This window comes from Kribbella lupini (genome assembly GCF_039529595.1).
Classification (GTDB): domain Bacteria; phylum Actinomycetota; class Actinomycetes; order Propionibacteriales; family Kribbellaceae; genus Kribbella; species Kribbella lupini.
Genome location: NZ_BAAANC010000001.1, coordinates 1,510,626 through 1,621,709 on the forward strand (window position 1 = coordinate 1,510,626; position 111,084 = coordinate 1,621,709).

112 protein-coding genes and 1 riboswitch (1 of these 113 cut by a window edge) are annotated in these 111,084 nt (G+C 70.2%); of the genes, 65 read left to right on the top strand and 47 right to left on the bottom strand.

The annotated features are described in order from the left end of the window. Positions 1 to 985 precede the first annotated feature (985 nt). The 3 genes from ABD235_RS06875 to ABD235_RS06885 form a co-directional block, all read right to left on the bottom strand. Positions 986 to 1,663 carry a TetR/AcrR family transcriptional regulator gene (locus ABD235_RS06875; protein ID WP_344171113.1) on the bottom strand — a complete coding sequence of 226 codons (678 nt, stop codon included), beginning with the start codon at positions 1,661 to 1,663 and terminating at the stop codon, positions 986 to 988. 99 nt (positions 1,664 to 1,762) lie between these two features. Then, positions 1,763 to 3,061 carry an FG-GAP-like repeat-containing protein gene (locus ABD235_RS06880; protein ID WP_344171115.1) on the bottom strand — a complete coding sequence of 433 codons (1,299 nt, stop codon included), beginning with the start codon at positions 3,059 to 3,061 and terminating at the stop codon, positions 1,763 to 1,765. Positions 3,062 to 3,072: 11 nt separating this feature from the next. Beyond that, on the bottom strand, positions 3,073 to 4,383 hold the full coding sequence (locus tag ABD235_RS06885) for an FG-GAP repeat domain-containing protein (protein WP_344171117.1): 1,311 nt from the start codon (positions 4,381 to 4,383) through the stop codon (positions 3,073 to 3,075). A gap of 150 nt (positions 4,384 to 4,533) precedes the next feature. Between ABD235_RS06885 and ABD235_RS06890 the strand changes: the two genes are divergently transcribed. Continuing rightward, positions 4,534 to 5,118, top strand: a complete 585-nt coding sequence (locus tag ABD235_RS06890) for a SecDF P1 head subdomain-containing protein (protein WP_344171119.1) — start codon at positions 4,534 to 4,536, stop codon at positions 5,116 to 5,118. A 17-nt stretch (positions 5,119 to 5,135) separates the two neighbouring features. Here the strand turns inward: ABD235_RS06890 and ABD235_RS06895 are convergent, their stop codons facing one another. After that, positions 5,136 to 5,873, bottom strand: a complete 738-nt coding sequence (locus ABD235_RS06895; RefSeq protein ID WP_344171121.1) for an ArsR/SmtB family transcription factor — start codon at positions 5,871 to 5,873, stop codon at positions 5,136 to 5,138. On the opposite strand from ABD235_RS06895, the gene ABD235_RS06900 reads away from it, so the two are divergent. Beyond that, positions 5,786 to 7,096 (top strand): MFS transporter, encoded by a 1,311-nt coding sequence (locus ABD235_RS06900; RefSeq protein ID WP_344171122.1) that lies wholly within the window; start codon positions 5,786 to 5,788, stop codon positions 7,094 to 7,096. The genes ABD235_RS06895 and ABD235_RS06900 overlap by 88 nt on opposite strands. Positions 7,097 to 7,114: 18 nt before the next feature. On the opposite strand, the gene ABD235_RS06905 is transcribed toward ABD235_RS06900, so the two are convergent. The 4 genes from ABD235_RS06905 to ABD235_RS06920 form a co-directional block, all read right to left on the bottom strand. Next, a complete protein-coding gene (locus ABD235_RS06905) occupies positions 7,115 to 7,837 on the bottom strand; it encodes a GAF and ANTAR domain-containing protein (RefSeq protein WP_344171124.1) in 723 nt (240 codons plus the stop codon). An 86-nt stretch (positions 7,838 to 7,923) separates the two neighbouring features. Further along, entirely contained in the window at positions 7,924 to 8,604 is a 681-nt protein-coding gene (locus ABD235_RS06910) for a haloacid dehalogenase type II (RefSeq protein ID WP_344171126.1), read from the bottom strand. Between the two features lie 83 nt (positions 8,605 to 8,687). Next, the gene (locus tag ABD235_RS06915; RefSeq protein WP_344171128.1) at positions 8,688 to 9,170 is read right to left on the bottom strand and encodes a hypothetical protein; all 483 of its coding nucleotides are present in this window, start codon (positions 9,168 to 9,170) and stop codon (positions 8,688 to 8,690) included. Next, a complete protein-coding gene (locus ABD235_RS06920) occupies positions 9,167 to 9,481 on the bottom strand; it encodes an STAS domain-containing protein (protein WP_344171130.1) in 315 nt (104 codons plus the stop codon). Before ABD235_RS06920 ends, ABD235_RS06915 begins: the two co-directional genes overlap by 4 nt. Positions 9,482 to 9,622: 141 nt before the next feature. Between ABD235_RS06920 and ABD235_RS06925 the strand changes: the two genes are divergently transcribed. From ABD235_RS06925 to ABD235_RS06935, 3 genes are read left to right on the top strand one after another with little or no spacing between them, the layout of a single operon-like run. Continuing rightward, entirely contained in the window at positions 9,623 to 10,324 is a 702-nt protein-coding gene (locus ABD235_RS06925; protein WP_344171132.1) for a response regulator, read from the top strand. Then, positions 10,321 to 11,685, top strand: a complete 1,365-nt coding sequence (locus ABD235_RS06930) for a sensor histidine kinase (RefSeq protein ID WP_344171134.1) — start codon at positions 10,321 to 10,323, stop codon at positions 11,683 to 11,685. The genes ABD235_RS06925 and ABD235_RS06930 overlap by 4 nt, the downstream gene beginning before the upstream one ends. After that, on the top strand, positions 11,682 to 12,263 hold the full coding sequence (locus ABD235_RS06935; protein ID WP_344171136.1) for a GerMN domain-containing protein: 582 nt from the start codon (positions 11,682 to 11,684) through the stop codon (positions 12,261 to 12,263). The genes ABD235_RS06930 and ABD235_RS06935 overlap by 4 nt, the downstream gene beginning before the upstream one ends. Here ABD235_RS06935 and ABD235_RS06940 read toward each other — a convergent pair. Together ABD235_RS06940 and ABD235_RS06945 are read right to left on the bottom strand one after the other, a co-directional pair. Next, on the bottom strand, positions 12,239 to 13,639 hold the full coding sequence (locus ABD235_RS06940) for an MFS transporter (RefSeq protein ID WP_344171138.1): 1,401 nt from the start codon (positions 13,637 to 13,639) through the stop codon (positions 12,239 to 12,241). The genes ABD235_RS06935 and ABD235_RS06940 overlap by 25 nt on opposite strands. A gap of 74 nt (positions 13,640 to 13,713) precedes the next feature. After that, positions 13,714 to 15,072: a 2-isopropylmalate synthase gene (locus ABD235_RS06945; RefSeq protein ID WP_344171140.1), complete on the bottom strand. Its 1,359-nt coding sequence runs from the start codon at positions 15,070 to 15,072 to the stop codon at positions 13,714 to 13,716. A gap of 177 nt (positions 15,073 to 15,249) precedes the next feature. On the opposite strand from ABD235_RS06945, the gene ABD235_RS06950 reads away from it, so the two are divergent. After that, positions 15,250 to 15,924, top strand: coding sequence for a FadR/GntR family transcriptional regulator (locus ABD235_RS06950; RefSeq protein ID WP_344171142.1), 675 nt, complete (start codon positions 15,250 to 15,252; stop codon positions 15,922 to 15,924). Here ABD235_RS06950 and ABD235_RS06955 read toward each other — a convergent pair. Genes ABD235_RS06955 through ABD235_RS06970 form a run of 4 tightly spaced genes read right to left on the bottom strand, consistent with a single transcriptional unit; the run spans position 15,913 to position 19,253 of the window. Then, positions 15,913 to 16,380: a nitroreductase family deazaflavin-dependent oxidoreductase gene (locus ABD235_RS06955; RefSeq protein ID WP_344171144.1), complete on the bottom strand. Its 468-nt coding sequence runs from the start codon at positions 16,378 to 16,380 to the stop codon at positions 15,913 to 15,915. The genes ABD235_RS06950 and ABD235_RS06955 overlap by 12 nt on opposite strands. A 49-nt stretch (positions 16,381 to 16,429) precedes the next feature. Further along, the gene (locus ABD235_RS06960; protein WP_344171146.1) at positions 16,430 to 17,116 is read right to left on the bottom strand and encodes an NADPH-dependent F420 reductase; all 687 of its coding nucleotides are present in this window, start codon (positions 17,114 to 17,116) and stop codon (positions 16,430 to 16,432) included. Then, entirely contained in the window at positions 17,113 to 18,180 is a 1,068-nt protein-coding gene (locus ABD235_RS06965) for an LLM class flavin-dependent oxidoreductase (protein ID WP_344171148.1), read from the bottom strand. Before ABD235_RS06965 ends, ABD235_RS06960 begins: the two co-directional genes overlap by 4 nt. Positions 18,181 to 18,209: 29 nt before the next feature. Next, on the bottom strand, positions 18,210 to 19,253 hold the full coding sequence (locus ABD235_RS06970; protein ID WP_344171150.1) for an LLM class flavin-dependent oxidoreductase: 1,044 nt from the start codon (positions 19,251 to 19,253) through the stop codon (positions 18,210 to 18,212). Between the two features lie 153 nt (positions 19,254 to 19,406). Between ABD235_RS06970 and ABD235_RS06975 the strand changes: the two genes are divergently transcribed. From ABD235_RS06975 to ABD235_RS06990, 4 genes are all read left to right on the top strand, one after another. Next, complete coding sequence (locus ABD235_RS06975; protein ID WP_344171152.1) at positions 19,407 to 20,687, top strand: winged helix-turn-helix domain-containing protein; 1,281 nt, start codon at positions 19,407 to 19,409, stop codon at positions 20,685 to 20,687. A 105-nt stretch (positions 20,688 to 20,792) separates the two neighbouring features. Then, positions 20,793 to 21,812: an aldo/keto reductase gene (locus ABD235_RS06980; RefSeq protein ID WP_344171154.1), complete on the top strand. Its 1,020-nt coding sequence runs from the start codon at positions 20,793 to 20,795 to the stop codon at positions 21,810 to 21,812. Positions 21,813 to 21,827: 15 nt separating this feature from the next. Beyond that, on the top strand, positions 21,828 to 22,646 hold the full coding sequence (locus ABD235_RS06985; RefSeq protein ID WP_344171156.1) for an NADPH-dependent oxidoreductase: 819 nt from the start codon (positions 21,828 to 21,830) through the stop codon (positions 22,644 to 22,646). 44 nt (positions 22,647 to 22,690) lie between these two features. Next, on the top strand, positions 22,691 to 23,017 hold the full coding sequence (locus tag ABD235_RS06990) for a hypothetical protein (protein WP_344171158.1): 327 nt from the start codon (positions 22,691 to 22,693) through the stop codon (positions 23,015 to 23,017). A 155-nt stretch (positions 23,018 to 23,172) separates the two neighbouring features. On the opposite strand, the gene ABD235_RS06995 is transcribed toward ABD235_RS06990, so the two are convergent. The 4 genes from ABD235_RS06995 to ABD235_RS07010 all read right to left on the bottom strand — a co-directional run bounded on the left by ABD235_RS06995 (position 23,173) and on the right by ABD235_RS07010 (position 26,376). Next, positions 23,173 to 24,363 (bottom strand): SpoIIE family protein phosphatase, encoded by a 1,191-nt coding sequence (locus ABD235_RS06995; RefSeq protein WP_344171160.1) that lies wholly within the window; start codon positions 24,361 to 24,363, stop codon positions 23,173 to 23,175. Continuing rightward, positions 24,360 to 25,163, bottom strand: a complete 804-nt coding sequence (locus ABD235_RS07000; RefSeq protein ID WP_344171162.1) for an alpha/beta fold hydrolase — start codon at positions 25,161 to 25,163, stop codon at positions 24,360 to 24,362. The genes ABD235_RS06995 and ABD235_RS07000 overlap by 4 nt, the downstream gene beginning before the upstream one ends. Before the next feature lie 42 nt (positions 25,164 to 25,205). Further along, positions 25,206 to 25,523: a hypothetical protein gene (locus tag ABD235_RS07005; protein WP_344171164.1), complete on the bottom strand. Its 318-nt coding sequence runs from the start codon at positions 25,521 to 25,523 to the stop codon at positions 25,206 to 25,208. Positions 25,524 to 25,632: 109 nt separating this feature from the next. Then, on the bottom strand, positions 25,633 to 26,376 hold the full coding sequence (locus ABD235_RS07010) for a GAF and ANTAR domain-containing protein (protein ID WP_425553091.1): 744 nt from the start codon (positions 26,374 to 26,376) through the stop codon (positions 25,633 to 25,635). A gap of 153 nt (positions 26,377 to 26,529) precedes the next feature. Between ABD235_RS07010 and ABD235_RS07015 the strand changes: the two genes are divergently transcribed. After that, positions 26,530 to 26,997 carry an SRPBCC family protein gene (locus ABD235_RS07015; RefSeq protein ID WP_344171166.1) on the top strand — a complete coding sequence of 156 codons (468 nt, stop codon included), beginning with the start codon at positions 26,530 to 26,532 and terminating at the stop codon, positions 26,995 to 26,997. Between the two features lie 61 nt (positions 26,998 to 27,058). Next, positions 27,059 to 28,039, top strand: a complete 981-nt coding sequence (locus ABD235_RS07020; RefSeq protein ID WP_344171168.1) for a serine hydrolase domain-containing protein — start codon at positions 27,059 to 27,061, stop codon at positions 28,037 to 28,039. 8 nt (positions 28,040 to 28,047) lie between these two features. Here ABD235_RS07020 and ABD235_RS07025 read toward each other — a convergent pair whose 3' ends face one another. Continuing rightward, complete coding sequence (locus ABD235_RS07025) at positions 28,048 to 29,736, bottom strand: glycoside hydrolase family 9 protein (RefSeq protein WP_344171170.1); 1,689 nt, start codon at positions 29,734 to 29,736, stop codon at positions 28,048 to 28,050. A gap of 75 nt (positions 29,737 to 29,811) precedes the next feature. Between ABD235_RS07025 and ABD235_RS07030 the strand changes: the two genes are divergently transcribed. Then, positions 29,812 to 30,324: a VOC family protein gene (locus ABD235_RS07030; RefSeq protein WP_344171172.1), complete on the top strand. Its 513-nt coding sequence runs from the start codon at positions 29,812 to 29,814 to the stop codon at positions 30,322 to 30,324. On the opposite strand, the gene ABD235_RS07035 is transcribed toward ABD235_RS07030, so the two are convergent. Beyond that, on the bottom strand, positions 30,321 to 31,031 hold the full coding sequence (locus ABD235_RS07035) for a DinB family protein (RefSeq protein ID WP_344171174.1): 711 nt from the start codon (positions 31,029 to 31,031) through the stop codon (positions 30,321 to 30,323). The genes ABD235_RS07030 and ABD235_RS07035 overlap by 4 nt on opposite strands. Before the next feature lie 63 nt (positions 31,032 to 31,094). Here ABD235_RS07035 and ABD235_RS07040 point away from each other — a divergent pair, with 63 nt between their 5' ends. Both ABD235_RS07040 and ABD235_RS07045 read left to right on the top strand, forming a co-directional pair. Further along, positions 31,095 to 31,889, top strand: a complete 795-nt coding sequence (locus ABD235_RS07040) for a class I SAM-dependent methyltransferase (RefSeq protein ID WP_344171176.1) — start codon at positions 31,095 to 31,097, stop codon at positions 31,887 to 31,889. 46 nt (positions 31,890 to 31,935) lie between these two features. Further along, positions 31,936 to 32,700: an SDR family NAD(P)-dependent oxidoreductase gene (locus tag ABD235_RS07045; protein ID WP_344171178.1), complete on the top strand. Its 765-nt coding sequence runs from the start codon at positions 31,936 to 31,938 to the stop codon at positions 32,698 to 32,700. On the opposite strand, the gene ABD235_RS07050 is transcribed toward ABD235_RS07045, so the two are convergent. Then, positions 32,697 to 33,692 carry a polysaccharide deacetylase family protein gene (locus ABD235_RS07050; RefSeq protein WP_344171180.1) on the bottom strand — a complete coding sequence of 332 codons (996 nt, stop codon included), beginning with the start codon at positions 33,690 to 33,692 and terminating at the stop codon, positions 32,697 to 32,699. The genes ABD235_RS07045 and ABD235_RS07050 overlap by 4 nt on opposite strands. Then, the gene (locus tag ABD235_RS07055; protein WP_344171182.1) at positions 33,689 to 34,639 is read right to left on the bottom strand and encodes a hypothetical protein; all 951 of its coding nucleotides are present in this window, start codon (positions 34,637 to 34,639) and stop codon (positions 33,689 to 33,691) included. Before ABD235_RS07055 ends, ABD235_RS07050 begins: the two co-directional genes overlap by 4 nt. Before the next feature lie 181 nt (positions 34,640 to 34,820). On the opposite strand from ABD235_RS07055, the gene ABD235_RS07060 reads away from it, so the two are divergent. From ABD235_RS07060 to ABD235_RS07075, 4 genes are all read left to right on the top strand, one after another. After that, positions 34,821 to 35,366, top strand: a complete 546-nt coding sequence (locus ABD235_RS07060; RefSeq protein WP_344171184.1) for a dihydrofolate reductase family protein — start codon at positions 34,821 to 34,823, stop codon at positions 35,364 to 35,366. Between the two features lie 51 nt (positions 35,367 to 35,417). Further along, a complete protein-coding gene (locus tag ABD235_RS07065) occupies positions 35,418 to 35,882 on the top strand; it encodes a DUF2975 domain-containing protein (protein WP_344173681.1) in 465 nt (154 codons plus the stop codon). Next, positions 35,882 to 36,088 (top strand): helix-turn-helix domain-containing protein, encoded by a 207-nt coding sequence (locus ABD235_RS07070; RefSeq protein ID WP_184794626.1) that lies wholly within the window; start codon positions 35,882 to 35,884, stop codon positions 36,086 to 36,088. The genes ABD235_RS07065 and ABD235_RS07070 overlap by 1 nt, the downstream gene beginning before the upstream one ends. Positions 36,089 to 36,153: 65 nt before the next feature. Then, complete coding sequence (locus ABD235_RS07075) at positions 36,154 to 36,447, top strand: DUF4287 domain-containing protein (protein WP_344171186.1); 294 nt, start codon at positions 36,154 to 36,156, stop codon at positions 36,445 to 36,447. A gap of 26 nt (positions 36,448 to 36,473) precedes the next feature. Here ABD235_RS07075 and ABD235_RS07080 read toward each other — a convergent pair whose 3' ends face one another. Continuing rightward, a complete protein-coding gene (locus tag ABD235_RS07080) occupies positions 36,474 to 37,196 on the bottom strand; it encodes a LysR family substrate-binding domain-containing protein (protein ID WP_344171188.1) in 723 nt (240 codons plus the stop codon). 58 nt (positions 37,197 to 37,254) lie between these two features. On the opposite strand from ABD235_RS07080, the gene ABD235_RS07085 reads away from it, so the two are divergent. Then, the gene (locus tag ABD235_RS07085; protein WP_344171190.1) at positions 37,255 to 37,650 is read left to right on the top strand and encodes a DUF5997 family protein; all 396 of its coding nucleotides are present in this window, start codon (positions 37,255 to 37,257) and stop codon (positions 37,648 to 37,650) included. Between the two features lie 59 nt (positions 37,651 to 37,709). Here the strand turns inward: ABD235_RS07085 and ABD235_RS07090 are convergent, their stop codons facing one another. Then, positions 37,710 to 38,471 carry a carbonic anhydrase family protein gene (locus ABD235_RS07090; RefSeq protein ID WP_344171192.1) on the bottom strand — a complete coding sequence of 254 codons (762 nt, stop codon included), beginning with the start codon at positions 38,469 to 38,471 and terminating at the stop codon, positions 37,710 to 37,712. A 201-nt stretch (positions 38,472 to 38,672) separates the two neighbouring features. On the opposite strand from ABD235_RS07090, the gene ABD235_RS07095 reads away from it, so the two are divergent. Next, a complete protein-coding gene (locus tag ABD235_RS07095; RefSeq protein WP_344171194.1) occupies positions 38,673 to 40,004 on the top strand; it encodes a M20/M25/M40 family metallo-hydrolase in 1,332 nt (443 codons plus the stop codon). A 123-nt stretch (positions 40,005 to 40,127) separates the two neighbouring features. Continuing rightward, positions 40,128 to 40,979, top strand: coding sequence for an SDR family NAD(P)-dependent oxidoreductase (locus tag ABD235_RS07100; protein ID WP_344171196.1), 852 nt, complete (start codon positions 40,128 to 40,130; stop codon positions 40,977 to 40,979). Positions 40,980 to 41,308: 329 nt separating this feature from the next. Here the strand turns inward: ABD235_RS07100 and ABD235_RS07105 are convergent, their stop codons facing one another. Next, entirely contained in the window at positions 41,309 to 42,178 is an 870-nt protein-coding gene (locus tag ABD235_RS07105) for a LysR family transcriptional regulator (RefSeq protein ID WP_344171198.1), read from the bottom strand. A 73-nt stretch (positions 42,179 to 42,251) separates the two neighbouring features. Between ABD235_RS07105 and ABD235_RS07110 the strand changes: the two genes are divergently transcribed. From ABD235_RS07110 to ABD235_RS07120, 3 genes are all read left to right on the top strand, one after another. Beyond that, entirely contained in the window at positions 42,252 to 43,754 is a 1,503-nt protein-coding gene (locus ABD235_RS07110) for an MFS transporter (RefSeq protein WP_344171200.1), read from the top strand. Continuing rightward, complete coding sequence (locus ABD235_RS07115) at positions 43,714 to 44,457, top strand: N-acetyltransferase (protein ID WP_344171202.1); 744 nt, start codon at positions 43,714 to 43,716, stop codon at positions 44,455 to 44,457. Before ABD235_RS07110 ends, ABD235_RS07115 begins: the two co-directional genes overlap by 41 nt. A gap of 142 nt (positions 44,458 to 44,599) precedes the next feature. After that, on the top strand, positions 44,600 to 45,229 hold the full coding sequence (locus ABD235_RS07120) for a glyoxalase superfamily protein (protein WP_344171204.1): 630 nt from the start codon (positions 44,600 to 44,602) through the stop codon (positions 45,227 to 45,229). A gap of 340 nt (positions 45,230 to 45,569) precedes the next feature. On the opposite strand, the gene ABD235_RS07125 is transcribed toward ABD235_RS07120, so the two are convergent. Beyond that, entirely contained in the window at positions 45,570 to 45,755 is a 186-nt protein-coding gene (locus ABD235_RS07125; RefSeq protein ID WP_344171206.1) for a DUF5703 family protein, read from the bottom strand. A gap of 28 nt (positions 45,756 to 45,783) precedes the next feature. Next, positions 45,784 to 46,725 carry an aldo/keto reductase gene (locus tag ABD235_RS07130; RefSeq protein ID WP_344171208.1) on the bottom strand — a complete coding sequence of 314 codons (942 nt, stop codon included), beginning with the start codon at positions 46,723 to 46,725 and terminating at the stop codon, positions 45,784 to 45,786. A gap of 51 nt (positions 46,726 to 46,776) precedes the next feature. Between ABD235_RS07130 and ABD235_RS07135 the strand changes: the two genes are divergently transcribed. Then, on the top strand, positions 46,777 to 47,835 hold the full coding sequence (locus tag ABD235_RS07135; RefSeq protein WP_344171210.1) for an LLM class F420-dependent oxidoreductase: 1,059 nt from the start codon (positions 46,777 to 46,779) through the stop codon (positions 47,833 to 47,835). 7 nt (positions 47,836 to 47,842) lie between these two features. Further along, on the top strand, positions 47,843 to 48,670 hold the full coding sequence (locus ABD235_RS07140; RefSeq protein WP_344171212.1) for an undecaprenyl-diphosphate phosphatase: 828 nt from the start codon (positions 47,843 to 47,845) through the stop codon (positions 48,668 to 48,670). 104 nt (positions 48,671 to 48,774) lie between these two features. On the opposite strand, the gene corA is transcribed toward ABD235_RS07140, so the two are convergent. After that, positions 48,775 to 49,758 carry a magnesium/cobalt transporter CorA gene (gene corA, locus ABD235_RS07145; protein WP_344171214.1) on the bottom strand — a complete coding sequence of 328 codons (984 nt, stop codon included), beginning with the start codon at positions 49,756 to 49,758 and terminating at the stop codon, positions 48,775 to 48,777. Between the two features lie 41 nt (positions 49,759 to 49,799). Here corA and ABD235_RS07150 point away from each other — a divergent pair, with 41 nt between their 5' ends. Genes ABD235_RS07150 through ABD235_RS07160 form a run of 3 tightly spaced genes read left to right on the top strand, consistent with a single transcriptional unit; the run spans position 49,800 to position 51,885 of the window. Continuing rightward, entirely contained in the window at positions 49,800 to 50,507 is a 708-nt protein-coding gene (locus ABD235_RS07150; protein WP_344171216.1) for a histidine phosphatase family protein, read from the top strand. A 14-nt stretch (positions 50,508 to 50,521) separates the two neighbouring features. Then, the gene (locus ABD235_RS07155; protein ID WP_344171218.1) at positions 50,522 to 51,097 is read left to right on the top strand and encodes a DUF3090 domain-containing protein; all 576 of its coding nucleotides are present in this window, start codon (positions 50,522 to 50,524) and stop codon (positions 51,095 to 51,097) included. Further along, positions 51,094 to 51,885 (top strand): SCO1664 family protein, encoded by a 792-nt coding sequence (locus ABD235_RS07160; RefSeq protein ID WP_344171220.1) that lies wholly within the window; start codon positions 51,094 to 51,096, stop codon positions 51,883 to 51,885. The genes ABD235_RS07155 and ABD235_RS07160 overlap by 4 nt, the downstream gene beginning before the upstream one ends. Here ABD235_RS07160 and ABD235_RS07165 read toward each other — a convergent pair. Beyond that, positions 51,794 to 52,747, bottom strand: a complete 954-nt coding sequence (locus tag ABD235_RS07165; protein WP_344171222.1) for an AraC family transcriptional regulator — start codon at positions 52,745 to 52,747, stop codon at positions 51,794 to 51,796. The two genes, ABD235_RS07160 and ABD235_RS07165, sit on opposite strands and share 92 nt — an antisense overlap. Before the next feature lie 89 nt (positions 52,748 to 52,836). Here ABD235_RS07165 and ABD235_RS07170 point away from each other — a divergent pair, with 89 nt between their 5' ends. After that, positions 52,837 to 53,676 (top strand): NmrA family NAD(P)-binding protein, encoded by an 840-nt coding sequence (locus tag ABD235_RS07170; protein WP_344171224.1) that lies wholly within the window; start codon positions 52,837 to 52,839, stop codon positions 53,674 to 53,676. A 73-nt stretch (positions 53,677 to 53,749) separates the two neighbouring features. Next, the gene (gene mshC / locus ABD235_RS07175) at positions 53,750 to 54,970 is read left to right on the top strand and encodes a cysteine--1-D-myo-inosityl 2-amino-2-deoxy-alpha-D-glucopyranoside ligase (protein ID WP_344171226.1); all 1,221 of its coding nucleotides are present in this window, start codon (positions 53,750 to 53,752) and stop codon (positions 54,968 to 54,970) included. Here the strand turns inward: mshC and ABD235_RS07180 are convergent. Beyond that, the gene (locus tag ABD235_RS07180; protein WP_344171228.1) at positions 54,960 to 55,919 is read right to left on the bottom strand and encodes an AraC family transcriptional regulator; all 960 of its coding nucleotides are present in this window, start codon (positions 55,917 to 55,919) and stop codon (positions 54,960 to 54,962) included. The genes mshC and ABD235_RS07180 overlap by 11 nt on opposite strands. A 113-nt stretch (positions 55,920 to 56,032) precedes the next feature. Between ABD235_RS07180 and ABD235_RS07185 the strand changes: the two genes are divergently transcribed. Next, positions 56,033 to 56,734: an SDR family oxidoreductase gene (locus tag ABD235_RS07185; protein ID WP_344171230.1), complete on the top strand. Its 702-nt coding sequence runs from the start codon at positions 56,033 to 56,035 to the stop codon at positions 56,732 to 56,734. Positions 56,735 to 56,737: 3 nt separating this feature from the next. On the opposite strand, the gene ABD235_RS07190 is transcribed toward ABD235_RS07185, so the two are convergent. From ABD235_RS07190 to ABD235_RS07200, 3 genes are read right to left on the bottom strand one after another with little or no spacing between them, the layout of a single operon-like run. After that, complete coding sequence (locus ABD235_RS07190) at positions 56,738 to 57,637, bottom strand: hypothetical protein (RefSeq protein ID WP_344171232.1); 900 nt, start codon at positions 57,635 to 57,637, stop codon at positions 56,738 to 56,740. An 11-nt stretch (positions 57,638 to 57,648) separates the two neighbouring features. Continuing rightward, positions 57,649 to 58,425 (bottom strand): L,D-transpeptidase, encoded by a 777-nt coding sequence (locus ABD235_RS07195; RefSeq protein WP_344171234.1) that lies wholly within the window; start codon positions 58,423 to 58,425, stop codon positions 57,649 to 57,651. 54 nt (positions 58,426 to 58,479) lie between these two features. Continuing rightward, complete coding sequence (locus ABD235_RS07200) at positions 58,480 to 59,343, bottom strand: polysaccharide deacetylase family protein (protein WP_344171236.1); 864 nt, start codon at positions 59,341 to 59,343, stop codon at positions 58,480 to 58,482. Positions 59,344 to 59,399: 56 nt separating this feature from the next. Here ABD235_RS07200 and ABD235_RS07205 point away from each other — a divergent pair, with 56 nt between their 5' ends. After that, positions 59,400 to 59,762, top strand: coding sequence for a MerR family transcriptional regulator (locus ABD235_RS07205; RefSeq protein WP_344171238.1), 363 nt, complete (start codon positions 59,400 to 59,402; stop codon positions 59,760 to 59,762). A 43-nt stretch (positions 59,763 to 59,805) separates the two neighbouring features. Here ABD235_RS07205 and ABD235_RS07210 read toward each other — a convergent pair whose 3' ends face one another. Beyond that, on the bottom strand, positions 59,806 to 60,651 hold the full coding sequence (locus ABD235_RS07210; RefSeq protein ID WP_344171240.1) for a PAC2 family protein: 846 nt from the start codon (positions 60,649 to 60,651) through the stop codon (positions 59,806 to 59,808). Positions 60,652 to 60,826: 175 nt separating this feature from the next. On the opposite strand from ABD235_RS07210, the gene ABD235_RS07215 reads away from it, so the two are divergent. From ABD235_RS07215 to ABD235_RS07245, 7 genes are all read left to right on the top strand, one after another. Beyond that, positions 60,827 to 61,477 (top strand): HAD family hydrolase, encoded by a 651-nt coding sequence (locus ABD235_RS07215; RefSeq protein WP_344171242.1) that lies wholly within the window; start codon positions 60,827 to 60,829, stop codon positions 61,475 to 61,477. 58 nt (positions 61,478 to 61,535) lie between these two features. Further along, positions 61,536 to 63,110: an ABC transporter substrate-binding protein gene (locus tag ABD235_RS07220; protein WP_344171244.1), complete on the top strand. Its 1,575-nt coding sequence runs from the start codon at positions 61,536 to 61,538 to the stop codon at positions 63,108 to 63,110. 180 nt (positions 63,111 to 63,290) lie between these two features. Beyond that, the gene (locus ABD235_RS07225; protein ID WP_344171247.1) at positions 63,291 to 64,283 is read left to right on the top strand and encodes an ABC transporter permease; all 993 of its coding nucleotides are present in this window, start codon (positions 63,291 to 63,293) and stop codon (positions 64,281 to 64,283) included. Positions 64,284 to 64,336: 53 nt separating this feature from the next. Then, the gene (locus ABD235_RS07230; protein WP_344171249.1) at positions 64,337 to 66,115 is read left to right on the top strand and encodes an ABC transporter substrate-binding protein; all 1,779 of its coding nucleotides are present in this window, start codon (positions 64,337 to 64,339) and stop codon (positions 66,113 to 66,115) included. A gap of 73 nt (positions 66,116 to 66,188) precedes the next feature. Continuing rightward, the gene (locus tag ABD235_RS07235; protein ID WP_344171251.1) at positions 66,189 to 67,229 is read left to right on the top strand and encodes an ABC transporter permease; all 1,041 of its coding nucleotides are present in this window, start codon (positions 66,189 to 66,191) and stop codon (positions 67,227 to 67,229) included. Next, complete coding sequence (locus ABD235_RS07240) at positions 67,226 to 68,284, top strand: ABC transporter ATP-binding protein (protein WP_344171253.1); 1,059 nt, start codon at positions 67,226 to 67,228, stop codon at positions 68,282 to 68,284. Before ABD235_RS07235 ends, ABD235_RS07240 begins: the two co-directional genes overlap by 4 nt. A gap of 26 nt (positions 68,285 to 68,310) precedes the next feature. Then, positions 68,311 to 69,420, top strand: a complete 1,110-nt coding sequence (locus ABD235_RS07245; protein WP_344171255.1) for an ABC transporter ATP-binding protein — start codon at positions 68,311 to 68,313, stop codon at positions 69,418 to 69,420. Between the two features lie 69 nt (positions 69,421 to 69,489). Here the strand turns inward: ABD235_RS07245 and ABD235_RS07250 are convergent, their stop codons facing one another. From ABD235_RS07250 to ABD235_RS07260, 3 genes are all read right to left on the bottom strand, one after another. Further along, positions 69,490 to 69,750 (bottom strand): RNA polymerase sigma factor, encoded by a 261-nt coding sequence (locus ABD235_RS07250; protein WP_344171257.1) that lies wholly within the window; start codon positions 69,748 to 69,750, stop codon positions 69,490 to 69,492. Positions 69,751 to 69,850: 100 nt separating this feature from the next. Then, positions 69,851 to 70,972 (bottom strand): hypothetical protein, encoded by a 1,122-nt coding sequence (locus ABD235_RS07255; RefSeq protein ID WP_344171259.1) that lies wholly within the window; start codon positions 70,970 to 70,972, stop codon positions 69,851 to 69,853. After that, on the bottom strand, positions 70,969 to 71,496 hold the full coding sequence (locus tag ABD235_RS07260) for a SigE family RNA polymerase sigma factor (protein WP_344171261.1): 528 nt from the start codon (positions 71,494 to 71,496) through the stop codon (positions 70,969 to 70,971). Before ABD235_RS07260 ends, ABD235_RS07255 begins: the two co-directional genes overlap by 4 nt. Before the next feature lie 208 nt (positions 71,497 to 71,704). Between ABD235_RS07260 and ABD235_RS07265 the strand changes: the two genes are divergently transcribed. The 5 genes from ABD235_RS07265 (at position 71,705) to ABD235_RS07285 (ending at position 77,682) form a co-directional block, all read left to right on the top strand. After that, the gene (locus ABD235_RS07265; RefSeq protein WP_344171263.1) at positions 71,705 to 72,541 is read left to right on the top strand and encodes an MIP/aquaporin family protein; all 837 of its coding nucleotides are present in this window, start codon (positions 71,705 to 71,707) and stop codon (positions 72,539 to 72,541) included. A gap of 33 nt (positions 72,542 to 72,574) precedes the next feature. Continuing rightward, entirely contained in the window at positions 72,575 to 74,092 is a 1,518-nt protein-coding gene (gene glpK / locus ABD235_RS07270; protein WP_344171265.1) for a glycerol kinase GlpK, read from the top strand. 52 nt (positions 74,093 to 74,144) lie between these two features. Further along, on the top strand, positions 74,145 to 75,857 hold the full coding sequence (locus ABD235_RS07275) for a glycerol-3-phosphate dehydrogenase/oxidase (protein ID WP_344171267.1): 1,713 nt from the start codon (positions 74,145 to 74,147) through the stop codon (positions 75,855 to 75,857). Positions 75,858 to 75,984: 127 nt separating this feature from the next. Then, complete coding sequence (locus ABD235_RS07280; protein WP_344171269.1) at positions 75,985 to 76,794, top strand: GNAT family N-acetyltransferase; 810 nt, start codon at positions 75,985 to 75,987, stop codon at positions 76,792 to 76,794. Positions 76,795 to 76,866: 72 nt separating this feature from the next. Continuing rightward, positions 76,867 to 77,682: a GNAT family N-acetyltransferase gene (locus tag ABD235_RS07285; RefSeq protein WP_344171271.1), complete on the top strand. Its 816-nt coding sequence runs from the start codon at positions 76,867 to 76,869 to the stop codon at positions 77,680 to 77,682. Here ABD235_RS07285 and glpK (ABD235_RS07290) read toward each other — a convergent pair. The 5 genes from glpK (ABD235_RS07290) to ABD235_RS07310 all read right to left on the bottom strand — a co-directional run bounded on the left by glpK (ABD235_RS07290) (position 77,679) and on the right by ABD235_RS07310 (position 85,192). Beyond that, positions 77,679 to 79,202 (bottom strand): glycerol kinase GlpK, encoded by a 1,524-nt coding sequence (gene glpK / locus ABD235_RS07290; RefSeq protein ID WP_344171273.1) that lies wholly within the window; start codon positions 79,200 to 79,202, stop codon positions 77,679 to 77,681. The genes ABD235_RS07285 and glpK (ABD235_RS07290) overlap by 4 nt on opposite strands. Continuing rightward, positions 79,202 to 79,960 carry an IclR family transcriptional regulator gene (locus tag ABD235_RS07295; RefSeq protein ID WP_344171275.1) on the bottom strand — a complete coding sequence of 253 codons (759 nt, stop codon included), beginning with the start codon at positions 79,958 to 79,960 and terminating at the stop codon, positions 79,202 to 79,204. The genes glpK (ABD235_RS07290) and ABD235_RS07295 overlap by 1 nt, the downstream gene beginning before the upstream one ends. Positions 79,961 to 80,006: 46 nt before the next feature. Beyond that, positions 80,007 to 82,511 carry an ABC transporter permease gene (locus tag ABD235_RS07300; RefSeq protein ID WP_344171277.1) on the bottom strand — a complete coding sequence of 835 codons (2,505 nt, stop codon included), beginning with the start codon at positions 82,509 to 82,511 and terminating at the stop codon, positions 80,007 to 80,009. After that, positions 82,511 to 83,305 carry an ABC transporter ATP-binding protein gene (locus ABD235_RS07305; RefSeq protein ID WP_344171279.1) on the bottom strand — a complete coding sequence of 265 codons (795 nt, stop codon included), beginning with the start codon at positions 83,303 to 83,305 and terminating at the stop codon, positions 82,511 to 82,513. The genes ABD235_RS07300 and ABD235_RS07305 overlap by 1 nt, the downstream gene beginning before the upstream one ends. Positions 83,306 to 83,506: 201 nt before the next feature. After that, positions 83,507 to 85,192: a ribonuclease J gene (locus ABD235_RS07310; RefSeq protein WP_344171281.1), complete on the bottom strand. Its 1,686-nt coding sequence runs from the start codon at positions 85,190 to 85,192 to the stop codon at positions 83,507 to 83,509. A 466-nt stretch (positions 85,193 to 85,658) separates the two neighbouring features. Here ABD235_RS07310 and ABD235_RS07315 point away from each other — a divergent pair, with 466 nt between their 5' ends. The 4 genes from ABD235_RS07315 (at position 85,659) to ABD235_RS07330 (ending at position 89,370) form a co-directional block, all read left to right on the top strand. Further along, positions 85,659 to 86,834, top strand: a complete 1,176-nt coding sequence (locus ABD235_RS07315; protein ID WP_344171283.1) for a VOC family protein — start codon at positions 85,659 to 85,661, stop codon at positions 86,832 to 86,834. 189 nt (positions 86,835 to 87,023) lie between these two features. Continuing rightward, on the top strand, positions 87,024 to 87,410 hold the full coding sequence (locus tag ABD235_RS07320) for an ArsR/SmtB family transcription factor (protein WP_344173683.1): 387 nt from the start codon (positions 87,024 to 87,026) through the stop codon (positions 87,408 to 87,410). Between the two features lie 62 nt (positions 87,411 to 87,472). Beyond that, on the top strand, positions 87,473 to 88,189 hold the full coding sequence (locus ABD235_RS07325) for a cation diffusion facilitator family transporter (protein WP_344171285.1): 717 nt from the start codon (positions 87,473 to 87,475) through the stop codon (positions 88,187 to 88,189). Between the two features lie 185 nt (positions 88,190 to 88,374). Then, a complete protein-coding gene (locus ABD235_RS07330) occupies positions 88,375 to 89,370 on the top strand; it encodes an ATP-dependent DNA ligase (RefSeq protein ID WP_344171287.1) in 996 nt (331 codons plus the stop codon). A 649-nt stretch (positions 89,371 to 90,019) separates the two neighbouring features. Here the strand turns inward: ABD235_RS07330 and ABD235_RS07335 are convergent. Then, positions 90,020 to 90,910, bottom strand: a complete 891-nt coding sequence (locus ABD235_RS07335) for a RecB family exonuclease (protein ID WP_344171289.1) — start codon at positions 90,908 to 90,910, stop codon at positions 90,020 to 90,022. Positions 90,911 to 91,060: 150 nt separating this feature from the next. On the opposite strand from ABD235_RS07335, the gene ABD235_RS07340 reads away from it, so the two are divergent. The 5 genes from ABD235_RS07340 (at position 91,061) to ABD235_RS07360 (ending at position 96,776) form a co-directional block, all read left to right on the top strand. Continuing rightward, on the top strand, positions 91,061 to 91,885 hold the full coding sequence (locus ABD235_RS07340; RefSeq protein ID WP_344171291.1) for an intradiol ring-cleavage dioxygenase: 825 nt from the start codon (positions 91,061 to 91,063) through the stop codon (positions 91,883 to 91,885). A gap of 35 nt (positions 91,886 to 91,920) precedes the next feature. Further along, positions 91,921 to 93,078, top strand: a complete 1,158-nt coding sequence (locus tag ABD235_RS07345) for a site-2 protease family protein (RefSeq protein WP_344171293.1) — start codon at positions 91,921 to 91,923, stop codon at positions 93,076 to 93,078. 251 nt (positions 93,079 to 93,329) lie between these two features. Beyond that, the gene (locus ABD235_RS07350) at positions 93,330 to 94,256 is read left to right on the top strand and encodes a tRNA (adenine-N1)-methyltransferase (RefSeq protein ID WP_344171295.1); all 927 of its coding nucleotides are present in this window, start codon (positions 93,330 to 93,332) and stop codon (positions 94,254 to 94,256) included. Between the two features lie 154 nt (positions 94,257 to 94,410). Next, positions 94,411 to 96,153: a proteasome ATPase gene (gene arc, locus ABD235_RS07355; protein ID WP_344171297.1), complete on the top strand. Its 1,743-nt coding sequence runs from the start codon at positions 94,411 to 94,413 to the stop codon at positions 96,151 to 96,153. 275 nt (positions 96,154 to 96,428) lie between these two features. Beyond that, positions 96,429 to 96,776 (top strand): hypothetical protein, encoded by a 348-nt coding sequence (locus ABD235_RS07360; RefSeq protein ID WP_344171299.1) that lies wholly within the window; start codon positions 96,429 to 96,431, stop codon positions 96,774 to 96,776. Positions 96,777 to 96,810: 34 nt separating this feature from the next. Here ABD235_RS07360 and ABD235_RS07365 read toward each other — a convergent pair whose 3' ends face one another. From ABD235_RS07365 to ABD235_RS07380, 4 genes are read right to left on the bottom strand one after another with little or no spacing between them, the layout of a single operon-like run. Beyond that, on the bottom strand, positions 96,811 to 97,680 hold the full coding sequence (locus tag ABD235_RS07365) for a hypothetical protein (protein WP_344171301.1): 870 nt from the start codon (positions 97,678 to 97,680) through the stop codon (positions 96,811 to 96,813). Next, complete coding sequence (locus ABD235_RS07370) at positions 97,677 to 98,300, bottom strand: RNA polymerase sigma factor (RefSeq protein ID WP_344171303.1); 624 nt, start codon at positions 98,298 to 98,300, stop codon at positions 97,677 to 97,679. Before ABD235_RS07370 ends, ABD235_RS07365 begins: the two co-directional genes overlap by 4 nt. A 35-nt stretch (positions 98,301 to 98,335) precedes the next feature. Next, complete coding sequence (locus tag ABD235_RS07375) at positions 98,336 to 98,833, bottom strand: NUDIX hydrolase (RefSeq protein ID WP_344171305.1); 498 nt, start codon at positions 98,831 to 98,833, stop codon at positions 98,336 to 98,338. Between the two features lie 10 nt (positions 98,834 to 98,843). Next, positions 98,844 to 99,470 (bottom strand): SDR family NAD(P)-dependent oxidoreductase, encoded by a 627-nt coding sequence (locus ABD235_RS07380; protein ID WP_344171307.1) that lies wholly within the window; start codon positions 99,468 to 99,470, stop codon positions 98,844 to 98,846. 148 nt (positions 99,471 to 99,618) lie between these two features. Between ABD235_RS07380 and dop the strand changes: the two genes are divergently transcribed. The 10 genes from dop to ABD235_RS07430 form a co-directional block, all read left to right on the top strand. Then, positions 99,619 to 101,139: a depupylase/deamidase Dop gene (gene dop, locus ABD235_RS07385; RefSeq protein ID WP_344171309.1), complete on the top strand. Its 1,521-nt coding sequence runs from the start codon at positions 99,619 to 99,621 to the stop codon at positions 101,137 to 101,139. A gap of 57 nt (positions 101,140 to 101,196) precedes the next feature. Beyond that, positions 101,197 to 101,409: a ubiquitin-like protein Pup gene (locus ABD235_RS07390; protein ID WP_184794695.1), complete on the top strand. Its 213-nt coding sequence runs from the start codon at positions 101,197 to 101,199 to the stop codon at positions 101,407 to 101,409. 8 nt (positions 101,410 to 101,417) lie between these two features. Further along, positions 101,418 to 102,257 carry a proteasome subunit beta gene (prcB, locus tag ABD235_RS07395; protein ID WP_344171312.1) on the top strand — a complete coding sequence of 280 codons (840 nt, stop codon included), beginning with the start codon at positions 101,418 to 101,420 and terminating at the stop codon, positions 102,255 to 102,257. Positions 102,258 to 102,283: 26 nt separating this feature from the next. Then, on the top strand, positions 102,284 to 103,120 hold the full coding sequence (prcA, locus tag ABD235_RS07400) for a proteasome subunit alpha (protein WP_344171314.1): 837 nt from the start codon (positions 102,284 to 102,286) through the stop codon (positions 103,118 to 103,120). Beyond that, a complete protein-coding gene (locus tag ABD235_RS07405) occupies positions 103,117 to 103,836 on the top strand; it encodes an NUDIX hydrolase (protein ID WP_344171316.1) in 720 nt (239 codons plus the stop codon). The genes prcA and ABD235_RS07405 overlap by 4 nt, the downstream gene beginning before the upstream one ends. A gap of 52 nt (positions 103,837 to 103,888) precedes the next feature. Then, positions 103,889 to 104,533, top strand: coding sequence for a GNAT family N-acetyltransferase (locus ABD235_RS07410; RefSeq protein WP_344171318.1), 645 nt, complete (start codon positions 103,889 to 103,891; stop codon positions 104,531 to 104,533). Between the two features lie 134 nt (positions 104,534 to 104,667). After that, on the top strand, positions 104,668 to 105,462 hold the full coding sequence (locus ABD235_RS07415) for an ABC transporter ATP-binding protein (protein WP_344171320.1): 795 nt from the start codon (positions 104,668 to 104,670) through the stop codon (positions 105,460 to 105,462). Continuing rightward, positions 105,459 to 108,035 (top strand): FtsX-like permease family protein, encoded by a 2,577-nt coding sequence (locus tag ABD235_RS07420; RefSeq protein ID WP_344171322.1) that lies wholly within the window; start codon positions 105,459 to 105,461, stop codon positions 108,033 to 108,035. The genes ABD235_RS07415 and ABD235_RS07420 overlap by 4 nt, the downstream gene beginning before the upstream one ends. A 98-nt stretch (positions 108,036 to 108,133) precedes the next feature. Further along, positions 108,134 to 110,872: a glycoside hydrolase family 84 protein gene (locus ABD235_RS07425; protein ID WP_344171324.1), complete on the top strand. Its 2,739-nt coding sequence runs from the start codon at positions 108,134 to 108,136 to the stop codon at positions 110,870 to 110,872. A gap of 5 nt (positions 110,873 to 110,877) precedes the next feature. Further along, positions 110,878 to 110,967: riboswitch (ZMP/ZTP riboswitch) on the top strand. 32 nt (positions 110,968 to 110,999) lie between these two features. Further along, positions 111,000 to 111,084 carry the beginning of a bifunctional 5,10-methylenetetrahydrofolate dehydrogenase/5,10-methenyltetrahydrofolate cyclohydrolase gene (locus ABD235_RS07430; protein ID WP_344171326.1) on the top strand. The gene runs 776 nt beyond the window's last position, so the window shows 85 of its 861 coding nt (coding positions 1-85); its start codon is at positions 111,000 to 111,002; the stop codon falls past the right edge of the window.

Consider the following 111,084-nt stretch of genomic DNA (forward strand, 5'->3'; position numbering starts at 1 on the left):
GCCCGTCCACCGCTGGAGCCCGCCTACCGCCGGAGCCCTCTCGCCGCCGGAGTCCGCTTACCGCTGGAGCCCGTCCACCGCTGGAGCCCGCCTACCGCCGGAGCCCTCTCGCCGCCGGAGTCCGCTTACCGCTGGAGCCCGTCCACCGCTGGAGCCCGCCTACCGCCGGGCCGCTCACCGCTGGAGCCCGTCCACCGCTGGAGCCCGCCTACCGCCGGGCCGCTCACCGCTGGAGCCCGCTCACCGCCGGGGCCCGTCCACCGCCCGAGCGCTCGTCGGCGATCTGTGCGGCGCTCTGCTCGCAGGTCGACCAGGTGCTGCGCCAACGCGACACCAGCGCCTGCCGACCGCTTGGGTGCTCGAGGGCGACCCACGCGCCGCTCTGCCGCCGCTCGACCAGGCGACCGCCGGAGCCCGTCCACCGCCGGGGCCCGCCCATCGCCGGGGGCCTGCCCATCGCCGGGGCCCGCCCACCGCCCGAGCCCTCGTCGGCGATCTGTGCGGCGCTCTGCTCTCTGCTCGACCAGGCGACTGCCGGAGCCCGTCCACCGCCGGAGCCCGTTCACCGCTGGAGCCCGTCCACCGCTGGAGGCCGCTCACCGCCGAACCCGCTCACCGCCGAACCCGCTCACCGTTGGAGCCCTCGTCGGCGATCTGTGCGGCGCTCTGCCCACTGGTCGACCAGGTGCTGCACCAACGGGACACCAGCGCCTGCCGACCGCTCGGATGCTCGAGGGCGACCTACGCGCCGCTCTGCCGCCGCTCGATCAGGCGACCGCCGGAGCCCGTCCACCGCCGGGGCCGCCCATCGCCAGAGCCCGTCCACCGCCCGAGCCCTCGTCGGCGATCTGTGCGGCGCTCTGCTCGCTGGTCGACCGGGTGCTGCACCAGCGCGCACCAGCGCCTGCCGACCGCTCGGATGCTCGAGGGCGACCTACGCGCCGCTCTGCCGCCGCTCGACCAGGCGCCGCGGACACGGCGCCCGTCAGGCGGTGGCTTGGGCTAGGAGGCCGTCGACGAGGGCGGTCAGGCCCTGGTGGAAGGTGTTTTCCTGGGCGATCTCGCCCCACTGATCTGCGATCGCGGTCAGGTGTGGGAGTTGCGAGTTCCCCGTGCCGCTGAACGGGCTGTTCTCGGCGGGCGGGAAGTCGCCGTCAGGGTGACGGCGGGCGGTGCGGGCTCGGACCAGGATCTCGCCGACGGTGTAGTACCAGATGTTGCGGAAGATCAGCACGCCCTGGGCCGGCGTGCAGCCGTGGTCGGCGGCGCCGGCCAGGATCGCCTCGACGATCCACAGTGCCGGGTCGCCGATCCGGGCGACGAAGCCGTCGGTGGCGAGGACCTCGGCGGCCCACGGCCAGGCGGCGAACGCGTCGTGGATCAGGACGCCGGCGGCGATGATCCGGTCGCGCGGCTCCCCAGACAGCTCCGGGCGTGGCAGTTGGGCGGCGTACTCGGTGAGCAGGAGGAGGAGCAGGTCTTCCTTGTCCCGGACGTGGTGGTAGAGCGTGGTCGCGCCGATCCCGAGCTCACCGGCCAGGCCTCGGATCGTCAGCTTCTCCCAGCCGTTGCGATCGATCAGCCGGCGAGCCGCCGCGAGGATCTCGGCGCGGCTGGTGACGGGCGGCCGGCCGGTCTGACCGCTGACGCTGGATCGGGGCACCTCTCCATCATGTCACCGGGCGCGGCGCGCGGGACGGAAGGCTGACGGCGCCGGGGGCGTGGCGCCGTCAGCCGTTCAGTGCGTCAGCCGTTCAGGGGATCAGTACGTCGCCGGTCGGTACCCGGTCCAGCCCTGCCCGATGTCCTGGCCGGTGTTGAACCCGCCGTCGCCCTTGCCGGTCCAGCGGAACAGGTGGCCGTCGATCTTGCGTACGGCGACCAGGTCGGCCTTGCCGTCCCCGTTCACGTCCATCGCGTTGAACGCGCCGAAGCCGTTCCAGCCGCCCCCGACGTCGACCTTCACCGCGAACGAGCCGGAGCCGCCGCCCCGCCAGAAGAACAGGTTGCCGTCGGCATCGGCACCCCACAGGTCGCCGTCCCCGTCGCCGTCGGCGTCCGCGCCGGCGATGGTGCCGAAGCCGGCCCAGCCCTCACCGATCCGGATCCGCTGGCCGAAGGCGCCGGGGCCGCTGCCCGGGTACCAGTAGAGGATGCCTCCGTCCCGCCCGACGATGTCGGCCTTGTTGTCCTCGTTGATGTCGACGACCGCGAGGCCCTCGAGCGAGTTCCAGCCGACGCCCTCGGCGGCGAGCTTGGAGAAGCCACCGTTGCCGTTGTTCAGCCAGTAGTTCAGCGAACCGTCGGTCGAGGTCGCGTAGATGTCGGCGTACCCGTCGGCGTTGCTGTCGCCGACACCGATCCGGTTGTACGACGCCGACCAGCCCGGGCCGATCTCGCTCGAGCCGCCGAACGTGCCGGTGGCGGTGCCCGGGTAGAGCTTCATCGTGTTGGTCGGGTCGACGGCCAGCAGGTCGTCGTACTTGTCGCCGTTGACGCTTTCGGCCGCGCGGACGGTCACACCGCAGTTGTAGCTGGTGTAGAGCGGGCCGTTGTAGTCGAAGCTGTACGTGACCAGCTCGCCGTGCAGCTCGATGTGCTGCTCGTTGCCGTTGTAGACCTGCGCGTAGTGCAGGTGCGGACCGCTGGCGTTGCCCACGGCACCGACCCGGCCGATGAACTGGCCCTGGGCGACCTGCGTGCCGCTGGCGACGTCGCGGGAGCTGAGATGCCGGTACTCCGACTTCCAGCCGCCGCCGTGGTCGATCGTGATCACGCCGGCCTCACCTTGGGTGGCGACACCGGCCGCGCTCGCGACGACCGGCTTGCCGAGGTCGTCGTCACCCACGCCCCAGTTGAAGTCCAGCGGGTAGTAGTTGTCGCCACCGTGCCCGGTGTAGGTCGCACCGTTCCACTTCTCGCCGCACGGGAACGGCAGCTCGAAGTTCGGCTTGGCGTCGACCTGCGCGGACGACGCCGGCGCCGTGACCGCCGTACCGGCGACCGTGAGCAGAGTGATGGCCAGACCGGCCAGGGATCTCTTGAGGAGTTGCTTGGTCATCAGGTCGCTCCTCAGTAGGTCGCGGGACGGTAGTTGGTCCAGCCCTGGCCGATGTCCTGGCCGGTGTTGAGCAGGCCGGTGCCCTTGCCGGTCCAGCGCAGCAGGTGCCCGTCGCTGGTCCGGACGGCGACCAGGTCAGCCTTGCCGTCGCCGTTGACGTCCATCGCGTTCATCGGGCCGAAGCCCGCCCAGCCGCCGCCGACGTCGACGCGGGTGGAGAAGGTGCCGTTGCCGGCGCCGCGGTAGTAGAAGAGGTTGCCGGAGGCATCGGTGGCCCAGAGGTCGCCGTCGCCGTCGCCATCGGCGTCACCGCCGGCGAACTCCATGTTCGCCCAGCCTTCGCCGATCTTGATCCGCTGGCTGAACGCACCGCTGCCCTTGCCCGGGTACCAGTACAGGATCCCGCCGTCACGAGCGACGATGTCGGCCTTGTTGTCCTTGTTGAGGTCGACGAACGTGAGCCACTCGATGGTGTCCCAGCCCGCGCCTTCGATGGCGAGCTTGGTGAAGGTGCTGTGACCGGAGTTGTGCCAGTAGTGCAGCTTGCCGTCGGTGGAGGTGGCGAAGATGTCGGCCGCGCCGTCGGCGTTGGAGTCGCTGACGCCGATCCGGTTGTAGTACGACGACCAACCCGGGCCGATGTCGGCCGAGCCGCCGAAGGTGCCGGTCGCGTTGCCCGGGTAGATCCGCAGCGTGTTGTCGGGGTCGACGGCCAGCAGGTCGTCGTACTTGTCGCCGTTGATGCTCTCGGCGGCCGTCGGCGCGGCGCCGCCGCTGGTCCACCAGGTCGTCTGCTTACGGGCGCCGGCCCAGCTGAAGCTGAAGTGGATGTGGTCGGTGTGCGGGTTCGGGCCGGTGTAGTTCTGCCAGCCGGAGTTGGGCTCGTAGGCCTTCCAGATCTTGTGGTTCCAGATCAGGTAGACGATGCCGAGCCGTCGGGCCAGCGCGTGCTTGTTGCCGTACTGGTCGGTGGCGAGCATCCAGTTCAGCAGCTCGTTGGCGTTGGCGAGCTGGGTCGAGTTGGAGGCGTTGAAGCCGAAGTCGAGCGCACGGCCGTCGTGGTGGTCGCTCGGTTCGCCGACGTTGCAGGGGCGGGTGATGCCCATGCTGTTCTGGCCGGGGTACTCGGCGTCGAGCATCGCCTGCAGGCTCAGCGGCCCGGCCTTCGCGGTCGGGTCGCATCCCGGTGTCACGTAGGAGGCGTAGCCGTCGATAGCGGCCGGGAACGTCGGCGTCGGTGGGACAGCGGCAGCGGTGGACGCGGTCGTGAGCGTCGCCACCAGCACGGCGGCACCGGCGAGGCCGGCAAGGAGTCTCTTCACGGTTCACTCATTTCTGGGCGGTGGAAGTGGTGAGACTGTGACGTGTCGGCACGACGTACGGGAAGCCCTTCTGCAGCAACGTGCAGACGGGAATCCATGCAGGACAAGGGTTTCGGCGCGTCGCGGTGCGAGCGCGGATAGGATCGGCTCATGACCCAGCAACCGCCGTACCAGCCACCGCAGTACGGCCCGCCGAAACGGAATCGCGGGCCGCTGGTCCTCGTGGGCGTGCTCGGTGTGGTGGTGCTGGTGCTGGTCGTGCTGACCGTCGTCGTGCTGCGTGGCAACGACGAGGACCCGGATTCGTCGCAGCCGCGGACACCGCGCGATCCGGCCGCGGTCGAGTTCCGGCGGGTGGTGACGGCGGACGCCGGCCTGTGTGCTTCGCCGCCGGCGACGCCCGGGGTCGTCTGCGGCGCGGACGGGACGGGTTACACGCTCGGCAAGGTGGAGCTCGACGGCCGGAACGTGTCGAAGGCCGAGGCGAAGCTGAGCAACACCAGTTGGGTGGTCTCGCTGCAGCTCGACGATCAAGGCAGCAAGGCGTTCGAGCAGCTCACCGCCGACGTGGCGAAGAAGTCGCCGCCGGCCAACCAGATCGCGATCGTGGTCGACGGCAAGGTGGTGAGCGCGCCGTCGGTGATGTCGGCGATCACCGGGGGTCAGCTCGAGATCAGCGCTGCCCAGTTCACCCAGGAGGAGGCGCAGAAGCTGGCGGACGCGATCGGTGGTTGATCAGGGGGTGAGCGCCGTCAGCGTTGGGTGCAGTTGGCGAGGCCGGCTTCGCCTTCGGGGGTGAGGTGGATGCTGCGCGGGACTCGGCCTCGGGTGATCCAACCGAGGTCGAAGAAGCGGGTGGTGATCGCCTTTCCGAGTGGGCCGGCGAGGTGGTGCGCTTGCTCTGTCCAGTCGACGCAGTACCGGAGTGGCGCGGCGGAGAGGGCGGATCGGGGGATACCCCAAGCGGCCAGGTGTTTCGTGCCGAGGTCGGTGAGGTGGTACTGCGTTCCCTGTCCGGGAGCGGAGAACCGGTCGACGGCGTCGTCGGGGTCGTGCAGGCCGTTGCCTCGGGCAACCCAATCGCGGACGATCAGCTGCTGAAGGAGGTCGACGCCGAGTCGGCCGGCGAGGTGCTGGTAGCAGGTGCGTGCCGTGCGGAGCGCTTGCGCCCGGGTGTGCTCGCGCAGCGAGCTGATCGGGGCCTGTGGCGCCAACCGGGCCAAGGCTTCGAGGACACCTTCCACGTCGTCGGAGGCCAGGCGGTAGTAGCGGTGACGCCCTTGACGCCGTACGACGACCAGTTGCTGGTCGAGCAGGATCGACAGGTGGTTGCTGACCGTCGAGGCGGCGACGCCGGCTTCTTCCGCGAGCCGGCCGGCGGGCAGCGAGCGACCGTCGGCGAGTGCCATCAGGACGCGGACGCGTTTCGGGTCGGCGAACGCGGCGGCGACGCGGGCGAGCTCGGGGTCTCCGGTGGCCGGGCTGGTCATCGTTCGAGCGTACGTCGCGGACGCTTCGACGGGCGCTGAAGTGTTCGCGACGGAGGATCGTCGGTATGTGGCCTCTGCGGATCGCCCTGTGTGGTGGGTACTTCCTCGTCCTGCTGGACGTGACCGTGGTGAACGTCGCGCTTCCGGAGCTCGGGGCCGGTCTGGGCACTTCGTCGTACGGGCTGGCCTGGGTGGTCGACGCGTACACGGCTCCGCTCGCGGTGCTGCTGCTGGTCGCTGGTGCGCTGGGGGACCGGTACGGTCACCGGCGGTTCGTGCTCTGGGGGTACGTCGGGTTCGGTGCGGCCTCGGTGGTGTGCGCGCTGGCTCAGGCGTTGCCGATGGTCATCGCGGGACGGGCGATCCAGGGGGTCTGCGCGGCGTTCATGCTGCCGGGCACTCTCGCGTTGCTGATCGCGGCGGCTCCGGACGAGCGGGGGAGAACCGTCGGACTCTGGGCTGCGGTAGGTGGGGCTGCGCTGCCGGCCGGGCCGTTGCTCGGGGGAGTACTGGTCGATCTCGCGGGGTGGCGGGCGGTGTTCTGGCTGAACGTGCCGTTCATCGCTGCTGCGCTGCTGCCGATCGTCAAGCTGCGTGAACGCCCGAAGAAGCCGGCCAACAGGCGGCTGCGGCCTGCGTTGTCGGTGCCGGTGCGTGCGCTGGTGCCGGCCTGCGCCGTCGCGGGGGTGATGAACTTCTGCGCGCTCGGCGCGCTCTTCGTGCTGACCCAGGTGTTCCAGACGGCTCATCACCTCCGCCCACTGGCCGCGGGACTCCTGCTCCTCCCGGCGATGCTGCCGCTGCCGGTACTGGGCGCGCCCGCGGGGCGGCTGACCGACCGGCTGGGACCGTGGCGTACCAGCGCTGCCGGGCTGACGATCGCGGCGACCGGGTTCGCCGGTCTCGCGGTGACCGTCGGATCGCCGCCGGGTCCGGCGTTGCTGGGTTCGCTCGCGGTCTGGGGTGTCGGCCTTGGTGTTCTCACACCGGCCATCGTTTCGGCGGCGCTTCAGGCCGCGCCCGTCGTACCCGGTACGGCGTCCGGCGCGAGCAACACCGCCCGGCAGGCGGGTGGGGCGCTCGGGGTGGCGACCTTCGGTGCGGTGGTGGGCGCAGACCTCACGCGGGCGCCCTGGGTGCTGGCTGGTGCGGCGCTCGCCTTCGCGCTGGCGGCGGCGTACTGCTGGAGGAGGAACCGCGACGCCTTGCCGGTCCGGCGGTAGAACGCCTCGCCGATGGTGTCAGTGCGGAAGCGTCCGGGTGTCGATGAGTTGCTGGGCGACGTCGCGAAGCTTGGTGTTGGTGTCCTGGGAGTAGCGCTTGAGGATGGCGAACGCCCGGTCGCTGTCGACGTCGAAGCGTTCCATCAGGATGCCCATGGCCATGCCGACGAGCTTGCGGGCGTCGACGGCCTGAGCCATCGTCTCCTCGTGCCGCGCGGTGGCGACCGCGACGGTCGCGTGCCGGGCGAGGATCTGGGCGATGGCCTCGTCGTCGGTGCCGAAGGCGTCGGGGTCGGGGCTGTAGAGGCCGAGGGCGCCGACGGTGCGGGAGTCCGTGCCGAGCATCAGCGGTACGTCGAGCACGCTGCGGACCCCGAGGCCGGAGACCTTGGCGGCCCACTCCGGCCAGCGGTCGTCGGTGAGGGTGTCGCGGATCAGGACCGTGGTCCGGTCCCGGAGCGAGGCGACCAGCGGGCCGTCCTCGGCGTCGATCTGCAGGGTGAAGACGTCAGCGACGACCGGGTCGGTGACCGCGGCGATCTCCGTGCGGTGCCCGCGGGTGGACAGCGCGATCCCGGCGTACGTGCAGTTGAGCGCCTGCAGCGCGAACTCGACGACGGCCTCCACCGTCTCCTCGACTCCGGAGGCGTCGTGCAGCTCGACGGCCAGTCGTGCGAACGCGTCGGCCGCCGCGCCGTCTACAGGGTCAAGCGTCGCCACATCGGTCTCCCAGGTCCGCACGACCGGCACCCCGCCGGCCGGGGCGCCCAGCTCACATCTTGCCTCACCAGTACCAGCCGGGCACGAACCGGCCCGGGCCGTCCAGGTCACCTACCGTTGGCGTCATGCTCCAGGATCAGCTCGGCGAGCGCGGTCAGGTCGTCGGCGACCAGGTCCGGCTGGGGGCCGTGCGGGCTTAGCACCATCCCCGGCCGGCTGATGAACGCCGCCTGACAGCCGGCCTCCAGCGCCCCGGTGATGTCCCAGTTGTGCGCCGCGATCAGCCGGACCTCACCGATCGGTACGCCGTACGCCGCCGCGACCGCCTGGTACGGCTCGGGTGACGGCTTGAGGTGCCGCACGCTGTCCGCCGAGACCACCTGGTCGAAGTACTGCCGGATCCCGGCGTTGGTCAACTGCTGCTCGGCGACGTCCTGCACCGAGTTGGTCAACGCGACCAGCCGCAGCGGCGACTCGGCCAGCCGCGCGAGAGCGTCGGGCACCTCCGGGTGCGGCGGCAGCGACGACATCAGGGCGACGGTCTCGTCCACCTCGGCGTCACCCAGTACGACGTCCTGCCGCGCCGCAAGCATCCGGAGCGCGGCTCGCTGCGCGGTGGTGAAGTCGACGTACGCGCCGGTCAGCCCGCCGACGAACGCGAGCTGCAGCATCTGCGCGAACCACAACGGCCGCAGCGCCGCCGTACCGAACAACTCCTCGAACCGCCCGTCGAGCGCCTTCAGATCCAGCAACGTCTCGTTGACGTCGAACGCGAGTACCTGCGCCATGCGAATCAGCTCCGTGCTTCTCGGAAGAGAGTGCTGGTACTTCAGTACCAGACGGAGCCGGTGCTGGACTCCAGAAGCCGGTTTCAGCCGCGCTTGATCCCGGCGGCGAAGTTCAGCGCGGTCAGGGTCTTCTGGAGCGTGTCCAGGTCGGGGGCGGGGGTGACCGCGAAGTCGCCGTACAGGCAGAACGCGAGGTTGCCGTCGGTCGTGCGGCCGGCGAGTTCGGGGCGGCCGTCCTCGTCGTGCAGGACGAGCCAGCCGAGGGTGTCCAGCTCGTCCAGGGCCATCGCGCTGGGGGTGTGGTCGCCGGATGGGAGGACCACGAGACCGGCGCCGGTGAGCTCGTCGAGGTAGGCGGTGTGGGCGTCCATGAGCTCGACGACCTCGAGATCGACGTAGTCGACGCCCCGGCGCGGTGAGTTCTCGGAGGCGCAGGCGATCGCGAGTCCGTGCGGCAGGCAGGTCGTCTGCGGCATCGGGCGTGAGTACGGCGTACCGGGGCGGCGCAGGCAGCGGCGGGTCGGCGAGATCGGCAGCGGGCGCCGGTTGGTGGAGCGGTTGTTCACGCGGCGGCCTCGACCTCGAAGACCCGGTCGAGGCCGGTCCGGCGCAGGGCGTCGGCGGCGCGCCGGTTCGCGTGCCGGATGACGACGCCGCCACCGCGCCGGCGGCAGATCCGGTGGGTGTCGAGCAGGGCCGCGAGCAGCGTGGACGACATCTGGTCCAGGTCGGACACGTCGATCACGACCAGGCAGGCGCCGTCCATCACCAGGTCGTTGAGCTGCCAGCGCAGCGCGGTCAGGCCGGCGGCGACCTCGGCCTCGCTGATCGTGACGATGGCCTTCCGGGGCGGTGGGGTGTGGACGGAACGGGTCATGGCGGGCCTCCCGGCGGCACTGACAGGATCTCTCCACTCTTCCCCGTGGACGTTGAGAAAGATCGAGCGCCTTCTTTACGATCCGATGACGAGAACCGCCCCGGCCGTCATCTGCCGCCGATCGGTTGCAAGGATGGTTCGATGGCGTTGCAGGTCCTGGTCGTCGAGGACGACGACCGCATCCGCACCGTCCTGCGGCTCGCGCTGGAGGACGAGGGGCATCAGGTCACCGAGGCCGCCGACACGCCCGCGGCCCTGGACCGGGTCCGGACCGTGATGCCCGACCTGGTGCTGGTCGACCTGATGCTCGGCGAGATCGACGGCTACACCTGCATCCGGGAGATCCGCCGGCTCAGCGACATCCCGATCGTGATCGTCAGCGCCCGTTCCGACACCCACGACATCGTCGCCGGGCTGGAAGCCGGCGCCGACGACTACGTGACCAAACCCTTCCAGGTCAAGGAGCTCACCGCCCGCCTGCGCGCGCTGCGCCGGCGGCTGCGAACCAGTACGGAAGCGACCGAGCCGGACGTCGTACTGGACTCCGACCCGGTACGGCGCCTGGTGCTGTCCCGGTCGCGCGGGTCGGTGCTGCTGCAGGGCGCGGACCTCAAGCTGACCGTCACCGAGTACCGGTTGCTCGCCGAGCTGGCCCGGCCGCCGGGCCGGGTGCTCAGTCGTCCGGCGCTGCTGTCGTCGGTCTGGGAGCACGGCTTCTACGGCGACGAACGGATCGTCGACGTCCACATCCGGCGGTTGCGAACCAAGATCGAGCGCGATCCGGGCCGCCCGCAGCTGGTGGTCACCGTGCGCGGGATGGGCTACCGGCTGGACCCGCGGTGAACCGCGCGCTCGCCGCGCTCGGCCTGCGGCACCGGATCGTGATCGCGTTCGCGCTGGTCGCGTTGCTGGTGTCGACCGTGTTCGCCGTGAGCACCTACGCGCTGGCGCGCGGGTACCTGCTGGGTCAGCGCGAGGACGTCGTCCAGCGGCAGGCACTCGCGGACGCCGGGTTCGTCCAGCGCCGGCTCGAGACCGCGGGGGCGGACGTGTCCGCCGTACTGACGGCGGCCGGTACGCCGGCCGGGTACGTCGTGGTGCTGAAGTGGCAGGACCAGTGGTACGGATCGGCGCTGGACCAGGGGCGGGAGGCGGTCCCGGTGGAGATGCGCGCCGAGGGCGCTGAGGGCCGGGCAGCGACGCAGCGGGTCGACAGCGCCGACGGGCCGGTGCTGGTGGTCGGCGTACCGCTGCCGGCCGTGGGCGGGGAGTTCTACGAGATCGCGCCGCTGAACGAGCTCGACGGGATCCTGCGGTTGCTGAGCCTGATCCTGATCGGGGGAGCCGTGCTGTCGGCCGGGGCCGGCGCGGCGCTCGGGGCGTGGGCGAGCCGGTCGGTGGTCACGCCGCTGAACCGTGTGGCGGTCGCGGCGGCGACGATCGCCGGTGGGGAGCTGGACACCCGGCTGCCGCCGACGGAGGATCCCGAGCTCGCGACGATTGTTGCCTCGTTCAACAGTATGGTCCAGACGCTGCAGCAGCGGATCGAGCGGGACGCCCGGCTGGCGGCGGACGTGAGTCACGAACTGCGCTCGCCGTTGACGACGCTGGTGGGAAGTGTGGACCTGCTCACCGCGCGGCGGGACGAGCTGCCGCCGCGGTCGCAGCAGTTGCTGGACCTGATCTCGGCGGACCTGGACCGCTTCCGGCGGTTGCTGGACGACCTGCTGGAACTGGCGCGCTCGGACGCGGGCCTGGACCTGGGATCGGAGGCCACGGTCCCGCTGGGAGAGCTGCTGCGGTACGTCGTGGGCGAGGTCGGTGCGGATCCGGCGCTGGTGAAAGGGGCCGAGGGCATCGAAGTACGGGGGGACAAGGCGCGGTTGGGACGGTTGTTCCGGAACCTGCTGGAGAACGCTTCGCGCCACGGAGGTGGGGCGACGGCCGTGCTGGTGAGCCGGTCCGGGGACGACGTGCTGGTCGAGGTGGACGACGCGGGCAGCGGGATTCCGCCGGAGGAGCGGGAGCGGGTGTTCGAGCGGTTCGCGACCGGGCCGAACCGGCGCGGTTCGTCGTCGGGGACCGGGCTCGGGTTGGCGCTGGTCGCGGAGACCGCGGCCGCGCACGGTGGGGCCGTGTGGTGCGAGGCTTCGCCGGCGGGCGGCGCGCGGTTCGTCGTACGGCTGCCGGAGGTGAAGCGGTGAGGCGCTGGGTGGTGGGGCTGGTCGTCGTACTGGTTGTTGGTGGGTGTGGGGTGCCGACGCAGGAGTCGCCGGTGGAGATCCGGCCGGAGGCACTGCCCTCGCGGTTGCGGGAGACCGCGCTGCCGCGCGAGGTCTCGCCGCAGACGCCTGGGCCGGGATTGGTGAGCGTGGTGGTGAACTTCGTCCGCAAGGACCGGTTGGTGCGCTCAGTGCGCGAGGTGCCGAACGGTCCGGCGGAGGACCGCCTGGCCGCGATCGTCGCCGCGCTGGTGGCCGGACCAACCGAGCGCGAGCGGGCCAGCGGGATCTCGTCGGCGCTCCCCGCAGGCCTGCAGCTGACGGTGACGACTTTGGACGGCAACCGCGCGGTGATCGGTCTCGTCGGCGAAACCGGCGGGTCGGCGGCCGAGAACGTGCTCGCCGTCGGCCAGATCGTCCTGTCGGCGACCGCGATCCCGACCGTCAAGGAGGTCACCTTCGAACGCGACGGGTTGCCTGTCGAAGCACTGCTGGCCGACGGCGCGCTGACCACCAACCCGCTGACGGCCGCCGACTACGCCGCGCTCCGCGCGGGCTGAGGGCTGTGTCGAGGCAAGGAGACGGCTGCTGTGAGGACGGCGACGATCAGGACGGCGGAGCACAGGGTCAGGCCTCGCGCGTAGCCGTCGTTGAGGGAGCTGGTCGTCTCGGTGTGGTGCTGGGCGGCGGTGCCCAGCGCGGCGAGGCCGAGTGAGGCGCCGAGCTGCCGGGAACTGTTGAGCAGGCCGGACGCCGTACCGGTTTCGTGAGGTGCGACGTCGGTCGTGGCGGTGGCGACGAGGGGGCCGAGGCAGAGGCCGAAGCCGATGCTCGCGACGATCGACGGGCCGAGGACGTCGATGAGGAAGCGGCCGTCGGCGCTGATCTGGCCGAACCACGCGAACCCGATCGCGGTCAGCAGCGCGCCGCCGATCAGCAGGCTCTTGGCCGGGACGCGGTAGCCGAGCTTGATCGCGAGCACCGACCCGACGACGACGCCGAGCGCGAACGGCAGGAACATCAGGCCGGTCAGCGCCGGGCCGACGTCGAGCACACGCTGCAGGTACAGCGACATGAAGTAGAACGACGACGCCATCGCCGCGCCGACGAGCAGGTTGAAGACGTTCGCGCCCGAGACCGAGCGGTTGGTGAACAGGCCGAGCCGGACCAGCGGCTCGCGGCGCGTGGTCCGCTCGACGAGGACGAAACCAGCCAGCAGCACGACGGCGATCGCGAGCGTGATCAGCGTGGTCGGCGATCCCCACGCGTGCCGGTCGGTCCGCACGACGCCGAAGACCAGAGTCGTCATCCCGGCGGTTGCGAGGACGGCGCCGAGCACGTCCGGGCGACCACGGCGTACGGCGGCCACTCCGGCGACCCCCGCCCAGGCGACGGCGAACGCGACCGCGGCCATCGGGACATTGACGAACATCACCCATCGCCAGCTCGCGTACTGGGTCAGCACGCCACCGATCAGAACGCCGAGCGCGCCGCCGGCCGCGTTCATCGCGCTCCACACGCCGAACGCGCGGACCCGAGCGCGACCGCTCGGGAACGTCGTGGCCAGCAACGCGAGCGCGGCCGGTGCGAGCATCGCGGCCCCGATCCCTTGAGCAGCGCGGGCTGCGACCAGGTGACCGGGTTCCTGCGCGAAGCCCCCAAGCAGGGAAGCGACGCCGAACAGGCCCAGTCCGGCGAGCAGCAACTGCTTGCGCCCGTACCGGTCGCTGGCCTTGCCGCCGAGCAGCAGCAGGCCCCCGAAAGTCAGCGCGTAGGCGTGGATCACCCACGTCACCCCGGTGGCGCTGAAGCCGAGGCCGTTGGCGATCTGGGGGAGTCCCACGTTCACGACCGAGAGGTCGAGGGACACCATGAACTGCACGACGGCGACCACGGCGAGGGTGGCGCCAGGCTTGTTCTGCAGGTTTCGGAACATGTTCCGAAAGTAGCACCGGGAGGGTGTGGGTGTCGAGCCCGGGCCGGTTCGAGGCCGGCCCGAGCTCGCGGTGGTCAGGAGGCGTAGACCTGCTGGTAGAGGGCGTGCAGTTCGGCGGCGGTGGTCTCGCGGCCGGTGCGGTCGGTGTGGCGCTGGACGTGCCGGGCGAAGTCGGCTTCCTCGTCCGGGGTCAGCTTCACGCCGTACTCGGCGTGCAGGAGATACCCGATGCCGCCCTTGCCGGACTGGCTGTTGACGCGGATCACCGCGTCGTACGTGCGGCCGAGGTCGGCAGGGTCGATCGGCAGGTACGGGACGTCCCACGGGTGGTCGCGTTCCGGTACGCCGGCTTCGGCCGCGCGGCGGGTGTGTTCGGCGAGGCCCTTGCGGATGGCGTCCTGGTGGGTGCCGGAGAACGCGGTGTGGACCAGGTCGCCGACGTACGGGTGCCTGGCCGGGACCGGGAGGCGGGTGCAGTACTCGACGGTGGCGCGGATGTGGTCGAGGTCGGAGAAGTCGATCATCGGGTCGACGCCTTGGGTGTAGAGGTTGAGTGCGAGTGTGGCCAGGTCGACGTTGCCGGTGCGCTCGCCGTTGCCGAACACGCAGCCCTCGACGCGTTGCGCGCCGGCCAGGACGGCGAGCTCGGCGCAGGCGATGCCGGTCCCGCGGTCGTTGTGCGGGTGGACGGACAGGATGACGCTCTCGCGGCGGTCGAGCGACTTGTGCATGTGCTCGATCTGGTCGGCGTAGACGTTCGGCGTCGCGACCTCGACGGTGGCCGGCAGGTTGAGCACGACCGGCCGGTCGGGCGTCGCGTCCCAGCGGGTCGTCAGGCGGTTGCACAGGTCGAGGACGAAGTCGGGCTCGGTCAGGTTGAAGACCTCGGGTGAGAACTGGAAGCGGACGTTGTCGCGGTCCTGGCTGAGTTCCAGGATGTCGTCGGCCGCTCGGAGGATGAGGTCGGTCAGTTCCTCGCGGGTCCGGCGCAGGACGATGTCGCGCCACAGTGGCGCGGTCGCGGCGTACAGGTGCACGACGACCGGCGTACGGATGTCGCGGACGGACTCGAGCGTGCGCTCGATCAGCGCGCGGCGGGCCGGGGTGAAGACCACGACGGTGACGTCGTCGGGTACGTCGGTGAGCCGGCGGACGAAGTCGAAGTCGGTCTGCGAGGCGGACGGGTAGCCGACCTCGACCTCTTTGTAGCCGATGGCAACGAGCAGGTCGAAGAAGCGGCGCTTGCGGGCCGGGTCCATCGGCTCGGCCAGCGCCTGGTTGCCGTCGCGCAGGTCGACGGGGACCCAGAGCGGAGCGGTGGTGGTGCGGCGGTTCGGCCAGTCGCGCTCGATCGGTACGACGGGCACGCGGTCGAAGACGGAGCGGTACCGGTGGTGCGGCATCGGCGACGGTTGCTGCCGGTTCCAGTTCATGCGGAGATGTCCTTGCGGTCACGAGCTCGGGGACCGGCGCGCACCAGCACTCCACGGAGGGGCGCCGGTCGATTCAGCTCCCGCCGTGGCAGCTGAGGAGGAGGCGGCTCGAGGACATGGGGTCGACCTTAGAGCAGGTCGTACTCCTCAGACAAGCTGAGGGGTTAGGCTGGGCCGATGATTCGCCGACAACCGCTGGCCGAGCAGGCCGTTGACGAGATCCTGCGGCGCGTGGGGGCCGGGGAGTGGCCGGTCGGGCACAAGCTCCCCGGCGAGACGACGTTGGCGGCGCAGTTGGGCGTTGGGCGGTCGACGGTGCGGGAGGCCGTCCGGGAGTTGGCCGGGCGGCGGGTGCTGGAGAGTCGGCAAGGAGCCGGGGTGTTCGTGGTGGGGACGCAGCCGGTGGAGGACTGGGACCAGGTGCTTCGGCGGGCTGCGATCTCCGACGTGCTGGAGGGACGGCTGGCGATCGAGACCGAGGCTGCGCGGCTGGCGGCTTCCCGGCGTACGGCGACCGACCTGCGGGCGCTGAAGCGGACGCTGGCGGAGCGCGCGCGGGCCGCTGCGGAATCCGGGGACGAGGAGTACATCGAGGCGGACCTTGCGTTCCACCGCGCGGTGGTGACCGCGGCGCACAACGCCGTACTGGGTGAGCTCTTCGACAGCTTCGTTCCGCGCGTACGCCGCGCGATGGCGGACATGCTGAAGCTGGACACGAAGGCGAAGCACCGCGGCGACCAGGCCGAGCACGCGGCGATCGTCGACGCCGTCCGCGCGAAGGACCCCGAGCTGGCCGCGGCCGTCAGCCGAGCCCACCTGGCCGACGTCCGCAGCGAGCTGCTACCCGGCTGACCGCGGGGTGAGGCGGATGACCGGGTACTCGCGGTCGGACTTCTCCTGGTACTTCGCGATGCGGGGCTGGGCCTTGGCGATCCGCTGCCAGGCGTCCGCGCGCTCGGTGGGGGTCAGGCGCTCGGCCTTCACCGGTACGGCGGGCTTGCCGGCGAACTCGACCGTCACTCGGTCCGGGTGGGCCGTCAGGTTCGCGTGCCAGTCGGGGTGCTGGCTGCCGCCGCCGGAGGCGACCACCAGCCACGAATCGCCGTCGGCGAACCAGGCCAGCGGGGTCGTCCGCGGCTCGCCGCTGCGGCGGCCGATGGTGTTGAGGACGAGCACGTCCATGCCCATCATCTGGCCCTTGCCGTCGCGGATCTTCCGGCTGGCCCGGGCGCCCATCTTCACCTGCATCCACCGCGAGAACCGTCCCGGCGTTCCCGGCTTGCGCTCGACCTGCTGTGTCTTCGTCATACCGAAGACGCTATTGGTCAGGCGGCCGGCGCCGCTTCTCGATTCCTGATCACTTGCGCGCGGCGGCGATCTCCCGGCCCAGCTCGCTGTCGGGGAAGCGGTCGAGCAGTGTGCGGAGCTCGTCGGCGGGCAGGTTCGCGCCGAAGGCCTCGGCGCGCGGCTGCAGCCGTACGCCGTCCGCCAGCCGGTCGAGCACGACCGGGTCGAAGCCGAGGTCGTCGACGAACTCGCTGACCACGGCGACGTCCGACGCGTTGTCACCGGCAACGGCGATCGCCTTGCGGCCCGGCGTACCGGCGGGCAGGGCGCCTTCGTCGAGGTCGTGGTACCCCATGTGGTTGAAGCCCTTGACCACCCGTGCTCCGTCGAGGAACGCGGCGACGAGCTCGCTGGACGACGTCCGCGGGTCGGTGAGGTCCTCGCGGTGGCCGTCGATCTCCCACCAGTAGTTCATCGCGTCGACGACGAGCTTGCCGCGCAGCTGGTCGACCGGGATCGCCTGGTACTTGCCGAGCGGCAGGGCCAGGACGACGAGGTCGGCGCCGGCCGCCGCCTCCACGCCGGTGGTGGCGACGGCGCCGGGAACCAGGATCTCGACGGTGAGCGCGATCTTGGCCGGATCGCCCGAGCCGGCGATCAGCACTTTGTAGCCCGCGGCAACGGCCAGCCGGCCGAGCACGGTCCCGACCTTGCCGGCGCCGAGGATCCCGACCGTGTGGATGCCGGTGGCACTCATGCCTGCTCCGCCGAGGACGCAGCCGCCGGGGTCAGTTCGGCCAGCCGTTCGCGGACCTGGGGGATCACCTTGCCGCCGAACAGCTCGACCGCGCGCATCCGCGCCCCGATCGGCTGGGTGCCGCTGGTGTAGATCAGGTCGAAGCGCCCGACGTCCACCGCGCTGACCGCGCGGGCGATCTTCGCGGCGACGGTGTCCGGCGACCCGATGTAGAGCGAGCCGTGCTCGATCTCGGCCAGGTACTCCTCGGGGCGGATCGGCGGCCAGCCGCGCTGCTGCCCGATCCGGTCGCGGATCACCTTGTAGTGCGGCCAGTAGATCTCGCGCGCCTCCTCGTCGGTGTCGGCGACGAAGCCCGGCGAGTGCATGCCGACCGGGTGCGCCGTCGTCCCGAACTGCTCGGCCGCACGGCGGTACAGATCGATGTACGGCGCGAAGCGCTCCGGCTGCCCGCCGATGATCGCGAGCATCAGCGGCAGGCCGTGGTGCGCGGTCCGGACCACCGACTGCGGCGAGCCGCCGACGCCGATCCAGGTCTTCAGCCGGCCGGACTCGGTCTTGGGGAAGACGTCGGCGTCGGTCAGCGGCGCCCGCGTCGTACCGGACCAGGTGACCGGCTTCTCGTCGAGCAGCTTGACGAACAGGTCCGCCTTCTCCTCGAACAGCACGTCGTAGTCGGCCAGGTCGTAGCCGAACAGCGGGAACGACTCGGTGAACGAGCCACGCCCGAGGATCACCTCGGCGCGGCCGTTGGACAGCGCGTCGACGGTCGCGAACCGCTGGAACACGCGAACCGGGTCGTCCGAGCTGAGCACGGTCACGCCGGAGGCCAGCCGGATCCGGTTGGTCCTGGTCGCGATGCCGGCCAGCACGGTCTCCGGGGAGGAGACCGAGTACTCCGGGCGGTGGTGCTCGCCGAGGGCGATCACGTCGACGCCGAGCTCGTCGGCGACGACGGCCTCCTCGACGACCTGGCGGATCGCCACGGCGTGCGAGACCAGCTGACCGTTGTCGTCCTGCGGGACGTCGCCGAAGGTGTCGAGTCCGAACTCGAGATCTGTCACGGGTACTGCGCTCCTTGGGAAGAAGGGATTCAGACGGCGGTGGGTTGGGCGGCGAGCAGCTCGCGGACGCGCGGTGCGACCTCGCGGCCGAGCAGCTCGATGGTGCGGGCCCGGGCGTCCCGGGGCAGGAACATCACGTCGTACTTGAGGTCGAAACGGCTCAGGTGCAGGTCGCGGGCCACGGTGGCGATCTTGCGTGCGACGGTCTCCGGCGAGCCGACGAACAGCGCGCCGGTGTCGACCTCGGCCAGGTAGCGGTCCTTGCTCGGCGCGTAGAAGCCGCGTTCGCGGGACAGGTTCTCGACCACCGGCTGCCAGTAGCGCCACCAGGTCTCGACGGCTTCCTCGTCGGTCTCGGCGACCAGGCCGAGCGAGTGCTGGCCGATCGGGAGCCGGGGCTTGCCGAGGTCGTCGAGCGCCCGTTCGTACAGGGCGACGTTGCCGGCGAAGCGCTGCGGGCGGCCGCCGATGATCGCCATCATCAGGGGCAGGCCGTACCGGGCGGCGCGCAGGACGGAGTTCGGCGTACCGCCGACGCCGATCCAGGTGGGGATGCCGCCGGGGCGCATCTGCGGGTGCAGTGTCTGGCCGGTCAGCGGAGCCCGGACGGTGCCGGACCAGGTGACCTCCTCCTCGCGCTGCAGGCGGACGAACAGCTCGAGCTTCTCCTCGAAGAGCCGTTCGTAGTCGGCCAGGTCGTACCCGAACAGCGGGAACGACTCGGTGGCCGAGGCCCGGCCGAGCACGATCTGGGCGCGGCCGTTCGAGACCGCGTCGAGGGTGGAGAACTCGTGGTAGAGCCGGACGGGGTCGTTGGTGCTGAGCACCGTGACCGACGTCCCGAGCGCGATCTTCTGGGTCGCGGACGCGACGGCGGCCAGCAGGACCGGGGTCGCGGAGTCGTTGTGGCCCTCGCGGTAGTGCTCGCCGAGGCTGAACGCGTCCAGGCCCACGGACTCGGCCAGCTGCGCCTCCTCGACCAGCAGTCGCACCGTCTCGGCGTCGGACATGATGCGTCCGCCGTCGGTGGCCACCTCGCCGAAGGAGTCGAGACCCAGCTCGAAACCAGTCACCACTGTCACCTCGTCCACGTCGGTCTTGGGTTGACGCGTCAAGCTTAACGTCGTGAGTTGACGCGTCAACCAGTAGGTTCGACGGGTGTAACGCGGGGCTCCGGCGAATTCTTCCCGGCCACGTCGGGGCGTCGTCCTGGGTAGATTCGGCCTATGGCGATCGGTCCGGCGGTGGGGCTCGAGGCGGCGCGGCGGATCGCATTGCGCGCCCAAGGGTTCGGGGAGGCCCGGCCGGGGCGGCCGGATGTGCGGCGGGTACGACGGGCGATCGATCGGGTCGGCGTACTGCAGGTGGATTCGGTGAACGTGCTCTGCCGGTCGCACTACCTGCCGGTGTTCTCGCGGGTGGGGGAGTACTCGCGGGAGCGGCTGGACCGGATGTGCTGGGGCGGCGGCGAGCTGTTCGAGTACTTCTGGGGGCACAAGGCGGCGCTGCTGCCGGTGTCGTCGTACCCGTTGGTGCGGTGGCGGATGCGGGTGGCCGAGCGGCAGGTGTGGGATGACCCGCTGGACCCGGAGTTGCAAGTGCCGTGGTCCGTAGTGGTCGGGATGCGGCGGTTGAGCGTGGAGCGGCCGGGGCTGGTCGACGACGTGCTGGCGATGGTGTCCGAGCAGGGACCGATCACGGCGGGCGAGGCCGACCGGGACGGCGTACGGCGGAAGCGGACCGACCCGGATCCGGATCCGACGACCGGGACGATGTGGAACTGGCAGGACGCGAAGATCGCGATCGAGTACCTGTTCGCGACCGGGCGGGTGGCCATCGCCGGGCGCCGGCACTTCGAGCGGCTGTACGACGTGACCGAGCGGGTACTGCCGGCCGAGGTGCTCGCCGCGCCGGAGGTGGACGACGACGAGGCGCGGCGGGAGTTCGTCCGCATCGCGGCGCGGTCGCTCGGGGTGGCGACGGCGGGGGAGCTGTGCGGGGCGACGCGCGGACACTATCCGTTGCCATCGGCATCCGGTCGCCGGGTGCTCGGCGAGCTGGTCGACGCCGGAGAGCTGGTGCCCGTGCAGGTCGAGGGCGTGAAGCAGCAGAGCTACCTGTGGGCGGAGGCCGAGGACGGCCCGGTCGACGCGCGGGCGCTGCTCTCGCCGTTCGACACCCTGATCTGGAACCGGGACCGCACCGAGCGGCTGTTCGGCTTCTTCTACCGGATCAGCATCTACACGCCCGAGGCCCAGCGCGTGCACGGCTACTACGTGCTGCCGTTCCTCCTCGGCGACCGGCTGGTCGCCCGGGTCGACCTCAAGGCGGACCGGCGGAACTCCGCGCTCGTCGTTCCCACCCTGACGTCCGAGCCGGGGGTGAAGGACGTCGTAGAGCCGTTGGCGGCCGAGCTGAAGCTGATGGCCCGTTGGCTGCACCTGGATCGGATCAACGTCACAGCCACTGGGTCGTTCGGGAGAGCACTGAAAGGCGCAGTGCGTTAGGCCGGCGAATCCCGGCCTGTGGACGCCGGACCGGGGCGTCGGAAAGCGTCCTTACGATGGCTACTGATCCAGTGGACATTCGACGTTCCGGTGAGGACCCCGCAGATGACGACCAGCTACCACGCCGCCGGCGACCGCTATGAGCGCCTGGAGTACCGGCGGGCCGGCCGGTCCGGGCTCGACCTGCCGGCGGTCTCGCTCGGGCTGTGGCAGAAGTTCGGCACCGACTACCCGTTCGCGACCCAGCGCGAGATCGTGCTGCACGCCTTCGACCTCGGCGTCACGCACCTCGACAACGCGAACCGCTACGGCCCGCCGTTCCGGGGCGCGGAGAAGTTCCTCGGGCAGCTGCTGCGCACCGACCTCGCGCCGTACCGCGACGAGCTGGTGATCACCACCAAGGCCGGCAACCCGATCGGCCCGAGTCCTTACTTCAAAGGCGGTTCGCGCAAGTCGCTGCTCAGCTCGCTGGACCACAGCCTGCGGGATCTCGGTACCGACTACGTCGACATCTTCTACCACCACCGGCCCGACGCGACGACCCCGCTCGAGGAGACCGTCGGCGCGCTGGTGAGTGCGGTCCAGCAGGGCAAGGCCCTGTACGTCGGGGTGTCGAACTACCCGACCGAGCAGGCGCACCAGGCGGCCGAGCTGCTGCGGCAGGCCGGCGTACCGCTGCTCGTGCACCAGCCGCGCTACTCGATCTTCGACCGTACGCCGGAACGCTCCGGCCTGCTCGACCAAGCGGCCGCGGACGGGTTCGGAGTGGTTGCCTACAGCCCCTTGGCGCAGGGTCTGCTGACCGACAAGTACCTCGACGGCACGATCCCGCCGGGCGCCCGGGCGGCCAACAGCACGTTCCTGTCGCCCGAGCAGATCGACCCGGTCTACCGGGAACGCGCGACCGCGCTGAGCAAGCTCGCGCACGAGCGCGGTCAGTCGCTCGCGCAGCTGGCGCTGCAGTGGGTGCTGCGGCGGCCCGAGGTGACGACCGCGCTGATCGGTGCCAGCTCGACCGATCAGCTCGACCACAACCTCGCCGCGCTCGACTTCCCGCCGCTGACCGAGGTGGAGCTGAAGCTGATCGACGAGCACGGAGTCCACGGCACGGGTCAACGTGCCTGATCTAGGGGAGTCGTTGTGACCGTTTCGCCTGAAGCCTCCTTCCGCCTGCGGTACGGGTCCGACGAAGTGCCTCCGGCCGCGTGGACCGAGGTGATCGCTCAGCAGCTGGCCCACCGGTCGGTGCGGAGCTACCGGCCCGATCCGGTCTCCGACGAGACGCTGACGGCGCTGATCGCGGCGGCGCAGTCGGCACCGACGTCGGGGAACCTCCAGCTGTGGAGCGTGGTCGCCGTACGGGACGAAGCACGCCGTACGCGGCTGGCCGAGCTGGCGGGGGAGCAGGACTTCATCACGCAGGCGCCGTTGCTGCTGGTCTGGCTCGCCGACCTCGCTCGCGCGCGGCACGTGACCGAGCAGATCGGGCAGGCGTCGTCGGAGGGCGCGGACTTCGTCGAGGCGGCGCTGCTCGGGTTCGTCGACGTCGCGCTCGCGGCGCAGAACGCGGCGCTGGCGGCCGAGTCGCTCGGGCTCGGCACGGTGTTCGTCGGGGCGATCCGGAACCGCCCGCTCGACGTCGCGGCCGAGCTGGAGCTGCCGGCGAACGTGTTCCCCGTCTTCGGCCTGACCGTCGGCCATCCCGACCGGTACGACGAGACGTCGGTGAAGCCGCGGCTGCCGCAGGAGGCGGTGCTGCACCACGAGCGGTACGCGCTGGAACCGCAGGCGGCGCATGTGGACGCCTACGAGGAGCTGCTCAACCGGTACTACGCGGCCGCGGGCATGCCTCAGGGGTGGGTACGCCGGGTGGCGTCCCGCTTCGGCAGTGTCGCCGGTCTGAAGGGGCGTGAGCACCTGCGCGAGGCGCTCCAGGTCAAGGGCTTCCCGCTCCGCTGAGAGCGCTCGCGTGACGGACTGGACCACTCAAGCGTTGTCAGGTCATGAAGACTCACGGGGACAGTGTTGAGGAGGTTCGGCCGGACACGGTCGATCCCGGGTTGGCGGCCGCGACGCTGAGCGTCTACGCGCACCGCCACGAGGTGGTCCATCTGTTGTACTCGGCAGCCGACGAGCCGGACGCGCTGCGCCGGGTGGCAGAGATCCTGCACCTGGAGGAGTCGACCGTCGCCCGGGTGCTCGACCAGCCGTTGCGCTGGATGGCGGCCCCGGCCCGGGAGGCCCTGGAGGCAGCCGCCGCCCGCGGGGTCTCGATGATCCCCGAGGCGGCGGAACTGGCAACCACCGCCGCCGGGCCTGATCAGCCCTAGCCCCGACCACAGCCACCGGGTCCCACCCCACCCCTCACGACCACTACTTTGAGCACCGTCCAGCCATCTTTCGGGCCTCCGGGCGGCTGGTCGGTGCTCAAAGTACGTCGGTCGGGGCGAAGTGCGGTGTGGCGCAGCGACGCGGGCTGGTGGAGCTAGCGGCGGGCGTGCAGGGCGAGCAGGGCGGTGTCGTCCGCGAGCGGTTCGCCGAAGCTGGTGAGGAGCTCGGACAGCGCGCCGACCAGCTCAGCGGCGGGCGCACCGGCGTACTGGAGGGCGAGCGTGCGCAGCGCGTGCTCCCCGTAGAAGTCGCCGTCGACGCGGGCCTCGGTCAGTCCGTCGGTGTAGAGCAGCAGCGTGTCGCCGGGCTGCAGGAGCAGGCGGGTCGGCGGGAACTCGCCGGTCGGCAGGATGCCGATCAGCGTGCCCTCCGTGCTCGGGAGGAAGCCGGCCGTGCCGTCCGCGCAGATCAGGAGCGGCGGCGGGTGGCCGCCGGAGGCGAACTCGACCTGCACCTGGCCGGTGACCGGATCCGGGATCAGCGTGCCGAAGATCGCCGTGCAGTAGCGGGGGTCGCCGGTCGCGTAGCGCTCGTTCAGGACGGTGTTGAGCGTGGCGAGGGCGGACCCGGGATCGTGCAGCGCGGCGGCGCGCAGGGTGTAGCGGGCGAGTGACGTCACGGCGGCGGCCGCCGGGCCCTTGCCGCAGACGTCGCCGAGGAAGAAGCCCCAGCGTTTCGGGTCGACGGCGAACAGGTCGTAGAAGTCGCCGCCGAGCTGGATGGCCGACGCGGTGTGGTAGTACGCCGCGGTCTCGATTCCCGGTACGTCGGGGAGCTGAGCGGGGAGCAGGGACTGCTGGAGTACGGCGAGCGCGTCCTCGAGCTGCGCGCGGTCGACCTCCGCCTGGCGCTGGGCGGCTTCGGCGTCGCGCCGCGCGGTCTCGGCGACCTGGCGGCCGCGCAGCAGTTCCTCCTCGTACGCGCGGCGGATCTGGGCGTCGAAGACCGTCGTACGGATCAGCACCGGCTCGCCGGCGTCGTACTTGACCACGGACGAGACCAGCACCGGCAACCGGCCGCCGCCGTGCCGCTTGAGCTCGAGCGCGACACCGCTGATCTGGCCCTGCATCCGCAGCGACGGTGCCAGGTGGGTCTCGTGGTAGACCTTGCCGCCGATGGTCAGCAGGTCGGCGAACCGCATCCGCCCGACCACGGCCTCGCGCTCGAGCCCGAGCCAGCCGAGCAGCGTCGCGTTGACCATGACGATCGTGCCGTCCATCGCCGTCGACAGCTGTCCGCTCGGCGCGGAGTCGTAGACCTCCTCGGCGCTGTCGCCGCGCGTCACCTCAGGCCCGCGAGGAAGGCGGTGATCGCCGCGTTGGTCGCCTCGGGCGCCGACAGGTGCGGGCAGTGGCCGGTCGCGTCGAGCGTGACCAGGGTCGACCCCTCGATCGCGGCGTGCGTGTACGCCCCGACCTCCCGGGGCGCGATCACGTCCTCGGTCGCCTCCAGGATCAGCGTCGGCACCTTCACCGACGCCAGATCGGCACGTGAGTCGGACAGGAACGTCGTCCGGGCGAAGACCCGGGCCATCGCGGGGTCGGTCGCGCAGAAGCTGGTGGTCAGCTCCTCGCCGAGCTCCGGCCGGTCGGCGTTGCCCATGATCACCGGCGCCATCGCCGACGACCAGCCGAGGTAGTTCTCCTCCAGCGAGGCCAGCAGCTCGTCGATGTCGTCGCGGGCGAAGCCGCCGCGGTAGTCGCCGTCGTTCAGGTAGTGCGGCGAGGGCGCGACCATCACCAGCGCGCCGATCCGGTCGGGCGCCTTGCGGGCGGCCAGAACGCCGATCATCGCGCTCACCGAGTGCCCGACGAACACCGCGTCGTGCAGGTCGAGCGCCGTACAGACCTCGACGACGTCGTCGGCGTACCCCTCCAGGCTGGAGTAGCGCTGCTCGTCGAAGGCGGTCAGGTCGGACCGGCCGGCGCCGACGTAGTCGAACAGAGCGATCCGGTAGTCGTCGGCCAGGGCAGGAACGGTCAGACGCCACATGTTCTGGTCGCAGCCGAAGCCGTGCGCGAGCAGGACCGTACGGCCGTCCGGGTTTCCGGTGGTGGTGACGTTGTTCCGGCGCAGGATGTCCACCCGGCCATCCTCGCAGCCCGGTCCCCGGCCCGCGGCGACGGCTTACCGGCGATCGGTACGCCGGGGCTGCTGCTCGTGCACCGGGCCCGGACAGGGCTCCTCGCCGGCGGCGTCGGCGAGGTCGTAGGCGACCAGGGGACACCGCGTGCAGTAGAGCAGCCCGTCGTCGGGGTCCACGAGCAGGTCGTGGTTGCCGGTCGAGAACGGCACCGGGCACGCCGTGTCCGCGATTTCGTCGCGGTCTGCGAAGTGGGCGTCGCAGCGGATGCAGACCGGTCCGGCCGAGAACCGGCCCTCCGAGGTGACCCGGTGCAGATCGATCACCTGGTGACCGTTGATCTCGGCGTACGGATCCGTCACGGGCGTCGTCCTCCAGGGCTGGTCCGGTCTCGCCCTCCTAGGTGCCCACAGCAAGGTTGTCCTACGCATGTGGTCTATGTCAGATCGGTGACGGGTGGGCCGGGCCTCGTCACTGGGGCAGTTTACGGGTGTCGATCAGGTGCTGGGCGACGTCGCGCAACTTGGTGTTGGTGTCCTGGGAGTACCGCTTGAGGATCTCGAACGCCCGCGACTCGTCCAGGTCGAAGCGCTCCATCAGGATCCCCATCGCCTGGCCGACCAGTTTGCGGGCGTCGACCGCGGCCGTCATCGTCTCGCCGTCGCGCGCGGAGGCGACCGCGACCGACGCGTGCCGGGCCAGGATGTACGCGATCGCCTCGTCGTCGGCGGTGAAGGCGTCGGCGTGCACGGTGTACAGACTCAGGACGCCGATCAACTGCTCGGCGGCGCGCATCGGGACGTGCAGGACCGAGCCCACGCCGTACGACGTGAGCCGGGTGCTCCAGGCCGGCCAGCGCGTCTCGGCCGCGACGTCAGCGACGTACACGGTGGTGTCGCCGGTCAGCGCGGCGATGAGCGGACCTTCGGCGGCGTCGATCTGCTCCTGGTAGATCTGCGCCACCAGCGGGTCGGTGACCGCGCCGATCTCCCAGCCGTGGGGGCTGGTGAGCATCACCCCGGCGTACGTACAGGCCTCCGCCTGCAGGGCGAACTGCACGACGGCGTCCACCGTCTCGTCCACGCCGTCCGCGTCGTGCAGCTCCACGGCCAGCTGCGCGAAGACCGTCGCCAGCATCGGCTCCCGACCGTCGTGGTCGAGAGCCGCCTGCAGGACCTGCTTGTCGACAGCCGGGGCCGAGGCGTGCTCAGTCATGCCCATATGATGCACGGCCCCCGCGCGCGGGGGGCCATAGCTCGCGGATGATGGTCCCGAGTCGTTATCCGTTCGGCCGGCTGCTGTTTGCGGCGGTACGCGGTGGGTCACCGGGCGTCGTAGGAGACCTTCCCGACGGAGAGGACCGGTTCGATGGGTGACTACGAGGCGACGACCGTGGTGGACGTCGCGCCGAACGTGCTGTTCGACTACCTGTCCGACGTCGAGCGGCTGCCGGAGTACCTGCCCCAGATGACCGAGGCGCACCGCCTCGACGATCCGTCCCCGCAGTCGCAGGGCGCCGAGGCACGGCAGCCCGGCGAGGCCGTCCACGAGCGGGTCGAGGTGGCCGCGGTGGTGGACGGCGACGAGCGGGAGGTCCGCAGCGAGGCCGCGATCGACATCGTCGAGGAGGGCCGGAAGATCCGGTGGTCGGCTCCCGGGCCGCACGACTACCACGGTGAGCTGGAGGTCGACTTCGTCGCCGACGGCACCGCTCAGCTGACCGTCCGCCTGCACACCGAGCACGCGGAGGGGCCGTCCATCGACGAGGCCTTGGAGCGGACGCTCTCGGGGATCAAGGCGACGGTCGAGCGGCCGGACAAGCAACCGCGCGAATAGCCGGGCGTCTCGCGCGCTGATCATGCCACCGGCGGCCGTCTTGCCCGGGTAGCCTCCGGGCGTGGAGAAGCTGCAGAAGGTGCTGGACTCGCTGGTCTCCGACGGTGCGACCGGGGTGCTGCTGGACTGGCGGTCGCCTGAGGGGCGCTGGACCGGGGTCAGTGGGGTGGCCGAGCGGGCGAGTGGGCAGCCGGTCGACCCGGCCGGCTGGTTCCGCGCGGGCAGCATCACCAAGACGTTCACGGCCGTGGTCGTGCTGCAGTTGGTGGCGGAGGGACAGCTGCGGCTGGACGAGCCGGTGACGCAGTGGCTGCCGGGAGTTCCGGAGGATGTGACGCTGCGGCAGCTGCTCAACCACACGAGTGGCTTGTACAACTACACCGACGATCTGCCGGACACGGCGAAGCTGTACCAGGACCGGTACGACCACTGGGATCCGGCGGAGACGCTGGCGGGGGCCGTGGCCAAGCCCCGGGGGTCGGGCGACTGGGCCTACTCGAACACGAACTACGTCGCGCTGGGGCTGTTGATCGAGGCGGTGACCGGGCGGTCGTACGAGGACGAGGTCCGGTCACGGGTCCTGGAGCCGGTCGGGCTGACGCGGACGCTGCTGCCGGGCGACGACGTGGACCTGCCGGATCCGCAGCTGCACGCGTACCTGGAGGTCGAGGGGGAGTTGGTCGACCTCGCGCAGGCGAACGTCTCGCAGGCCTGGGCGGCCGGGCAACTGGTGTCGACGGCGGCGGATCTCAATCGGTTCTACGCCGCTGTGCTGGGTGGAGAGTTGCTGGGCGCGGACGAGTTGGTGGCGATGCTGACCGGCGTACCGAATGGCGACGGTACGGCGTACGGGTTGGGGATCGCGCACGAGACGCTGCCGGACGGGCGGGTGCTGTGGGGGCACACGGGCGGGATCTTCGGCTACCGGACGGTGAGCTACCACTCGCTCGACCTGTCGCACCAGGTGACGCTGGCGGTGGGTGGGGGCGGCGGGGGCGAGCCGGAGACGGGCCCTGTGCTGGCGGACCTTTTCGAGGGTTAGGCGCCGAGTCAGCGGGCTGACGCGACCGCCAGCAGGAACCAGCCGGTGTGCGGGATCCACTGTTCCGCCCAGCGCCAGCTGTCACCTTCGGGCGCGTCGTCGGGGAGGAAGGCGATGTCGTTCTCGTCGGACCAGCCCGCGGTGATGCCGTTGAGGATGCCGCCGGGAAGGTTGGGGAAGTCCGACGAGTAGTCGGCGTTGTTGCGGCCGCGGCCGTGCAGCATCGAGGTGTCGAACGGGTTGCGACCGGTGATCCAGGCGAGCTGGTCGTCGGCGAAGGCTCTCAGCTCGGACGCGCCGGTCTCGGCGATCCGGGCGCAGGCGTTGGCCGCTGCCGCGAGGGACGCGATGGCGGCGTTCTCGCCCTGCCACCAGTAGCCGGTCTCGTTGGCGTGGGGGAAGAAGAACGACTCCCGTGGTTTGTCGTTGGTCGGCTGGACAAGTGTGCGGGGGTAGCCGAACGGGTTCTGGACCGACGCGGTCCTGGTGAGGATGTCGTGCATGGCCTGGAGGGCGGTACGGCGGGCAGGGTCGGCTTCGGGGGTGTCGGGGAGGACCTCGGCGAAGCGGAGGAGGGCGAGAATCGGGAGGCCCGGTTCTGCCGCGTGGAAGAACGGGCGGTTCTGCTCGTCGGCGCGGAACCATCCGGGTTCGTTCGTGGGGCGGACGTACCGGCTGGTGAGAGAGGCGGCGCGGGTGCGGGCTGCCGCTACGGGCTGCGAGGCCCCGTCTGCGGCTGCAAGCTCGGTGGCGGCGAGCAGCGCTGTGTAGTCGTCGATGATCGACTCGGTGTGGTCGAAGAGGTAGTCGAGGTTGTGCTTCTCGAGATGCGCGAAGGCCTCACGGGCGGCGGTCAGGTACTCGGCGCGGGCGAAGTCGCCGTCGTCGTCGACCGTCGAGGCACGAGCCAGTGCGGCGATGGCCAGCCCGCCGCCTTGCCGGTACGCCGCCTGGTAGCGGCTGGTGCGGACGCAGTCCTGCAGCGGCGCGGTGATCACGCGTTCGTCGAGCTGCTTGGTGAGGGCGTCGAAGATGCCGGTGTAGAAGTAGCCGTCGGGGGAGCGGAAGCGGACCAGGAAGTCGGCGCCCCAGAGTGCCTCGTCGCGGAGTCTCGCGCCGAGGACCTTGGTCAACGCCGGCCCGAGCTGGTCGCGGGCGGCGAGCATCGCCCACGCGCAGAGCGGGATCTGCTGCGGGCTCATCGTCGACGTGTAGGTGAGGTGCGAGAGGAACTTGCTGGTGTCCCCGCTCGCGTCCAGCCAGCCGCCGCGCGCGTCGACCGTCGTACCGGAGTCGTCTCCCCACCGGCGTGCGGCGCGGTCCTTGCGGTCGATCTCGCCGCTGGAGCGCATCGCCTTGAAGTAGGCCAGGACGTCCGACATGGTCTGGCGCTGGAGCCGCTCGGGGGCGATGACGAAGGGCTCGGAGGTCAGCTCGTGGCCCGCGGCGGAGACCCGGACGAAATAGGTGCCTGGGGCAAGGGTTTCGGGCAGCGGGATCCGGCTGTACGGCCCGCCGGTCCAGCCCGGTACGTGTTCGACCGGTCCAGGAGTCAGGACTGCCGGCTCGCCCGGCCCGACGAGCTCGGCGGTGAGTGGACCCTCGGGAACGACCGCGATCACCGCTTTCGCGGCGCCGGCGCCGTACCCGAGGTGCGGGACCAGGATTCCCGGGGTCGTCTCGTCCCGCGCACGCATCCAGTGGCTCCTCGGTGTGTCGACATTGAGTGTTCAACTACTCTGGAGGCACGTGGCGACCAGGGAGTTGAGGGCATGGCGATCTTCAGGCTGAATCATGCGGTGCTGTACGTCGGGGATCTGGCGGCGAGTGTCGCGTTCTACCGCGACGTGCTCGGGTTCGGGTTCACCGAGATCGGCGACAGCTTCAAGGGTGGGGCGTTCCTGCGGGCGCCGGGGTCGACGAACGACCACGACCTCGGGCTGTTCGAGGTCGGGGCGCAGGCTGGCCCGTCGCAGGCGGGGCGGTCGACGGTCGGGCTGTACCACCTGGCGTGGGAGGTGGACACGCTCGGCGACCTCGTCGATCTGGAGCAGGCGCTGACGGCGGCCGGTGCGCTGGTGGGCAAGTCGGACCACGGGACGACCAAGTCGCTGTACGGCAAGGACCCGAACGGGCTGGAGTTCGAGATCGTCTGGATCATCCCGGCCGAGCTGCTCACCGATGCCGACCGCAACAAGTCGGGCGTCGCGCCGCTCGACCTGGCCGCCGAGGTGGACAAGTACGGGCGCGAGGCGCTGAGCGGGACGGGGATCTCGCGACCCTAGCCCTCCAGCACCGTCAGGTCGCGTTCGGCGTACTGGCGGTGCTCCCACTCCTCGATGAGGAGGATCCCCAGGCACTCCTTCAGCGGGAAGTCCTCGATGACCGGCCAGCCGGGCGCGGTCTGAGTGACGGTCGACGCGAGCTGCTCGTCGGTGAGTGACGCGATCACCTCGCGGACCATCGCCTGCCGCTCGGCCCTGAGCGCGAGCACCTCGTCGAGTGGCGGCCGGGCCTCGCGGTCCCAGGGGATGCCCGGCCAGCCGGGCGCCTCGTCCCAGGGCAGGTCGAGCGGGTGCCACGGCGACGGATCGCCGAGGATCATCCGCCCGACCCAGGCGTCGCTCGCGAAGCACAGGTGCCGCAGCGTCTGGACGAACGACCACTCCTCGCCGACGTTGCGGTGCAGGTCGGCCTCGGGGAACGTCTTCGCCCGCGCGACCGTCCCCGCCCACAGCCGCTCGAGGATCGCCCACGCCTCCCGGAACCCGTCGGCGTCCTCCGGCCGCATCTTCGCGCGCTCCGGCGTCCGGCGGTTGAGCTCGGCGTCGATCAGCGGCGCGATGTCGACCCCGTTCACGACCACGTTCTGGATGTCGCCGTGGACCTCCACGTCGCGCAGCTCCACGCCGTACAACTTGGTCCTGGACAGGCTGCCGCCGCGAACCTGCAGGTCACTGAACGCCATTTCACGCAGCACGGTCTCGTTCATGGGCCCACCTTAGATTTCTTACCGGACATTCCCCTTCCGCGAATCAGACCAGATGATGAGCGGATGGACCAGTACGCGGTGAACAAGGCGATCTGGGGCGCCGGCACGTGGGATGCGATCGCCACCCTGATCGCCTCCGTGGGACCCAAGCTGCTCGACGAGGTTCTGGTCGGACCAGGCGTCGACGTGCTCGACGTCGCGACCGGGTCGGGCAGCTCGATCGCGATCCCGGCGGCACAGCGCGGCGCGACCGTGGTCGGGTGCGACCTGATCGCGGAGAACTTCGTCGCCGGCCGGCGCCGGGCGGCCGAGGCGGGGGTGGAGGTGGAGTGGGTCGAGGCCGACGTGGAGGACCTGCCGTTCGAGGACGGACGGTTCGACCGGGTCTTCTCGACGTTCGGGCACATGTTCGCGCCGGATCACGCGAAAGCCGGTGCGGAGCTCGTGCGGGTCTGCAAGCCCGGCGGCACTATCGCGCTGGCGACCTGGCTGCCGACCGGGTACGCCGGGCGCCTGTTCGAGGTGGTCGGCCGGCATCTCCCGTCCGCGCCGTCCGGCCCGATGCCGAGTGCCTGGGGTGAGCCCGACCATGTCCGCGCGATGATGCCCGCCGTCGACTTCGCGTTCCGTCCCGACGTGGTGGTCCTGGCCGCTCCGACGGTCGAGGAGTTCGCCGCGTTCTACGCCGAGAACTTCGGCCCGCTGGTCCTCGCCCGGCAGGCCCTCGGTCCCGGCTGGGCGGCCCTGCACGACGACCTCCTTGCCTACGACAACGAGTGGAACACCGCCACCGACGGCACCCTCCGGATCCCGGCCGACTACCTGGTGTCGATCGGTACGACGTCCGCCCGCGGGTGACCGCATACTGTGCACAAGGGCTCGACTCGGCGAAGGAGTGGTGGACGTGGATCTCCAGCTGGAGGGCCTGCGGGCCCTGGTGACCGGCGGGACGAAGGGCATTGGCCGGGCGGTCGTTGAGGGGCTGGTCGCCGAGGGAGCGTCGGTCGCGTTCTGCGCGCGGACCGAGAGCGACGTGACCGCTGCTGTCGAGGAGCTGCAGGACGGCGGGGCGACGGTCGTCGGTACGGCGCTGGACATCGGGGACGGGCCGGCTCTGATCCAGTGGGTCAACGACAGCGCCGCCGAGCTGGGTGGGATCGACATCGTGGTGGCCAACGTCAGCGCGCTCGCGATCGGCATCGAGGGCGAGGAGCCCTGGAAGCAGAGCTTCGAGGTCGACCTGATGGGCACGGTCCGGATGGTCGACGCGGCGATGCCGTTCCTCGGCCGGAGCCAGGCGCCGTCGATCGTCACCGTGTCGAGCGTGTCCGCCCGCGAGATCGACTTCGCGGCCGGCCCGTACGGGACCTTCAAGGCCGCGATCGTGCACTACACCCAGGGGCTGGCCTTCCAGCTGGCCGGGAAGGGGATCCGCGCGAACACCGTCTCGCCGGGCAACACGTACTTCCCGGGCGGCGTCTGGGAGTCGGTCGAGAGCGGCAACCCGCAGCTGTTCGCCGACTCGCTCGCCCTCAACCCGACCGGCCGGATGGCCCGCCCCGAGGAGATCGCCCGCGGTGTCGTGTTCCTGGCCAGCCCCGCCGCCAGCTTCGTCAGCGGTACGAACCTGGTGATCGACGGGGCCTTGACCCGCGGCGTGCAGTTCTAGGGGGCCACCACCGTGCTGTTGTTGCTCGCGGCCACGAACTTCTGGCGCGGGGCCCGGGCCAGCTTGTCGAGCCAGTAGTCCATCAGCAGCTCGCCCTGCCCACCTTGGTACGAGCTGCAGCGGATCCGCGGGATCGCCATCGGGTCGAAGGTCTTGCCGTACGGCGAAGGGCACGGCCCGGCGCCGACCAGCAGCACGCCCTCGTTCCGGTACGCCGTACTGCCGCGTCCTCCCGCGGCGAGGACACGGCGGTCGCGCGGGTGGACGCCGAGCGGCAGCGCGATCGTCCGTGGCGGTGCGGCCGGGACGGCGGTGGTGACCATCGCGGCCAGGCGGCCGATCTCGCTCTCCGCCTCGGCTGCGCTGAGGTGGCGGAGGTTGGGGTGGTCCCAGGTGTGGTTGCCGAGCTCGCAGCCGGCGTCGTACAGGTATCTGAGGGCGCGGGGGATGTCACTGCCCTGCAGGCCGAACGGCGACTTGTTGAGGTAGAAGGACCCGACGGCGGGGAAGTCGGGGTAACGCGCCTGAAAGGCGAGCATGATGCCGAGGGCGGTGTCGGGGATGACGCGGCCGGCCTTGTCGAGGGCGAACTGGCCGGGCGTGCTGTCGTCGAACGTGAGCACCACCGGCGTCTTGCCCTCCGGTACGGCGGACAGGTCGCGGCGGACCAGGTCGATGGTGCGGATCGGGTGGTAGCCCTCGCGGTACAGGCGTTCGAGCTCGGCGCGGAAGAAGGCCGGCGTCATGTCGTACTCGCCGCTGACGTTCGGGGTCAGCCGGTGGTGCATGAGGACCGGGATCACGCCGAGCTCGCCGGGCGCGGGTGCGCGGCGGGTGACCGGCTTGGGCGCCTTCGGCGCCGGGGGCGTTGTCGGAGGGAGATGGTCGGCGCCGACGACCGGCGCCGCGTCCGGGACACCCGTGTCGTTGCAGCCGGCAACGACTGTGGTGGCGGCCAGGCCGAGGAACGCGCGGCGGGAGAGGCGGCTCATTCGTAGATCACCAGCTCGGGCCGCGGCCGCAGGGCGAGGACCTGGGCGGGCGTCATCAGCGGGCCGTGCCGGGTGTCCTCGACGTAGAAGAGCTTGAACGCCGTGTGCACGCCCTTCGGCAGCTTGGTGATCAGTCCGCGGTACGTCGCTTCCTTCGCACCGCGGGTGCCGATGCCGTCGACCGACTTGATCAGCGCGACGCCGGGGTGCGGGCGCAGGGCGGCTTCGCCTGCGACGATCTTCGCGGTCAGCTGGTGGAAGACGAACACCTTCTCCGGCAGGCGGTACTTGGTGGTCAGCGCGGACAGGTAGGCGCCGATCTCGTTCAGCTCGGCTCCCGACGTACGGCCGAAGACGCGGCCCGGGACCTGGCCGGGGCCGACCTGCCACTCGGGGTCGACGGCGAGGCCGACGTCCGGCTGGCGCAGCCACGGTTCGAGGCGGCGTACCTCGTCCAGCGGTTTGGCCTGGCCGGGCTGGACGTCGAGCATCAGCAGCATCTTGTACTTGCGCGCGACGGCCAGGTAGCGGTCGATCTGCTCCGGGTCGATCCGGCTGCGGTACTTGCCGTCGCTGCCGGCGGCGCCTTGCGCGGTGACGACGATCAGCTCCATCACCGGGAGGATCGTGCGGCCACCCCGGTACGACGTCGCGAGCTTCTCCAGCCGGCGGGCGCGCTCGTCGAGGTTGCTGTCCAGCGGCCCGAGTGCCGGCGCGCCCGGGGCGCCGACGAAGGCGACGAGCTGGTGGGTCGGGAACAGCGTCCGCCCACCGCGCGGCAGCTGCGGCAACGGCTTGGGTTTCGGCTTCGGCGGTTGCGGGGGAGCGGCCGGGGCACTCGGCCCCGGCTTCTTCGCCGTGCCGTTGGCGATATCGGCCTCGACGTCGGAACACCCGACCGCGAGCGAGAACAGCAGGAGCAACACCAGCACACGTCGTACAGCCACCAGGACACCCGATTCCCCAGAATCCGACGGGCAACGTGGCTGTACCCGAAGTCCAAACTAAGTGTGATCACACCAACGCACAACGTGACCACGCCGAGGCGATCCCTTTTCGTGACCGGCTTCGACAGGAGTGTGCAAGGAAAGGTGGTTACGGTCGGGGGATCGCGAGGAGGAGCTGACGATGAGATCACTGATCGTGTTCTGTTCCGTCACCGTCGACGGGTTCATGGCCGGGCCGGACAACGACCTGCGGTTCATGGTGGACGACGAGGAGCTGGAGACCACGCTGAACGGGGAGCTGATGCAGGCCGCGGACGCGATCGTGGTCGGGCGGAAGTCGTTCCCGGAGATGTCGGAGTACTGGACGTCGGCCGAGGGGGAGCTGGCGGACTGGATGAACGGCACGCCGAAGTACGTGCTGACCAGCGACGACTCGTACGACGTGAGCGGGTGGGGCAGCGCGACGCCGGCGGCGGGCGACGGGGTCGAGCAGGTCCGGAAGCTGAAGGCGAAGAAGGGCAAGAGCGTCGTCGTCTTCGGCGGCGTGGAGACCGTGCGGGCGCTCGTGGTCGCGGGGCTGGTCGACGAGTACTGGTTCAAGGTGCACCCGATCGTGGTCGGGCGGGGCCGGTCGATGTTCTTCGACGTGACGGACCGGACCGAGCTGAAGCTGCGCAGCGTGCGGTCGTTCCCGAGCGGCAGTCTGGGCGTCGTCTACACAGCGTGACGCGCGTCGATTGACAGTCGATAGGAAGGCGGTGATAGTCGAGCCGTGCAGATGATGGATCGGGTCGTGGTGCCGCTCAGGGTGTTTCTCGTGCTGCTGTTCGCGGGGCTGGTGTTCGCGCAGGTGGTGAGCCTGCCGGGACAGTTCGGGCAGCTGAAGGGCGACGGCGCCGACCTGCGCTGGCCGCTGACCGTCTTCTCGATCGTGGAGGTGGTCTGCGTCCAGGTGGTGATCGTGTGCATCTGGCGGCTGCTGACGCTGGTCAAGGCAGACCGGATCTTCAGCGAGAAGGCGTTCGGCTGGGTGAACGTGATCCTGTCCGCGATGGCGGCCGGCTGGGTGCTGCTGCTCGGGATGACGATCTACCTGTCGCTGCGCGCCGACGACCCGGGCCTGCCGATCCTGCTGATCGGACTCGTGCTGGCCGGCGGTGTCGTGCTGCTGCTGATGGTCGTGATGCGCGCCCTGCTGCGCCAGGCCACCACCCTGCAGACCGACATGGAGGCGGTGATCTGATGCCGATCGTGGTCCGGATCGACGTCGAGCTCGCCAAACGCAAGATGGGCGTCGGCGAGTTCGCGGAGCTCGTCGGCCTGACCCCCGCCAACGTCGCCGTCCTCAAGAACGGCCGCGCCAAGGCCGTCCGCTTCAGCACCCTCGAAGCGATGTGCCGGGTCCTGGACTGCCAGCCCGGAGATCTTCTGGAGTGGGTCGAGGACTGATGTCGATCTCGCGTCGGCTGGTTCGACGCAGGGGTGAGCAACGACATCGACGAGAGGTGTGGACCATGTCTTTTCAGGCGTACCTGGACAAGATCGAGGAGAAGACCGCGATGACCCCGCGGGCGCTGCTGGAGGTCGCCCGGGCCAAGGGGTTCGAGGGGCCGGACACGAAGATCGGCCCGCTGGCGGAGTGGCTGAAGGACGAGTACGGCGTGGGCCGCGGGCACGCGATGGCGATCCTGCACGTGATCAAGAACGGTCCGACGATCAGCGACAAGCACGTCGGCACGACCGGGGCGCACCGGGACGCGAGCACCGAGCTCTGGCTGGACGGCAAGGCGACCAACCCGATCTCCTGAGTTGTCAGGCGTTCGGCCCGGGGTCCCTAGCGCCGCGGTTTGCCTCGGCGCTTCTGCGGGGTGGGCTTGTTCGCCGGGGCCGCTTTCCTGGCCAACTTGTCGGCGGTCTTCTGGGCGGCGGTCCGCTTCTCCGCGCGCTGCGGCGTCCGGGTGCTGTTGACCGTCCGCCCGCGGACGATGCCGATGAACTGCTCCATCAGTTCGCTCGGCTCGCCCTCGGGCCAGGTCAGGACGACGCTCGACTCGGGCGCGTCGACGTACGGCCGGTACGTGAGGTCCTTGCGGTGGTGCAGGCGCGCCAGCGACTGCGGTACGACGAGCAGACCGACGCCCGCGGCCACCAGTTCGATCGCCTCGGCGGTCGTCGCGGGCACGATCGTTGCCGCCTCACCCGGTCGCTCGGTCCAGCTGAGCGTGTCGTCCTGCGGGTACAGGATGAACTCGTCGGACAGGTCGGCGGCCGTGACCTCCTCGGCCGCGGTCACCAGGTGGTCCTTCGGTACGACGACGACCGTGGTCTCGGTGTAGAGCGGGATCGCGCTCAGCCCGGTCCGGTCGATCGGCAGGCGGACCAGCCCGGCGTCCGCGCCACCCGCCCGGACGACGTCCGCGGCCTCGGCCGCGGTCACCGTGACGAGCGTCAGCGTGACCCGCGGCAGGCGCTCCTTCCAGATCCGCACCCACTTGGCCGGCGTGACGCCGGGCACGTACGCGAGCCGGAACGAAGCGGGGGTGTCGGGGTCGGTCACCGGGTCAGGCTATCCGCCGGTGGTCGGGGAGCCGGTCAACCCTCGATACCCTGGCGGTATGACGTCGCAGAAATCCCCTCAGACGATGAAGCCCGCGACTGCGGCGAAGAAGCTCGGTGTGCTGCTCGACCTGACCCCTGCCGAGTTCCAGGAAGGCGTCGTCTCGCGCGACGAGCTCAACGCCCTGCAGGCCGACCCGCCCGAGTGGCTGCGCGAACTTCGCCGTACCGGCCCGCACCCACGCCCGGTGGTCGCCGCCAAGCTCGGCGTGTCGATCTCCGGCCTCGCCCGCGCCGGCGTGATGGACCCGCTGACCACGGACGAGATCGAGGCCCTCAAGGAAGAGTTCCCGGAGTGGCTGCGCCGCGAGCGCAACACCCACGCCGAGGTGCAGCGCGAGGCCGCTGAGCTGAAGGCCGAGAAGTCGGAGAAGGCTCAGCGGACCCAGGCCTGATCCACTGGGCTGCGATTCCCGAGGCGGGCGGGCCTTTCAGCTCCGCCCGCGTCGGTTCGTCAGTGCTGCGGGCGGTACTTGACCGTGCGGCCGTTCAGCGGCTGCACGGCGCGGCTGTCGCCGTCGGGGAAGCGGCTCTGGAAGTGGTTCAGCGAGGCCGGGAGGATCGCGCGGTGGTGCGCGAGCACCAGCCAGGAGACCGGCTCGGAGTACGGCGCGGTGGTCAGCGAACCGTCGTACCGGTACGTCGAGAGATCCTGCGGCAGTGCCGATGCGAGGTTCACGGTGCCGAGGTCGACGTCGTCGTCGCACTCTTCCGGGACCGTCGCCAGCACCTTGTCCTGCAGGGTGCCGCCGTGCCCGCCCGTGGTGATGAAGAGCGCGACGACCAGCTTTTCGCCGTTCGGGCCGTTGTGCACGAAGTGCTGCTCGAGCGCGTACTGGTGGCCGTTGAGCCGGTGCTCGGAACGGGTGTGGAAGTGGAAGTTCACCAGGTCGTAGCGCACCCCGCCGACCGTCACGTGAGCCGCACCGGCCGGGATCTCGGCGAGGATCGTCTCCTCCGCGGTCCGGTGCTCGCACCCGCCGGGCTGACCGGCGTCGCGGCTCTCGTACCGGATCTTCAGGGCGAGCGAGGTCGGATAGTGGACGTGCAGCGCCGGCAGCCCCGGGCTGAGTGCCGCGTGCCCGGTCCGGATGTCGATCGGGCTCTGGTGCGGGGTCTGCGCGGACGCGCTGGTGAGCAGAGAGGGCGACGCCAGGACGGCGGCGGTCGCGGGAACGCCGAGCAGCAGGGCGCGACGGGACACAGGCAGGGACACGGGAACTCCGGATTCGGGCGGGAACAGGAACCGGCCCGGTCCTCAACCGGGCCGTCTCGCAGTCTGCGCGCGGCGTAGGGCCGTCGGCACGGAGAGTGCGGGAAGACGGCGAGTTTTCGCCCGGACGGGAACAGCACCGGGACTTCTCGCCAGGGGAAGGTCGGCTGAGTGGCTGCGCCGGCGGTGGGGGAGGATGGGGGCATGACTTCTTCGTCTGCTTCGGACAGCACGTCGTACCGGCCGGAGGCTGAGGTGGTGGACCTGTGCAGTGAGTTGATCAGGTTCGACACCACGAACTACGGGAACGGGAAGAGCAACGGGGAGCGCGGGGCCGCTGAGTACGTCGCGGCGAAGCTCGACGAGGTGGGGATCGAGTCGACGATCTACGAGTCGGAGCCTGGGCGGGCGACGTTGGTGGCGCACTGGGAGGGGGAGGACCAGTCGGCGGATCCGTTGCTCGTGCACGGGCATCTGGACGTCGTACCGGCTGATCCGAAGGACTGGAAGGTCGACCCGTTCGCGGGGGAGATCTTCGACGGGTGCGTGTGGGGACGCGGCGCAGTCGACATGAAGGACTTCGACGCGATGGTGCTGTCGGTGGTCCGGGCGCGGCAGCGCGCCGGGGTCAAGCCGCGGCGGCCGGTGCGGCTGGTCTTCACGGCGGACGAGGAGGCCGGCGGCCTGTACGGCGCGCAGTGGCTGATCAACAACCACCCGGAGACCGTGGCGGACTGCACCGAGGGGATCGGTGAGGTCGGCGGGTTCTCGATCACCGTGCAGGACGACCTGCGGCTGTACCTGATCGAGACGGCCGAGAAGGGCATGAACTGGATGCGGCTCAAGGCCCGCGGGACCGCGGGCCACGGGTCGATGGTGAACGACGACAACGCGGTCACCGAACTGGCCCGCGCGGTGACGCGGATCGGCGAGCACGAGTGGCCGCTGCGTCTGACGCCTACCGTTCGGGAGTTTCTCAAGACGCTGGAGGACTTGCTCGGGACCGAGCTGGACCCGGAGGACCGGTCGGGGGTTCTGTCCAAGCTCGGCACGTTCAGCCGGATGTTCGGCGCCACGATCCGCAACACGGCCAACCCGACGATGCTGAACGCCGGCTACAAGGTGAACGTGATCCCGGGCGACGCCGAGGCGCACATCGACGGGCGGTTCCTGCCCGGGTACGAGGACGAGTTCTTCGCGACCATCGACGAGCTGCTGGGCGACAAGATCCAGCGCGAGACGGTGATCGAGGACATCGCGCTGGAGACCGAGTTCAGCGGCGGCCTGGTCGAGGCGATGAAGTCCTGCCTGGCCGCCGAGGACCCGCAGTCCCGCACGGCCCCGCTGCTGATGTCCGGCGGGACGGATGCGAAGTCGTGGTCGCGCCTGGGGATCCGGTGCTTCGGCTTCGTGCCGCTGCAGCTGCCGCCGGACCTGGATTTCATGGGGATGTTCCACGGGATCGACGAGCGCGTGCCGACGGCGTCGCTGGAGTTCGGCTCGCGAGTGCTGGACCGGTTCCTCTCGGAGGCCTGAGTACGGCGGGTCAGTCGGCCGTCCAAGGAAGTCTGTGACGCTCCTCACCGCCCGCTGACGTCACAGGGATCGGGTGGGCGACATCTTGTGGTCGAACGTGTCAACGACCCAAGGAGAGCAGCAATGAGCAAGGTCTGGTTCATCACCGGTTCGAGTCGCGGTCTCGGGCGCGAGTTCGTCGAGGCCGCGCTGTCGCGCGGCGACAAGGTCGCCGCGACCGCCCGGAGCACCGCGAGCCTCGAGGACCTCGTCGTCAAGTACGGCGACTCGGTACTTCCGCTCGCGATGGACGTCACCGACAAGGTCGCCGTCTTCGAGTCCGTCAACCGTGCCAAGGACCACTTCGGCCAGCTCGACGTCATCGTCAACAACGCCGGCTACGCGCAGGTCGGGGCCGTCGAGGAACTGACCGAGCAGCAGTTGCGCGACCAGATGGAGACCAACTTCTTCGGGGCGTTCTGGGTCGTCCAGGCCGCACTTCCGCACCTGCGCGAGCAGGGCTCCGGTCACATCTTCCAGCTGTCCTCGATCGCCGGAGTCATCGCGATGCCGCTGGGCAGCGCGTACCACGCCTCCAAGTGGGCCCTCGAGGGCTTCAACGAGGCTCTGGCCGGGGAGGTCGCACCCTTCGGCATCAAGGTCACCATCATCGAGCCGGGCGGGTACGCCACCCGGGGTGGCAAGAACCCTGACCCGTTGAACAACGGCTTCCTTGCCGAACCCAACCCGGCCTACGACCCGCTGCGCGAGCGGCTCGCCGCTGCCGTCGGCAAGCAGCCGGCCGGCGACCCGGCCGCCGCCGCCCAGGTCCTGCTCGAGCTGGCCGACTCCGCCAACCCGCCGGTGCGCATCCTGTTCGGTCAAGGCTTCCAGGCACTGCTGGAGAAGGTGTACGCCGATCGCCTGCAGAACTGGACCGACACCCAGGAGATCTCCCGCCGGGCGCAGGGCGAGCCGGCGACCGACGCCGGCTGACGCAGCAGGCAGCGTCCGACCCCCATCGGGGTCGAAATCAACCTAGGGCAGACGGCGTTGACGGTGACGCCGTCTGCCCGATGTCTTGGGCGAGGTGCCGAGTCGTCCCAAGCAGGCCGGCCGTCGCGGCGGTGCAGTGGGGCCGGCGTGCGCCCGATCCCATCGACCGAACCAGTCGGACGGCTGAGTCGACGGATCGCCGGCGGGACCTCGTTGACCCGTCGGCTGGGTTCAGCCGCTGCGGTGATGGGCCGTGCGCACTGCGGATCTGTGTGGCAGGCGCCTCCAGTACAGGCGACGAATCCTCGAATGGAGCGGCTTGGTTGGCGTTAGCGGGTGAGGCTGAGGGCCGATCTCAGCTTCGGGAGAAGTCGGGTGAGGGGCGTCGGTGGGGTGGTTCGGGTGACGGCCGAGAGGGTGAGGCGGTAGTGGAAAGGGGCTGGGAGCAAGCGTTCGCCGGGGTGGAGCTCGGCGGCGAGGGCGCTGCGGGGGATCAGGGCCAGGTGGGTGCGGCGGCGGGCCATGGCGATGGAGGTGGCGAGGGTGACGCCTCGGCGTGGGGTTGCGCCGAGGGCGATCAGGCGGGTGCGGAGGTCATCGGCGCCGCGGTCGTAGGTGGAGAACGGGATCGGGCGGTTCTTCAGGGGCTGCTTGCCGCGGGCCGGAGGTTCGGCGTCGGCGGGGGCGAACAGGACGAGTTCGTCGCGGCCGACGGTGCGGGCGATGGTGCCGCGGGGGAGGACCATCTGGTCGGCGATCGCGATGAAGGCGGCGTCCATGGTGCCTTCGGCAACCTTTTCGACGAGGTGGTGGCCGTGGTCGACGTGCTGCTCGAGGTCGACGTCGGGGAGCTCGGCGTCGAGGACCGGGAACAGGATCGGCGCGAGGCTGGCGAAGGTGCCGACGACCAGGCGAGTGCCGGTCGCCGCGGCGCGAGTGGCGTCGTACACCTCGTCAAGATGGCCGAGGATGTGCTCGGCGCGGCGGGCGAGCTCGAGGCCGGCGGGGGTCGGGCGTGCGCCGCGGGTGTCGCGGTCGAAGAGCTTGACGGCGCAGGCGCGTTCGAGGCGCGCCAGGCGTTGTGAGGCTGAGGGTTGGGAGATCCGTAGCTCGCGGGCGGCTGACCCGACCGAGCCGGTTCGCTGGATGGTGAGGACCAGGCGGAGGTCGTCGACCGACGGGCTGGGTGATGAGGCCATAGGGCCAGACTATGGTCGGAGGTCAACGGCTGCCGACTACCTCCAGGCTGTTGGCGCGACCAGGATCGACGGTATGAGTGTCGAGCGGCTGCTGCAGTCGATCAAGCTCGGCGTCGTCGGGCTCGCGACACCCGCGTCCCGGCGGTGCCATAGCTGGTCCGCGCGATCAAGAACCGCGACGACGGTGGCGAGGACTTCACCAACCGGCTACTCACCTTCGAGTTCGTCGTGCTCGGGCGGTGCCCGCCGCGACGCCGTCGTACTGCTGGCCGGTGGTGCGGCCGCGGACTTCGCGTTCCGGATCGCGCAGATCGCGCTGCCGCTCGTCGTACTGCAGTCCACCGGGTCGGTCGCCGCGACGGGGTTGGCCGGGGGTGCGGCGGGGATTCCGGTGATTCTGTCGCCGTGGTGGGCTCGGCAGGCGCGGCAGTGGGTCGACTCGGGGCCTCGGCTCGCGGTCGTTGCGGCGGTGTCGGCGGTGGCACTGGCGATCGTGCCGGCGTCTGCGGCGTACGGCATGTTGCGGCCGTGGGTGCTGATGGTGAGTGGGCTGCTGCTCGGGTGTGGGGACGCGTTGTCCTCGCCGGGGCGGTCGGCGCTGCTGGCTGATACGGGGGACCGGCTGGGTGCGGATCGGGCGGTGCTGCTGCTCACCTGGCAGGACGGACTTCGGCGGATCGGGATGCTGGTGGGGCCGTCGATAGGAGCTGTGGCGGTGGCTGCTGGGCTGACGAACACGGTGCTGTGGATCGAGGCCGTTGTCGTGGTGGCGGCCGGCGGGCTGGCTGCGACGGTGAAGGGCGAGCGGATTGGGCCGGGTGTGCCGCCTCGAGGGAGCCTTCGCCGCCGGGACGCGCCGGCCGTTGGCGCAGCTCGCGCTGACGATGGACGGGTGTCGGTTGCCGCCGAGCGGGAGCAGGCGCCGAGCATTCGGGCGAGTCTGCGGGGGCGGGAGGACGTGCTGTACGGGTGGATCGCGCGGGGGACCGGGTGCTTCACCTGGTTCGCGTTCACGCTCGGGTTGTCGGTGATCGGCGCGGAGCGCGGGCGGCCGGGGGTTTACCTGGCGGCGGGGATGAGCGGGTACGGCGCGGGGGCGTTGCTGGGCACGGTGGTGTCGCTGGCCGTCGTACGGCGGCTTCCGCCGGTCCCGTTGGCTTCGGTCGCGTGGACGGCCATGGGGTTGTGCTGGGTCGGCATGGGGGTGTGGACGACGCCGGCGGCGGTCGCCGTACTCGGTGCGCTGTCGGGCGTGACGGTCGTGCTGGGGATCGCGGCGATCTCGATCCTGATCACCAGGTCGTCGTACGGCGCCGAACGGCGGGCGCTGCTGTCGGGGCAGAGCGTGGTGGTGAGCGCGAGCAGTTCGGCGGGGTTGCTCGTGGGCGGGCCGATCCTCGCCGTGGCCGGGGGCGAGAACACGCTGATCGGCGCGGGCCTGCTGACGAGCGCTGTCGCGCTCGGCGTTCTCGTCGTACGCCGGGCGCCAGGAAATGCGGTGCTCGGCGGGCTTGATGAGTGCCACACTGCGAGGCATGGCGGAGATCGTGATCACCACAATGGCGGAACGGCCTGAGGTCACGCCGTACCTGGGCGATTTCTGGAACGTCTGGCCCCGGTTCATGCTGAACGACCTGATCGCGGACGCGCTGCTGTGGCGGGCCACGGCGGACTTCGCCGACCAGTGCCTGATCGCGACCGAGAACGGCGAGCTGGTCGCGCACGCGCGCAGCATCGCGTTCGCGTTCGGCGACGCCGAGGACCGGATGGAGCTCCCACCAGGCGGCTGGGACCAGGTAGTGCAGTGGGGCTGCCAGGACCTCGACCGCGGGCGCCCGACGAACGTGTCGAGCGCGCTGGAAATCATGATCAAGCCGAGCCACATGGGCCGCGGGCTGTCGTACGACATGCTCGCGGCGATGAAGGCCGCAGCCAAGGCGAAGGGCCACACCACCCTCTACGCACCGGTGCGACCGAACGGTAAGCCCGACCCGGCGGTGCCGATGGTCGACTACATCGAGCAGGTCCGCGACGACGGGCTCCCGGTAGATCCCTGGCTGCGGGTGCACGTTCGGGCCAGCGGAAAGATCATCCAGGTGGCACCGCGATCGATGGTCATCGCGGGCACGCTGGCCGAGTGGCGGGAGTGGACCGGCCTACCGTTCGACCGAACGGGCCCGGTGCTGGTCCCGAAGGCGCTGGCACCGGTGATGTGCGATGTGGAGCACGACCACGCGGTGTACGTCGAGCCGAATGTGTGGGTTCGGCACGACCTCTGACGGGCGAATCGTGCTGCCTGGGGGCCGATTCGCCGTGATAATCTCAGGCTTGCAGGCGCGGGTTCAATCCCGGTCGTAGGGCGCAGCGGCGTACAGCCGAAAGGGCAAGGCCCACCTACTTCATCACCGAAGAGGGAGCGCCATGCCCAAGCTCGAAACCTACAAGAAGCAGGCGAAACTGCTCGTTCGCTGGCACCGCGAGGGGAACTTCTCGATCGGCGGCCGCATTCGGCAGCTCGCGCGCTACCGCACGTTGTCCGACCGCGAAGCACTCGCGCTGAAGTTTCCCCTCACCGAAGCTCAAGAGATCATCGCCCTCGAAGCCGGCTTCGCCAACTGGGCCGAACTCAAGGCGCGCACGGAAGCGGCCCGGCCCACCAGCGCGCAGCCGGAGACTCGGGACACGGTAGTCACGAGCGCCAGACCGGTGCTGTACGTCGCGGACGTCGATGCCTCGGCCACGTTCTACCGGGACCAGCTCGGCTTCCGGATCGACTTCTTGCACGGAAACCCGCCGTTCTACGGATCGGTCACGCGCGACGGTGCGACCTTGCACCTGAAGTTCGTTCACGAGCCGGTGTTCGCGGCCGGTGTTCCGGAACGAGAAGGGCTCATCATGGCCTTCGTCGAGACGGCCAGCGTCCGCGAGCTTTACGCGGAGTATCAGGCTGTCGACGCCGAGATCGTCCAGAAGCTGAGCAAACAGGCTTGGGGCGGTACCGACTTCATCGTGCGCGACCCGGACGGCAACGCGATCGCGTTCGTCGGCTGAGGCTCGACGGGTGGGCGTGCGTACGACGGCCAGCGCCTGTGTGCGGCAAGAGCGCCGGCGAGGCTGGGCTCAGCGGAGCTGCGCGATCACCGCAGAGGGCAGCTGACGGCCGCGCGCGTGGCAGTGGCCGGGCAACTCCGGCGGTAGCCGGGTACTCCGGCGCAAGCCGGTGCGCAAGGCGATAAGCCCGTACTCCCGGCGCCAGCCGGAAAATGCCGGCGATAAGCCGGCAACCTCGCCGGCGCCAAGCCGGAGGGTGGGCGGGAGCGGGCGTAGCGGTCGTCCGGAGGAGCGTAGCGACGGAGGTCGACCGCGTAGCGCGCGTGGGATGAAAATGTACTCAGAGCGTGCGCATGACCTTGATGATTCGGCGGCGGAGCCAGACTCTCCGGGTGCCGTCGGGGTAGCGGCGGAGCCGGGCCAGTTCCCAGCCGCCGTACTCGGCGTGTTCGGTGAGCAGGCGGCGGACCGCGCCGCGGGTTTCTGTTCGGGACAACTCGAACTGCTGCAGTTCGTACTCGGCCATCCGCACCTCCGTCACTTCAGGCGTTACCTCACGACACATCCTCCAGCGCGGCCGCGATGGCCGGCGGGAGGGTGAGCTCTTCGGTTCCCAGCACCGACTTCAACTGCATCGCCGTCCGGGCGCCGACGATCGCCGCCGTCACGCCCGGGCGGTCCCGGACCCAGGTCAGGGCGACCTCCAGCGGGCTCCAGCCGAGCCCGTCGGCGGCCCGGGCCACCGCTTCCACGATGCCCGAACCGCGGCCGTCCAGGTAGGGGTCGACGAATCTGGACAGATGCTGAGACGCTGCCCGCGAGTCCGCCGGGATGCCGGTGCGGTACTTCCCAGTCAACACGCCCCGTCCAAGCGGCGACCACGCCAGTACGCCGATGCCGAGGCCGCCGGCCGCGCGGATCGCGTCCGCCTCGGCGTCGCGGGCGAGCAGCGAGTATTCGACCTGGTTCGAGACCGGTACGGCGCGGCCGGGCCAGGCCTGCTGCCAGGTGACGGCGCGGGCCGACTTCCAGCCGACGTAGTTCGACACCCCGACGTAGCGGACCTTGCCGGAGTTGACCGCGTGGTCGAGCGCCGACAGCGTCTCCTCGAGCGGGACGTCGTCGGACCAGGTGTGCAGCTGCCACAGGTCGATGTGGTCGACGTTGAGCCGCCGCAGCGACCCCTCCAAGTCCCGGAGCAGCGCGCCGCGCGAGGTGTCGGTGATCCGTTCGCCGCGGCGCACGCTGAACCCGGCCTTGGTCGCGATGACCAGGTCGTCGCGGTCCACGACGTCGCCGAGGAGGGTGCCGATCAGGCGTTCGCTGTCACCGTCCCCGTACGCCGCCGCGGTGTCGATCAGGGTCCCGCCCGCCGCCACGAAGGCGGCGAGCTGTTCACGGGCCTCGTGCTCGTCGGTGTCCCGGCCCCAGGACATCGTGCCCAGACCGAGCCGGCTCACCGCCAGACCACTGTGACCGAGATAGCGCTGCTGCATACACCGAGCCTATTGCGGACGACGTGGAACGGCTCGTTAGGCTCGCCTGTCATGCGACTCGGACTCAACATCGGCTTCGTCCTTGGTGGCGACGACCACCTCGACCATCTCAGGCTGGTGAAGGAGGCCGAGCAGCTCGGGTTCTCGGTCACCTGGGCCGCGGAGGCGTACGGTTCGGACGCCGTCACGCTGCTGACCTGGATCGCCGCGCAGACCTCGACCATCGACGTCGGGGCCGGCGTGCTGCAGATCCCGGCCCGGACCCCGGCGATGACCGCGATGACCGCGGCGACCCTGGACCGGCTGTCCGGCGGCCGGTTCCGGCTCGGGCTCGGCGTGTCCGGCCCGCAGGTGTCCGAGGGCTGGCACGGCGTCCGGTTCGGCAAGCCGCTGGAGCGGACCCGCGAGTACGTCGAGATCGTGAACGCCGCGCTGCGCCGCGAGACGATCGCGTACGACGGCAAACACTTCACGCTGCCGCTCCCCGACGGTCCGGGCAAGGCGCTGAAGCTGTCCACCCGGCCGCTGCGTGACCACGTGCCGGTGTACCTTGCGGCGGTCGGGCCGAAGAACCTCGAACTGGCCGGCGAGATCGCCGACGGCTGGCTCGGCATCCTGAACGACCCCGCTTATCTGGGAGAACAGTTGAACCACATCCGGACGGGCCGCGAGCAGCGCGAGCCCGGCCTCGGCCTGGACGGTTTCGACGTGGTCGCGACCGTGCCGGTGATGACCGGCGACGACCTGCAGGCCGCCGCCGACCCGATCCGCGGCTACACCGCGCTGTACGTCGGCGGCATGGGCAGCCGGGAGAAGAACTTCTACAACCAGCTGGCCGTCCGGATGGGCTACGCCGACGCGGCCAAGGAGGTCCAGGACCTGTACCTGGCCAAGAAGCACCGCGAGGCGATGGCCGCCGTACCGTTCGGCTTCATCGACGCGATCTCGCTGCTCGGTGACAAGGCGCGGATGGCCGACAAGCTCACCGCGTACGCCGAGGCGGGCGCGACGACGCTCACGCTGACCCCGTTCGCCTCCACCGTGGACGAGCGGATCGCCGCCCTGCGCACGGTCTCCGAGGCGCTCGAGCTCGCCGGGATCGGTGACTGACCTCCCCATGACGATTTGGGACGCCATCATCCTCGGCATCGTCGAGGGCCTCACCGAGTTCCTGCCGGTCTCCAGCACCGGCCACCTCACCATCGCCTCGAAGATGCTCGGTCAGCAGATCGACGATCCGGCCATCACGGCCTTCACCGCGGTGATCCAGTTCGGCGCGATCGCGGCGGTCGTGCTGTTCATGTGGAAGGACATCAGGACGTACGCCGTCGCCTGGTTCAAGGGTCTGCGGCACCCGGAGTACCGCGGCGAGTTCGACCACCGGATGGGCTGGTTCGTGATCGTCGGCTCGCTGCCGATCTGCATCGTGGGCTTCCTGGCCAAGAACATCATCTCCGGCCCGCTGCGCAGCATGTGGTGGGTGGCCGGGTCGCTGATCGTGTGGTCGTTCTTCATGGTCGCGGCGGAGCGCCTGGGCAGCAAAGCCCGGCCGCTGACCCGGATCACGCTGCTCGACGCGATCGTGATGGGCCTCGTCCAGTGCCTGGCGCTGATCCCCGGGGTGTCCCGGTCGGGCGCCACCATCACCGCCGGTCTGTTCCGCGGCCTGGACCGGGTCGCGGCCACCAAGATGGCCTTCCTGCTCGGCATCCCGGCGCTGGTCGGCGCCGCGGTGTTCCAGTTGCCGGAGGCCCTGACCGGCGACGTCGGCGTCGTCCCCGTGGTCGTCGGCACGGTCGTCAGCTTCATCGTCGGGTACGCGTCGGTGGCCTGGCTGATCAAGTTCGTCGCCAAGCACACCACCGAGGTGTTCGCGTTCTACCGGATCCTGCTCGGCATCGTGATCCTGATCCTGCTGGCCACCAGCACGATCACGGCCACCTGAGCGAACCGGTCTCGGGACTGTGAACACCAACCGGGGACCTCGGACACGTTATTTGGTGTCCGAGGTCCCCGGGTGGTGTCCGAGGTCCCGGAAGCGGGCCGGGGTCAGAGCCAGCCGGCGCGGCGGAAGCCGGCGTACATGGTGGCGCAGACGACGACCATGAACGCCACGCAGGCGTAGTAGCCGTAGTACCAGCGCAGCTCGGGCATGTTGTGGAAGTTCATCCCGTAGATGCCGGCGATCATCGTCGGCGCGGCGGCGATCGCGACCCAGGCCGAGATCCGGCGCATGTCGTCGTTCTGCTGGACCGAGACGCGGGCCAAGTGCGCGTTCAGCGCCGAGCTGAGCAGCGTGTCGAGCGCGTCGGTCTGGTCGGAGACGCGGATCACGTGGTCGGCGACGTCGCGGAAGAACGGCGCCGCCTCCTTGCTGATCAGCGGGACGGAACCGTGCGCGAAGGCCTCCATCGGGTCGCGCAGCGGGCCGATCGCGCGGCGCATCTCCAGCACCTCGCGCTTGAGCAGGTAGATCCGCTCGGCGTCGCTGGTGCGCTCGGGGGAGAAGACCGAGCTCTCCACCTCGTCGACGTCGATCTCGACCTGCTCGGCGACCGACTCGTAGCCGTCGACGACCGAGTCGCAGATCGCCCACAGGACGGCGGCCGGGCCGTGGCCGAGGACCGAGGCGCGCTCCTCCAGGTCCTGCCGGGCGGTGGTCAGCGGCGCGCCCTCGCCGTGCCGGACGGTGACGACGTACCGCGGCCCGACGAACACGCTGACCTGGCCGGTCTCGACCGCGTCGCCCTGGTCGACGTACCAGAGTGTGCGCAGTACGACGACCACCGAGTCGCCGAAGCGCTCGACCTTGGGCCGCTGGTGGGCCTTGAGCGCGTCCTCGACGGCCAGCGGGTGCAGGCCGAACAGCTTCTGCACCCGGCCCAGTTCCTGCTCGGTCGGTTCGTGCAGGCCGACCCAGCCGAAGCTCCGGCCGTCGTCGCCGATCGCCTGCGCCACGGTCTCCGGGTCGGCGGGCAGGTCCTTGCGCTCGCCCTCGGCGTACACCCCGCAGTCCACGATCACGACACCCATCATGGCATCGGGGGCTTGTCCGACCGGATAACGTGCGGTCTATGCCCACGGTGATTCTGGTCCGGCACGGCCGTAGTAGTGCCAACACATCCGGCGTACTGGCCGGCCGGACGCCGGGCGTGAAGCTCGACGACACCGGCGTGCAGCAGGCGACGGCCGTCGCGGAGCGGCTGGCCGGGCTGCCGCTGGCCGCGATCGTCACCTCGCCGCTGGACCGCTGCAAGCAGACCGCCGCGGCGATCGCCAAGCACCACCCCGAGTTGCGTCCGGCAACGGACCGGCGGCTGACCGAGTGCGGGTACGGCGACTGGACCGGCCAGAAGATCGGCACGCTGGCCAAGGACCCGTTGTGGACGGTGGTGCAGCAGCACCCGTCCGCGGTGACCTTCCCGAACGGCGAGTCGATGCGCGGCATGCAGCAGCGCGCGGTCGACGCGATCCGTGCCCACGACGCCGAGTTGGCCGCGAGCCACGGTCCGCAGGCGCTCTGGGTCGCGGTCTCGCACGGCGACGTGATCAAGGCGATCGTTGCCGACGCCCTCGGTCAGCACCTGGACACGTTCCAGCGGATCGTCGTCGACACGGCCAGTACGACGATCATCAGCTACACGCCGACCCGCCCGTTCCTGGTCCGGCTCAACGACTCCGGCAGCGAGCTGGCCTCGCTGGTGCCGCCTCCGCCGAAGGCGAAGAGGGGGACCAGGAAGTCCGCCGTACCCTCCTCCGACGCCGTTGTCGGTGGCCGGTAGATAGGGTCTGAGGTATGGCGCGCGTAGTGCATTCGTACGACGACCCGGACCGGTTCGTCGCCGGCACCGTGGGAGAACCCGGTGCCCGGACGTTTTTCCTGCAGGCCCGGGCCGGGACCAGGATCACCTCGGTGGCCTGCGAGAAGGAACAGGTGATGGCGCTCGCGGAGCGGCTCGACGTGATGCTGGACGAGGTGGCCCGGCGGTTCGACCGCGAGCCGGCCACGGTCACCGGCGTGGACGACACCGACCCGCTCGAGCAGCCGATCGAGGAGGAGTTCCGGGCCGGCACGATGACGCTGGCCTGGGAGGCCGACGCCGAGCGGGTGGTGATCGAGGTGTTCGCGGTCGTCACCGGCGAGCAGGCCGAGCTGGAGGAGGCCGACCCCGTCGCCGCGGCGATGGAGGCGGAGGACTCCGAGGTGTTCATCGTCCGGATCAGCGAGGAGCAGGCCCGCGGGTTCGCCCGGCGGGCGGTCGCGCTGGTCGCGTCCGGCCGGCCGAGCTGCCCGTTCTGCGGCCGGCCGATCGATCCTGAGGGACACATCTGTCCGCGGGCCAACGGCTATCGCAGGCACGTCCGCGAATGATCGATCCAGACCTGCTCGCTCGGGGCGAGCTGTCCCTGAACGGGCGACTGGTGGCCGCGTCGAACGGCACCTTCCAAGGTGTGGTCAGCCTCGATGACGAGACCGCGACGGTGGTCTACAAGCCGGTCGAGGGCGAGCGGCCGCTGTGGGACTTCCCGGACGGGACGCTGGCGCAGCGCGAGTACGCGGCGTACGTCGTGTCGGAGGCGCTCGGCTGGAACGTCGTACCGCCGACGCTGCTGCGCGACGGGCCGCTCGGCGAGGGCATGGTCCAGCTGTGGATCGACGAGGTCGAGCTGCCGCCGGGCGAGACCGAGCTGGTCGACATCGTGCCGCAGGGGCGCGTGCCGGCCGGGTGGGTCGGCGTGCTGGACGCTCTGGACGGGCGGCACAACCCGGTGACCCTGGTGCACGCGGACAACGAGCAGCTGCGGCGGATGGCCGTGTTCGATGCCGTGGTCAACAATGCCGACCGCAAGGGCGGGCACGTGCTCAACCCCGGCGACGGGCGGGTGTTCGGGGTCGATCACGGCGTGACGTTCAACGCCGACGACAAGCTGCGGACCGTGTTGTGGGGCTGGGCGGGTGATCCGATCCCCGGCGAGCTGCTGGACGACGTACGGAAACTCGCGGACGGGCTGGCCGGGGCGTTCGGGCAGGAGCTGTGCTCGCTGATCACCGCGGTCGAGCTGAGCGCTACGCGGGAGCGGTGCGCGGCGTTGCTGAAGTCGGGGAGCTTCCCGTACCCGAGCGACGACTGGCCGGCGATCCCTTGGCCGGCGTTCTGAGCCGGTTCGGGCTGGTGCCGCGTTCGCGCTTGAACGCGGTGCTGAAGCTGAACGCGTCCGCGTAGCCGACGCGGCGGGCGACCGCGGCGACGGTCGCGTCCGGTTCGGTGAGCAGGTCGGCGGCCAGCGACATCCTGAGGTTGGTCAGGTAGGTGAGCGGCGGCTCGCCGATGAGGTCGGTGAAGCGGCGGGCGAGCGTCGTACGGGAGACGTTCGCCCGGGCGGCGAGCGATGCCAGGGTCCAGGGCGCCTCCGGGGAGGTGTGCAGGGCTTGGAGGACCGGCCCGATGGTGGGGTCGCCGGCTGCCTTGTACCAGGGCGGGGTGTTGAGCTCGAACCAGTCGCGCAGGGCGCAGACCAGCAGCCAGTCGATCAGCCGGTCGAGCACGACACGGCGGCCGTGGGCGCCGGCCGCGATGCGTTCTTCGAGGTAGTCGCGCAGCGGTTTGCAGTCGTGGTCGGACGGGACGACGACCGCACGGGGCAGCTCGCGCAGCAGGCGGGTGGGGAGGCCGGCGCGGACGTTCGCCGCACCGGCGAGGAGCACCGTGCCGCCGGTCGTTTCGTCGTACGGCGTGCCGAGGACGGTGCCGTCGCAGGAGATGTCGAGGGTCGCGCTCGGGCGGTCGGGATCGTCGGTGACGACGAACGGCTCGGCGCCGTGCACGACGGCGGTGTCGCCGGGACGGACGAGGAGCGGCGTCCCGTCCGCGACGATCCAGGCGTTGCCGCGCAGCGGTGCGATCAGGGTGAGCTCGGCGCGATCGGCGAAGCGGAGAGCGTAGGGGGCGGCGAGCACGGGCGTGCCGAGCACGGCACCGTCGGCCCGGACGGCACGCAGAAGATCGTCGAGAGGTTCCACCGCACCACGATAGGCAGATGGGACGGACGGACATGGGGAGTGAACGCTGACCCATGGGGTTCATGACGTCTCGCCGGTTGAGTGTGGGTATGACGATTTTGGTGCTTGGAGCAACGGGTAAGACGGGGCGGCGACTGGTTGCTCGGTTGCGGGGGATGGGGGTTGAGGTGCGGGCGGCCTCTCGATCTGGGGAGGTGCGGTTCGACTGGGCGGATCGGGCGGGCTGGGCGAGTGTGGTGCAGGGCGTCTCCGCGGTTTACCTGGTGGCGGCGGAGGAGGCGGAGCCGGTTGAGGCGTTTGTCGAGTTGGCGGTTGAGGCCGGGGTGAAGCGGTTTGTGGTGTTGTCGGGACGGGGGATCGATCGGGCGGGTGAGGCGTTGCCGGCGCGGGCCGACGGGTCGCCGGGAGTGTTCGGGCCGGGGATGGTGACGGCGGAGCGGGCTGTGGAGGCGTCGGGTGCGGAGTGGTCGGTGATCCGGGCCAACAACTTCGCGCAGAACTTCTCCGAGGACGTGTGGACGGCACCGGTCGAGGCCGGGCGGCTGGCGTTGCCGTTGGGGGCTGTGGGAGAGCCGTTCGTCGACGTCGAGGACGTAGCCGAGGTCGCGGCGGTGCTGCTGACCGAGGACGGGCACTCCGGACGGATCTACGACGTCTCAGGCCCGGAGTCGCTCACGTTCGCGGAGGCGGTCGAGGTGATCGGCCGCTGGACGAAGCCGATCGAGTACGTCGAGCTGACGCCCGAGCAGTACGCCGACGAGCTGCGCGGCGAGGGCTACCCGGAGGAGGTCGTGGAGGTCCTCGACGCGATGTTCGGGATCATGCGCGCCGGCCATCTGAGTACGCCGGCCCAGGGCGTCGAGCAGGTGCTCGGACGCCCGCCGGCGAGCTTCACGGCGTACGCCGAACGGACGTTCGGGAACAGGTAGCAGAACCTGCCCGGAGGACCGGAGAGTGGGCCTCCGGGCAGGACCGGTTTGCTGACTGGATAGGCTCCGTCCCATGCAGGCGTGGACGAATCCAGACATCCCGGTCGTACCCGGGCCGGCCCGGCGTCTTCGCCTTTACGACACCGCCTCCGGCGGCCTGGTCGAGGTGCCGCCCGCCGACGACGGCACGGCGCGGATGTACGTCTGCGGCATCACGCCGTACGACGCGACGCACATGGGCCACGCGGCGACGTACGTGACCTTCGACCTGATCAACCGGCTCTGGCGCGACGCCGGGTACGGCGTGCACTACACGCAGAACATCACCGACGTCGACGACCCGCTGCTCGAGCGGGCCACCGCGACCGGGGTGGAGTGGACCGACCTGGCGGAGCGCGAGATCCAGCTGTTCCGCGACGACATGACCGCGCTGCGGGTGATCCCGCCGCAGGAGTACGTCGGCGTGGTCGAGTCGATCGACCTGGTCAGCGACGCGATCGCGGACCTGCAGCGCGCGGGTGCCGTGTACTCCGTCGACGAGGACCTGTACTTCGCGGTGAAGGCCGACCCGGCCTTCGGCAGCGTCTCGAACTACGACGGCGAGACGATGCGCGCGCTGTTCGCCGAGCGCGGTGGCGATCCGGAGCGCGAGGGCAAGCGGGACCCGCTGGACAGCCTGCTGTGGCGGGCCGAGCGTCCGGGGGAGCCGGCGTGGGACTCGCCGTTCGGTCGTGGCCGACCGGGCTGGCACGTCGAGTGCTCGGCGATCGCGCTGAAGCACCTCGGGATGACGTTCGACGTCCAGGGCGGCGGGAGCGACCTGATCTTCCCGCACCACGAGATGTCGGCCAGCGGCGCGCAGGTGGCGACCGGGGAGTTCCCGTTCGCCCGGGCGTACGTGCACCAGGCGATGGTCGGCCTGGACGGCGAGAAGATGTCCAAGTCGAAGGGGAACCTGGTCCTGGTCTCGCGAGAGCGGCAGGCCGGCTCGGACCCGATGGCGATCCGGCTCGCGCTGCTCGCGCACCACTACCGGACCGACTGGTTCTGGACCGACTCCGACCTGCTCGACGCGCAGAACCGGCTCGACGTCTGGCGCGGCGCGATTGCCCGTGGCACCGGTCCGGACGGGGCCGCGGCGGTCGACGCGCTGCGGGCGGCGTTGACGAACGACCTGGACACGGTCGCGGCGCTCTCGGCGATCGACACCTGGGCCGAGACCAACGGCGACGACACCGAGGCTCCGGCCCTGGTGGCTCAGGCGATCGACGCGCTGCTGGGGATCAAGCTCTAGCTGGTACGGCGTACGCGTCGGTCTGCTGCTCGGCGCGGGCGGTGACGCGGTAGCGGCCGGGGGACTGGCCGCGGGACCGCGTGAAGGCTCGGCTGAAGGCGTACGGCGTCGTGTAGCCGACGCTGCGAGCGATCGTGTCAAGGGTGTCGTCGGAGTCGCGGAGGCGGCGGGCGGCGAGGTCCATCCGCCAGCGCGTCAGGTAGGCGCCGGGCGCTTGGCCCGTCGTGCTGGCGAAGCGGCGGGTCAGCGTCGCGCGGGAGACGCCGAGCTCGGCGGCCAGCAACTCCGTGGTCCACGGGTGGGCCGGATCGTCGTGGAGCTTGGTCAGGGCGGCTGTCAGCAGTGGGTCGTCGAGTACGCCGAGCCAGGTCTCCTTGGCCTCCTCCGGCCGGCGCGCGAGCCAGACCCGGAGGAACTGGATCAGCAGGATGTCGACCAGCCGGTTGAGCACCACCGAGGTCCCCAGCTGCGGATAGGCCAGCTCACGGGTCAGCAGCCGGACGGAGTCGTCGAGACAGCTGCCGCTGCTGTCGGCCGGCAGGTGCACGACCTCCGGCAGCAACTGCAGGATCTGGGTCGACACCGCCGGGTCGTGCGAGTACGTCGCCGCGAGCATCCGGCTCTGCACCTCACCCGTCCCGAACCGGAGTACGTCGCCGGTCAGTTGGGCGTGCGAGGCCGCGTCCGGATCACACTCCGGCGCCCTCGCGCCGGGGTCGCTGCTGAGCGTGTGGCTGACACCGGTCGGCAGCAGTACGACGTCGCCAGGCGACAGGCGCAGCGGCTCGCGGCCGTGGATCGCGAGCCACGACGTACCGGCGGTGACGGCGTAGAAGGCGGCGCCGGGGATATGGGTCCACTGCAGGGCCCAGGGCTCGGCGCCCTCGAGCCGGACTCCGAGCGTCCCCTGGACGCCACCGACGGCGAGCACCTCCGCGAGCAGATCCATGCCGCCAGTCTATGCACCAGACGGTTATCGATGTGCGCCGAATGATCATCGTCCGGTGCAGCAGCTGGTTCCTACGGTGGTCTCACCACCACCACTTCAGCAAGGAGTCAGCTGTGAAACTGTCCGGAAGCACCGCCCTGATCACCGGCGCGAACCGCGGGATCGGCCGGCACTTCGTCGACGGGCTGCGCGAGCGCGGCGCGCACAAGATCTACGCCACCGCGCGGACGCCGCAGCCGATCGAGCTGCCTGGCGTCGAGGTGCTGCCGCTCGACGTCACCGACCCCGCATCGATCGCGGCGGCGGCCGCGCGGGCCGGTGACGTCGACCTGTTGATCAACAACGCCGGGATCACCACGCACCAGCCACTCGTCACCGGCGACCTCGACGAGATCCGCCGCGAGCTCGAGACCCACTTCTACGGCCCGCTGGGCACGATTCGGGCCTTCGCGCCGATCCTCGCCGCGAACGGCGGGGGCGCGATCGTGAACATGCTGTCGGTGCTGTCCTGGCGCGTGTTCCTCGGTGCCGGCGGGTACTCCGCGGGCAAGGCGGCCGAGTGGAGCCTGACCAACAGCGTCCGCCTGGAGCTCGCCGGGCAGGGCACGCTCGTCAGCGGCGTGCACGTCGGCGCGGTCGACACCGACATGATGGCCGGCTGGGACGTGCCGAAGGTCGATCCGGCCGAGCTGGTCAAGATCGTGCTCGACGGGCTGGAGAACGACGAGCTCGAGATCCTCGTCGACGAGCCGGCCGCCGCCGCGAAGGCAGCGGTGGCCGGTGATCTCCGCGCGATGTACCCGGAGCTGGGCTGAGAACTAGCCGGTGACCGGGTGGTGCGTCTTGACCGGGGTCGGGACCGGAGCGGCCGGCGGGTAGCCGACGTCGTCACCGGGGACGGGCTCGGGACGGAGCGTCGGCTTGGGGGTGGGCGTGGCCTTGGCGGCCGGCTTGGCACAGGTCGCCGAGGCCAGGCGGATCACCTGGGCGCCGTCGCCGAGGTTGATGGTCAGGCCGGTGACGGTGAACGAGCCGTCGGTCGCCTGCGTCTGCTGGTTCACGGTGATCGTGGCCAGCGGCGCGGCCGGGATGACGGCGCCCTGCTCGGTGCCGGGAATCTGGATCTTCTGGCCGAGCAGCGTCAGCGAACCGACGTCGACGCCACCCTTGTCACCGGCGCACCAGACGTTGACCGAGTCGATGCCGAGGATCGAGCTGGGCGGCGTGAGCAGCAGGTTGCACAGGTCGGGCAGGTTCTTCGCCGGCAGGTCGACCGTGCTGAGGTCCGGCAGCGGCAGGCCGAGATCGGGCAGCGGCAGATCCGGGACCGGCAGGTCGTCGGCGCCGGTTGGGGGGAGCGAGGCGCAGGACTTCTTCAGCTCCGGCGGGAGCTGGACGCTGTCGAGCGCGCCCTTGCCCACGGTGACGTCGAGCAGCTCGACCGATGCCTTGTCGTTCCCGGCGGTGACGGTCGCGGCCCGAGCGGACAGCAGCGGGTTCTTCGGCAGCTCGAGCGCCGACGAGCTTCGCTGACGGCCGTCCCGCGACTCGACGTACGGCGTCTTGCTGACCGGCACCTGGCCGTCCGCGCCGATCGCGTACGCCGACGAGGGCCGGTCGGTCGCGTTGCCGGGCTGGGCGCCGGTGACGAGGGTCAGCACCACGACCCCGGTGACGGCCGCGGCCGTCGTGACTGCCGGAACGATGTGTCGTCGCATCTGTCTCACCCTCATTTGCTGTCGATCAGAACGAGCGTCCCCAGGGGAACGCGTTGCAGCTTGTCGAGCGCGGTCTGCGGGACGCGCACGCACCCGGCGCTGACCGCGGCGCCGAACACGTCGGGTCGCGGCCAGCCGTGGATCGCGACCGTGCCCGGTCCACCACCGAACGTGTCGAGCGTCGGGCTGTGGGCGCCGAGCGGCAGGACGACCGGCGACGCCGACCGCTTCGGGTCGATGATCGACCCGAGCAGGAACGTCCGGCCCGGGGGAGTCGGCGTCTTCTGCGCGCCGACGCCGGCCTTCCACCTGCCCAGGCGCTTCTCCCCGTCGTACAGCTCCAAGGTCCGGGAGCCGGTGTGCACGCGGATCGTGTACGGCGAGGAGGCGTGATCCAGGTCCTCATCGACCAGCCAGCCGGTGGAGCGGTTGGGCTTCGAGGGCAGCAGTACGCGTACCCAGCCGTCGACCCGCTCGACGACCGGCAGCCAGGTCGCGCCGAACTGCGCCGTGCCGATCTTGGCGAACGGCTCGCCGTCGGGCGCCGAGAACACGGCCGTCTCCGCGCGGGGATGCACCACCACTCCGTCGGTCGCGGCGAACGGCTGCGAGTCGAGCGGCGCGGTGCTGATCGTCGCGTGCGTCGACGAGGCCGCGAGCGTGGTCAGGTCGACGTCGGGCTTCCCGTCGTCGAGCAGCGCGACGGCCCCGGCGATCCCGAGCACGGCAAGCACCGCCACCGCGGCGACCGAACTGCCGCCCCGCTGATCCCGCGTTGCCCCACGCATCCGAACTCCCCGTACGTCCGCCGTCCGACGACGACAATAGGACGATCGCGTTTATTACGCCACAGTATGTGACACCCCGGTCCGGTAGTGGTCGGCGATCTCGTCGCTGGTGGTCAGCCAGATGTCGGGCTGCGCGGCGAGGTACTCCAGCGCCAGATCGAGGTACTTCGCGCGGAACGGCTGGCCGATGACGAACGGGTGCAGCGCGAGCGCCATCACCCGTCCGCTGTGCTCGGAGTCGGCGCGCAGGACGTCGTACTGGTCCTTGACCATCTGGAGGAAGTCGGGGCCGGTGAGGCCGCGCAGGAACAGGCCGAGGTCGTTCAGCTCGACGGTGTACGGGACGCTGAGCATGCCGGGGACGTTGAGCGCGTACGGCTGGTCGTCGTTGGTCCAGTCGAGCACGTAGTCGTAGCCGAGCTCGGCGAGCAGCTTCGGCGTGTGCCAGGTCTCGGTGAGCGCGGGGCCCATCCAGCCCCGCGGGCGTTTGCCGGTGGCCTTCTCGATGGTGTCCGTGATGCCGGTGAGGATGTCGCGCTCCTCGTCCGGCTCGTACGCCGTGTGCAGGACCGAGTTCGTCGAGCCGTGCGCCAGCCAGGCCCAGTCGCGCTCGACGCCGGCCTCGACGATCTGCGGGTTGTGCTCGGCGACCATCGCGTTCAGCAGCGTGCTCGCGCGCACGCCGTACCGGTCGAGGATGTCGATCGTGCGCCAGACGCCGACCCGGGCGCCGTAGTCGCGCCAGCCGTGGTTGAGCGCGTCCGGGACGAGGTCGAGCGGCCAGATGCTGGTCGACGGGCGGTCGACGAGGAAGTGCTCGACGTTCAGGCCGACGTAGAAGGCGACCTTCTTCCCGTCCGGCCAGCTGACCGGCGGGCGGTGCGTGATCGGGCTGTAGTCGAAGAGTTCGAGTGTCATACCGGCACGGTAAAATCTGACATCAGTGTCAGGTTCAAGTCCTTGCGGGAGGTCGCGTGCGGATCGGTGAGCTCGCCCGGCGTACTGGCGTGAGCGAACGCTCGCTGCGGTACTACGAGACCCAGGGCCTACTCGTCTCGGACCGCACGCCCGGCGGCCAACGGACCTACCCCGAACGAGCCGTCGACCGCGTCATCCTGATCCAGGAACTCTTCGCCGCCGGACTCCACAGCGCGAAGATCGCCGAGCTCCTCCCGTGCATGCGAGACCCCGACGGCGCCCCCAACGAACGCGCCACCCCCGCGCTCGTCTCGTCCCTCACCGCCGAACGCACCCGCATCAACCAGCTCATCGCCGACCTCACCAGATCCCGAGCGGTCCTCGACGAGGTCATCGAAACCGCAGCCCGCGAGCTGTAGCAACCCGCTGACTACCGACCGGGGCCGAGGTCCCGCGTTCGGCTCAGTCCGGGTGGTTCTTGTTGCGCCTTCTGAGGTAGCGCTCGAACTCGGCGGCGATGGCGTCGCCGGAGGCTTCGGGGAGGTCGGTGGTGTCGCGTTGTTCCTCGAGGGTGGCGACGTACTCGGCGACCTCGGGGTCTTCCTCGGACAGTTCGTCGGCGCCGCGTTGCCAGGCGCGGGCCAGTTCGGGGAGCTCGCCTTCCGGGATGGGGAGATCGAGCAGGGCCTCGACCTTGCCGAGGAGGGCGAGGGACGCCTTGGGGCAGGGAGTGCCGGCGATGTAGTGGGGGATCGCGGACCAGATGGAGACCGCGGGGACGCCGAGGGTGCCGCAGAGGTCGGCGAAGACTCCGGAGATGCCGGTCGGGCCCTCGTACGTCGACGGCTCGAGGCTCCACGACGCGGTCAGTTCGGGGTCGGACGACGACGCGCTGACGGGAATCGGGCGGGTGTGCGGCGAGTCGGCGAGCAGAGCACCCAGTACGACGACGAGCTGCGCGTTCGACTCGTCGACCAGCGCGAGCAGCTCGCGGCAGAAGGTGCGCCAGCGCATGTTCGGCTCGATGCCGCGGATCAGCAGCACGTCGCGGTCGGTGTCCTCCGGGCGGGCCAGGAAGACCCGCGTGGTCGGCCACGTCAGGCGGCGTACGCCTTCGTCGTCGAAGCCGACGGTGGGGCGGTTGACCTGGAAGTCGTAGTAGTCCTCGGGGTCGATCGCGGTGACCAGTTCGGCGTCCCACTCGTCGATCAGGTGGTCCACCGCCCCGGTGGCGGCGTCGGCGGCGTCGTTCCAGCCTTCGAACGCGGCGATCACGACCGGGTCCCTCAGGTTCGCGAGGTCGGCCACTCGCCACCCCCTGTCCTACTCGTCTCCCGTACGGCGTTCGTACCGGACTGCCAGCCTACGTCTCCGCTCATCACCGTGCGTCCGGTTTCACGCCCAGCGGAACGTGTCGGACAGGGCCTAGTAAAATTCCTACCGGACCACGACCCCAGCACGACGAAAACTGAGGAGCTTCCCCTTGACGCTGCGCGCGGTGCTGTGGGACATGGACGGCACGCTGGTCGATTCCGAGCCGGTCTGGGCGCGGGTGCAGATCGACCTGCTCGGCGAGCTGGGCGCCGTGTGGACGGTCGAGGACTGCGTCAGCCTGGTCGGCTCCGACCTGCGCGACGCGGTCGTCGCGTGGATGGCGCGGATCCCCGAGGGCGCGATCACGGCCGAGGAACTGGCGGAGCGGATGTTCACCCAGGTCGTCGAGACGCTCCGGAACGAGGTCGAGTTCCGGCCGGGCGCGCTGGAGCTGCTGCAGGCCTGCGTCAAGGAGGACATCCCGTGCGCGCTCGTCTCCGCGTCGTACCGGGTGATGATCGACGCCGTCCTCGGGCACTTCCCGGACGGCCTGTTCGCGACCGTCGTCGCCGGTGACGAGGTCGAGCACGGCAAGCCGCACCCCGAGCCGTACCTGACCGCCGCCAAGGCGCTCGGCGTCGACCCGGCCGACTGCGTGGTGATCGAGGACTCCCCGGGCGGCACCGAAGCCGGTACGGCGGCCGGTGCGTTCGTGGTCGCGGTTCCGCAGTGGGTGACGATCCCGGACGCACCGCGCAGGCTGGTGCTGCAGTCGCTCGAGCCGCTGACCCCGGAGTCGCTGCGCGACCTGCTCCGCTGAGGCAGTACCGTCTTTGGTTGTGCCCGCGGGGGCGACTGGGGACGAGAGGGTGGATGTGGTGAAGGTGTACACGCGCCGGGTGGTGGCGGTGGCCACTGCCGGCGTACTGGCGGCGTCGTTGGCGTCGTGCGGGGACAAGACCGGCAACAACTCGGCGCCGCAGCAGACCGGTGAGCCGCCACGGCAGCTCACGTTCAAGGTCGCCACCACCGACACCGTCACGTCGCTCGACCCGGCCGGCCCGTACGAGGTGGGATCCCGCACCCTGCAGGCGAACCTGTTCCAGACGCTGCTCACGATCACCGGCGACAAGCCGACGCCGGTACCGGACGCCGCGGACTGCCAGTTCGACGCACCCACGACGTACACGTGCAGCCTGAAGAAGGACCTGACCTTCCCGAACGGGCACGCCCTGACCTCGTCCGACGTGAAGTTCAGCTTCGACCGGATGCTCAAGCTCAAGACGCCCGGCGGCATCGCCGGCCTGTTCGGCTCGATCGCGTCGATCAGTACGCCGGACGACCTGACCGCGGTGTTCACGCTGAAGAAGCCCGACGCCCGCATCCCGTACCTCCTGACCACGACGGCCGCCTCGATCGTCGACGAAGAGGTCTACCCGGCGAACAAGCTGATGCCGGCGAAGGCGGTCGGCAGCGGCCCGTACGAGCTGACCGCCTACCAGCCCGGCGCGAGCGCGTCGCTGACCAAGTTCAAGGCCTACAAGGGCCCGCGGGCCGCGCAGAACGACGGCATCGACCTGACGCTGCTGCCGGACTCGGCGGCGTTGAGCAACGCGGTCACCACCGGCAAGGCCGATCTCGCCTTCCACGGCTTCGGCGCCACCGACCTCGACAAGCTGCGCACCGGCGGCAAGGTCCAGGTCGTCGAGGCGCCCTCGGCCGAGATCCGCTACTTCTCGTTCCACTTCAAGTCCGCGGTGTCGCGACGTCCCGCCGTACGGCGGGCGGTGGCGCAGCTGATCGACCGGAACGCCATCGCGAAGAAGGCGTACGGCGACCAGGTGACCCCGCTGTACTCGGTCGTCCCGCCGGAGGCCGGTGGGCACGTCGACGCGTTCCGCACGGAGTACAAGGAACCGAACAAGGCCGCCGCGGCGGCGATGCTGCGCGAGGGCGGGATCACCACGCCGGTGCCGTTGACGCTCGGCTGGACGCCGACCCGGTACGGCGCCGGCGCGAAGGCCGAGGTGACCGAGCTGAAACGCCAGCTGGACGCGTCCGGTCTGTTCCGGGTGACGTTGCGCAGCGTCGAGTGGCCGAGGTACCAGCAGCTCGCCCGCAGCGGTGCGTTCGACCTGCACCACTCGGGCTGGCTGCCGGACTACCCGGACCCGGACGACTACCTGGTGCCGTTCGTCCGCGAAGGCGCGATCTACCAGAACGGCTACCGGTCCCAGACGGCCAACAAGTTGCTGGATCAGGAAGTCGCCGAGCAGAACCAGCTGAAGCGCGAGGAGATCCTCGAGCAGGCGCAGGCGGTGATCGCTCGTGACGCCCCCGTGATCCCGGTGTGGCAGGGTCGGCTGACGGTGGTGGCCGGTCAAGAGATCAAAAATGTGACCAGTACTCTCAACCCGTTGTCCTACCTGACCTTCTCGGCGTTGCGGAAGTAACTGTCCGGAGGCTTCGTGCAACCCTGAGATCTGTCCACGATACGGGACGATCTCCTCGGCATCACGATCGGGCAACGCCCTCTTTCCGCGTTTGACTCCGGCCGGTTCTGGCGGCAGGTTAAGGCGGCAGCCATGTCCGGTTTCGGTCGGTCACCACTACGAGGCAGGGGAACACAACGCGTGAGCACGCCACTCGAGGTCGAGCCGGGATCTTCGTCGGCACAGCCGGAAGCCGTTCTCGAGGGTGTTCGCAAGATCGAGGGCCGGTCGCTGTGGCAGATCTCCTGGATCCGGCTCAAGCGGGACAAGGTCGCGATCGCCGGCGGCATCATCGTGCTGCTGCTGATCGTGGTCGCGATCTTCGCGCCGCTGATCTGCAAGGTCGTCGGCGTCACGCCGGACGAGTTCCACCAGGACCTGGTCGACCCGTCGCTGCAGACCCCGATCGGCAAGCTCGGCGGGATGAGCTGGGACCACCCGTTCGGTGTCGAGCCGGTCAACGGCCGCGACATCTTCGCCCGGATCGTGTACGGCGCCCGCATCTCGCTGCTGATCGCGTTCCTGGCCACCTTGCTGTCGGTGGTGATCGGCGTCGCGATGGGCATCATCGCCGGCTACTTCGGCGGCTGGATCGACACGCTGATCAGCCGGCTGATGGACATCTTCCTGGCCTTCCCGCTGGTGCTGTTCGCGCTGGCGCTGGTCGGCGCCGTACCGGACTCGATCCTCGGCCTGCAGGGCGACGCGCTGCGGGTGGCGCTGATCGTGTTCATCATCGGCTTCTTCAGCTGGCCCTACATCGGCCGGATCATCCGCGGCCAGACGCTGTCGCTGCGCGAGCGTGAGTTCGTCGACGCCGCCCGCAGCCTCGGCGCGCGGCGGCCGTACATCCTGTTCACCGAGCTGCTGCCGAACCTGATCGCGCCGATCCTGGTCTACGCGACGCTGCTGATCCCGACCAACGTGCTGTTCGAGGCCGGCCTGTCCTACCTCGGCGTGGGGGTCCGCCCGCCGACGGCCAGCTGGGGCGACATGCTCTCGATCGCCGCGAACTGGTACCAGGTCAACCCGACGTACATGGTCTGGCCCGGCCTGTCGATCTTCGTCACGGTGCTGGCCTTCAACCTGTTCGGGGACGGGTTGCGGGACGCGCTCGACCCACGCTCGCGCTGACTTTTCGCCAACCAGGGAGCCTGGCTCTCACGAAAAAAGGGGTGCAACAACAGATGAGATGGAATCGCATCACGACGGCCACCGCCGTCGCTGCGGCCGTCGCCATGAGCCTGGTGGCTTGCGGTGGGGGACCCAAGGCCACTCCCGGAGGGTCCAACTCGGCGGGTGGAACGACGGCGGAGTTCAACGCGGCCGTCAACAAGGTGTTCAACCCGAGCGACAAAAAGGGTGGCACCTTGCGGATGGCGATCACCGAGAACTGGGACTCCACCGACCCTGGTGACACCTACTACGGCCTGTCCTGGAACCTGGTCCGCAACTACGTCCGGCCCCTGATGACCTTCAAGGTCGCTCCGGGCGCCGACGGTGCGAAGCCGGTCCCGGACCTCGCCGAGGCGCCGGGCGTGCCCAGCGACGACGCCAAGACGTGGACCTACAAGATCCGCAAGGGCGTGAAGTTCGAGGACGGCACCGAGGTCACGTCGGCCGACGTCAAGTACGCCGTCGCGCGCTCGCTCGACAAGGCGACGCTGCCCAGCGGCCCGACGTACTTCAACGACTTCCTGCTGGACGTGCCGAAGGGCTACAGCGTCTACAAGGACCCGTCGCTGGCCGGGGTCGCCAAGGCGATCGAGACGCCGGACGCGAACACGATCGTGTTCCACCTGAACAAGTCGTTCGCCGGCTTCGACTACTTCGCGCAGCTGCCCTCGACCGCTCCGGTGCCGAAGGCCAAGGACACCGGCGCGAAGTACAAGGAGCACCCGGTCGCGACCGGCCCGTACAAGTTCGAGAGCTACGACGCGAACAAGGGCATCAGCCTGATCCGCAACGACCAGTACGACCCGGCGACGGACCCGGACACCGGCCGCAAGGCGCTGCCGGACAAGATCACCGTCGCGTTCAACGTGAACGGCACCGACATCGACAACCGGCTGATCGCCGGTGACCTCGACGTCGACATCGCGGGCACCGGCGTCCAGCCGGAGACCCAGGCCAAGATCCTGGCCGACCCGAAGCTGAAGGCGAACGCCGACAACGTCGCGGCCACCCGCCTGAACTTCACCGTGCTGAACACCGAGGTCCCGCCGCTGAACAACCTGGACTGCCGCAAGGCGATCCTGTACGCCGCCGACCACGAGGGCTACCAGCGCGCGTACGGCGGTCCGATCGGTGGCGACATCGCCACCAACCTGATGCCGCCGCTGGTCGTCGGTGCGGAGAAGTTCGACGACTACGGCTTCGAGGCCAACAAGAACGGTGACGTCGCGAAGGCCAAGGAGTCCCTGGCCAAGTGCGGTCAGCCGAACGGCTTCAACATCAACATCTCCTACCGGGCCGACCGGGCCAAGGAGAAGGCGGTCGCCGAGACGCTGCAGCAGTCGCTGAAGCGGGTCGGGATCAACCTGACCACCAAGCCCTACCCGACCGGTGACTACACCAAGCTGTACGCCGGCAAGCCGGACTTCGCCAAGGCCAACAAGCTCGGCCTGATCGTCTACAGCTGGGGTGCCGACTGGCCGGACGGCTTCGGCTTCCTGAGCCAGATCGTCGACAGCCGGACCATCCGCGCCACCGGTGGTAACACCAACCTGGGTGTCCGGATCCCCGAGGTCGACGCCCTGATCGACAAGGCGCTGACGACCACCGACGAGGCGGCCCGCAACAAGCTGTGGCTGGACGTCGACAAGAAGGTCATGGAGCAGGCCGGCGTGCTGCCGGGCACCTGGGCCAAGGGCCTGCTGTACCGCCCGACCACCCTGGCCAACGTGTTCTCCAACGACGGTCAGAACATGTACGACTACGCCGGGATCGGGCTCGCCCAGAAGTAGTCCTCGGTTGCCCTGAACAACCATCATTCGCCAGCAGAGGTAGGTGAAGGCTGACGGTGGCCGGTGATCAGCGATGATCACCGGCCACCACGCCGAGCACGTGTTCGCATATCTGGTCCGCCGGGTGATCGGGGCGGTCATCCTGCTCTTCATCGTCACGGCCGTGACGTTCTCGATCTTCTTCCTGGTTCCCAAGCTCGGCGGTGCGACCGCCGACGACCTCGCCTCGCGCTACGTCGGCAAGAGCGCGGGGGCGGAGCAGATCCACGAGACCGCGGTGCGGCTCGGCTTCACCGACCCCCTCTACGTGCAGTACGGCCGGTTCGTGAAGGGCCTGGTCGTCGGCACGGAGTACAACTACGGGCCGACGACCGAGCACTGCCCGGCGCCGTGCTTCGGGTACTCGTTCCTGACCCAGCAGCCGGTGTGGCCGGACCTGGTCGCGCGAATACCCGTCACCGCCTCGCTGGCGGGTGGTGCGGCCTTCATCTGGCTGATCACCGGCGTCGGCACCGGCATCATCTCCGCGCTCAGACGAGGCTCGCCGCTGGACCGCGGCATGATGTCGGTCGCACTGGCCGGCGTCTCGCTGCCGATCTTCTTCACCGGCCTGCTGTCGCTGTCGATCTTCAGCTACAACCTGGGCTGGACCGCGCAGGGCGGGACGAACCCGCTCGACGAGACCAACCCGATCTGGTGGGCCTACGACCTGATCCTGCCCTGGGTCACGCTGGCCTTCCTGTACGCCGCGGCGTACGCGCGACTCACCCGGGCCGGCATGCTCGAGACGATGAACGAGGACTTCGTCCGGACCGCCCGGGCCAAGGGCCTGACCGAGCGGACGGTCGTGGTCAAGCACGGCCTGCGCTCGGCGCTGACCCCGATCCTGACCATCTTCGGCCTGGACCTCGGCCTGCTGATGGGTGGCGCGATCCTCACCGAGACGACGTTCTCGTTGCCGGGCATCGGTCAGTACGCCGTGATCGCGCTGCGCGCCAACGACCTGCCGAAGGTGCTCGGCGTGACGCTGGTCGCCGCGTTCTTCATCGTGCTGGCGAACCTGATCGTCGATCTTCTCTACGCCGTCGTCGACCCGAGGGTGCGAATCTCGTGACCGAACCTCAAGACACCGTCCAGCGGATCGAGCGCGGCGAGGCCTTTCTCGACGTCCGCGACCTGAAGGTGCACTTCCCGACCGACGACGGCGTGGTCAAGTCCGTCGACGGTCTGTCGTTCAAGCTGGAGCGCGGCAAGACGCTCGGCATCGTCGGCGAGTCCGGCTCTGGCAAGAGCGTCACCAGCCTGTCGATCATGGGCCTGCACAAGGCCGGTACGGCGAAGATCAGCGGCGAGGTGTTCCTGGACGGCCAGGACCTGGTCTCCAGCAGCGCCGAGGAGGTGCGGCTGCTGCGCGGCAAGCGGATGGCGATGATCTTCCAGGACCCGCTGTCGGCGATGCACCCCTTCTACACCGTCGGCCAGCAGATCGTCGAGGCCTACCGGGTGCACAACAAGGTGACCAAGCAGGTCGCCCGCAAGCACGCGATCGACATGCTCGACCGGGTCGGCATCCCGCAGCCGGACAAGCGCGTGGACGCCTACCCGCACCAGTTCTCCGGCGGCATGCGGCAGCGCGCGATGATCGCGATGGCGCTGTCCTGCGACCCCGACCTGCTGATCGCCGACGAGCCGACCACCGCGCTGGACGTCACCGTGCAGGCCCAGATCCTGGACCTGATCCGCGACCTGCAGCGTGAGTTCAACTCCGCCGTCATCATCATCACCCACGACCTCGGCGTCGTCGCCGAGCTGGCCGACGACATCCAGGTGATGTACGCCGGCCGCGCGATCGAGTACGGCACCGCGGACGACATCTTCGAGCGCCCGCAGCACCCCTACACCTGGGGTCTGCTCGGCTCGATGCCGCGGATCGACCGGGAGCGCACCGAGCGGCTGATCCCGATCAAGGGCAGCCCGCCCAGCCTGATCAACGTCCCGACCGGCTGCGCGTTCAACCCGCGCTGCAACTACTCGCAGCTGAACGGCGGCCTCAGCGAGACCGACCGGCCCGAGCTGCTGGACGTCGGGGGCGGCCACCAGGTGGCCTGCCACCTGTCCGGCGCGGACCGCGAGCGGATCTGGGCCGAAGAGATCAAGCCGAAACTGTGACGGATCCTGGGAACGACGGAGCCATTGTGACCACTGCCGAAACCGAAGCCGTCAAGGCCGATCCCGTCGACGGCGAGCCGTTGCTGTCGACAACGAACCTGACCAAGCACTTCCCGATCCGCAAGGGCCTGCTGCAGCGCCAGACCGGCGCCGTCCAGGCGGTGGACGGGCTGACCTTCAGCGTGATGAAGGGCGAGACGCTGTCGCTGGTGGGGGAGTCGGGCTGCGGCAAGACCACCACCGGCCGGCTGCTGACCCGGCTGCTGGAGCCGACCGACGGCCAGATCGTGTTCGAGGGTCACGACATCAGCCACATCGGCGACGGCAAGATGCGGCCGCTGCGGCGTGACATCCAGATGATCTTCCAGGACCCGTACGGCTCGCTGAACCCGCGGCACACGGTCGGCAAGATCGTCGGGGCGCCGTACCGGCTGCAGGGCGTCAAGCCCGAGGGCGGCGTCAAGAAGACCGTCCAGGAGCTGCTCGAGCTGGTCGGGCTGAGCCCGGAGCACTACAACCGGTACCCGCACGAGTTCTCCGGCGGTCAGCGGCAGCGGATCGGGATCGCCCGGACGCTCGCGCTGCGGCCGAAGCTGATCGTGGCCGACGAGCCGGTGTCGGCGCTGGACGTGTCCATCCAGGCCCAGGTGGTGAACCTGCTGGAGGACCTCCAGAAGGAGTTCGACCTGACCTACGTGATGATCGCGCACGACCTGTCCGTGGTCCGGCACGTGTCGGACCGGGTCGCGGTGATGTACCTGGGCAAGATCGTCGAGCTGGCCGACCGGGTCAGCCTGTACGAGAAGCCGATGCACCCGTACACGCTGGCGCTGCTGTCGGCCGTGCCGATCCCGGACACCAACCGCAAGACCAAGCGCGAGCGGATCCGGCTCGAGGGCGACGTCCCGAGCCCGATCAACCCGCCGCCGGCCTGCCGCTTCCACACCCGCTGCTGGAAGGCGCAGGAGATCTGCAAGACGGTCGAGCCGCCGCTGCTGCAGATCGCCCCGGGCCACCAGAGCGCGTGCCACTTCCCGGAGAACGCCACCGCGGAGCAGAGCGCCATGGCGCTCAAGGCCGCCGAGACCAACCCCGGCAAGGACTCGGTCGGGACGGTCCAGGACCTCACCCGCTGACTCGGTTGCACAGCACAACGGCCGGGAACCCTCCTCGAGGGGTCCCGGCCGTTCGGCGTACGGGGTGGGTCAGCGGGCGACCCGCTGCAGGAGCAGGACGGCGTCGGGGCCCAGGTGGGAGCTGAGGCGGCGCAGGCCGTGGCTGGTGCGGCGCTTCACCGCCGGGACCGAGCAACCCAGGATGCCGGCCGCTTCCGTTTCCGTGCGGGACTCGTAGAACCGCAGGACCAGCGCGTCGCGCTGCCGGGCCGGCAGGTTCTGCAGTCCGGCCTCGAGCCAGTCGCGGGCCGTCACGTCGTCGCGGTGAGCGGTCGTGGCGTGCTGATTCACCTGAGATTCCCCCTTCGAGCTTTCGTCTCCCGATGACATGACGCTCTGGCCCCCACGATCGGTTGCACCTGATCGGTGGATTTCTTTCGGAGTTTTCCGATCATTCGTCGAGCGGGAAGCCGACCGGCAGCTGGAAGCCGGCCATCTCCGACGGGCTGGGCGCGAAGCGGGCGACGGCGACCTCGCAGTCCAGGGCCGAGGTCGAGCACCTGAGCAGGTCGACCGGTGCGGTCTCGTCCTTGCGGAACCCGACCGCGTAGAAGCTGCCGTCGCCCTGCCACTGCGTGGGCACGATCAGAACGTAGTCGGGGAACTTCAGCGGCAGTTGCCGACCGGTCTGCAGATCGAACAGCCTCACCTCGTCGGCCATGTCGGTCATCAGGTACCGGGCGCTGGGGGAGACGTTGGCGTCCCACCCGTCGTAGATCCTCACCGGGGGCTTGCGGAGATCGGTGCCGACGGCAATCTGTTGGGTCTGGCTGGGGGGCTGAAGCACCTCCCAGGTGAACAGGCCCGCGTCCACGCCGTGCAGCTGGTCCGGAGCGGCCTTGGGGTCGATCAGGGTGTTGGTGCCGGTGGCCAGGTTCCAGCGGTGGACGGCGGTGCCGGTGGAGAAGTAGGCGAAGCCGTCGTCGATCGCGGAGACCCGGGGCAGCTTGTCCTCGGGAGCGTTCGCGACCGTGCCCTGGGCCGTCCGGACGACCTCGCGGCGGGCCGCGACGTCGTACACGACGAACTCGGGGCGTTCGGGACCGCTGTCGACCCAGCCGACCAGGGTGCCGGCGTCGTCGACGGTGAGGCGCTTGACGGTGTCGCCCGCGCCGATCGTCGTGATCCGGCGGCCGTCGGCGACCTTCACGGTGCCGTCGGGGGTGACGTAGACGAAGCCGGCGTCGGTCTGGACGAAGGCGGCGATCTGGTCCTTGCCGACCCCGATCGTCTCGGAGCCGAAGCGGATCTCGCCGTCCTTCGCGTACGTCGGACGCCGCTCGGTGAAGTTCCCGAGCTCCCCGGCCGGTGGAGCTGAGTCGTCCACCACCCGGACGGCGGTGATCCCGCCGGCCACGACCGCCACGCTCGCCGCGGCGACGGCCAGCCGGGTGGCGATCTTACGACGCCGGATCCGGCGGTCACCGGTCCGCATCACCGCGTCCAGGTCGAGGGCCGGCTCGGTGACGGCGTCGGCGTGCTCGGTCAGCGTTTCCTTGATCAGGCCGGTCACTGGGCCACCACCAATTCGATCGTCAGTTCCGCGTCAGGGCCTAGCCGGGCCCGCAGCTTCTTCAGGGCGTGCGCCGTCTGGCTCTTCACCGTGCCGACGCTGCAGCCGAGGATCCGGGCGGTCTCCACCTCGGTCAGGTCCTCGTAGTACCGCAGCACCAGCGTGGCCCGCTGCCGTGGCGGGAGCTGGGAAAGCTCTTGCCAGAGCCACAACCGCGCCGTCACGTCGTCGTCCTTGCCCCGCGACGGCAGCTCGGGCACGTCGTCCCGCGGCCGTTCGCCGTGCCAGGACTTCCGCCGGTACCAGCCGATCGCCGTGCTGGTGATCGCCTTCCGGGTGTAGGCCTCCGCGTTCGCCGAGTCCCGCAGCCGGTGCCAGCCGACGTACGTCTTGGTCAGCGCCTCCTGCACCAGGTCCTCGGCCAGCCCCCGCTCACCCACCAGCAGGTACGCGTACCGGAACAACGCCCGGTGCCGACTCACCGCGAACTCCGCGAACTCCCCGGTACTCCGTCCGGTGCCCATCAGGCCCCTTTCCCGCCCGCCGCCCCGCGCGGTGAGCCTCCTCTGCCCGCCCAGACGTGATCAACCCGGGAAAAGGTTGTACGAGTGTCGCAGTGGTCCGGTCCACTCCCGCGTTCGACAATGTCGAACGTACGGCGTTGTGCCGCCTCGCAAACGCTCCTACATTCCAGTCCTCCGTGGTCGTCACGGGGTGGAAGGGAGACAGAGCATGGCTACGACCGAAGCGGTCAAGGCAAAGACCCTTCTGGGGGAAATGTCCGCCGAGCTGGCCGGTACGTTCATCCTGATCCTGTTCGGGTGTGGTGTGGTGGCGCAGGTGGTCGCCGCGGGGATCGGGGACCACGACTCCATCGCGTGGGCCTGGGGGCTCGGGGTGACCCTGGGCATCTACGTCGCGGGGCGGATGACCGGCGCTCATCTGAACCCGGCGGTGACGATCGCGCTGGCGGCGTTCCGCGGGTTCTCCTGGAAGAAGGTGCTGCCGTACTCGGTGGCCCAGTTCCTCGGCGCGTTTCTGGCGGCTCTGGTGGTCCGCTGGAACTACACCGAGGCGCTGAACAAGTTCGACCCCGGGCTGACGATCAAGAGCCAGGGCGTGTTCTCCACCCTGCCGGGCAACGGCAGCCTGGATCTCGGCGTCGGGATGTGGGGCGGTTTCCGCGACCAGATCATCGGTACCGCGATCCTGATGCTCGTCATCCTGGCGATCACCGACCTGCGCAACACCTCCCCGGGCGTCAACCTGGCGCCGTTCATCGTGGGTCTCCTGGTGGTCGGCATCGGGATGGCGTGGGGCACGAACGCCGGGTACGCGATCAACCCGGCCCGCGACTTCGGCCCGCGGCTGGCGTCGTTCTTCACCGGGTACGGCGGAGCGTTCAAGGATCAGTTCGGGGACGTCTACTTCTGGGTGCCGATCGTGGCCCCGATCATCGGAGCCCTGCTGGGCGCGTTCCTGTACGACCTGCTGGTCGGACGCAACCTGCCGATCGCCGACGAGGACGAGGAACCGGGCCGCATCCCCGAGGACAGGACCGCCGCATGAGCAGGCCAACAGCGTGTGAGGAGAGGACTTTCCATGGCTGACTTCGTCGGTGCCGTCGACCAGGGCACCACGAGCACCCGTTTCATGATCTTCGACCACTCCGGCAACGAGGTGGGCAAGCACCAGCTGGAGCACTCCCAGATCCTGCCGCAGGCGGGCTGGGTGGAGCACAACCCGGTGGAGATCTGGGAGCGGACCAGTTCGGTGATCAGGACCGCCCTGAACCAGAACAACCTGCAGGCGAGCGACCTCGCGGCGCTCGGGATCACCAACCAGCGCGAGACCGCGGTGGTCTGGAACCGCCGGACCGGGCGGCCGTACTACAACGCGATCGTCTGGCAGGACACCCGCACCGACCGGATCGCGTCGGCGCTGGAGCGTGAGGGCAAGGGCGACGTCATCCGGCAGAAGGCCGGGCTGCCGCCGGCGACGTACTTCTCGGCCGGCAAGGTGCAGTGGATCCTGGAGAACGTCGACGGGGTCCGCGAGGCCGCGGAGGCCGGTGACGCCGTCTTCGGCAACACCGACACCTGGCTGCTGTGGCACCTGACCGGTGGCGTCGACGGCGGGGTGCACGTGACCGACGTGACCAACGCCAGCCGCACGATGCTGATGAACCTGGAGACGCTCGACTGGGACGACGAGCTGATCTCGTTCTTCAACATCCCCCGGCAGATGCTGCCGGAGATCCGTCCGTCGTCCGACCCGAACAAGTACGGCGAGACGCTGGCCAACGGCCCGCTCGGTGGCGTCGTACCGCTGACGGGTGACCTCGGGGACCAGCAGGCCGCGACGGTCGGTCAGGTCTGCTTCAACCCGGGCGAGGCCAAGAACACCTACGGCACCGGCAACTTCATGCTGCTGAACACCGGCACCGAGCTGGTCCGCTCCAAGGCGGGCCTGCTGAGCACGATGGCGTACAAGTTCGGCGACGACGCGCCGGTCTACGCGCTGGAGGGCTCGATCGCGGTGACCGGGTCGGCGGTGCAGTGGCTGCGGGACCAGCTCGGCATCATCTCGGGCGCGAGCGAGACCGAGACGCTGGCCCGGCAGGTCGAGGACAACGGCGGGGTGTACTTCGTCCCGGCGTTCTCCGGCCTGTTCGCGCCGTACTGGCGCTCCGACGCCCGGGGCGCGATCGTCGGGCTGTCGCGGTTCAACACCAACGCTCACCTGGCCCGAGCAACACTGGAAGCGATCTGCTACCAGAGCAAGGACGTGGCCGACGCGATGGAGAAGGACTCCGGGGTGAAGCTCGAGGTGCTCAAGGTCGACGGCGGTGTCACGGCCAACGAGCTCTGCATGCAGATGCAGGCCGACATCCTCGGCGTCCCGGTGAGCAAGCCGGTCGTCGCGGAGACCACGGCACTCGGCGCGGCGTACGCGGCCGGGCTGGCGGTCGGGTTCTGGAACAACACCGACGAACTGGTGCAGAACTGGAACGAGGACAAGCGCTGGAGCCCGGAGTGGAACGACGAGCAGCGTGCGGCCGGGTACAAGGGCTGGGAGAAGGCCGTCCAGCGGACGCTCGACTGGGTCGACGTCGACTAGCGGCCCCGAAGTACGGCAGTAAGCAGTAGCGACAACCGGAAGGAACAGCACAGTGGCTGTAGTGGCTCTGTCCCCGCAAGCGAGGTCGGAGGCCATCGACGCGATGGCGGACGGCCGCGAACTGGACGTCCTGGTGATCGGCGGTGGGGTGGTCGGCACCGGCTCGGCCCTCGACGCCGCGACCCGGGGCCTGACCACCGGGCTGCTGGAGGCTCGCGACTACGCGAGCGGAACCTCCAGCCGGTCCAGCAAGCTGATGCACGGTGGCTTGCGGTACCTGGAGATGCTCGACTTCCGGCTGGTGCACGAGGCGTTGCAGGAGCGTGGGCTGCTCCTGCAACGCCTGGCACCGCACCTGGTCAAGCCGGTGCCCTTCCTCTACCCGCTCCAGCACCGCTGGTGGGAGCGGTTCTACGCGGGCGCCGGCGTGGCCCTGTACGACGCGATGGCGGTCAGCTCGGGCAACGGCGCCGGCCTGCCGATGCACCGGCACCTGACCCGGCGCGGCGCGATGCGCCTGGTGCCGAGCCTGAAGAAGTCGGCCCTGGTCGGCGCGCTGCAGTACTACGACGCCCAGGTCGACGACGCCCGGCACACCATGGAGCTGGCCCGGACGGCGGCGTCGTACGGCGCGCACGTCGCGAACCGGGTCAAGGTGACCGGTTTCCTCCGCCAGGGCGAGCGGGTGACCGGCGTCCAGGCCAAGGACCTGGAGAGCGGCCGCGAGTTCGAGGTCCGCGCCAAGCAGGTCGTGAACGCGACCGGGGTGTGGACCGACGACACCCAGGCGATGGTCGGCGAGCGCGGGCAGTACCACGTGCGCGCGTCGAAGGGCATCCACCTGGTCGTGCCGAAGGACCGGATCCAGTCCAGCACCGGGATGATCCTGCGGACTGAGAAGTCCGTGCTGTTCATCATCCCGTGGGGCCGGCACTGGCTGATCGGAACCACCGACACCGACTGGAACCTGGACAAGGCCCACCCGGCCGCGACCAGCAAGGACATCGAGTACCTGCTCGACCACGTGAACGCGGTGCTGAACACGCCGCTGACCCGTGAGGACGTCGAGGGCGTGTACGCCGGGCTCCGGCCGCTGCTGGCGGGGGAGTCGGAGAGCACGTCCAAGCTGTCCCGCGAGCATGTCGTCGCGCACGCGGCGCCCGGGCTCGTGGTGGTTGCCGGCGGCAAGTACACGACGTACCGGGTGATGGCCAAGGACGCGATCGACGCGGTCGCCAACGCGCTCGACGGCCGGGTCCCGAAGTGCACCACCAAGACGATCCCGCTGGTCGGCGCGGACGGGTACCCGGCGCTGTGGAACCAGCGGCACCTGATCGCGCAGGAGTCCGGGCTGCACGTGGCCCGGATCGAGCACCTGCTGAACCGGTACGGCGCGCTGATCAACGAGGTGCTCGCCCTGGTGAAGGAGGACCCGTCGCTCGGTGAGCAGCTGCCCGGGACGCAGGACTACCTGAAGGCCGAGGTCGTCTACGCGGCCCGCTCCGAGGGCGCCCGGCACCTGGACGACGTCCTGGCCCGGCGAACCCGGATCTCGATCGAGGCCTGGGACCGCGGCGCCGGCGCGGCCGACGCGGCAGCGCGGTTGATGGCGCCCGAGCTCGGCTGGGACGAGGCCACGATCGAGCGCGAGGTGTCGTTCTACCTGCAGCGGGTCCAGTCCGAGCGGGACTCCCAGGACCAGCCGGACGACGAGTCGGCCGACAAGGTCCGCCTGGGTGCGCCGGACATCGTGTCCCCGGCCTGACGGTCGCCGGCCCGGAGCACCTCCGTGGGGGTGCTCCGGGTACCCGGTTGGCGAGTTCTTGCCAGGAAGGTGCTCAGGGCAACGAGTTGGTCAGCTCCTGTTTCCCTGTGCGGGCTAGGCTTTCGGCATGGACATGGTTGCGCGCGCGGAGGCGGTCGAGGCGAATCTGATGCTGGCGGTGCCCCAGGCCGGCCAGCGGGTGCTGGAGCGGATGGGGCTGGCCGTGCGACGGATCGGCGGCGGGATCGCGTTGTCGGCCAGCAAGGACCCGTCGGGGTTCTGGTCGAAGGCGCAGGGCTTCGGGTTCAGCGAGCCGCTGACCGGGGACGTGCTCGCCGAGGTGATCGACTTCTACCGCTCGGAGGGGACGCCGAGCGCGAACTTCCACCTGCTGGACCGGGTGCTGCCGGCGGACTGGCCGGAGCTCGCCGCGAAGTACGAGCTGACCCCGGGATCGACGCTGGTCAAGCTGCAGCGTGACGACCGCCCGGTCGCGCCGGCGCCGACGACGTTGCGGGTCGGCCCGATCTCCGCCGACGACTGGACGGCCTGGGCGGCGGTGCAGATCGAGGCGTTCGAGTTCGCGGACGGCGACGGGCGGATGGCCGAGATGCTCGCCTCGATCGGGCGGATCAAGAACGTCACGGCGTACGGCGCCTGGGACGGGGACCTGCTGGTCGCCACCGGTGCCCTGTACGTCGACGGCGACGCCGCCGAGCTCGTTAGCGGCGCGACCCGGCCGGAGTACCGGGGCCGCGGAGCCCAGTCGGCGCTGGTCGCCCGCCGTACGCAGGACGCGCTCGCGGCGGGCTGCCGCTGGGTGTTCTCGGAGACCGGCAAACCAGGTCCCGGCGAGCGGAATCCGTCGCTGGACAACCTGCAGCGCGCCGGCTTCGCGGTGATCTACGACCGTCCGATCTGGTCCTGGAAGGCCTGACCCGGACGGTTTGCCCGACCGGCATAAGGTCGGGTCGGAACATCGTCACGGGGATGTGGCCTGGAGGAATGCATGGATCGGATCGCCGAGCTGCTCGAAGCGGCTGAGGCGGAAGCGGTGTGGGGCTACGAGACGTCGGCCTCACCCGCGGTGGCGGAGTCGCTGAAGCTCGCGAGCCGCCGGATCGGTGGTGGTGTCGTGCTCGCGATGCCCGACGACGTGACGAACTACTGGAGCAAGGCGCTCGGCTTCGGCTTCGCGTCGCCGGTGACGCTCGACCTGGTCGAGGAGATCACCGACTTCTACCGCACGCACGGCGTCCGCCTGGCGACGCTGCAGTTCGCGCCGTCGGTGCTGCCCCGGGACTGGGAATCGATCGCGGCGAAGACCGGACTCACCGCCGGTGGGACCTGGCTGAAGCTGGCGCGGCTGGCCGGGCTGGTGGAGTCGGCCGACACCGACCTGCGGATCGGGCAGGTCCCGGTCGAGCAGGCCGAGGAGTGGGCGACGACCTTGACGCGCGGCTTCGGGATGCCGGCCGACACACTGGTGCCGATGATCTCGGCGGTCGTCGGTCGCCCCGGCTTCACGGCGTACGGCGCCTGGGACGGCGACACGATGGTCGGCGCGGCCTCGCTGGCGATCCACGACCAGGTGGCGTCATTCGCGGGTGCGGCGGTGCTTCCGGCGTACCGGGGGCGTGGCGCGCAGTCGGCGCTGCTCGCGGCCCGCGCCCGGCAGGCGTCGGCCGAGGGTGCGAAGTGGTTGAGCGCGGAGACCGGCAAGCCGGCCGACGGCGAGCAGAACTCCTCGCTGAACAACATGCTCCGCACCGGCTTCGAGATCCGCTACGCCCGGCAGAACTGGATCTGGCGCGCCGACGACTAGTCGTTGCCGTCCTGCTGCTCCGGGCGGATCCAGCCGAAGGTGCGTTGGACCGCCGCCTGCCAGTTCGCGTACTCCATGGCTCGGCGGTCCGGGTCCATGTCGGGCAACCACTGGCCGGCGCGGTGCCAGTTGCTGCGCAGGCCTTCGAGGTCCGGCCAGTAGCCGACCGCCAGGCCGGCGGCGTACGCGGCGCCGAGCGAGACGGTCTCGGTCACCATCGGCCGGACCACCCGGACGTCGAGCAGGTCGGCGAGGAACTGCATCAGCAGGTTGTTCGCGGTCATCCCGCCGTCGACCTTGAGCGCCTTGAGCGCGATGCCGGAGTCGGCGTTCATCGCGTCGACGACCTCGAGCGTCTGGAAGCCGGTCGCCTCCAGCACCGCCCGGGCCAGGTGGCCCTTGGTGATGTACGACGTCAGCCCGGCGATCACACCGCGCGCCTCGCTGCGCCAGTGCGGCGCGAACAGGCCGGAGAACGCGGGCACGATGTACGCGCCGCCGTTGTCGTCGACGGTCCGGGCCAGCGTCTCGATCTCGGCGGCCGTGTGGATCAGCCCGAGTCCGTCGCGGAACCACTGGACCAGCGAGCCGGTGACGGCCATCGAGCCTTCGAGCGCGTACGCCGCCGGCTGGTCGCCGATCTGGTACGCGACGGTGGTCAGCATGCCGTGCGTGGACCGGACGATCTCCTTGCCGGTGTTGAGCAGCAGGAACGAGCCGGTGCCGTACGTGCACTTCGCCTCACCCGGGCTGAAGCAGGTCTGGCCGAACAGCGCCGCCTGCTGGTCGCCGAGCGCGGCGCCGATCCGTACGCCGGGGAGCACGGTCGTCGCCGTACCGAAGACGCCGGAGGACGGGCGGATCTCGGGGAGCACGGATCGTGGCACGTTGAACGCGTCGAGCAGTTTGTCGTCCCACTCGAGCGTCTCGATGTTCATCAGCATCGTGCGGCTGGCGTTGGTGACGTCGGTGGCGTGCAGACCGCCCTCCGGTCCGCCGGTGAAGTTCCAGATCAGCCAGGACTCCATCGTGCCGAACAGGACGTCGCCGGCTTCGGCGCGGGCGCGCAGGCCGGGCGTGTGGTCGAGCATCCAGCGCAGGCGGGGCGCGGAGAAGTACGTGGTGAGGGGGAGACCGCAGAGGTCGACGAAGCGGTCGGCGCCTTCGTCGCCGGCCAGCTCGGTGATCAGCCGGTCGGTGCGGGTGTCCTGCCAGACGACGGCGTGACCGACCGGCTGACCGGTCCGGCGGTCCCAGAGCAGGCTGGTCTCGCGCTGGTTGGTGATGCCGATGGCAACGATCTGGGACGGTGCCGCGCCGATCTGCCGGACCGCGGCCGGTACGACGCGGGTGACGTTGCGCCAGATCTCCGCGGCGTCGTGCTCGACCCAGCCGGGGCGCGGGAAGTACTGCTTGTGCTCGCGCTGGGCCACCGAGACGAGTCGCCCCCGGCGGTCGAAGAGGATGCAGCGCGTGGAGTTGGTCCCCTGGTCCACTGCGGCGACGTACTGCTCAGCCATCAGCCATCGTCTCTGAGGTCGCGGCCGATGGCCTCGGCGGTGGCGCGGACCATGGTGACCAGGTCCGTGCGGTGGCGCAGGCGGGAGTCGCAGATCCGCTCGATCCGGCCGGTGAGGCCGACGGCACCGACGACGAGACCGCCCAGGCCGCGGATCGGCGCGGCGATGCCGGCCAGCTCGACCGTGTGCTCCTCGAACTCACCGGCCCAACCCTTGGCGCGGACCGCGGCCAGTTCGTCGGCGAGCCGCGCGGGTTCGAGGATCGTGCGCGTGGTGAAGGCTTCGAGGGTCTTCGGCTTCGCCGCGCCGCTGGTGTCGAAGGCGAGCACCGCCTTGCCGAGCGCGGTCGCGTGCGGCGGCAGCGTCGTACCGACGTCCAGGTCCTGGTCGCTGTCGTCGGGCCGGAAGACGTGGTGGACGACGACCACCTTGCCCTCGACGAGCCGCCCGACCCGGACCACCTCGCCGCTGCGTGAGGCCAGCGAGTCGGCCCAGTTGATCGCGCGGCTCCGCAGTTCGTTCGGGTCGAGGTAGGTCTCGCCGAGGCGGCCGAAGGCGTCGCTCAGGCGGTAGTGCGCGCCGGACCGGTCCTGCTCGACGAAGCCGACCTGGTGCAGCGTGCGGACGATCCCGTGCACTGTCGCCTTGGCCAGCCCCAGTGCGTTGCCGAGATCCGCGACGCCCAGTCCGTTCGGCGCGGCCGCGAGCAGGCGCAGCACTGCGGCAGCTCGCTCGATCGATTGGACGCTGCCCGGCACACCGGCAGGCTACCGGTGATCAACTCCCAGCGGATGAGTTCAGCGGCTACTCAGTTGCGATCGCGCGCAGGACGTCCAGCCGCGCTGCACGGCGTGACGGCCAGATCGCAGCCAGTACGCCGACAACCGCCGCGACCACGACCGCCGCGACGAGCTGCAGCACCGGTACGTCGAGCACGCCGAGCCCGTCGTCGGCCATCACGTGCTGCACCGCGGCCCCCGCGAGCGCGCCGACCACCAGCCCGAGGATCGCGCCGAACACCGCGATCGCGACCGCCTCGACCTGCAGCATCCGCCGGACCTGCGGCCGGTCCATCCCGATCGCCCGCAGCAGCCCCAGTTCGCGGGTCCGCTCGACCACGCCGAGGGCGAGCGTGTTCACGACGCCGAGCAGCGCGATCAGCACGGCGAACCCGAGCAGGGCGCCGACGATGCCGAGGATCCCGTTGATCGGGCCGCGCTCGGCGGCGGCGTACGCCTGCTGGTCCCGGACGGAGACCGACGGGTAGTCCCGGATCGCCCCGAGCACGGCCTGCTGGACGGTTCCGGCATCGGTGCCGTCGGCAACGTCCAGGTAGAGGGTCGCGTCGATCTCGCCGCCGCCGAGCCCGGTGAACGTCGGCAGGCTGGTGACGACGGCGTCGAGCTGGCGGTTCGGGGCGATGATCGCGCCGACGGTCAGTGCGTGCTTGCCGGTGGTCGTGGTCACGGTGAACGACTGGCCGACCGTGAGCTCGAGCTGGTTCGCGAGGTTGCGGGGGAGGGCTGCCTGACCCTTGGCGAGGCTTGCGAGTGATCCGGCGGTGGTGGTCACCGTGATCGGGCCGTCGAGCGTGCCGTCGGAGACGCCGGCCAGCGTGATCGGCCGGTCGTCGACCTCGCCGCCGGACTGGCGGACGCGATGGACGGCCGAGATGCCCTGCACCTTCGCGAGCTGGTCGCCGACCGCCGTACTGAACGGGCGCTCGCCGGTCACCACGAGCTCGGAGCTGCCGATCGCGTCGGCGATGCCCTGGTCGACCGAAGCCTTCGCCGACGCGGCGATCACGAACAGCCCGCTGACCAGCGCGAGCGAGATCATCAACGCCGACGCGGTGGCCGACGTACGGCGCGGGTTGCGCTCGGCGTTGCGGCGGCCGAGGACGACGGCGGCCTGACGGCCGAGCGGAAGCATCAGCGCGCGTACGGCGTACTGGCTGATGAGCGGGAGCGTCATGACCAGGCCGAGCAGGACCAGGGCGGTGGTGAGGCCGACGAGGATCGCGCCGGGCAGGCCGGTGGCCCTCAGTGAGACCAGGAGCAGGATGATCGCCATCAGCAGGAGGAAGGCGCCGAGGGCGACGCGGACGACCAGGCTGCGTTCCGGGATGGTGGTGTCGGCGCGCAGGGCAACGACCGGCGGGAGCTTGCCGGCTCTCCGGGCGGCGGGATAGGCAGCGGCGGTGGTGATGCCGATGCCGAGCAGGTACGACGCGATGATGGTGGCGGGGCTGACCTGGAGTGCTGCCGACGGGATCGCGAGGTCGAGGCGTTGGTACATGTACTGGATGGCGGCCGCGACGCCGACCCCGAGCAGGAGTCCGAGCGTCGAGCCGATGACACCGATCACGAGCGCCTCGGCGAGGACCGTGCCGGTGACCTGGCCGCCGGAGGCGCCGACCGCGCGGAGGAGGGCGAGCTCGCGGCTGCGTTGGGCGACGACCATCGCGAAGGTGTTGACGATCAGGAACGTGCTGACGAACAGCGCCAGGCCGGCGAACAGCAGGAGCGCCGCGGTGAGGCCGCCGAAGGTGTCGTCGAGGGCGCTCTCGCCGTCGGCCGAGACCTGGGCCGCGGTGCGGACCTCGACGGTGCTGCCGACCGCGTTCTGGATCGCGCCGCGGACGGTGTCGGGGTTCTGGCCGGGTTGCAGGGCGACGCCGATCGAGGTCCAGCCGGGCTTGCCGAGGAGCAGGAGCTGGGCGGTGGCGCTGTCGAAGGCGACGAGGGGTGCGCCGGCCGACGTACCGGACAGGCCTGGGGTCGTGAGCCCGGTCAACGTCGCCGTGACGGCGCGGGCGGGGGTGACGACCTTGACCTTCTGGCCGACCTCGTAGCCCTCGCGGTCGGCGGTGTTGCGGTCGAGGGTGAGCTGCTCAGGGCCCCACGGCGCGGTGCCCTGGACGAGCTTGAACGGCGCCGTCCGGTCGTCGTGCGGCCAGCTCGCGCCGAACGTGGCGAGGCTGTAGGTGTCGATCGGCCGGCCGTCCTTGGCCAGGATCTCGACGTCCGGGACGAGCAGCTGGGCGTCGGTCGCGGCGACGCCTGGCACGGCCGCGATGCGGTCGGCGACCTCGATCGGGAGCGTCGGCGTACCGGTTTTGAGTGTGGAGACCGGAGTGACGGTGAGGTCGGCGGTCGTGCCGGCGAAGTTCTTCTTGAGGGCGGCGGCGAGGGTGTCGCTGAAGACCATCGCGCCGCTGACGAACCCGATGCCGAGCAGGACGGCGATCGTGCACAGGACGAACCGCAGCCGGTGCGCGAGCACCGACCGGAGGCCGAGCTTGAGCATCAGCCGGCCTGGGCCTGGGTGGGGCCGTCGGTGCTCACGGTCGCCTGGGGGGATTCGAGGCGTTTCATCGTGTCGAGGACGGACTCGGCGGTCGGGTCGACGAGCTCCTCGCGCAGCCGGCCGTCGGCGAGGAACAGCACGCGGTCGGCGTACGCGGCGGCGGTCGGGTCGTGCGTCACCATCACGACGGTCTGGCCGAACTCGCGGACCGAGCGGTGCAGGAAGGCAAGGACGTCGGCCGAGGCGCGGGAGTCGAGGTTGCCGGTCGGTTCGTCGGCGAAGACCACGTGCGGGCGTGAGGCCAGAGCGCGAGCACAGGCGACGCGCTGCTGCTGACCGCCGGACAGCTCGTTGGGCTTGTGCTGCAGGCGGTCCTTCAGGCCGACGGTCTCGACGATCAGGTCGAGCCAGGCCTGATCGGGCTTGCGGTTGGCGAGGGTCAGCGGGAGCGTGATGTTCTCGAGCGCGGTCAGCGTCGGGACCAGGTTGAACGCCTGGAAGACGAAGCCGACGCGGTCTCTTCTGAGATGCGTGAGGGCCTTCTCGGTGAGCCGGGTCAGCTCGACGTCGCCGAGGAAGACCTGCCCGCTGGTCGGCCGATCCAGGCCCGCGAGACAGTGCAGCAGCGTTGATTTGCCCGATCCCGAGGGGCCCATGATCGCGGTGAACCGGCCCTGCCCGAACTGCACGCTGACGTCGGCCAGCGCGTCGATGCGGGTCTCACCGCTGCCGTAGCTCCGGCCGAGCCCGGAGGTGGTGATCGCAGCAGCCTGCGCGACGGTTTCCGCGGTCATGGGGGAACGCTAACGTGCGAGGGTTCCTCAGCGGCGTACAGGCCTCGCTCGCTGTCCGATGCCCGTGGTCCCGGCCGTCGCCATTTGGTGGGTTAACCCCTCAACTTGTGGGTTCAAGGTCTGCATACGACCAGCGAACCCACCATTTCGGGGGTTAACCCTCCAAATGCGCAGAGCTGCGGCGGCGCGAGCTGTGGCGGGTCAGGCGTCGATGACCACCGGGATGACGACCGGGCGCCGGCGCCAGTGGCGGTAGGTCCAGTTGCCGACCGCGCGGCCGACCAGCTGCTCGAGCTGGCTCGCGTCGCCGATCGCCTCCGAGGCGGCCCGCGCGAGCGCCTCCTCGATCACCGGGATCACCGGCTTGAACGTCGTGTCGTCGTGGACGAATCCACGCGCCAGGAAGTCCGGCGGCTCGGCCAGCTTGCCGGTGTTGGCATCGACCAGCAGGACGACGGTGACGACGCCCTCCTCGCCGAGCGTCCGGCGGTCCTTCAGGTTCGCCTCGGTCACGCCGCCGACGGTCATCGCGTCGACGTACACGTACCCGGCCTCGACCTTGCCGGTGATCTTGGCCCGGCCCTTGTGCAGGTCGACCACCACGCCGTCCTCGGCAATGATCACCCGGTCGGCCGGTACGCCGGTACTGACGGCAAGTGCCGCGTTGGCCTTCAGGTGCCGGAACTCGCCGTGCACCGGCATCACGTTGCGCGGCTCGACCAGGTTGTAGCAGTAGACGAGTTCGCCGGCGCTGGCATGGCCGGAGACGTGCACCTTGGCGTTGCCCTTGTGCACGACGTTCGCGCCCCAGCGGATCAGCCCGTTGATCAGCCCGTAGATCGCGTTCTCGTTGCCCGGGATCAGCGAGCTGGCCATCAGGACGGTGTCTCCGTCGCCGATCCGGATCATGTGGTCACGGTTGGCCATCCGGGCCAGCGCGGCCATCGGCTCGCCCTGCGACCCGGTGCAGACCAGCGTGACCTTGCGGTCCGGCAGCTGCTCGAGCTCCTTCAGGTCGACGATCAGGCCCTTCGGCACGTTCAGGTAGCCCAGGTCGCGCGCGATGCCCATGTTGCGCACCATCGAGCGGCCGACGAACGCGACCTTGCGGCCGCCCGCCTTCGCCGCGTCCAGCACCTGCTGGATCCGGTGCACGTGGCTGGCGAAGCTCGACACGATGATCCGGCCGGGCGCGGTCCGGAAGACCTGGTCGATCGCCGGACCGAGGTCCTTCTCGGCGGTGGTGAAGCCCGGGACGTCGGCGTTCGTCGAGTCCGTCAGGAACAGGTCGACGCCCTCCTCACCCAGCCGGGCGAACCCGCGCAGGTCGGTGAGCCGGCGGTCCAGCGGGAACTGGTCCATCTTGAAGTCGCCGGTGTGCAGCACCAGACCGGCCGTGGTCCGGATCGCGACCGCCAGGCCGTCCGGGATCGAGTGGTTCACCGCGAGGAACTCGCACTCGAACGGACCGAACCGCCGCTTCTCGTCCTCCTTCACCTCCACCGTCACCGGCTTGATCCGGTGCTCCTTCAGCTTGGAGGTGATGAACGCCAGCGTCAGCTTCGAGCCGACCACGGGGATGTCCCCGCGCTCCTTCAGCAGGTACGGCACCCCGCCGATGTGGTCCTCGTGCCCGTGGGTGAGAACGATCGCCTCGATCTTGTCCAGCCGCTCCCGGATCCACCCGAAGTCGGGCAGGATCACGTCGACGCCGGGCTGGTGCTCCTCGGGGAACAAGACACCGCAGTCGACCACCAGCAACTTGCCCCGGTGCTCGAACACGGTCATGTTCCGGCCGATCTCACCCAGACCGCCCAGAGCGACCACGCGCAGGGCGTCATCGGGGAGGCGGGGCGGCTGACCAAGATCGGGATGCGGATGACTCATAGCCTGGACGTTATCCGAGCCCCCTGTCACCCCGTGGCACCGACCTCACTTCCACGCGTGTGACCAGCACCTCAGAACAAACTTCGGGCGGTACTGCGGGAGGTTCGTTCTGGGGGATTTGGTGGGCCCCCACCCTGTCGGTGGTGCTCCTGGGAGAGCCCGCCCGCCCACCTCTGTGGAGCGTGGGGGATGGGTTGGTGGGTGGTGTGGGTGCATGGCCGATTGGCTTTGGCCCCACCCCGGGCGGTGGCGCGGCGGGTTGGTCCCGGCCCACCTCTGTGGAGAAGGGGACTGCGTTGGCGCGCGGGTGGAGTGCGCCGCGGTGGGTCAGGCCGCCTCTTGCTTCGGGCGCCTGATCCCTGCCTTCCCCCGGGACGGTTCGATGGGTACCTGAGCGTCATCCCTCGCCCGGACCGACCAACCAACAGGAAGGCGATCGTCCGGGATCGGCCCTACAGTGCCGGGCATGGCAGACAGCGGAACGGATTGGCGGCTCCTCGACGGCGTAGCGACGGCTTGGTTCGGCGCGACGTCGCTCACCGAGGCGGCCGGGCTGGCAGAGCGCATCGTGGAGTTGTCGGCCGACATCGCGGTCGACGTGCGGGCTACAGGCGTGCGGGTACGCCTCGACTCGGGCGAGCACGCCGAGGCGGTATCGGCCGCCGCGCGCGAACTCGGCCTGACCGCCGATCCCGCCGCGCTCCAGCACCTGAGCGTCGTACTCGAATCCGCAAACCCACCCGAGGTGCGGCAGTTCTGGCAGCGCGTACTGGACTACGCACCGGGGGAGGACGGCGGTTTGGTGGACCCCCTACGCCGCGACCCTGCCCTGCGGATCCGGCAGTCGACCGAGCCGCGGCCCTTGCGGCACCGCATTCACCTCGACGTCGTACGGCCAACCGCAGCAGTCGAGCAAGTGGGCCTCGGCGAAGGCTCGGGACCGTACGGCGTCTGTCACTCCGACCCCGACGGCAACGAGGTCGACCTCGTACCGGGCGATCCGCTCGGTGAGACGCCCGAGACTGCCGACTGGCAGGCCGTGTTCAGCGCCGTTGCCTGCTACCGCGTCACCTCGCCGACGCAGCAACGCGACCTGACCGCCGCGGCCGCGGCACTCGCGGATGCCGCCGGCTTCCCGCTGCTGATCGACCTGCGCCCCGGCCTCGTCATCCTCGACACCGGCAAGGACCGGTGGGAAGCCGACGCCCACGGCCTCGATCTCGACTTCACCGACCTCGCCGAAAAGATCCAGACTGCCGCCCGCGAACTCGGCGCGACCCCGGAGCCGGGGCTGCCGCGCTTCGTTCAGCTCTTCCTCGACGCCGCTGATGTCGAAGCGGTCCGCGCGTTCTGGCTCGCCGTACTCGGCTACGCCCCCGACCGGCGAACCGGGCTGCGCGACATCCACGATCCGCGGTGGCTCAACCCCGTACTGCTTTTCCAAGAGCTCGACGCCTCGGACACCGAACGCCGCCGCCAGCGCAACCGCATCCACTTCGAGCTCGCCGTACCGCCGGACCTCGCGCAGCCCCGCCTCGCCGCAGCCATCGCAGCCGGCGGCCGGCTCCTCGACGAGTCGACGGATCGCTGGCGAGTCGCCGACCCCGAGGGCAACGAGTTGGTGATCGTGAGCGGGGCCTGAACTCGCCTTTCACTGAGCCCGCGCTTCCTGTTGAGCCACCGCGGCGTCGGCCTCACCAGAGACGACGAGTGCGGTGACCAGTAGGCGTAGTCGCTGACCTCGCGTACGGATCAGGACTCGCGAGGAGGCCGGCGGGCTGCGGACGCGCTTCACAAACCGCCCCGCTGTCGATAACATCGCCGCATGGCGATGACGACACGAGTTGGCGTTGACTTGCAAGCAGGACCCGGCGAGATTGACGAGACAGCCGCGCTGTCCGTCGCGGCCTGCCTGTTCAACGGCTTCAGCGACGCCTCCCGGCTCGCGATCGTGCGGCACCTGGCCCTGGGCGAGCAGCGCGTGGTCGACCTGACCGAACACCTCGGCCTGGCTCAGTCCACCGTCTCCAAGCACCTGGCCTGCCTCCGCGACTGCGGCTTGGTCGAATCCCGCCCGGTCGGCCGCGCGTCGATGTTCACGCTGACCCACCCCGAAGCCACGCTCGACCTGCTCACAGCCGCCGAGCGCCTGCTCCGGCTGACCGGCGACGCGGTCGCCCTCTGCCCGAACTACGGCGAGGCGGCGAACACAGCATGAGCAACTCCGACCAGGCCAGTACGCCGGCCCCAGGCTCTCGGGCAGAGCTATCACTCGAGCCCGTGCAGCTCACGCCCACACCCAGCACCTGGACCACCGACCCCGAACTCTGCCGCAAGCTCAGCCGCCGCGCGCAGCTCCTCGCCGGCGCCTCGGTCACGTACAACGTCATCGAAGCCGCGATCGCCATCAGCGCCGGGCTCGTCGCCGGTTCCGTCGCGCTGGTCGGCTTTGGCCTGGATTCGGTTGTCGAGGTCTCCAGTGGGCTGATCATCCTGTGGCAGTTCCGCCACCGCCTGCCCGAGACCCGCGAGAAGCAGGCGCTACGCCTGCTCGCCTTCTCGTTCTTCGGCTTGGCCGCGTACGTCGGCTTCGAATCGATCCGCTCCCTGATCACCGGCGCCGACCCCGAGACCTCACCGGTCGGCATCGGCCTGGCGATCGCGTCGCTGATCGTCATGCCGTTCCTGTCGTGGGCCCAACGCCGTACCGGCAAAGCCCTCGGTTCCAACGCCGTAGTCGCCGATTCGACCCAGACGCTGCTCTGCACCTACCTGTCCGCCGTCCTGCTGGTCGGCCTCCTCCTCAACGCAACCCTCGGCTGGGGTTGGGCCGATCCCATCGCCGGCCTGGTCATCGCCGCGGTAGCAATCCGAGAAGGCCGAGAAGCCTGGCGCGGCGAAGGCTGCTGCTCACCCATCGCAGGCGGCGCGACGGCAGGTGACCCGGTCGCCTGCGGCTGCAGCGGTGGCACCTGCACAGACGGCTGCTGCAACTAGCCGAGCCAGCCGCTCGCCACCGCGCACAGCGCTTGCCGCTTCACTGAACGTTTCGAGGCTGACCGGACCGACGGACGAAACGGCACAACGTCGCGATGCCTGCCGACTGGTGTGGGGCCGTCATCGTCGTCGGCCTGACATGCTCGCGTGATGGACCGAACGCTTGCCTAGAGCAACACTGAGGTGTGGCCGAGCTTGGTCCCGATCTCCTCGGGCCGGTAGCACTGGAACTGGCCCGGGCCGAAGAACACCTCCCCGGGCCCCACGCCATGCCGGGAGGTTCGCGCTTCGAGCTGAAGTGGGACGGCTTCAGGGTCGGCGCGGTCTGCCGGGCCGGCGCCGTACAGCTGTGGTCGCGCAACGGCACGGACTTCACCGCGAAGTTCCCCGACATCCAGGCAGCCCTCGCCGAGCAGGTGGACACAGACTGCGTGCTCGACGGCGAACTCGTGGTGTGGACCGGCGAGCGGATGGACTTCGACGCGCTGCAGGCGCGGATGGTGAACACTGCGGCGACGGTACGGCGCCGCCTGGTTCCGGCGCAGCCTGCTTCGCTGGTGGTGTTCGACGTGCTCGCCGTCGGCGGCGTCGACGTGCGGCCGATGCGATGGACGGCCCGTCGCAACCGGCTCGAGTCTCTGGCGAAGGCGTGGCGTCCGCCGCTGCAACTTTCTCCGGTCACCGGCGATGTCGCCGAGGCGCGCGAGTGGCTGGAGGCGTTCAAGGTCTCCGGGGTCGAGGGGCTGGTCGTCAAGGGCGCGACCAGCCGGTACCAGCCGGGCCGCCGCGAGTGGGTGAAGTGGAAGACCCGCGACACCGTCGAGGCGATCGTCGGCGCGGTGACGGGGTCGCTGCGGCGCCCCGAGGTGCTGGTCGTCGGCCGGTACCGCGGCAAGGACCTGGAGGTCGTCGGCCGGACGGTCAAACTGACCGAGTCCCAGTCCGCGACGATCGGGAAGCTGCTGAAGCCGGCCGGTGTCTGGCATCCGTGGCCGGACCAGATCGCGACGCACTGGGGCCGCGGAAGCAAGACCCCGATCGTGAAGGTCCGCCCGACAGTGGTGGTCGAGGTCGCCGCCGACGCCGCCCTGCAGGCCGGCCACTACCGCCACCCGCTACGCCTGGTCCGACACCGCACCGACCTGGAACCGACCGACGTCGAAACACTGCCGCCTCACTGATCGAGTGCGGTCGGCCCCGGACAGGCGGGTGTGGAGTTGCTCTCGGCCCCGGTCCGGCGGTGGAGCAGAGCTCGCACCGACCATCATCCGCGTGAGGGCGAGAACAGCTTGTCGGTCACCATCTTCAACCGCCAGCGCATCCACCTGGCGCCCACAGTGGTGGGTGGGTGGGACGAGTCCACGGGAACCACCATCCGGGTGAGGGCGCGTCCGATCGGCCGAGCATCCGGCACTCTCGTCAGCGCATCCGCCAGCTCTCCACAGTGGTGGGCGGGTGGGACGAGTCCACGGGAACCACCATCCGGGTGAGGGCGCGTCTGATCGGCCGAGCATCCGGCACTCTGGTCAGCGCATCCGCCAGCTCTCCACAGTGGTGGGCGGGTGGGACGAGTCCACGGGAACCACCATCCGGGTGAGGGCGCGTCCGATCGGCCGAGCATCCGGCACTCTCGTCAGCGCATCCGCCAGCTCTCCACAGTGGTGGGCGGGTGGGACGAGTCCACGGGAACCACCATCCGGGTGAGGGCGACTCCGATCGGCCGAGCGCCCTGCACTCCCGTCAGCGCATCCACCGGCTCACCGCAGTGGTGGGCGGGCGGGCCAAGTCCACGGCAACCACCAACAGGGGGTGGGCGAAACCCAACTGCCCTCAGCCGTCGAGGCCGACCAGGTCCACACCGGCGGACTCTTCCGCGACCTCCTCGACCGAACGCGCAGGAAGCGGCGGTGGTGTGCCGCCCCAGGCGGGGCAGAGTGCCTTGTGGTCGCACCACTCGCACAGCGGGCCGCGGCTGGGGCGCCAGTCGCCGGACTCGAGGGCGAGGGTGATGGCGGCCCAGAGGGCGGTGACCTTGCGCTCGCAGGCTCGGAGGTCGTCCTCGTCGGGCTCGTACCGAACGATCTCGCCGTTGCCGAGGTAGACGAGTTGGAGCATCGTCGGGACGACGCCGCGCAGGCGCCACAGCACCAGCGCGTAGAACTTCATCTGGAACAGCGCCTTCGCCTCGAAGAACTCCGACGGGGAGCGGCCGGTCTTGTAGTCGACCACGCGGATCTCGCCGGTCGGCGCGACGTCCAGGCGGTCGACGTACCCGCGCAAGGTGAGACCCGACTCCAGCTCGGTCTCGACGTACAGCTCGCGCTCGGCCGGCTCCAGCGCGTTCGGGTCCTCGAGGGTGAAGTACTTGCCGAGCAGCTTGTGCGCCTCGGCCAGCCACTTGGCCAGCTCCTCGCCCTCGGCGTCGTCGGCGAACAGCTCGGCGACCTCGGGCTCGGCTTCGAGGATGCGCTGCCACTCGGGCTCCAGCATCCCGGCGGCCTGCTCCAGCGTGCGCTGGCCGCGGGGCAGGTCGTACAGACGTTCCAGTACGGCGTGCACGACCGTGCCGCGGACGGCGGCGGACGACGGCTTCTCGGGCAGGCGGTCGACGACGCGGAAGCGGTACTTCAGCGGGCAGCTCATGAAATCGGCCGCGCGGGAGGGGGACAGCGCACCGTTCGGGTGGCTGCCGCTGTGCACGACTGCTGCTGCGACGCTCATGGCAAAACCCTAGGCGCTGCCACCGACATCCCGCGTACGCACCGCGACAGGCTGTGGACAACGTTCACAGCAACCTCCCAGCGGACTTTCGGCGAACCATCGGCTCCACTCGGCACGCTGGAGACCTCGAGCGACGGCAAGGGGCACACGATGACACCGCACGAACACGATCTGGGACTGGTCCACGACCTCGGCACACTGCGCCGCCGCAACGTCCTGCGCCTGCTGGCCGGCGCCGGCCTGGCAGTCGTCACCGGCTGCGCGACCGACGACAGCACCAGCACCGGTACGACGAGCACCAGTACGACTCCAACGACCACCAGCAGCACCCCGACAACCACAGCAGACTGCGTGGACGAGATCCCCGAGGAGACCGACGGCCCCTACCCGGGCGACGGCTCCAACGGGCCGAATGTCCTCACCGAGTCCGGCATCGTCCGCAGCGACCTCACCAAGTCGTTCGGCTCGTCGACAGGCGTCGCCACCGGCGTACCGCTGACTGTCGAGCTCACCATCCAGGACGCCGACAAGTGCGCCCCGCTGGCAGGCGCGGCGGTCTACCTCTGGCACTGCGACGCCCAAGGCCGCTATTCCCTCTACTCCGAGGGCGCAGAGAACGAGAACTATTGCCGCGGCGTCCAGGCCGCCGACGCGAACGGCAAGGTCACCTTCACCACGATCTTCCCCGCGGCGTACGACGGACGCTGGCCGCACATCCACTTCGAGGTCTACGCGTCCCTGACCGAGGCGACCGCCGCCGGGAAGATCAGCGCGACCTCCCAGCTTGCCCTGCCGGAGGACGCCTGCAACGCGGTCTACGCCACCAGCGGGTACGACGGAAGCACCCAGAACATGTCCCGCACGTCCATCGCGAACGACAACGTGTTCCGCGACGACGGCGCCGAGCACCAGCTCGCGACGGTCAGCGGAAGCGTCGACGCGGGCTACCGGGCGCGGCTCACCGTGGGCGTGTAGCGCGCGGTTACCGGGCGCCCAGTAGGTTTAGGCCGATGTCAGAGCCGCGTGAACCTCAGAACCCCGCCCAGCCGGCCGGTGCGCCGACGCCCGGTACATGGGTGCTCGGTCGTGTCCGCGGGATCCAGCTGACCATGCGGTTCACCTGGCTGCCGGTGGCGATCCTCCTGGCGGTCGGCTTCTCGGCGGTCATCGCGCAGCAGTTCCCGTACCTGTCCGGCGGCTGGCGGTACTTCGCGTCGTTCGCCTTCGTGGTCGCGTTCACGCTGTCGGTGCTGCTGCACGAGCTCGCGCACGCGCTGATGGCGTTGCGGTTCAAGATCTCCGTCACCGAGATCAACCTGGGCTTCTTCGCGGCCGGCACGCACATCGAGGGCGAGCGCAAGTCGCCGCTGGAGGAGTTCGCGATCTCGGTCGTCGGGCCGATCGCCTCGCTGCTGGTCGGCGGTCTCGCGTACGCCGGTTCGCGGGCCCTCGACGAGGGCGTCGCGTACGCCGTCGTGATGCAGCTCGCGGTGGCCAACCTGATCGTCGGCGTCACCAACTTGCTCCCGGGTCTGCCGCTGGACGGCGGCTGGGTGCTGCGGGCCGCGGTCTGGAAGGCGACCGGGAACATGCACACCGGCACGATCGTGGCCGCGTGGGCCGGCCGGGTCATCGCGATCGCCGTACTGGCCGCGCCGGTGATCCTGGAAGAGGTGTTCGACCGGAACCCGACGCTGATCGACTTCGTGATCGCGCTGGCGGTCGGGTTCTTCCTGTGGATGGGGTCGACGGCGTCGCTGATGCAGGCGCGCCTCAAGCAGAAGCTGCCGGCGCTCCAGGTGCGCTCGCTGGCGCGCCGCGCGATCGCGGTCCATGCCAGTACGCCGATCTCCGAGGCCGTCCGCCTCGCCGCGCAGGGCCAGGCGGGTGCCGTCGTGGTCATCGACGGCGACGGCAAGCCGCACGCCCTGGTCCAGGAGGCCGCCGTCACCGCGGTCGCCCCCAACCAGCGCCCGTGGACCACCATCGGCGAGGTCGCCACCCGGATCAGCGCGGGCCACATCATCGGCGTCAACGACACCGGCGAGGAGATCCTCGCCACTCTCCGGAAGAACCCCGCCTCGGAGTACCTGGTCCTGGACACCCACGGCCAGGTCTACGGCGTCCTCGCCACCGCCGACGTGGAACGAGCCTTCCGCCGCCGCTGAGCGTCCGAAGTAGCGGGTGCGGAGCCGGTAGCGTCCGAAGATCTCGCACGCGTCCGAAGAAGCGGGTGCGGAGCCGGTAGCGTCCGAAGATCTCGCAGGCGTCCGAAGAAGCGAGCGCTACAGCCTCGGGTTGTTCGGACGCATGCGGGTTGTTCGGACGTTGGAGCGCGCCGTCGGCGGCGCGGTACGCCGTACGGGTTCGACCCCACGATTCGGGCCGCGGCGGTACGCCGAAGTAAGGTGTGCGCCTTATGTCTGATCTGCGCGATTTTCCTGATGCGGCGTTTTCCGGGGTTCATCATGGGCCGTTGCAGCCGGGGGAGTGGATCACGTTGTCCGACTCCAAGGGGCGGCGGCACTCGGTGTTCCTCGAGCGCGGCAAGGTCTTCCACACCACCAAGGGCGGGATCGAGCACGACGCGCTGATCGACGGGCCGGACGCGGTGACGATCCGGTCCAAGGGCGGCGTGGAGTACCTGGCGCTGCGGCCGCTGATGGCCGACTACTCCGTGTCGATGCCGCGCGGCGCGCAGGTGATCTACCCCAAGGACACCGCGCAGATCGTGACGATGGCCGACATCTTCCCGGGCGCGAAGGTGGTCGAGGCGGGCGCCGGGTCCGGCGCGCTGACCACCGCGCTGCTGCGGGCGGTCGGGATCCACGGCGAGCTGATCTCGTTCGAGCGCCGCGAGGACTTCGCCGAGGTCGCCCGCAAGAACGTCACCGGCTTCTTCGGCGCCGAGCACCCGGCCTGGCGGCTCGAGGTCGGCGACCTGGTCGAGAAGCTCGACGAGACCGACGTCGACCGCGTCGTACTGGACATGCTGGCCCCCTGGGAGTGCGTTGACGCCGTCGCGGGTGCCCTGGCCCCGGGCGGGGTGTTCTGCGCGTACGTCGCCACCACGACCCAGCTGAGCCGTTTCGTGGAGACGCTGCGCGCGCACGGCGAGTTCACCGAGCCGCGGGCCTGGGAGTCGCTCGTGCGCGACTGGCACGTCGAGGGACTCGCGGTCCGGCCCGGCCACCGGATGCAGGGACACACCGCGTTCCTGGTCACCGCGCGGCGGATGGCGCCCGGCGTACAGGCCCCGATGAAGAAGCGCCGGCCGGCGCCGGGCGCGTACGGCGACGACTATTCCGGACCGCGCAAATCCGAATCGGCCCAGGACACGCCCTGACGTCGCGCCAAACTGTCCGCGCCGTGCTGTATTAAGGCGCAACAGGCTCGACCAGGCAACGGTTCTATCCGCAACCGACACGTGATGGGATTCAGCTTGCCCGGCGAGGTTTTCTGGGTAAGGTCCATAGGGTCGAGCCCCACATGGTGAGGTGATGATCGTGGCTGGAGACGAGAGTCCTACCGCGGCAGAGCTGCGTAACCAGGTCCGTTACCTGGAGGCCGAGGTCGCAGCGTTGCGGCGTCGGTTGCTGGAGCACCCGGCTGACAGCCGGTCGCTCGAGAGCAGGCTGTCCGAAACCCAGGCGTCCTTGGCGAGCGTGACCGCGCAGAACGAGCGGTTGGCGGACACGCTGCGCGAGGCCCGAGAGAAGATCATCGCTTTGAAGGAGGAGGTCGACCGGCTGGCGCAACCGCCGTCCGGTTTCGGGACCTTCCTCGGCCGCAACGACGACGACACGCTGGACGTGTTCACCGGAGGCCGCAAGCTCCGGGTCGCGGCGAGCCCGTCGGTTGACCTGGACGCGCTCAAGCTCGGCCAGGAACTGATGCTGAACGAGGCGCTGAACGTGGTCGAGGCCTGCGACTTCGAGGTCGTCGGCGACGTGGTGATGCTGAAGGAGCTGCTGGCCGACGGCGAGCGGGCGCTGGTGATCGCGCAGGCCGACGAGGAACGTATCGTCCGGCTCGCGTCGCCGCTGCTCGACCAGCCGTTGCGGGCCGGCGACTCGCTGCTGCTGGAGCCGCGCTCCGGCTATGTGTACGAGAAGATCCCGAAGTCCGAGGTCGAGGAGCTGGTGCTCGAAGAGGTCCCGGACATCGACTACACCCAGATCGGTGGCCTGTTCGGCCAGATCGAGCAGATCCGCGACGCGGTCGAGATGCCGTACCTGCACAAGGACCTGTTCCTGGAGCACGAGCTGAAGCCGCCGAAGGGCGTCCTGCTGTACGGGCCGCCCGGCTGCGGCAAGACGCTGATCGCCAAGGCGGTCGCGAACTCGCTGGCCAAGAAGGTGGCCGAGCGGACCGGTGTCGAGGGCAGGTCGTTCTTCCTCAACATCAAGGGTCCGGAGCTGCTGAACAAGTACGTCGGCGAGACCGAGCGGCACATCCGCCTGGTCTTCCAGCGCGCCCGGGAGAAGGCCTCCGAGGGCATGCCGGTGATCGTGTTCTTCGACGAGATGGACTCGCTGTTCCGCACCCGCGGCTCGGGGGTGTCCTCCGACGTGGAGAACACCATCGTCCCGCAGCTGCTGAGCGAGATCGACGGCGTCGAGGGCCTGGAGAACGTGCTCGTCATCGGTGCCTCGAACCGTGAGGACATGATCGACCCGGCGATCCTGCGGCCGGGCCGGCTGGACGTGAAGATCAAGATCGAGCGTCCGGACGCCGAGGCGGCCCGGGACATCTTCTCGAAGTACCTGACGCCCACGCTGCCGCTGCACCCCGAGGACCTGAGCGAGTTCGGCGGGGACCGCAACGAGTGCGTGAGCGGGATGATCCAGCGCACGGTCGAGCGGATGTACACCGAGGCCGACGAGAACCGGTTCCTCGAGGTCACCTACGCCAACGGTGACAAGGAGGTCCTGTACTTCAAGGACTTCAACTCCGGCGCGATGATCCAGAACATCGTCGACCGGGCCAAGAAGATGGCCATCAAGGCGTTCCTCGACGACCAGCAGAAGGGCCTGCGGGTGCAGCACCTGCTGCAGGCCTGCGTCGACGAGTTCAAGGAGAACGAGGACCTGCCGAACACCACCAACCCGGACGACTGGGCCCGGATCTCCGGCAAGAAGGGCGAGCGGATCGTCTACATCCGCACGCTCATCTCCGGCAAGCAGGGCACCGAGCCGGGCCGGTCGATCGACACGGCCACGAACACGGGTCAGTACCTGTAGAAAGCGTTGCGCGAACCGCCTCGGAGCCCACTGGGTCCGAGGCGGTTCGTCGTCGGGCCGAGCTGGCACGAGGACGCTGCCCGCGGCCGCCTGCAGTGGTCCGGCCCAGGGGAGCGGGACCTGCTTCCGTTGGCCTGGGTCGTGATGGTCGCCTCCTGCACCGGAGCGGCTCGGGCGCAAGGGGCCTGGCACCACCTCGGCCCCTGGTTGGCGCAAGGGGCGGGCCGGGGTTTCCCCCGATTCCCGGTCGGGGCCGGCCGCCGTACGGTCGGCGTATGGCGACGGACGAGATGCGCAAGGACCTGCGGGCAGCGGTGGCGGCGCGGCAGGATCTGGGGGCGGAGTACGAGCCCGAGATCATCGACGGGTTCCTGGACAAGCTCGACCAGCGCGCTCTGGCCCGGTACGGGCAGGCGCCGCAGCTGCCTGTGCACGCGCCGGCGGACGGGAAGAAGGACTCCGACGGCGGTGGGCTCGCGCTGGCGATCGTGTCGGTCGTCGCCGGCATCCCGATCACCGCGATCGCGGCCAACCAGGAAGGCACGATCGCGGTGATCATCTGCTGGGGCGGCCTGGTCGGCGTGAACCTGGCCCGCGCGGTCGCCCGCTTCAGCAACCGCTGACGCGTGAGCAGCCGGTACGGCGGGCGCCCGGCGGCTACTTGACCGGCAGCTCGCGTCCCCTGGCGTCGTACGCCTTGACCTCGACGTCCAGCCCGGCCGTGGCCGGGGTGCCCTTCGGAACCTCACCCTGGCTGTGCGTGACCGCGTACCCGTCCTTGACCACGCCCTCGAACCACTCGCCACTGCCCTTCCGCCAGACCAGGCGCGACTTGATCCGTACGACGTCCGCACGCGCTCGGTACAGGCTCCGGTAGTCGGCGAAGGCCGGACGACCGGCGTCGGCGGAGGCTGCGGCTCCGGTCCCCGCCAGGGTGACCAGCGCGTAGGAGCGCGTCGGCTGCCGCTTCCAGTCCGTGTCTCGGACGGCCGCACTGCTGCTGCCCAGACAGGCCGTGACGCCCTGGCGGTAGACCGTCCCGGGCTGTCCGGGGGACGACTTGACGAGCAGGACGACGCCGGCGCCCAGATGGCTCGGCGGTGGGGCCTGGACGCGCCTGCTCCACAGGACGTCGGTGGACGTCGCCGGGCGCACCAGGGTGCAGTTCTTGGCCAGGGCGGCGGCCTCAGCAGCCGGCACTGGACCTAGGTCGATGCTCATCGCGGCGAGTCCGATCTTGGACGTGTAGTCCTTCTGCACCTTGACGATCTTCGACTTGTCGATCGACGGCGTAGGTGAGGCCGCGACCTGCGGAGCGGGCACGACCTCGTCCGGTCGGCCGGCGACCGCGACGCTGCCGGCGACGACGGCACCGACGGCCGCCACGGCCACTGCAGGGCCGACCCACCGGCGCCGTGACTGCGGGTGGTCGATCAGCGAGGCCTGGTCGAGCACCCGCGCACGCAGCCGCGCTCGGCTGTCTGGGGCGAGCGGCGGGACCTTCGGCGGTTCGAGCTGGGTGTTCACGAGAGCTCCTCGTTGAGGGCGACCCGCGACAGCAGGTCGGGGAAGCGGCGGCGGGTGCGGTGCAGGCGGGCCTTGACGGTGCCTTCGGGGACGCCGAGGGCGGCCGCGGTCTCGGCGATGGTGAGGCCGGCCCAGACGACGAGTTCGAGCGTCTCCTGCTCGTGCCGGGGGAGTTTGGCGAGCGCACGGCGTACGGCGGACATCCGGCTCTCGTCGTCGAGCCGCTGGGCGACGGCGGCCGCGTGGTCGGGCTGGTTGACGGGCTCGGGCAGCCGGTCGACCAGGCCGCGGAGCCTGCGGGTCGTGCGGTGCAGCGTTCGGCATTCGTTCGCCGCGACGACCAGCAGCCAGCCGCGGGCCGATGGCGCGGTGAGCGGGCCCGGCGGGTTCCGCTGGAAGCGGCGCCAGGTGCTGAGGAACGTCGTCTGCACCACGTCCTCGGCCGCCGCCCACGACGCCGTACGCCGGAACGCGAACGCGTGCACGTCGTCGGCGTACCGGTCGAACAGCAGGCCGAGCGCTTCCCGGTCGCCGTCGCGCAGCCGGTCCCAGAGCACGGTGTCGCCTGGTGGCCCGGCCGCCATCGAGTACTCCGTCTCGTCGGTCAGGATGATCTTCACACCAGTCAATGACCGCCCGGCCCCGAAAGGGTTGCCTACAGCGTCCGCAGGTAGTCGCCGAGCAGTGCGGTCGTGTCCGGTACGAAGGGCCACGCTGGGTCGTCCAGCCGGGCGATCAGCTCGGGCAGCGGCATCCAGGCGCCCCAGTCGACCTCCTCCGGCTGGTGCTGGACCGGTCCGTCCCAGCGGCACGCGTAGAGGTAGGCGTGGTAGTTGGTGAACTCGTCGGCGTAGTCGCCTTCGGGCAGCTTCTCCAGCTCGACCCCACTGATCCCGAGCTCCTCGGTCAGCTCGCGCACCACCGCGTCGTACGGGTCCTCGCCGGCCGCGACGACCCCACCGGCCATGAAGTCGTAGCGAGCCGGGTAGACGTCCTTGGTCGGCGTACGGCGGTGCACGTAGACGTCACCGGCCGCGTTGCGGACCAGTACGCCGGTCGCGGAGTGCCGCAGGTTGTCGCGGCGCATCACCGACCGCGGCGCCGACCCGCAGACCACGCCGTCGGCGTCCACCAGGGCAACGAGTTCGTCCATGCCCGCAGTCTCACACGGCGCCGGTGTAGTCCAGTTCGTGGATCCACTCGCCTCGCGGCTGCTGGTGGAGCGCCCAGTACTCCTCGGCGATCTCCCCCGGGTCGTACGCCGTACCGGGTGCCACCGGGCCGTAGACGGTCACTGTGGCGGCGTGCAGGCCGCCTGCGCCGTACGTCTGGTCCAGCAGGCTCACGAGAGCCCTGACCCCGGCCTTGCCGAGTGAGAGGCTCACGTAGTCGGGCTTGGTCTCGGGCATGCCGCCGGTGATCAGGAACGAGCCGCCGCCGTTCGCGACCATCGCCGGTGCGAGATGAGCGGCCGCGCTGATGGCTCCGCCGACATTGACCGCCCAGGCCTCCTGGTGCTCACGCAACGACAGGTCGCCGATCCGGTCCGCGGCGATCTTCGCCGCGTTGTAGACCACGACGTCCGGCGTTCCGAACTCGGCGACGACCTTGTCCAGGGCGGCCCGCAACTCCGTCTCATCGGTGCAGTCCGCGGCGACGGTGAGATCGGCCAGGTCCGGCGACGGCCGGTTCCGGGCGATCAACGCGACCGGCAGGCCTTCCCTCGCGAACCGGCGGCCCACCGACAGTCCAATCCCTGGTCCGGCTCCGATCACCACTGCTCCCGGCATGCCTGCTCCCTCACATGGTTTGTCACTCGTCATCGAGACGGTAGACCGTGACACCGGGGTCGGGGCCAGGGGTTTTCGGTGGACCAGGTGACGCGGGCACCGGCTCGTACGGCGGCTTTGGTCGGCGGGACCGCGTAGGCTCGTGAACATGAGTGTGCGGCGGATCATGGGGACCGAGACCGAGTTCGGGATCTCGGTGCCAGGCCAGCCCGGGGCGAACCCGATGCTGACCTCGAGCCAGGTGGTGAACGGCTACGCGCAGACGCAGCCGCTGGCGCGGAAGACGCGGTGGGACTTCGACGAGGAGCACCCGCTGCGGGACGCGCGCGGCTTCGACCTGAGCCGGGAGGTGGCGGACTCGAGCCAGCTCACCGACGAGGAGACCGGCCTGGCCAACGTCATCCTGACCAACGGCGCCCGGCTGTACGTCGACCACGCCCACCCGGAGTACTCCGCGCCGGAGTGCACCAACCCGCGCGACGTCGTGGTGTGGGACAAGGCCGGCGAGCTGGTGATCATGGAGGGCGCGCGGCAGGCCCGCCAGATCCCGGGGGCGCCGCCGCTGAACCTGTACAAGAACAACACCGACAACAAGGGCGCGTCGTACGGGTCGCACGAGAACTACCTGATGCGCCGGTCGACGCCGTTCGCGTCGATCGTGCGGCACCTGACGCCGTTCTTCGTGAGCCGTCAGGTGGTCACCGGCGCGGGCCGCGTCGGGATCGGCCAGGACGGCGCCGGGCACGGCTTCCAGATCAGCCAGCGGGCCGACTACTTCGAGGTCGAGGTCGGCCTGGAGACCACGCTCAAGCGGCCGATCATCAACACCCGCGACGAGCCGCACGCCAACCCGGACCGGTACCGGCGCCTGCACGTGATCATCGGCGACGCGAACCTGTCCGAGATCTCGACGTACCTGAAGGTCGGGACGACGTCGCTGGTGCTGTCGATGATCGAGGACGGCTGGCTGACCGACGACCTGAGCGTCGACCGGCCGGTCACCGCGCTGCACGAGATCAGCCACGACCCGAGCTGCACGCACCTGATGACGCTCAAGGACGGCCGCAAGCTGACCGCCGTCCAGCTCCAGACGGAGTACCTGGAGCAGGCCCGCAAGTACGTCGAGGACAAGTACGGCGACGACGCGGACCGGCAGACCAAGGACGTGCTGCACCGCTGGGAGCACGTGCTCGACCAGCTCGCGATCGACCCGATGCGCCTGGCCGACCAGCTCGACTGGGTCGCCAAGCTGAAGCTGCTCCAGTCGTACCGCGACCGCGACGACCTGGCCTGGGACGACTCCAAGCTGGCCCTCGTCGACCTGCAGTACGCCGACCTGCGCCCGGACAAGGGTCTCTACTTCAAGCTGGTCAAGGCCGGCCGGATGCAGCGCCTGGTCACCGACGAGGAGATCCGGATGGCGGTCTCGCACCCGCCGACCGACACGCGCGCGTACTTCCGCGGCCGCTGCATGCAGCAGTACGCCGGGCAGGTCGCCGCCGCGTCGTGGGACTCGGTGATCTTCGATCTTCCGGGCCGTGAATCGCTGCAGCGGATCCCGACGCTGGATCCGTTGCGGGGCACCAAAGCGCACGTCGGAGCGCTTCTCGACCAGTGCGACACCGCGAGTGACCTGGTTCGCACCATTACTGGGGGCGCGGCCGGGTAGGGTCGCACTAGGAGAATCGGTTGGGCGGTTCTCCCGCGCGGTTCTAGGAGGTGTGCCATGGCGAAAGACGGCGGTGGGCAGCAGCACAAGCAGCCCAAGCGTTCGACCACCGAGGAAGAGGTCGAGCAGGTCGAGGCGTCGGAGGACGTCGCCGAGCGCAAGGAACGGCTCGACGAGGACGTCGACTCGATCCTCGACGAGATCGACGAGGTGCTCGAGGAGAACGCGGAGGAGTTCGTCCGCGGCTTCGTGCAAAAGGGTGGGGAGTGAACCGCTAGATGACATTCGATGCCTCCGGCCGGTTGCCGGAAGCCTTCCTGACCCCAGGTGGCTCGTCGTTCATGGACTTCCTGGCCGGGCACGCGCCCGACCTGCTGCCCGGACGGCGGTCCCTGGGGACAGGTGACCTGTCCAAAGACGTCCCGCACGGTACGACGATCGTCGCGGCCACCTTCGACGGTGGTGTCGTGATGGCCGGCGACCGGCGCGCCACGATGGGCAACATCATCGCCCAGCGTGACATCGAGAAGGTGTTCCCCGCCGACGAGTACAGCTGCGTCGGCATCGCCGGCTCGGCCGGGCTCGCGATCGAGATGGTCCGGCTGTTCCAGGTCGAGCTCGAGCACTACGAGAAGCTCGAGGGGACCACGCTGTCGCTCGACGGCAAGGCGAACCGGCTCAGCGCGCTGATCCGCGGCAACCTGCCGATGGCGATGCAGGGCCTCGCGGTCGTGCCGCTGTTCGCGGGCTACGACCACGACATCTCCGGCGGCCGGATCTTCTCCTACGACCCGACCGGCGGCCGGTACGAGGAGCAGGCCTTCCACAGCGTCGGCTCGGGCTCGCTGTTCGCCCGCGGCTCGCTGAAGAAGCTCTACCGGGACGGGATGACGGCGACCGAGTGCGTCACGGCGACCATCCAGGCGCTGTACGACGCGGCCGACGACGACTCCGCGACCGGCGGCCCGGACATGGCCCGGCGGATCTTCCCGGTGATCGGCGTGGTCACGGCCGACGGCTACCAGCGGCTGGCCGAGGCGGAGGTCGGCGAGATCGTCGACACCGTGGTCGGCGCCCGGCTGCAGCGTCCTGACGGCCCAGCCGCTCCGCTCTCCTGAGCCCGGTCGACGAGTAGAGGATCCACATGAGCACTCCGTTCTACGTCTCACCCGAGCAGCTGATGCGGGACCGGGCGGACTTCGCCCGCAAGGGCATCGCCAAGGGCCGCAGCGCGATCGCGCTGCAGTACGCCGACGGCATCCTGTTCGTGGCCGAGAACCGGTCGCCCGCCCTGCACAAGGTGGCCGAGATCTACGACCGGATGGCCTTCGCGGCCGTCGGGCGGTACAACGAGTTCGAGAACCTGCGGATCGCCGGCGTGCGCCTGGCCGACATGCGCGGGTACTCCTACGACCGTCGCGACGTCACCGGCCGCGCGCTGGCCAACGCGTACGCGCAGACGCTCGGCGCGATCTTCTCCTCCGGCGGTGAGAAGCCGCTCGAGGTCGAGATCCTGGTCGCCGAGGTCGGCAACTCCTCGGCCGAGGACCAGATCTACCGGCTCACCTACGACGGCTCGATCGCCGACGTCCGGGGGTACGCCGTGATGGGTGGCCCGGCCGAGCAGGTCGCCGAGTACGTCGGTGAGCACTACTCCGACGGCATCTCGCTGGCCGGCGCGCTGCGGCTCGCCGTGGACGCGCTCGGGCACGACTCCAGCGAGGTCCGCCAGCTGGAGCCGGACCAGATCGAGGTCGCCATCCTGGACCGGACCCGCACCCAGGTCCGCAAGTTCAAGCGCATCTCGGAGGAGACGCTGGCCCGGATCCTGTCCGAGTCACGTCCCGACACGGCGCCGTCCGAGCCGTCGACCCACACCGAGGGCGCCGAAACGGTCAACGGCGGCACGTACGAGAGCACCGCCGACGACGACGCCCCGATCGCGCCGCCCGAGGACCCGGAAGACACCAAGCCGCTGTGAGCGAGCAGCACCCGACCTCGTCCGCCGCCGGAGAGTCTCCGGCGGCGGACGTCGGTCCAGGCGGCGCCGCGCCCGCGTCCAGCGCGGCTGCGCCGGGAACGCCGGGGGCGGCCAGCCCGGCTGCGCCGGGAACGCCCGGCTCGGCTCCTCTCCCTCCCCGGCCGGGGGATCCCGCGCCGTGGGAACTGCTGGCTGAGAAGAACGTCTACGACGGCTTCCTCACCGTGAACCTTCGCCGGTACCGGTTGCCCGACGGGCGGGAAGCCGACTGGGACGTGTTCGGTCCCCGGCAGACTGCCGGGGTGGCCGGTGGGATCACCGTGCTCCCGTTGACACCGGAAGGCCGGGTCGTTGCCATCCGCCTCTTTCGCGCCGGCCCGGACCAGGTCGTCACCAATCTGCCCGGCGGACTGATCGACCCGGGAGAGGACCCCGCCGACGCCGGCCGCCGCGAGCTGCTCGAAGAGACCGGCTACACCTGCGGCTCGATCGAGGTGGTCGGCTGGTTGTGGACCGCCGCCTCCTCGACGTACCCGAAGTTCGTCGCCGTCGCCCGTGACTGCCGTCCGACCGGCGCGCAGGCGCTCGACGACTTCGAGGACATCGTCCCGATCGAGCTCACCGTCGACGAGCTCCGCCAGGAACTCCGCACCCCCGGCGCGATGACCGGCACCGACGCCGCCTACCTGGCTCTGGACCACGCCGGCCTGCTCTGAGTCTCCGCAAAACTGTTTGCGCAGTTGACGTGCTGCGCACAGGATGACGGGCGTGCTGACGACTCACTGGCCCCTGGGGAATCTTCGGTTGACGACCGAGCGGCTGGTGCTGCGTCCACCGAACGACGAGGAGCTGGCGGCGATCGCCGAGGTGGCGGCCGGTGGGATCAGCCGTCCGGGCGAGCATCCCTTCCTGATGGCGTGGCCCGACGAGCCGCTCCTGCGGGCGCGGCGAGTGCTGCAGCAGCACTGGAGCCACCTCGGGTCGTGGACTCCCGACGAGTGGGACCTGGATCTCGGTGTCTTCCGTGACGGCACTCCGCTGGGCCTGGTCGGACTGATGGGCAGTGAGTTCCGGGTACTGCGTGAGGTGAAGACCTGGTCGTGGCTGGGGCTCGAACATCAGCGGAAGGGATACGGGACGGAGGCGCGGACCGCCTTGCTGCACCTCGCCTTCGAGGGGCTGGACGCCGTGGCGGCGCGCACGGAGGTCTTCGAGGACAACGTCGGTTCCCAGGGCGTCTCCCGCAAGCTCGGCTACCAGCCGGACGGGATCTCGCGAGACGTCCTGAACGGCGAGCCCGTGGTGTCGAACCGCCTGCGCCTGACTCGCGAGGACTGGGCCGGCGTCGAGCGCCCGAAGGTCGAGATCACCGGGCTCGACGCGTGCCGGGACTGGTTCGTCGGCGCGAACTGAGTGCCGCCGAAAGACCCGATGGTAGAGCTGGCTGTACCCCGAAGCCGGGTTCTGGCTGGCCTGTGCCGAAGGCCCGATCTTTCTAGCGTGAGAGGCGTCCTGGTACGTCTCGCACGGTTCGGAAGGTTGGGCACATGTTCAAGGCACGCAGAGGGCGCGACAAGCAGACCGGCGGCACCGCCGTCCTGGTCGCGGACGCCCCGGCGTACGCGGTCACGCTGGACTCGGTGACGAAGACCTACCAGACCGGGACGACCCGGGTGCAGGCGCTCGACGGCGTCTCGCTCGGGCTGCGGCGGGGGAGTTTCACCGCGGTGATGGGGCCTTCGGGCTCGGGCAAGAGCACGTTCCTGCACTGCGCGGCCGGGCTCGACCAGCCGACGTCCGGCACCGTGTGGCTCGGCGACACCGAGCTGACCCGGCTCGACGAGAAGCAGCTGACCGTGCAGCGCCGGACGCGGATCGGGTTCGTCTTCCAGGCCTACAACCTGATCCCGTCGCTGTCGGTGCGCGACAACATCACGTTGCCGCTGCGCTTCTCCGACGTACCGGTGGACGAGGCGTGGCTGGCCCAGGTCGTGCGGGAGGTGGGCCTGACCGACCGGCTCACCCACCGGCCCAGCGAGCTGTCCGGTGGTCAGCAGCAGCGGGTTGCGATCGCGCGGGCGCTGATCACCCGGCCGGAGGCGGTGTTCGCCGACGAGCCGACCGGAGCGCTCGACTCGCGGACGGGCAAGCAGGTCCTGCAGCTGATGCGTTCGCTGGTCGACTCGCTCGGTCAGACGATCCTGATGGTGACGCACGACCCGATCGCGGCGTCGTGGGCCGACCGGGTGGTGTTCCTGGCCGACGGCAAGCTGGCCGGCGAACTCGCCGACCCGACCGCCGAGACCGTCGCCGCGCACCTGACGCACCTCGGGGAGTGGTGATCGTGTTCGCCTTCGCCTGGAGCACGGTCAAGTCCCGCTGGACCGGTTTCGCGGGTGCCTTCATCGCCCTGTTCTGCGGTGCCGCGCTGCTGTCCGCGTGCGGCTTCCTCCTGCAGTCCGGTCTGCTCGCCGGGATCAGCCCCGAGCGGTACGCCGGAGCGTCGGTGGTCGTCGCGGCCAACCAGCGGCTCGCCGTTGCCGAGTCGCCCGACTCCGACTTCGGCGACCACGTCCCGCTGGACGCGAACCGGCTCGCCGAGATCGCGGCGGTCCCCGGCGTCGCGCAGGCCGTACCCGACTACTCGTTCCGCCTCACGCTGGCCGGCAAGTCCGGCGGCCTGGTGCACGGCGAGCAAGGCAGTACGCCGTACGGGCACGGCCGCAGTTCCGTTGCCCTCGGCCCCTTGTCGGTCGGGGCCGGCGCACTGCCCACCGGCCGGTCCGACGTCGCGCTCGACCGCGACGCCGCGGCGGCCGGCGGCTACGCGATCGGCGACCAGGTCAGGCTCGCGGTGGGATCGCGGCCGGCGTCGTACCGGCTGACCGGCATCGTCGACCCGCCGGCCGGTTCCTTCCGCGAACCGGTCGTCCTGTTCACCGATGACGTGGCCAAGCAACTGTCCGGCAAGCCCGACCAGCTGTACACCGTGGGCGTGCTGGCCGCACCGGGCGTCGACCAGGACGACCTGGCCGACGCGATCGAGCAACGGCTGGGCGACTCGGTGACCACGGCAACCGGCGACGACAAAGGCAAGCTCGAGTTCCAGGACTCCTCGACCGCCTCCGGTCTGCTGATGGCGGTGGCGGGCTCGTTCGGTGGGATCGCGGCGATCGTCGCGATGTTCGTGGTGGCCGGCACGCTCGGGTTGTCGATCCAGCAACGGCGGCGCGAGTTCGCGCTGCTCCGCGCGGTCGCCGCCACGCCGCGGCAGGTGCACCGGATGATCGGCGCCGAGATCCTGATCGTCGCGCTGGCCGCTTCGGTGCCGGGCGCGATGCTCGGCTACGGGCTCGTGTGGTTGGTGCGTGCGGCGTTCGTCAGGATCGGCGTGATCCCGGCCGACTACGGCCTCTCGCTGTGGCCGGTCCCGATCGTGGTCGCGGTCGTGCTGTCGGTCCTGACGGCCCGGCTGGCAGGGTGGATGTCCGCCCGGCGCGCGGTCAAGATCCGCCCGGTCGAGGCGCTGGGGGAGTCGAGTGTGGAGACGCCGCAGCTCGGTCCGGTCCGGACGCTGATCGGACTCGTCCTGCTGGCGGGAGGCCTTGTGATGTGCGCGGTCCCGGTGTTCGTCGCCGGTGAGGTCGGCACGATCGTCGCGGCGAGCTCGTCGCTGATCCTGGTGATCGCCGTGGCGCTGCTCGGGCCGCGGATCGTGCAGGGCGCGCTGACGCTGGTCGGCCCGGTCCTGCGCCGTTCCGGCGGTGCGTCGGGCTACCTGGCCGCGGCCAACCTGACCCAGAACTCGCGCCGAGTGGCCGGCGCCGTCGTACCGCTCGTGCTGGCGATCACGATCATGATCGTTCAGGTCTCGGTCGGTGCCGCGCAGGTGAAGGAGGCCGGCCGGCAGGCTGACCAGGGCGTGGTCGCCGATCTGGTGGTGGTCAGCTCGGGCGCGGGGCTCTCGCCCGACCTGGTCGACGAGATCCGCGCGACGCCCGGCGTACGGACGGCGACCGCGGTGACGAGGGGACCGGCGACGATCAAGTACACCGACCTCGGTGACGGTTCGACGCAGTCCGTCATGGGGTTCGCGGCGCAGGGCGTGGTAGCGACGGATCTGGCCAGCACGCTCGACCTGGATGTTCGCGAAGGTGACCTCGGCGGGCTCGAGGATGCGGGGACCGTTGCGCTCAGCGAGTCCGCCGCGCAGCAGACCAGGACCGGCTTGGGGCGTCAGGTGGAGTTGTTCCTCGGCGACGGCACGCGCCTGACGCCTGTCGTGGTGGCGATCTACCACAACGGCATGGGCTTCGGAGACGTGACGCTGCCGCGCGGCGTACTGCTCGACCACCTGTCCACGCGGCTGGACGACTCGGTACTCGTCCGGGCCGAATCCGGCGTCGATGCGAGCGCACTGGCCGGCACGCTGACCAAGCAGTTCGCGGGCGACGTCGGGGTGGTGCTCGCCGACCGCAAGACGATGGCGGAGGCGCAGCAGGCCGGCTTGGACCTCAACCGATGGATGAACCTGATCCTGCTGGCCGTGCTGTTCGGCTACGTCGCGATCAACGTCGCCAACAGCCTGGTGATGAGTACGACGGCCCGGCGGCGTGAGTTCGCGCTGCTCCGGCTGGTCGGCATCGGCAAGCGGCAGGTCCGCCGGATGATGCTGGTCGAGTCGGTCGTGGTGATCGGAGTCGCGCTGGTGGTGAGCGCGTTGCTCTGCCTGCCGCCGATGGTCGGCGTCACGGTCGGGCTGAGCGAGGGGGCGACGGTGATCCCGGCGTTCTCGCCGGTCACCACCGCGCTGACCGCGGGCGGAGTGGTTCTGCTCGGGCTGCTGGCGATCATGCTGCCCACCCGACGGGTGTTGCGCCACCGGCCGGTGGACGCGATCAGCATCCGTGAGTGATCCTGAAGTGTCCGGATCTGGGCAGCGCATGGTCTTGACGAGCAGTTGTGCGCAATGAATGACTGTTGGTGCACACCTTCCGCCCCAAGGAGTCGCCCATGCGCCGCTTCGGTCCGCCGGTGGCAGTCGTCGCCGCCCTCGCCCTCGCCCTCGCCCTCGCCGTCAGCCCCTTGACCCTCTCGGCGCAGGCCGGGACGACAGCCCCAGCAGTGACGCCCGAACCGCAGCAGTTCACCTCTCGTCCCGACGGGTTCACGCTCGGCCGAAGCGTCGACCTGGTCCGCGGACCCACCGCGGACGCCGACGCCGAGCGCGTTCTCCGAGCCGGACTCGAACGGGCCGGCGTCAGCACGGTCCGAGTGATCGACCCGGCTCGTGCCGACGCCCGGCCGGGCGTCACCATCTGGCTGGGTGGCAACGACGACGTACTCGACGATCTCGACGTGGCCCCGCCGGCCGGTCTGCCCGCCGAGGGCTATGTCCTTGCTGCAGGCACCTATCGCTCGCGCCACCACCTGGTGCTCGCAGGCGTCGACACCGACGGGACCTACTACGCGGCCCGGACGTTCGATCAACTGCTCCGGGGCCGGCGGATCGACGGCACCGCGATCCGGGACTGGCCGACGATGCGGTACCGCGGCTCGATCGAAGGGTTCTACGGGACGCCGTGGTCGCACGCTGACCGGCTCGACCACCTGGACTACCTCGGGGCGCACCGGATGAACACCTACGAGTACGCGCCGAAGGACGACCCGTACCACCGTGAGCAGTGGCGCGACCCGTACCCCGCCGACAAGCTCGCCCAGCTGGGGGAGCTGGTGAACCGGGCCCGAGGCAACAAGGTCGACTTCACCTTCGCGCTCTCGCCGGGGCTGTCGATCTGCTACACCGCCGACGCGGACTACCAGGCGCTGATCGCGAAGTTCGAGGCGCTGTACGCGCTCGGTGCCCGGTCGTTCAACGTGCCGCTCGACGACATCGACTACAACACCTGGCACTGCGACGCCGACCGGGCCAAGTACGGCACGGGCGGTGGTGCGGCGGGTCAGGCGCAGAGCGAGCTGCTCAACCGGATCCAGCGCGAGTGGGTCGCGACGAAGCCCGGTGTCGCGCCGCTGCAGATGGTGCCGACCGAGTACTACAACGTCTCCGAGACGCCGTACAAGAAGGCGCTGCGCGAGCAGCTGGACGCGGCGGTCGTCGTGCACTGGACCGGGATCGGGGTGATCCCGCGGACCATCACCGCCGCGCAGGCCGCGCAGGCGAAGGCGGTGTTCGGGCACGACATCCTGATCTGGGACAACTACCCGGTCAACGACTACCTCGCCGGGCGGCTTCCGCTGGCCGACTACAGCGGCCGCGACCGCGGGATCGCCGACCAGGTCGTCGGCGTGATCTCGAACCCGATGAACCAGGCCGCGGTCAGCAAGATCGCGCTCTTCGCGTTCGGCGAGCTGGGCTGGAAGCCGGCGACGTACGACGAGCGCGCGGCGTGGGAGCGCGCGCTGTCGGAGCGGGCCGGCGGTGACCGGCGCACGATCGAGGCGCTGAAGGTGTTCGCGGACCTGAACACCTACGACACGACGCTGCACCCGGAGTCCGCACCGGAGCTCGCCGCCCGGATCGAGGCGTTCTGGACGGCTTACGACGGGAGCGGCGCGTCGGCGGAGAGCGCGATCCCACCGGCGGGCGCCGCCTCGGCGGATGCCATGGCCCGCGCGATCCAGGGGCTTCGGCCGTTCTTCCGGGCGGTGACTCGGGCTCCGGCGCAGATCCGGGCCGGCGTGGTCGATCCGGCGTTCAGCGACGAGGCGAAGGCGTGGCTCGATGCGACCGTCCTGTGGGGGCAGGCGCTGGAGGAGTCGCTCGGCCTGCTCGAGGCGCTCGACGACGGTGACGGCGCGACGGCCTGGCTGAAGCGTCAGCAAGTCGACAAGTTGACTGGTCAGGCGAAGGCGATCCGGGACGTTCGCGCGCCGCACTCCGGAACGTACCCGCGGATCGGCGAGGGCGTGGTGGACACGTTCCTCGCGCGGGTCGGCCGGCTGCACGACGCGTGGATCGGACTGGTGCCACGGCGGACGGCGACGGCGAGCGTTCCGACGTACGCGGAGAACGGGCCGGCGCGGATGGTCGACGGGGACGAGTCGACGTTCTACTGGAGCAACCGCGCTCCGGCGGCGAACGACGAGATCCGGGTCGATCTCGGGACACCGCGGGAGATCGGCGCGATCGCCGTACTGATGGGCAAGGACGGGAGCCCGGCCGACTTCATCCAGTCGGGGGCGCTGGAGTGGTCGGCGGACGGTGAGACCTGGACCGAGGTGACCCGCGCGACGACCGCCGAGGTGCGCGCGACGGCTCCGGCCGGGACGAAGGCGCGGTACGTGCGCTACCGCGCGGTGGCGGCGAACGCGTCGAACTGGTTGGTGGTCAGGGAGTTCTCCGTGCAGGTCACCGACGGGTCGGAGCTGGTGCTGACCGCCTCGGGCGGACCGGCGCCGGCCGAGGGATCGGCGTTGTCCCGCGCTGTCGACGGAGATGTCGGTACGGCGTACGCGGCGGCCGCGGGTCCGGTGAGCGGTGACGCGTTGACCGTGACGGCCTCGACTCCGGCCGCGGTGGATCGGGTGACTGTGCTGCAGCGGGCTGGTTCGGTCGCGGCCGGTCGGGTTGACGTCCATACCGCTGCGGGTTGGCGGGAGATCGGTGTGGTGCGTTCGGCATATACCGCGCTGCGGGTGACCGAAACGGTCGATGCCGTGCGTGTTCGGTGGGCGGCCGGGGCGACGGCGCCACAGGTCGCCGAAGTGATCCTGCGTCGATCGGCTGGGTAAACTGTCCGGCGGGCCGCTACTGGCGTTCAGGTGGGTCACCACCGGGGAACGGCCCGCCGGATCTCCGGCTGCAGCCGCGCGCCTGGGCAACGACGAATGTTCGCCGACGCCCGAAGGAGCGCGCCGTATGACCTCAGACACCACTGCCCGGCCGATGATCGGCACCGACCTCGCCGCCGACATGGTGGCCCAGGCCGCCGTCCGCGCCAAGA

What these genes read in the sequence shown, in the direction of transcription:
- ABD235_RS07180 (WP_344171228.1), bottom strand. Translation starts at nt 55,919, where the DNA reads ATGGATCTGCTCGCGGAGGTGCTCGCCGTCGGTGGCGTCCAGGGGACG.
- ABD235_RS07115 (WP_344171202.1), top strand. Translation starts at nt 43,714, where the DNA reads ATGGCGGAGATCGTGATCACCACAATGGCGGAACGGCCTGAGGTCACG.
- ABD235_RS07030 (WP_344171172.1), top strand. Translation starts at nt 29,812, where the DNA reads ATGGCGATCTTCAGGCTGAATCATGCGGTGCTGTACGTCGGGGATCTG.
- ABD235_RS07110 (WP_344171200.1), top strand. Translation starts at nt 42,252, where the DNA reads ATGAGTGTCGAGCGGCTGCTGCAGTCGATCAAGCTCGGCGTCGTCGGG.
- ABD235_RS07415 (WP_344171320.1), top strand. Translation starts at nt 104,668, where the DNA reads ATGTTCAAGGCACGCAGAGGGCGCGACAAGCAGACCGGCGGCACCGCC.
- ABD235_RS07235 (WP_344171251.1), top strand. Translation starts at nt 66,189, where the DNA reads ATGATCACCGGCCACCACGCCGAGCACGTGTTCGCATATCTGGTCCGC.
- ABD235_RS07130 (WP_344171208.1), bottom strand. Translation starts at nt 46,725, where the DNA reads ATGCAGCAGCGCTATCTCGGTCACAGTGGTCTGGCGGTGAGCCGGCTC.
- prcA (WP_344171314.1), top strand. Translation starts at nt 102,284, where the DNA reads ATGAGCACTCCGTTCTACGTCTCACCCGAGCAGCTGATGCGGGACCGG.
- ABD235_RS06955 (WP_344171144.1), bottom strand. Translation starts at nt 16,380, where the DNA reads ATGACGAAGACACAGCAGGTCGAGCGCAAGCCGGGAACGCCGGGACGG.
- ABD235_RS07100 (WP_344171196.1), top strand. Translation starts at nt 40,128, where the DNA reads ATGAGCAAGGTCTGGTTCATCACCGGTTCGAGTCGCGGTCTCGGGCGC.
- ABD235_RS07125 (WP_344171206.1), bottom strand. Translation starts at nt 45,755, where the DNA reads ATGGCCGAGTACGAACTGCAGCAGTTCGAGTTGTCCCGAACAGAAACC.
- glpK (WP_344171265.1), top strand. Translation starts at nt 72,575, where the DNA reads ATGGCTGACTTCGTCGGTGCCGTCGACCAGGGCACCACGAGCACCCGT.
- ABD235_RS07360 (WP_344171299.1), top strand. Translation starts at nt 96,429, where the DNA reads ATGGCGACGGACGAGATGCGCAAGGACCTGCGGGCAGCGGTGGCGGCG.
- ABD235_RS07195 (WP_344171234.1), bottom strand. Translation starts at nt 58,425, where the DNA reads ATGCGTGGGGCAACGCGGGATCAGCGGGGCGGCAGTTCGGTCGCCGCG.
- corA (WP_344171214.1), bottom strand. Translation starts at nt 49,758, where the DNA reads ATGGGTGTCGTGATCGTGGACTGCGGGGTGTACGCCGAGGGCGAGCGC.
- ABD235_RS07320 (WP_344173683.1), top strand. Translation starts at nt 87,024, where the DNA reads ATGACGACACGAGTTGGCGTTGACTTGCAAGCAGGACCCGGCGAGATT.
- ABD235_RS06920 (WP_344171130.1), bottom strand. Translation starts at nt 9,481, where the DNA reads ATGACCCGTTCCGTCCACACCCCACCGCCCCGGAAGGCCATCGTCACG.
- ABD235_RS07140 (WP_344171212.1), top strand. Translation starts at nt 47,843, where the DNA reads ATGACGATTTGGGACGCCATCATCCTCGGCATCGTCGAGGGCCTCACC.
- dop (WP_344171309.1), top strand. Translation starts at nt 99,619, where the DNA reads ATGAGTGTGCGGCGGATCATGGGGACCGAGACCGAGTTCGGGATCTCG.
- ABD235_RS07260 (WP_344171261.1), bottom strand. Translation starts at nt 71,496, where the DNA reads ATGGGCACCGGACGGAGTACCGGGGAGTTCGCGGAGTTCGCGGTGAGT.
- ABD235_RS07065 (WP_344173681.1), top strand. Translation starts at nt 35,418, where the DNA reads ATGATGGATCGGGTCGTGGTGCCGCTCAGGGTGTTTCTCGTGCTGCTG.
- ABD235_RS06980 (WP_344171154.1), top strand. Translation starts at nt 20,793, where the DNA reads ATGACGACCAGCTACCACGCCGCCGGCGACCGCTATGAGCGCCTGGAG.
- ABD235_RS07155 (WP_344171218.1), top strand. Translation starts at nt 50,522, where the DNA reads ATGGCGCGCGTAGTGCATTCGTACGACGACCCGGACCGGTTCGTCGCC.
- ABD235_RS06960 (WP_344171146.1), bottom strand. Translation starts at nt 17,116, where the DNA reads ATGAGTGCCACCGGCATCCACACGGTCGGGATCCTCGGCGCCGGCAAG.
- ABD235_RS07075 (WP_344171186.1), top strand. Translation starts at nt 36,154, where the DNA reads ATGTCTTTTCAGGCGTACCTGGACAAGATCGAGGAGAAGACCGCGATG.
- ABD235_RS07375 (WP_344171305.1), bottom strand. Translation starts at nt 98,833, where the DNA reads ATGGACGAACTCGTTGCCCTGGTGGACGCCGACGGCGTGGTCTGCGGG.
- ABD235_RS07015 (WP_344171166.1), top strand. Translation starts at nt 26,530, where the DNA reads ATGGGTGACTACGAGGCGACGACCGTGGTGGACGTCGCGCCGAACGTG.
- mshC (WP_344171226.1), top strand. Translation starts at nt 53,750, where the DNA reads ATGCAGGCGTGGACGAATCCAGACATCCCGGTCGTACCCGGGCCGGCC.
- ABD235_RS07095 (WP_344171194.1), top strand. Translation starts at nt 38,673, where the DNA reads ATGACTTCTTCGTCTGCTTCGGACAGCACGTCGTACCGGCCGGAGGCT.
- ABD235_RS07200 (WP_344171236.1), bottom strand. Translation starts at nt 59,343, where the DNA reads ATGACACTCGAACTCTTCGACTACAGCCCGATCACGCACCGCCCGCCG.
- ABD235_RS07040 (WP_344171176.1), top strand. Translation starts at nt 31,095, where the DNA reads ATGGACCAGTACGCGGTGAACAAGGCGATCTGGGGCGCCGGCACGTGG.
- ABD235_RS07105 (WP_344171198.1), bottom strand. Translation starts at nt 42,178, where the DNA reads ATGGCCTCATCACCCAGCCCGTCGGTCGACGACCTCCGCCTGGTCCTC.
- ABD235_RS07150 (WP_344171216.1), top strand. Translation starts at nt 49,800, where the DNA reads ATGCCCACGGTGATTCTGGTCCGGCACGGCCGTAGTAGTGCCAACACA.
- ABD235_RS07010 (WP_425553091.1), bottom strand. Translation starts at nt 26,376, where the DNA reads ATGACTGAGCACGCCTCGGCCCCGGCTGTCGACAAGCAGGTCCTGCAG.
- ABD235_RS06910 (WP_344171126.1), bottom strand. Translation starts at nt 8,604, where the DNA reads ATGGCGCAGGTACTCGCGTTCGACGTCAACGAGACGTTGCTGGATCTG.
- ABD235_RS06975 (WP_344171152.1), top strand. Translation starts at nt 19,407, where the DNA reads ATGGCGATCGGTCCGGCGGTGGGGCTCGAGGCGGCGCGGCGGATCGCA.
- ABD235_RS07190 (WP_344171232.1), bottom strand. Translation starts at nt 57,637, where the DNA reads ATGCGACGACACATCGTTCCGGCAGTCACGACGGCCGCGGCCGTCACC.
- ABD235_RS06950 (WP_344171142.1), top strand. Translation starts at nt 15,250, where the DNA reads ATGATTCGCCGACAACCGCTGGCCGAGCAGGCCGTTGACGAGATCCTG.
- ABD235_RS07315 (WP_344171283.1), top strand. Translation starts at nt 85,659, where the DNA reads ATGGCAGACAGCGGAACGGATTGGCGGCTCCTCGACGGCGTAGCGACG.
- ABD235_RS07120 (WP_344171204.1), top strand. Translation starts at nt 44,600, where the DNA reads ATGCCCAAGCTCGAAACCTACAAGAAGCAGGCGAAACTGCTCGTTCGC.
- ABD235_RS06945 (WP_344171140.1), bottom strand. Translation starts at nt 15,072, where the DNA reads ATGAACTGGAACCGGCAGCAACCGTCGCCGATGCCGCACCACCGGTAC.
- ABD235_RS07335 (WP_344171289.1), bottom strand. Translation starts at nt 90,910, where the DNA reads ATGAGCGTCGCAGCAGCAGTCGTGCACAGCGGCAGCCACCCGAACGGT.
- ABD235_RS07025 (WP_344171170.1), bottom strand. Translation starts at nt 29,736, where the DNA reads ATGCGTGCGCGGGACGAGACGACCCCGGGAATCCTGGTCCCGCACCTC.
- ABD235_RS07135 (WP_344171210.1), top strand. Translation starts at nt 46,777, where the DNA reads ATGCGACTCGGACTCAACATCGGCTTCGTCCTTGGTGGCGACGACCAC.
- ABD235_RS07060 (WP_344171184.1), top strand. Translation starts at nt 34,821, where the DNA reads ATGAGATCACTGATCGTGTTCTGTTCCGTCACCGTCGACGGGTTCATG.
- ABD235_RS07350 (WP_344171295.1), top strand. Translation starts at nt 93,330, where the DNA reads ATGTCTGATCTGCGCGATTTTCCTGATGCGGCGTTTTCCGGGGTTCAT.
- ABD235_RS06925 (WP_344171132.1), top strand. Translation starts at nt 9,623, where the DNA reads ATGGCGTTGCAGGTCCTGGTCGTCGAGGACGACGACCGCATCCGCACC.
- ABD235_RS07310 (WP_344171281.1), bottom strand. Translation starts at nt 85,192, where the DNA reads ATGAGTCATCCGCATCCCGATCTTGGTCAGCCGCCCCGCCTCCCCGAT.
- arc (WP_344171297.1), top strand. Translation starts at nt 94,411, where the DNA reads ATGATCGTGGCTGGAGACGAGAGTCCTACCGCGGCAGAGCTGCGTAAC.
- ABD235_RS06895 (WP_344171121.1), bottom strand. Translation starts at nt 5,873, where the DNA reads ATGACCAGCCCGGCCACCGGAGACCCCGAGCTCGCCCGCGTCGCCGCC.
- ABD235_RS07085 (WP_344171190.1), top strand. Translation starts at nt 37,255, where the DNA reads ATGACGTCGCAGAAATCCCCTCAGACGATGAAGCCCGCGACTGCGGCG.
- ABD235_RS06990 (WP_344171158.1), top strand. Translation starts at nt 22,691, where the DNA reads ATGAAGACTCACGGGGACAGTGTTGAGGAGGTTCGGCCGGACACGGTC.
- ABD235_RS07280 (WP_344171269.1), top strand. Translation starts at nt 75,985, where the DNA reads ATGGACATGGTTGCGCGCGCGGAGGCGGTCGAGGCGAATCTGATGCTG.
- ABD235_RS07050 (WP_344171180.1), bottom strand. Translation starts at nt 33,692, where the DNA reads ATGAGCCGCCTCTCCCGCCGCGCGTTCCTCGGCCTGGCCGCCACCACA.
- prcB (WP_344171312.1), top strand. Translation starts at nt 101,418, where the DNA reads ATGACATTCGATGCCTCCGGCCGGTTGCCGGAAGCCTTCCTGACCCCA.
- ABD235_RS07230 (WP_344171249.1), top strand. Translation starts at nt 64,337, where the DNA reads ATGAGATGGAATCGCATCACGACGGCCACCGCCGTCGCTGCGGCCGTC.
- ABD235_RS06890 (WP_344171119.1), top strand. Translation starts at nt 4,534, where the DNA reads ATGACCCAGCAACCGCCGTACCAGCCACCGCAGTACGGCCCGCCGAAA.
- ABD235_RS07160 (WP_344171220.1), top strand. Translation starts at nt 51,094, where the DNA reads ATGATCGATCCAGACCTGCTCGCTCGGGGCGAGCTGTCCCTGAACGGG.
- ABD235_RS07340 (WP_344171291.1), top strand. Translation starts at nt 91,061, where the DNA reads ATGACACCGCACGAACACGATCTGGGACTGGTCCACGACCTCGGCACA.
- glpK (WP_344171273.1), bottom strand. Translation starts at nt 79,202, where the DNA reads ATGGCTGAGCAGTACGTCGCCGCAGTGGACCAGGGGACCAACTCCACG.
- ABD235_RS07390 (WP_184794695.1), top strand. Translation starts at nt 101,197, where the DNA reads ATGGCGAAAGACGGCGGTGGGCAGCAGCACAAGCAGCCCAAGCGTTCG.
- ABD235_RS07425 (WP_344171324.1), top strand. Translation starts at nt 108,134, where the DNA reads ATGCGCCGCTTCGGTCCGCCGGTGGCAGTCGTCGCCGCCCTCGCCCTC.
- ABD235_RS07305 (WP_344171279.1), bottom strand. Translation starts at nt 83,305, where the DNA reads ATGACCGCGGAAACCGTCGCGCAGGCTGCTGCGATCACCACCTCCGGG.
- ABD235_RS06940 (WP_344171138.1), bottom strand. Translation starts at nt 13,639, where the DNA reads ATGTTCCGAAACCTGCAGAACAAGCCTGGCGCCACCCTCGCCGTGGTC.
- ABD235_RS07285 (WP_344171271.1), top strand. Translation starts at nt 76,867, where the DNA reads ATGGATCGGATCGCCGAGCTGCTCGAAGCGGCTGAGGCGGAAGCGGTG.
- ABD235_RS07070 (WP_184794626.1), top strand. Translation starts at nt 35,882, where the DNA reads ATGCCGATCGTGGTCCGGATCGACGTCGAGCTCGCCAAACGCAAGATG.
- ABD235_RS07300 (WP_344171277.1), bottom strand. Translation starts at nt 82,511, where the DNA reads ATGCTCAAGCTCGGCCTCCGGTCGGTGCTCGCGCACCGGCTGCGGTTC.
- ABD235_RS07035 (WP_344171174.1), bottom strand. Translation starts at nt 31,031, where the DNA reads ATGAACGAGACCGTGCTGCGTGAAATGGCGTTCAGTGACCTGCAGGTT.
- ABD235_RS07345 (WP_344171293.1), top strand. Translation starts at nt 91,921, where the DNA reads ATGTCAGAGCCGCGTGAACCTCAGAACCCCGCCCAGCCGGCCGGTGCG.
- ABD235_RS07265 (WP_344171263.1), top strand. Translation starts at nt 71,705, where the DNA reads ATGGCTACGACCGAAGCGGTCAAGGCAAAGACCCTTCTGGGGGAAATG.
- ABD235_RS06880 (WP_344171115.1), bottom strand. Translation starts at nt 3,061, where the DNA reads ATGACCAAGCAACTCCTCAAGAGATCCCTGGCCGGTCTGGCCATCACT.
- ABD235_RS07380 (WP_344171307.1), bottom strand. Translation starts at nt 99,470, where the DNA reads ATGCCGGGAGCAGTGGTGATCGGAGCCGGACCAGGGATTGGACTGTCG.
- ABD235_RS07170 (WP_344171224.1), top strand. Translation starts at nt 52,837, where the DNA reads ATGACGATTTTGGTGCTTGGAGCAACGGGTAAGACGGGGCGGCGACTG.